The 113,488-nt window shown below is 55.5% G+C and carries 110 protein-coding genes, 8 tRNA genes, 1 pseudogene and 1 other annotated feature (2 of these 120 cut by a window edge); of the genes and pseudogenes, 51 read left to right on the top strand and 68 right to left on the bottom strand.

The features are described 5' to 3' along the window. From dnaX to htpG, 4 genes are all read left to right on the top strand, one after another. Positions 1 to 1,684 carry the 3' portion of a DNA polymerase III subunit gamma/tau gene (gene dnaX, locus EPG66_RS06990; RefSeq protein WP_182686328.1) on the top strand. Its footprint begins 401 nt before the window's first position, so 1,684 of the gene's 2,085 nt are visible here — the last part of the coding sequence; the start codon falls outside the window, past its left edge; the stop codon is at positions 1,682 to 1,684. After that, positions 1,026 to 1,087 (top strand) — a sequence feature (DnaX frameshifting element). (Overlaps the previous gene by 62 nt.) 55 nt (positions 1,685 to 1,739) lie before the next feature. Then, entirely contained in the window at positions 1,740 to 2,072 is a 333-nt protein-coding gene (locus EPG66_RS06985; protein ID WP_031592161.1) for a YbaB/EbfC family nucleoid-associated protein, read from the top strand. Then, positions 2,072 to 2,677: a recombination mediator RecR gene (recR, locus tag EPG66_RS06980; protein ID WP_003850420.1), complete on the top strand. Its 606-nt coding sequence runs from the start codon at positions 2,072 to 2,074 to the stop codon at positions 2,675 to 2,677. The genes EPG66_RS06985 and recR overlap by 1 nt, the downstream gene beginning before the upstream one ends. Before the next feature lie 97 nt (positions 2,678 to 2,774). After that, positions 2,775 to 4,649: a molecular chaperone HtpG gene (gene htpG, locus EPG66_RS06975; RefSeq protein WP_029519428.1), complete on the top strand. Its 1,875-nt coding sequence runs from the start codon at positions 2,775 to 2,777 to the stop codon at positions 4,647 to 4,649. A 356-nt stretch (positions 4,650 to 5,005) separates the two neighbouring features. Here htpG and EPG66_RS06970 read toward each other — a convergent pair whose 3' ends face one another. Then, the gene (locus tag EPG66_RS06970; protein WP_022626103.1) at positions 5,006 to 5,875 is read right to left on the bottom strand and encodes a LysR substrate-binding domain-containing protein; all 870 of its coding nucleotides are present in this window, start codon (positions 5,873 to 5,875) and stop codon (positions 5,006 to 5,008) included. A gap of 186 nt (positions 5,876 to 6,061) precedes the next feature. Between EPG66_RS06970 and EPG66_RS06965 the strand changes: the two genes are divergently transcribed. From EPG66_RS06965 to EPG66_RS06950, 4 genes are all read left to right on the top strand, one after another. Continuing rightward, complete coding sequence (locus tag EPG66_RS06965) at positions 6,062 to 6,922, top strand: DUF6024 family protein (protein WP_182686326.1); 861 nt, start codon at positions 6,062 to 6,064, stop codon at positions 6,920 to 6,922. A gap of 129 nt (positions 6,923 to 7,051) precedes the next feature. Next, positions 7,052 to 7,696, top strand: coding sequence for an adenylate kinase (gene adk / locus EPG66_RS06960; protein ID WP_010671225.1), 645 nt, complete (start codon positions 7,052 to 7,054; stop codon positions 7,694 to 7,696). Positions 7,697 to 7,809: 113 nt separating this feature from the next. Beyond that, positions 7,810 to 8,769 carry a ferrochelatase gene (hemH, locus tag EPG66_RS06955; RefSeq protein ID WP_031592157.1) on the top strand — a complete coding sequence of 320 codons (960 nt, stop codon included), beginning with the start codon at positions 7,810 to 7,812 and terminating at the stop codon, positions 8,767 to 8,769. Between the two features lie 58 nt (positions 8,770 to 8,827). Beyond that, positions 8,828 to 10,129, top strand: coding sequence for an inosine/guanosine kinase (locus tag EPG66_RS06950; RefSeq protein ID WP_010255936.1), 1,302 nt, complete (start codon positions 8,828 to 8,830; stop codon positions 10,127 to 10,129). 436 nt (positions 10,130 to 10,565) lie between these two features. On the opposite strand, the gene ybaL is transcribed toward EPG66_RS06950, so the two are convergent. Next, the gene (ybaL, locus tag EPG66_RS06945; RefSeq protein WP_031592155.1) at positions 10,566 to 12,260 is read right to left on the bottom strand and encodes a YbaL family putative K(+) efflux transporter; all 1,695 of its coding nucleotides are present in this window, start codon (positions 12,258 to 12,260) and stop codon (positions 10,566 to 10,568) included. Positions 12,261 to 12,800: 540 nt separating this feature from the next. Between ybaL and ushA the strand changes: the two genes are divergently transcribed. Further along, positions 12,801 to 14,567: a bifunctional UDP-sugar hydrolase/5'-nucleotidase UshA gene (gene ushA, locus EPG66_RS06940; RefSeq protein WP_182686324.1), complete on the top strand. Its 1,767-nt coding sequence runs from the start codon at positions 12,801 to 12,803 to the stop codon at positions 14,565 to 14,567. Between the two features lie 34 nt (positions 14,568 to 14,601). Here the strand turns inward: ushA and EPG66_RS06935 are convergent, their stop codons facing one another. Further along, positions 14,602 to 15,033 (bottom strand): multidrug/biocide efflux PACE transporter, encoded by a 432-nt coding sequence (locus tag EPG66_RS06935; protein WP_022626100.1) that lies wholly within the window; start codon positions 15,031 to 15,033, stop codon positions 14,602 to 14,604. Between the two features lie 89 nt (positions 15,034 to 15,122). On the opposite strand from EPG66_RS06935, the gene EPG66_RS06930 reads away from it, so the two are divergent. After that, positions 15,123 to 15,992 (top strand): LysR family transcriptional regulator, encoded by an 870-nt coding sequence (locus tag EPG66_RS06930; protein ID WP_010671230.1) that lies wholly within the window; start codon positions 15,123 to 15,125, stop codon positions 15,990 to 15,992. On the opposite strand, the gene ybaK is transcribed toward EPG66_RS06930, so the two are convergent. The 3 genes from ybaK to copA form a co-directional block, all read right to left on the bottom strand. Continuing rightward, on the bottom strand, positions 15,989 to 16,468 hold the full coding sequence (gene ybaK, locus EPG66_RS06925) for a Cys-tRNA(Pro)/Cys-tRNA(Cys) deacylase YbaK (protein ID WP_022626098.1): 480 nt from the start codon (positions 16,466 to 16,468) through the stop codon (positions 15,989 to 15,991). The two genes, EPG66_RS06930 and ybaK, sit on opposite strands and share 4 nt — an antisense overlap. Positions 16,469 to 16,642: 174 nt before the next feature. Then, complete coding sequence (locus EPG66_RS06920; RefSeq protein ID WP_064704609.1) at positions 16,643 to 17,446, bottom strand: TraB/GumN family protein; 804 nt, start codon at positions 17,444 to 17,446, stop codon at positions 16,643 to 16,645. Positions 17,447 to 17,517: 71 nt separating this feature from the next. After that, positions 17,518 to 20,031, bottom strand: a complete 2,514-nt coding sequence (gene copA, locus EPG66_RS06915; protein WP_182686322.1) for a copper-exporting P-type ATPase CopA — start codon at positions 20,029 to 20,031, stop codon at positions 17,518 to 17,520. Positions 20,032 to 20,128: 97 nt separating this feature from the next. On the opposite strand from copA, the gene cueR reads away from it, so the two are divergent. Then, on the top strand, positions 20,129 to 20,533 hold the full coding sequence (gene cueR, locus EPG66_RS06910; RefSeq protein WP_039388344.1) for a Cu(I)-responsive transcriptional regulator: 405 nt from the start codon (positions 20,129 to 20,131) through the stop codon (positions 20,531 to 20,533). Here cueR and EPG66_RS06905 read toward each other — a convergent pair. The 7 genes from EPG66_RS06905 to tesA all read right to left on the bottom strand — a co-directional run bounded on the left by EPG66_RS06905 (position 20,521) and on the right by tesA (position 26,093). Next, complete coding sequence (locus tag EPG66_RS06905) at positions 20,521 to 20,967, bottom strand: NfeD family protein (RefSeq protein ID WP_010671234.1); 447 nt, start codon at positions 20,965 to 20,967, stop codon at positions 20,521 to 20,523. The genes cueR and EPG66_RS06905 overlap by 13 nt on opposite strands. Further along, the gene (locus tag EPG66_RS06900; protein WP_010259065.1) at positions 20,967 to 21,881 is read right to left on the bottom strand and encodes an SPFH domain-containing protein; all 915 of its coding nucleotides are present in this window, start codon (positions 21,879 to 21,881) and stop codon (positions 20,967 to 20,969) included. The genes EPG66_RS06905 and EPG66_RS06900 overlap by 1 nt, the downstream gene beginning before the upstream one ends. A 58-nt stretch (positions 21,882 to 21,939) precedes the next feature. After that, complete coding sequence (locus EPG66_RS06895) at positions 21,940 to 22,797, bottom strand: thioredoxin family protein (protein WP_022626096.1); 858 nt, start codon at positions 22,795 to 22,797, stop codon at positions 21,940 to 21,942. 79 nt (positions 22,798 to 22,876) lie between these two features. Continuing rightward, positions 22,877 to 23,650, bottom strand: a complete 774-nt coding sequence (locus EPG66_RS06890) for an SDR family oxidoreductase (RefSeq protein WP_031592147.1) — start codon at positions 23,648 to 23,650, stop codon at positions 22,877 to 22,879. Between the two features lie 182 nt (positions 23,651 to 23,832). Beyond that, a complete protein-coding gene (locus EPG66_RS06885) occupies positions 23,833 to 24,282 on the bottom strand; it encodes a lysozyme inhibitor LprI family protein (RefSeq protein WP_080701257.1) in 450 nt (149 codons plus the stop codon). Next, positions 24,279 to 25,199 carry a peptidoglycan-binding protein gene (locus tag EPG66_RS06880; RefSeq protein ID WP_182686320.1) on the bottom strand — a complete coding sequence of 307 codons (921 nt, stop codon included), beginning with the start codon at positions 25,197 to 25,199 and terminating at the stop codon, positions 24,279 to 24,281. Before EPG66_RS06880 ends, EPG66_RS06885 begins: the two co-directional genes overlap by 4 nt. Before the next feature lie 267 nt (positions 25,200 to 25,466). Beyond that, complete coding sequence (gene tesA / locus EPG66_RS06875) at positions 25,467 to 26,093, bottom strand: multifunctional acyl-CoA thioesterase I/protease I/lysophospholipase L1 (protein WP_010671236.1); 627 nt, start codon at positions 26,091 to 26,093, stop codon at positions 25,467 to 25,469. Here tesA and ybbA point away from each other — a divergent pair. Together ybbA and ybbP are read left to right on the top strand one after the other, a co-directional pair. Beyond that, positions 26,061 to 26,747: a putative ABC transporter ATP-binding protein YbbA gene (gene ybbA, locus EPG66_RS06870; RefSeq protein ID WP_182686318.1), complete on the top strand. Its 687-nt coding sequence runs from the start codon at positions 26,061 to 26,063 to the stop codon at positions 26,745 to 26,747. The two genes, tesA and ybbA, sit on opposite strands and share 33 nt — an antisense overlap. Continuing rightward, a complete protein-coding gene (gene ybbP, locus EPG66_RS06865; RefSeq protein WP_031592139.1) occupies positions 26,744 to 29,161 on the top strand; it encodes a putative ABC transporter permease subunit YbbP in 2,418 nt (805 codons plus the stop codon). The genes ybbA and ybbP overlap by 4 nt, the downstream gene beginning before the upstream one ends. A 171-nt stretch (positions 29,162 to 29,332) precedes the next feature. Here the strand turns inward: ybbP and purK are convergent, their stop codons facing one another. The 4 genes from purK to ppiB form a co-directional block, all read right to left on the bottom strand. Continuing rightward, on the bottom strand, positions 29,333 to 30,397 hold the full coding sequence (gene purK / locus EPG66_RS06860) for a 5-(carboxyamino)imidazole ribonucleotide synthase (protein ID WP_182686316.1): 1,065 nt from the start codon (positions 30,395 to 30,397) through the stop codon (positions 29,333 to 29,335). Continuing rightward, positions 30,394 to 30,900 (bottom strand): 5-(carboxyamino)imidazole ribonucleotide mutase, encoded by a 507-nt coding sequence (gene purE, locus EPG66_RS06855; protein ID WP_010259054.1) that lies wholly within the window; start codon positions 30,898 to 30,900, stop codon positions 30,394 to 30,396. Before purE ends, purK begins: the two co-directional genes overlap by 4 nt. Before the next feature lie 131 nt (positions 30,901 to 31,031). Further along, entirely contained in the window at positions 31,032 to 31,748 is a 717-nt protein-coding gene (lpxH, locus tag EPG66_RS06850; RefSeq protein ID WP_115758660.1) for a UDP-2,3-diacylglucosamine diphosphatase, read from the bottom strand. Then, complete coding sequence (ppiB, locus tag EPG66_RS06845) at positions 31,748 to 32,242, bottom strand: peptidylprolyl isomerase B (RefSeq protein WP_010259052.1); 495 nt, start codon at positions 32,240 to 32,242, stop codon at positions 31,748 to 31,750. Before ppiB ends, lpxH begins: the two co-directional genes overlap by 1 nt. Positions 32,243 to 32,454: 212 nt before the next feature. Between ppiB and cysS the strand changes: the two genes are divergently transcribed. Further along, the gene (cysS, locus tag EPG66_RS06840; protein WP_010259051.1) at positions 32,455 to 33,840 is read left to right on the top strand and encodes a cysteine--tRNA ligase; all 1,386 of its coding nucleotides are present in this window, start codon (positions 32,455 to 32,457) and stop codon (positions 33,838 to 33,840) included. A 33-nt stretch (positions 33,841 to 33,873) separates the two neighbouring features. After that, on the top strand, positions 33,874 to 34,980 hold the full coding sequence (locus EPG66_RS06835) for an AAA family ATPase (RefSeq protein WP_182686313.1): 1,107 nt from the start codon (positions 33,874 to 33,876) through the stop codon (positions 34,978 to 34,980). A 27-nt stretch (positions 34,981 to 35,007) separates the two neighbouring features. Here the strand turns inward: EPG66_RS06835 and ybcJ are convergent, their stop codons facing one another. Further along, a complete protein-coding gene (ybcJ, locus tag EPG66_RS06830; protein WP_003849455.1) occupies positions 35,008 to 35,220 on the bottom strand; it encodes a ribosome-associated protein YbcJ in 213 nt (70 codons plus the stop codon). After that, positions 35,221 to 36,087, bottom strand: coding sequence for a bifunctional methylenetetrahydrofolate dehydrogenase/methenyltetrahydrofolate cyclohydrolase FolD (gene folD / locus EPG66_RS06825; RefSeq protein ID WP_010671240.1), 867 nt, complete (start codon positions 36,085 to 36,087; stop codon positions 35,221 to 35,223). It lies immediately after the preceding gene. A 173-nt stretch (positions 36,088 to 36,260) separates the two neighbouring features. Here folD and EPG66_RS06820 point away from each other — a divergent pair, with 173 nt between their 5' ends. Both EPG66_RS06820 and EPG66_RS06815 read left to right on the top strand, forming a co-directional pair. Further along, on the top strand, positions 36,261 to 36,764 hold the full coding sequence (locus EPG66_RS06820) for a DUF1198 family protein (RefSeq protein WP_182686311.1): 504 nt from the start codon (positions 36,261 to 36,263) through the stop codon (positions 36,762 to 36,764). 94 nt (positions 36,765 to 36,858) lie between these two features. Then, positions 36,859 to 36,935 (top strand) — tRNA-Arg (locus EPG66_RS06815). Positions 36,936 to 36,971: 36 nt separating this feature from the next. On the opposite strand, the pseudogene EPG66_RS06810 reads toward EPG66_RS06815, so the two are convergent. After that, a pseudogene (locus EPG66_RS06810) lies at positions 36,972 to 37,663 on the bottom strand (site-specific integrase); the annotation flags it as partial. Between the two features lie 134 nt (positions 37,664 to 37,797). Here EPG66_RS06810 and EPG66_RS06805 point away from each other — a divergent pair. Continuing rightward, complete coding sequence (locus EPG66_RS06805; protein WP_033766659.1) at positions 37,798 to 38,091, top strand: DUF2542 family protein; 294 nt, start codon at positions 37,798 to 37,800, stop codon at positions 38,089 to 38,091. Between the two features lie 1,371 nt (positions 38,092 to 39,462). Here EPG66_RS06805 and EPG66_RS06800 read toward each other — a convergent pair. Together EPG66_RS06800 and EPG66_RS06795 are read right to left on the bottom strand one after the other, a co-directional pair. Beyond that, the gene (locus EPG66_RS06800; protein WP_115764493.1) at positions 39,463 to 39,690 is read right to left on the bottom strand and encodes a putative hemolysin; all 228 of its coding nucleotides are present in this window, start codon (positions 39,688 to 39,690) and stop codon (positions 39,463 to 39,465) included. 425 nt (positions 39,691 to 40,115) lie between these two features. Beyond that, positions 40,116 to 40,442 carry a four-helix bundle copper-binding protein gene (locus tag EPG66_RS06795; RefSeq protein WP_182686309.1) on the bottom strand — a complete coding sequence of 109 codons (327 nt, stop codon included), beginning with the start codon at positions 40,440 to 40,442 and terminating at the stop codon, positions 40,116 to 40,118. A 418-nt stretch (positions 40,443 to 40,860) separates the two neighbouring features. Between EPG66_RS06795 and EPG66_RS06790 the strand changes: the two genes are divergently transcribed. After that, a complete protein-coding gene (locus EPG66_RS06790; protein ID WP_182686306.1) occupies positions 40,861 to 41,184 on the top strand; it encodes a hypothetical protein in 324 nt (107 codons plus the stop codon). Positions 41,185 to 41,450: 266 nt separating this feature from the next. Here EPG66_RS06790 and EPG66_RS06785 read toward each other — a convergent pair whose 3' ends face one another. Beyond that, positions 41,451 to 42,269 carry a DUF4225 domain-containing protein gene (locus EPG66_RS06785; protein WP_182686304.1) on the bottom strand — a complete coding sequence of 273 codons (819 nt, stop codon included), beginning with the start codon at positions 42,267 to 42,269 and terminating at the stop codon, positions 41,451 to 41,453. Positions 42,270 to 42,578: 309 nt separating this feature from the next. Between EPG66_RS06785 and ddpX the strand changes: the two genes are divergently transcribed. Next, positions 42,579 to 43,160 (top strand): D-alanyl-D-alanine dipeptidase, encoded by a 582-nt coding sequence (gene ddpX, locus EPG66_RS06780; protein WP_182686302.1) that lies wholly within the window; start codon positions 42,579 to 42,581, stop codon positions 43,158 to 43,160. A gap of 172 nt (positions 43,161 to 43,332) precedes the next feature. On the opposite strand, the gene EPG66_RS06775 is transcribed toward ddpX, so the two are convergent. Continuing rightward, the gene (locus EPG66_RS06775) at positions 43,333 to 43,569 is read right to left on the bottom strand and encodes a DUF2171 domain-containing protein (RefSeq protein WP_003854080.1); all 237 of its coding nucleotides are present in this window, start codon (positions 43,567 to 43,569) and stop codon (positions 43,333 to 43,335) included. 355 nt (positions 43,570 to 43,924) lie between these two features. Here EPG66_RS06775 and EPG66_RS06770 point away from each other — a divergent pair, with 355 nt between their 5' ends. From EPG66_RS06770 to EPG66_RS06735, 8 genes are all read left to right on the top strand, one after another. Continuing rightward, positions 43,925 to 44,521, top strand: coding sequence for a DUF1349 domain-containing protein (locus tag EPG66_RS06770; RefSeq protein WP_050498552.1), 597 nt, complete (start codon positions 43,925 to 43,927; stop codon positions 44,519 to 44,521). Positions 44,522 to 44,625: 104 nt separating this feature from the next. After that, positions 44,626 to 45,645, top strand: a complete 1,020-nt coding sequence (locus EPG66_RS06765) for a DUF481 domain-containing protein (RefSeq protein WP_031593247.1) — start codon at positions 44,626 to 44,628, stop codon at positions 45,643 to 45,645. A 103-nt stretch (positions 45,646 to 45,748) separates the two neighbouring features. Continuing rightward, the gene (locus EPG66_RS06760; protein WP_010259025.1) at positions 45,749 to 46,714 is read left to right on the top strand and encodes a magnesium and cobalt transport protein CorA; all 966 of its coding nucleotides are present in this window, start codon (positions 45,749 to 45,751) and stop codon (positions 46,712 to 46,714) included. Between the two features lie 376 nt (positions 46,715 to 47,090). After that, positions 47,091 to 48,455 (top strand): cytochrome ubiquinol oxidase subunit I, encoded by a 1,365-nt coding sequence (locus EPG66_RS06755; RefSeq protein WP_182686300.1) that lies wholly within the window; start codon positions 47,091 to 47,093, stop codon positions 48,453 to 48,455. 8 nt (positions 48,456 to 48,463) lie between these two features. Next, complete coding sequence (locus EPG66_RS06750) at positions 48,464 to 49,399, top strand: cytochrome d ubiquinol oxidase subunit II (protein WP_069025926.1); 936 nt, start codon at positions 48,464 to 48,466, stop codon at positions 49,397 to 49,399. Between the two features lie 67 nt (positions 49,400 to 49,466). Next, complete coding sequence (locus EPG66_RS06745; RefSeq protein ID WP_039391242.1) at positions 49,467 to 49,976, top strand: hypothetical protein; 510 nt, start codon at positions 49,467 to 49,469, stop codon at positions 49,974 to 49,976. Between the two features lie 12 nt (positions 49,977 to 49,988). Continuing rightward, complete coding sequence (locus EPG66_RS06740; protein WP_182686297.1) at positions 49,989 to 50,444, top strand: DUF421 domain-containing protein; 456 nt, start codon at positions 49,989 to 49,991, stop codon at positions 50,442 to 50,444. Positions 50,445 to 50,663: 219 nt separating this feature from the next. Continuing rightward, positions 50,664 to 50,897: a hypothetical protein gene (locus tag EPG66_RS06735; protein ID WP_031593242.1), complete on the top strand. Its 234-nt coding sequence runs from the start codon at positions 50,664 to 50,666 to the stop codon at positions 50,895 to 50,897. 17 nt (positions 50,898 to 50,914) lie between these two features. Here EPG66_RS06735 and EPG66_RS06730 read toward each other — a convergent pair whose 3' ends face one another. Further along, a complete protein-coding gene (locus EPG66_RS06730; RefSeq protein ID WP_083068738.1) occupies positions 50,915 to 51,832 on the bottom strand; it encodes a lipid kinase in 918 nt (305 codons plus the stop codon). 171 nt (positions 51,833 to 52,003) lie between these two features. On the opposite strand from EPG66_RS06730, the gene EPG66_RS06725 reads away from it, so the two are divergent. The 3 genes from EPG66_RS06725 (at position 52,004) to EPG66_RS06715 (ending at position 53,170) form a co-directional block, all read left to right on the top strand. Continuing rightward, positions 52,004 to 52,276, top strand: coding sequence for a cupin domain-containing protein (locus EPG66_RS06725; RefSeq protein WP_031593239.1), 273 nt, complete (start codon positions 52,004 to 52,006; stop codon positions 52,274 to 52,276). Between the two features lie 12 nt (positions 52,277 to 52,288). Then, positions 52,289 to 52,714 carry a DUF4186 domain-containing protein gene (locus EPG66_RS06720; protein WP_182686294.1) on the top strand — a complete coding sequence of 142 codons (426 nt, stop codon included), beginning with the start codon at positions 52,289 to 52,291 and terminating at the stop codon, positions 52,712 to 52,714. 138 nt (positions 52,715 to 52,852) lie between these two features. Next, entirely contained in the window at positions 52,853 to 53,170 is a 318-nt protein-coding gene (locus tag EPG66_RS06715; RefSeq protein ID WP_010259015.1) for a hypothetical protein, read from the top strand. Positions 53,171 to 53,513: 343 nt separating this feature from the next. Here the strand turns inward: EPG66_RS06715 and EPG66_RS06710 are convergent, their stop codons facing one another. Further along, a complete protein-coding gene (locus tag EPG66_RS06710; RefSeq protein ID WP_031593237.1) occupies positions 53,514 to 54,737 on the bottom strand; it encodes an AI-2E family transporter in 1,224 nt (407 codons plus the stop codon). 352 nt (positions 54,738 to 55,089) lie between these two features. Here EPG66_RS06710 and EPG66_RS06705 point away from each other — a divergent pair, with 352 nt between their 5' ends. Further along, positions 55,090 to 55,419: a hypothetical protein gene (locus EPG66_RS06705; RefSeq protein WP_010259013.1), complete on the top strand. Its 330-nt coding sequence runs from the start codon at positions 55,090 to 55,092 to the stop codon at positions 55,417 to 55,419. Positions 55,420 to 55,432: 13 nt separating this feature from the next. Here the strand turns inward: EPG66_RS06705 and EPG66_RS06700 are convergent, their stop codons facing one another. Together EPG66_RS06700 and EPG66_RS06695 are read right to left on the bottom strand one after the other, a co-directional pair. Further along, the gene (locus tag EPG66_RS06700) at positions 55,433 to 59,194 is read right to left on the bottom strand and encodes an NAD(P)-binding protein (protein ID WP_182686292.1); all 3,762 of its coding nucleotides are present in this window, start codon (positions 59,192 to 59,194) and stop codon (positions 55,433 to 55,435) included. Between the two features lie 298 nt (positions 59,195 to 59,492). After that, a complete protein-coding gene (locus tag EPG66_RS06695) occupies positions 59,493 to 59,708 on the bottom strand; it encodes a hypothetical protein (protein WP_182686290.1) in 216 nt (71 codons plus the stop codon). An 87-nt stretch (positions 59,709 to 59,795) separates the two neighbouring features. Between EPG66_RS06695 and EPG66_RS06690 the strand changes: the two genes are divergently transcribed. Then, on the top strand, positions 59,796 to 60,488 hold the full coding sequence (locus EPG66_RS06690; protein ID WP_182686288.1) for a DUF421 domain-containing protein: 693 nt from the start codon (positions 59,796 to 59,798) through the stop codon (positions 60,486 to 60,488). Here the strand turns inward: EPG66_RS06690 and EPG66_RS06685 are convergent. Continuing rightward, a complete protein-coding gene (locus tag EPG66_RS06685) occupies positions 60,485 to 61,237 on the bottom strand; it encodes a GNAT family N-acetyltransferase (RefSeq protein ID WP_182686285.1) in 753 nt (250 codons plus the stop codon). The two genes, EPG66_RS06690 and EPG66_RS06685, sit on opposite strands and share 4 nt — an antisense overlap. A 188-nt stretch (positions 61,238 to 61,425) precedes the next feature. Between EPG66_RS06685 and EPG66_RS06680 the strand changes: the two genes are divergently transcribed. Continuing rightward, positions 61,426 to 61,632 (top strand): hypothetical protein, encoded by a 207-nt coding sequence (locus EPG66_RS06680; protein ID WP_031593233.1) that lies wholly within the window; start codon positions 61,426 to 61,428, stop codon positions 61,630 to 61,632. A 64-nt stretch (positions 61,633 to 61,696) separates the two neighbouring features. On the opposite strand, the gene EPG66_RS06675 is transcribed toward EPG66_RS06680, so the two are convergent. Both EPG66_RS06675 and EPG66_RS06670 read right to left on the bottom strand, forming a co-directional pair. Next, a complete protein-coding gene (locus EPG66_RS06675) occupies positions 61,697 to 62,890 on the bottom strand; it encodes a zinc-dependent alcohol dehydrogenase (protein ID WP_010259005.1) in 1,194 nt (397 codons plus the stop codon). Positions 62,891 to 63,040: 150 nt separating this feature from the next. After that, positions 63,041 to 63,631 (bottom strand): hypothetical protein, encoded by a 591-nt coding sequence (locus tag EPG66_RS06670; protein ID WP_083068726.1) that lies wholly within the window; start codon positions 63,629 to 63,631, stop codon positions 63,041 to 63,043. A gap of 364 nt (positions 63,632 to 63,995) precedes the next feature. Between EPG66_RS06670 and EPG66_RS06665 the strand changes: the two genes are divergently transcribed. The 4 genes from EPG66_RS06665 (at position 63,996) to EPG66_RS06650 (ending at position 68,291) form a co-directional block, all read left to right on the top strand. After that, on the top strand, positions 63,996 to 65,282 hold the full coding sequence (locus tag EPG66_RS06665) for an HAAAP family serine/threonine permease (protein WP_069025931.1): 1,287 nt from the start codon (positions 63,996 to 63,998) through the stop codon (positions 65,280 to 65,282). A 229-nt stretch (positions 65,283 to 65,511) separates the two neighbouring features. Further along, positions 65,512 to 66,609 (top strand): ABC transporter substrate-binding protein, encoded by a 1,098-nt coding sequence (locus EPG66_RS06660; RefSeq protein ID WP_182686283.1) that lies wholly within the window; start codon positions 65,512 to 65,514, stop codon positions 66,607 to 66,609. 278 nt (positions 66,610 to 66,887) lie between these two features. Beyond that, positions 66,888 to 67,352 carry an RcnB family protein gene (locus EPG66_RS06655; RefSeq protein WP_064704634.1) on the top strand — a complete coding sequence of 155 codons (465 nt, stop codon included), beginning with the start codon at positions 66,888 to 66,890 and terminating at the stop codon, positions 67,350 to 67,352. A 102-nt stretch (positions 67,353 to 67,454) separates the two neighbouring features. Beyond that, positions 67,455 to 68,291, top strand: coding sequence for a Cof-type HAD-IIB family hydrolase (locus EPG66_RS06650; protein WP_069025932.1), 837 nt, complete (start codon positions 67,455 to 67,457; stop codon positions 68,289 to 68,291). Positions 68,292 to 68,456: 165 nt separating this feature from the next. Here EPG66_RS06650 and EPG66_RS06645 read toward each other — a convergent pair whose 3' ends face one another. Beyond that, positions 68,457 to 69,605, bottom strand: coding sequence for an iron-containing alcohol dehydrogenase (locus EPG66_RS06645; protein WP_182686281.1), 1,149 nt, complete (start codon positions 69,603 to 69,605; stop codon positions 68,457 to 68,459). 291 nt (positions 69,606 to 69,896) lie between these two features. On the opposite strand from EPG66_RS06645, the gene gntT reads away from it, so the two are divergent. Next, the gene (gene gntT / locus EPG66_RS06640; RefSeq protein ID WP_010258995.1) at positions 69,897 to 71,213 is read left to right on the top strand and encodes a gluconate transporter; all 1,317 of its coding nucleotides are present in this window, start codon (positions 69,897 to 69,899) and stop codon (positions 71,211 to 71,213) included. Between the two features lie 199 nt (positions 71,214 to 71,412). On the opposite strand, the gene EPG66_RS06635 is transcribed toward gntT, so the two are convergent. Then, on the bottom strand, positions 71,413 to 71,658 hold the full coding sequence (locus EPG66_RS06635; protein ID WP_010258994.1) for a hypothetical protein: 246 nt from the start codon (positions 71,656 to 71,658) through the stop codon (positions 71,413 to 71,415). A 256-nt stretch (positions 71,659 to 71,914) separates the two neighbouring features. On the opposite strand from EPG66_RS06635, the gene EPG66_RS23325 reads away from it, so the two are divergent. From EPG66_RS23325 to EPG66_RS06625, 3 genes are all read left to right on the top strand, one after another. Continuing rightward, positions 71,915 to 71,998 (top strand): small membrane protein YohP, encoded by an 84-nt coding sequence (locus tag EPG66_RS23325; protein WP_019105993.1) that lies wholly within the window; start codon positions 71,915 to 71,917, stop codon positions 71,996 to 71,998. 957 nt (positions 71,999 to 72,955) lie between these two features. Beyond that, positions 72,956 to 73,165: a transcription antiterminator/RNA stability regulator CspE gene (gene cspE, locus EPG66_RS06630; protein WP_006118399.1), complete on the top strand. Its 210-nt coding sequence runs from the start codon at positions 72,956 to 72,958 to the stop codon at positions 73,163 to 73,165. 226 nt (positions 73,166 to 73,391) lie between these two features. Then, positions 73,392 to 73,823 carry a GNAT family N-acetyltransferase gene (locus tag EPG66_RS06625; RefSeq protein ID WP_031593222.1) on the top strand — a complete coding sequence of 144 codons (432 nt, stop codon included), beginning with the start codon at positions 73,392 to 73,394 and terminating at the stop codon, positions 73,821 to 73,823. Here EPG66_RS06625 and EPG66_RS06620 read toward each other — a convergent pair. Further along, on the bottom strand, positions 73,801 to 75,156 hold the full coding sequence (locus EPG66_RS06620) for an aminotransferase-like domain-containing protein (RefSeq protein WP_069025934.1): 1,356 nt from the start codon (positions 75,154 to 75,156) through the stop codon (positions 73,801 to 73,803). The two genes, EPG66_RS06625 and EPG66_RS06620, sit on opposite strands and share 23 nt — an antisense overlap. Positions 75,157 to 75,276: 120 nt before the next feature. On the opposite strand from EPG66_RS06620, the gene EPG66_RS06615 reads away from it, so the two are divergent. The 6 genes from EPG66_RS06615 (at position 75,277) to tatE (ending at position 79,947) form a co-directional block, all read left to right on the top strand. Next, positions 75,277 to 76,245: a substrate-binding domain-containing protein gene (locus tag EPG66_RS06615; RefSeq protein WP_182686279.1), complete on the top strand. Its 969-nt coding sequence runs from the start codon at positions 75,277 to 75,279 to the stop codon at positions 76,243 to 76,245. Then, a complete protein-coding gene (locus EPG66_RS06610) occupies positions 76,245 to 77,033 on the top strand; it encodes a deaminated glutathione amidase (protein ID WP_069025935.1) in 789 nt (262 codons plus the stop codon). Before EPG66_RS06615 ends, EPG66_RS06610 begins: the two co-directional genes overlap by 1 nt. Before the next feature lie 22 nt (positions 77,034 to 77,055). Beyond that, a complete protein-coding gene (locus EPG66_RS06605) occupies positions 77,056 to 77,943 on the top strand; it encodes an ABC transporter substrate-binding protein (protein ID WP_182686277.1) in 888 nt (295 codons plus the stop codon). Further along, the gene (locus EPG66_RS06600; RefSeq protein WP_182686274.1) at positions 77,940 to 78,884 is read left to right on the top strand and encodes an amino acid ABC transporter permease; all 945 of its coding nucleotides are present in this window, start codon (positions 77,940 to 77,942) and stop codon (positions 78,882 to 78,884) included. The genes EPG66_RS06605 and EPG66_RS06600 overlap by 4 nt, the downstream gene beginning before the upstream one ends. After that, the gene (locus EPG66_RS06595) at positions 78,881 to 79,651 is read left to right on the top strand and encodes an amino acid ABC transporter ATP-binding protein (RefSeq protein ID WP_064704642.1); all 771 of its coding nucleotides are present in this window, start codon (positions 78,881 to 78,883) and stop codon (positions 79,649 to 79,651) included. Before EPG66_RS06600 ends, EPG66_RS06595 begins: the two co-directional genes overlap by 4 nt. 92 nt (positions 79,652 to 79,743) lie before the next feature. Next, positions 79,744 to 79,947 (top strand): twin-arginine translocase subunit TatE, encoded by a 204-nt coding sequence (gene tatE, locus EPG66_RS06590; RefSeq protein WP_010671272.1) that lies wholly within the window; start codon positions 79,744 to 79,746, stop codon positions 79,945 to 79,947. Between the two features lie 113 nt (positions 79,948 to 80,060). On the opposite strand, the gene lipA is transcribed toward tatE, so the two are convergent. From lipA to leuS, 13 genes are all read right to left on the bottom strand, one after another. Continuing rightward, positions 80,061 to 81,026: a lipoyl synthase gene (gene lipA, locus EPG66_RS06585; RefSeq protein WP_010258979.1), complete on the bottom strand. Its 966-nt coding sequence runs from the start codon at positions 81,024 to 81,026 to the stop codon at positions 80,061 to 80,063. Positions 81,027 to 81,195: 169 nt separating this feature from the next. Continuing rightward, positions 81,196 to 81,855, bottom strand: coding sequence for a lipoyl(octanoyl) transferase LipB (gene lipB, locus EPG66_RS06580; RefSeq protein ID WP_029519432.1), 660 nt, complete (start codon positions 81,853 to 81,855; stop codon positions 81,196 to 81,198). Positions 81,856 to 81,935: 80 nt separating this feature from the next. Continuing rightward, positions 81,936 to 82,199: a DUF493 family protein YbeD gene (gene ybeD, locus EPG66_RS06575; RefSeq protein WP_003854030.1), complete on the bottom strand. Its 264-nt coding sequence runs from the start codon at positions 82,197 to 82,199 to the stop codon at positions 81,936 to 81,938. A gap of 100 nt (positions 82,200 to 82,299) precedes the next feature. After that, positions 82,300 to 83,511 carry a D-alanyl-D-alanine carboxypeptidase DacA gene (gene dacA, locus EPG66_RS06570; protein WP_010258977.1) on the bottom strand — a complete coding sequence of 404 codons (1,212 nt, stop codon included), beginning with the start codon at positions 83,509 to 83,511 and terminating at the stop codon, positions 82,300 to 82,302. A 131-nt stretch (positions 83,512 to 83,642) separates the two neighbouring features. Beyond that, complete coding sequence (rlpA, locus tag EPG66_RS06565; protein ID WP_069025939.1) at positions 83,643 to 84,740, bottom strand: endolytic peptidoglycan transglycosylase RlpA; 1,098 nt, start codon at positions 84,738 to 84,740, stop codon at positions 83,643 to 83,645. Between the two features lie 10 nt (positions 84,741 to 84,750). Continuing rightward, positions 84,751 to 85,863: a peptidoglycan glycosyltransferase MrdB gene (gene mrdB, locus EPG66_RS06560; protein ID WP_031592234.1), complete on the bottom strand. Its 1,113-nt coding sequence runs from the start codon at positions 85,861 to 85,863 to the stop codon at positions 84,751 to 84,753. Positions 85,864 to 85,871: 8 nt separating this feature from the next. Beyond that, entirely contained in the window at positions 85,872 to 87,776 is a 1,905-nt protein-coding gene (gene mrdA / locus EPG66_RS06555; protein WP_031592233.1) for a peptidoglycan DD-transpeptidase MrdA, read from the bottom strand. Between the two features lie 34 nt (positions 87,777 to 87,810). Then, a complete protein-coding gene (rlmH, locus tag EPG66_RS06550) occupies positions 87,811 to 88,281 on the bottom strand; it encodes a 23S rRNA (pseudouridine(1915)-N(3))-methyltransferase RlmH (RefSeq protein ID WP_064704644.1) in 471 nt (156 codons plus the stop codon). Between the two features lie 3 nt (positions 88,282 to 88,284). Beyond that, positions 88,285 to 88,602, bottom strand: coding sequence for a ribosome silencing factor (rsfS, locus tag EPG66_RS06545; protein ID WP_010258968.1), 318 nt, complete (start codon positions 88,600 to 88,602; stop codon positions 88,285 to 88,287). A gap of 92 nt (positions 88,603 to 88,694) precedes the next feature. After that, a complete protein-coding gene (gene nadD / locus EPG66_RS06540) occupies positions 88,695 to 89,339 on the bottom strand; it encodes a nicotinate-nucleotide adenylyltransferase (protein WP_022626055.1) in 645 nt (214 codons plus the stop codon). Continuing rightward, on the bottom strand, positions 89,332 to 90,363 hold the full coding sequence (gene holA, locus EPG66_RS06535) for a DNA polymerase III subunit delta (RefSeq protein WP_010258966.1): 1,032 nt from the start codon (positions 90,361 to 90,363) through the stop codon (positions 89,332 to 89,334). Before holA ends, nadD begins: the two co-directional genes overlap by 8 nt. Next, positions 90,360 to 90,959, bottom strand: coding sequence for an LPS assembly lipoprotein LptE (gene lptE / locus EPG66_RS06530; protein ID WP_031592230.1), 600 nt, complete (start codon positions 90,957 to 90,959; stop codon positions 90,360 to 90,362). Before lptE ends, holA begins: the two co-directional genes overlap by 4 nt. A gap of 14 nt (positions 90,960 to 90,973) precedes the next feature. Continuing rightward, complete coding sequence (gene leuS / locus EPG66_RS06525; RefSeq protein ID WP_182686272.1) at positions 90,974 to 93,556, bottom strand: leucine--tRNA ligase; 2,583 nt, start codon at positions 93,554 to 93,556, stop codon at positions 90,974 to 90,976. 222 nt (positions 93,557 to 93,778) lie between these two features. Between leuS and EPG66_RS06520 the strand changes: the two genes are divergently transcribed. Then, a complete protein-coding gene (locus EPG66_RS06520) occupies positions 93,779 to 94,261 on the top strand; it encodes a zinc ribbon-containing protein (protein ID WP_010258963.1) in 483 nt (160 codons plus the stop codon). A 58-nt stretch (positions 94,262 to 94,319) separates the two neighbouring features. On the opposite strand, the gene EPG66_RS06515 is transcribed toward EPG66_RS06520, so the two are convergent. The 9 genes from EPG66_RS06515 to miaB form a co-directional block, all read right to left on the bottom strand. Next, positions 94,320 to 95,045 (bottom strand): amino acid ABC transporter ATP-binding protein, encoded by a 726-nt coding sequence (locus tag EPG66_RS06515; RefSeq protein ID WP_010258962.1) that lies wholly within the window; start codon positions 95,043 to 95,045, stop codon positions 94,320 to 94,322. After that, positions 95,046 to 95,723, bottom strand: coding sequence for a glutamate/aspartate ABC transporter permease GltK (gltK, locus tag EPG66_RS06510; protein WP_010258961.1), 678 nt, complete (start codon positions 95,721 to 95,723; stop codon positions 95,046 to 95,048). Continuing rightward, positions 95,723 to 96,463, bottom strand: a complete 741-nt coding sequence (locus EPG66_RS06505; protein ID WP_010258960.1) for an amino acid ABC transporter permease — start codon at positions 96,461 to 96,463, stop codon at positions 95,723 to 95,725. The genes gltK and EPG66_RS06505 overlap by 1 nt, the downstream gene beginning before the upstream one ends. Positions 96,464 to 96,743: 280 nt before the next feature. After that, positions 96,744 to 97,640 (bottom strand): amino acid ABC transporter substrate-binding protein, encoded by an 897-nt coding sequence (locus tag EPG66_RS06500; protein WP_010258958.1) that lies wholly within the window; start codon positions 97,638 to 97,640, stop codon positions 96,744 to 96,746. A gap of 440 nt (positions 97,641 to 98,080) precedes the next feature. Then, positions 98,081 to 99,604 carry an apolipoprotein N-acyltransferase gene (gene lnt, locus EPG66_RS06495; protein WP_137227815.1) on the bottom strand — a complete coding sequence of 508 codons (1,524 nt, stop codon included), beginning with the start codon at positions 99,602 to 99,604 and terminating at the stop codon, positions 98,081 to 98,083. A 4-nt stretch (positions 99,605 to 99,608) separates the two neighbouring features. Next, entirely contained in the window at positions 99,609 to 100,490 is an 882-nt protein-coding gene (gene corC / locus EPG66_RS06490) for a CNNM family magnesium/cobalt transport protein CorC (RefSeq protein WP_031592226.1), read from the bottom strand. An 82-nt stretch (positions 100,491 to 100,572) separates the two neighbouring features. Beyond that, complete coding sequence (ybeY, locus tag EPG66_RS06485) at positions 100,573 to 101,046, bottom strand: rRNA maturation RNase YbeY (RefSeq protein ID WP_033785461.1); 474 nt, start codon at positions 101,044 to 101,046, stop codon at positions 100,573 to 100,575. Further along, complete coding sequence (locus tag EPG66_RS06480) at positions 101,043 to 102,104, bottom strand: PhoH family protein (RefSeq protein WP_010258952.1); 1,062 nt, start codon at positions 102,102 to 102,104, stop codon at positions 101,043 to 101,045. Before EPG66_RS06480 ends, ybeY begins: the two co-directional genes overlap by 4 nt. Positions 102,105 to 102,313: 209 nt before the next feature. Beyond that, positions 102,314 to 103,738 (bottom strand): tRNA (N6-isopentenyl adenosine(37)-C2)-methylthiotransferase MiaB, encoded by a 1,425-nt coding sequence (gene miaB, locus EPG66_RS06475; protein ID WP_064704648.1) that lies wholly within the window; start codon positions 103,736 to 103,738, stop codon positions 102,314 to 102,316. A 172-nt stretch (positions 103,739 to 103,910) separates the two neighbouring features. Between miaB and ubiF the strand changes: the two genes are divergently transcribed. Beyond that, positions 103,911 to 105,083, top strand: coding sequence for a 3-demethoxyubiquinol 3-hydroxylase (ubiF, locus tag EPG66_RS06470; RefSeq protein WP_022626049.1), 1,173 nt, complete (start codon positions 103,911 to 103,913; stop codon positions 105,081 to 105,083). Between the two features lie 99 nt (positions 105,084 to 105,182). On the opposite strand, the gene EPG66_RS06465 is transcribed toward ubiF, so the two are convergent. The 12 genes from EPG66_RS06465 to nagB all read right to left on the bottom strand — a co-directional run bounded on the left by EPG66_RS06465 (position 105,183) and on the right by nagB (position 112,269). Then, positions 105,183 to 105,257: transfer RNA gene (locus tag EPG66_RS06465), tRNA-Gln, on the bottom strand. Positions 105,258 to 105,287: 30 nt separating this feature from the next. Continuing rightward, positions 105,288 to 105,362 (bottom strand) — tRNA-Gln (locus tag EPG66_RS06460). A 6-nt stretch (positions 105,363 to 105,368) separates the two neighbouring features. Continuing rightward, positions 105,369 to 105,445 (bottom strand) — tRNA-Met (locus EPG66_RS06455). 22 nt (positions 105,446 to 105,467) lie between these two features. Next, positions 105,468 to 105,542, bottom strand: a tRNA-Gln gene (locus EPG66_RS06450). A gap of 34 nt (positions 105,543 to 105,576) precedes the next feature. Then, positions 105,577 to 105,651 (bottom strand) — tRNA-Gln (locus EPG66_RS06445). Positions 105,652 to 105,673: 22 nt separating this feature from the next. Continuing rightward, positions 105,674 to 105,758 (bottom strand) — tRNA-Leu (locus EPG66_RS06440). A gap of 9 nt (positions 105,759 to 105,767) precedes the next feature. Continuing rightward, a tRNA-Met gene (locus EPG66_RS06435) sits at positions 105,768 to 105,844 on the bottom strand. 218 nt (positions 105,845 to 106,062) lie between these two features. Then, positions 106,063 to 107,730, bottom strand: a complete 1,668-nt coding sequence (gene asnB / locus EPG66_RS06430; protein ID WP_031592223.1) for an asparagine synthase B — start codon at positions 107,728 to 107,730, stop codon at positions 106,063 to 106,065. Between the two features lie 307 nt (positions 107,731 to 108,037). Next, positions 108,038 to 108,790: an HAD-IIA family hydrolase gene (locus tag EPG66_RS06425; RefSeq protein WP_010260664.1), complete on the bottom strand. Its 753-nt coding sequence runs from the start codon at positions 108,788 to 108,790 to the stop codon at positions 108,038 to 108,040. A gap of 239 nt (positions 108,791 to 109,029) precedes the next feature. After that, entirely contained in the window at positions 109,030 to 110,250 is a 1,221-nt protein-coding gene (gene nagC, locus EPG66_RS06420) for a DNA-binding transcriptional regulator NagC (RefSeq protein WP_010260667.1), read from the bottom strand. 7 nt (positions 110,251 to 110,257) lie between these two features. Next, positions 110,258 to 111,406, bottom strand: coding sequence for an N-acetylglucosamine-6-phosphate deacetylase (nagA, locus tag EPG66_RS06415; RefSeq protein WP_069025944.1), 1,149 nt, complete (start codon positions 111,404 to 111,406; stop codon positions 110,258 to 110,260). 62 nt (positions 111,407 to 111,468) lie between these two features. Further along, positions 111,469 to 112,269 carry a glucosamine-6-phosphate deaminase gene (gene nagB / locus EPG66_RS06410; protein ID WP_010260676.1) on the bottom strand — a complete coding sequence of 267 codons (801 nt, stop codon included), beginning with the start codon at positions 112,267 to 112,269 and terminating at the stop codon, positions 111,469 to 111,471. A gap of 328 nt (positions 112,270 to 112,597) precedes the next feature. Here nagB and nagE point away from each other — a divergent pair, with 328 nt between their 5' ends. Next, positions 112,598 to 113,488, top strand: partial view of an N-acetylglucosamine-specific PTS transporter subunit IIBC gene (gene nagE, locus EPG66_RS06405; RefSeq protein ID WP_083068710.1) — the beginning only. The gene runs 1,137 nt beyond the window's last position; the window shows 891 of its 2,028 coding nt (coding positions 1-891); the start codon lies at positions 112,598 to 112,600; the stop codon falls past the right edge of the window.

Below are 113,488 nucleotides of genomic sequence, written 5' to 3'. Positions count from 1 at the left end.
CAGCTTCAATGCGCTGTTAAAGACGCTGGAAGAGCCCCCATCACACGTTAAATTCCTGCTGGCGACCACCGATCCGCAGAAACTGCCGGTGACCATTCTCTCGCGCTGCCTGCAGTTCCACCTCAAAGCGCTGGATGTGGATCAAATCCGTCAGCAGCTTGAGCATGTTCTGAAGCAGGAACAGATTGAGAGTGAAACCCGGGCGTTGCAGCTGCTGGCGCGGGCTGCCGATGGCAGTATGCGTGATGCGCTGAGCCTTACCGACCAGGCCATTGCCATGGGGCAGGGCGCGGTGACCAGCAGTACGGTCAGCGTCATGCTCGGCACGCTGGATGATGAACAGCCGCTGGGGCTGCTGGAAGCGCTGGTCGACGGTGACGGTCAGCAGGTGATGAACCTGTTGAGCCAGGCCGCGTCACGGGGTGTGGAATGGGAAGCGCTGCTGGTAGAAATGCTGCGCCTGCTGCACCAGATTGCGATGGTGCAACTGCTGCCGACCTCGCTCAACGACGATGATGAGAGTAACGCCCTTCGCTTGCGTGAACTGGCACGCGTGGTGCCGCCCGCCGATCTGCAACTCTATTATCAGACCCTGTTGATGGGCCGCAAGGATCTGCCGATTGCGCCCGATCGTCGCATGGGTGTGGAGATGACGCTGCTGCGTGCACTGGCGTTTCATCCTAAAGCTGCCGTGGCTGAACCCATTGCGCGTCCCGCATTAACTCAGCAGACGGCACCTGTCGCCCCTGCGCAGACGTCCCCGGCAGCATCCAGGCCATCGCCGTTAGCACGGCAACCGGCAGCACAGCCAGCCTCACCGTCACCTGCCGCTGCGCCGCCGTCGCACACCGCGTCGCCCGTAGCGCAGCAGATGCCGGAGCAGACGCAGCAGCAGGTTGCTGCTCAGCCGCAGATGGCCGCGCCCGATGCTGCACCGCAGCACTCGCCGTCGCCAGATGCCGCACCTGACACTACACTCTCTAGTTCCACCAGTCAGCTCCTGCAGGCGCGCACTCAGTTGTTGCGTCAGGGAGCGAACAAGCCAAAAAAGCGTGAGCCGGCAGCGCCAGGTGCGCGGCCGGCCAACTCCGCGCTGGAGCGGCTGGCCTCGGTCACCGAGCGCAGTCAGCAGCGTATCCGCGATCGCGAGCCTGCCGCCCCGGTAAAAGAGGAAGCGTACCGCTGGAAAGCGGTTAATCAGCCGGTAGAAGTGGCGGAGCCGGTGGCGACGCCAAAGGCCTTGCGTTCTGCTCTGGAGCATGAGAAAACCCCTGAGCTGGCGGCGCGTCTGGCCGAAGAAGCGCAGCAGCGCGATCCCTGGGCCGCAGAGATTGCGATCCTGCCGCTGCCGAAACTGGTGCAGCAGCTGGCGTTAAATGCCTGGAAAGAGACCACCGAAAGTGGAGTCTGCCTGCATTTGCGTAGCAGCCAGCGTCACCTTAATTCACCGTCGGCGCAGCAGGTATTAAGTGATGCGCTGAGTGAGCATGCCGGGCAGAGAGTTGAACTCTCGGTAGTTGAAGACGATAATTCATCGGTGTTGACGCCACTTGAATGGCGTCAGGCCATTTACGAAGAGAAACTGGCGCAGGCGCGTCAGTCGATCACCTGTGATACCCACATCCAGACGCTGCAGCGCTTTTTTGATGCCGATCTGGATGAGGAGAGTATCCGACCTGTTTGAACACGCTGCTGCTATCTTAACGATAGCGTTGTAGCCTCAGCTGAGAGAGAAAACTATGTTTGGTGGTAAAGGCGGATTGGGCAACCTGATGAAACAGGCCCAGCAGATGCAGGACAAAATGGCCAGGGTTCAGGAAGAGATTGCCGCGATTGAAGTGACCGGTGAGTCTGGTGCTGGCCTGGTAAAAGTCACCATTAACGGCGCGCACAACTGCCGTCGCGTGGAAGTCGATCCCAGCCTGCTGGAAGATGACAAAGATATGCTGGAAGATCTGATTGCAGCCGCGTTCAACGATGCGGCACGTCGCATTGATGAAACCCAGAAAGAGAAGATGGCTTCTGTCTCTTCAGGCATGCAGCTGCCACCAGGCTTTAAGATGCCGTTCTGATGCAAACCAGTCCACTGCTTGAATCTTTGATGGAGTCGCTGCGCTGTCTGCCCGGCGTTGGGCCGAAGTCGGCGCAGCGCATGGCGTTTCAGCTGCTGCAGCGCGATCGCAGCGGTGGCATGCGGCTGGCGCAGGCGCTGACCCGGGCGATGTCGGAGATTGGACACTGCGCCGATTGCCGGACATTCACCGAGCAGGAAATTTGCACCATCTGCGCCAATCCACGGCGTCAGCAGAATGGTCAAATCTGCGTGGTGGAAAGCCCGGCGGATATTCACGCCATTGAGCAAACCGGCCAGTTTGGCGGTCGCTACTTTGTGCTGATGGGACATCTCTCGCCGCTCGACGGCATCGGTCCGGCTGATATTGGCCTGGATCGTCTGGAGCAGCGACTGGAGAGTGAAACCCTGCAGGAAGTGATCCTCGCCACCAACCCGACGGTGGAAGGCGAGGCGACCGCGAACTACATCGCGGAACTCTGTGGTCAGTATGGCGTCGACGCCAGCCGTATCGCGCACGGCGTGCCGGTGGGCGGTGAGCTGGAGATGGTTGATGGCACCACGCTGTCCCATTCACTGGCGGGCCGCCAGAAGTTTAAATTTTAATCAATTGCCGGTGTTGTGACAGACACCGGCTTGAAAATCTCCCTGTCACCCCCACATCAACCTCAACGTTTGTTCAACCTGTTTTGTTGAGGTAGCAATGACCATGAAAGGACAAGAGACCCGTGGCTTTCAGTCGGAAGTAAAACAACTTCTGCACCTGATGATCCATTCTCTCTATTCAAACAAAGAAATTTTCCTGCGTGAGCTGATCTCCAACGCCTCGGATGCGGCAGACAAACTGCGCTTCCGTGCCCTGTCAGATTCCAGCCTGTATGAAGGTGATGGCGAGCTACACGTTCGTCTCTCTGTTGATAAGGACAACCGTACCATTACGCTCAGCGACAACGGTATCGGTATGCGTCGCGATGAGGTCATTGAGAACCTCGGGACTATCGCCAAATCAGGCACCAAATCCTTCCTTGAATCGCTGGGCTCCGATCAGGCGAAAGATAGCCAGCTGATTGGTCAGTTCGGTGTCGGTTTCTATTCGGCATTCATCGTGGCGGATAAAGTCACGGTGCGTACCCGTGCCGCGGGCGCGTCAGCCGAAGAAGGCGTGTTCTGGGAATCCGCAGGCGAGGGCGAATATACCCTGGCTGAGATTGAGAAAGCCGATCGCGGTACCGAGATCACCCTGCATCTGCGCGAAGGCGAGGATGAGTTCCTGGATGCATGGCGCGTGCGCAACATCATCAGCAAATATTCCGATCACATCGCGCTGCCGGTTGAGATCGAAAGCAAAGATGAAGAAGGCGAAGGAACCCACTGGGAGAAGATTAACAAAGCCCAGGCGCTGTGGACCCGCAATAAATCTGAGATCAGCGATGAAGAGTACAACGAGTTCTACAAGCATATCGCCCACGATTACAGCGATCCGGTCGCCTGGAGCCACAATCGGGTAGAAGGTAAGCAGGAATATACCAGCCTGCTCTACATTCCGGCGCGTGCGCCATTCGATATGTGGAACCGCGATCAGAAACATGGCCTGAAACTCTACGTGCAGCGCGTCTTTATCATGGATGACGCTGAGCAGTTTATGCCGAACTATCTGCGCTTTGTGCGTGGCCTGATTGACTCCAACGATCTGCCGCTGAACGTCTCCCGTGAGATCCTGCAGGATAGCCGCGTGACCCAGAGCCTGCGCGCCGCGCTGACGAAGCGTACCCTGCAGATGCTGGAAAAACTGGCAAAAGATGACAACGAGAAATATCAGACCTTCTGGAATGAGTTTGGTCTGGTGCTGAAAGAGGGCCCGGCGGAAGATCACGCTAACCAGGAGACGATCGCTAAGCTGCTGCGTTTCGCCACCACCCAGAGTGAAGGTTCGGCACAAACCATTTCGCTGGAAGATTACGTCAGCCGCATGGTGGAAGGCCAGGAGAAGATTTACTACATCACCGCTGACAGCTATGCCGCCGCGAAGAGCAGCCCGCATCTGGAACTGTTCCGCAAAAAAGGCATTGAGGTGCTGCTGCTCTCCGATCGCATCGACGAATGGATGATGAGCTACCTCACTGAGTTCGATGGTAAAACCTTCCAGTCAGTCAGCAAAGCGGATGAATCGCTGAGCAAGCTGGCGGATGAAGAGACCGAAGAGCAGAAAGAGGCGGAAAAAGCGCTGGAGCCTTTTGTTGAGCGGGTGAAAACTCTGCTGGGCGAACGCGTGAAAGAGGTGCGTCTGACGCATCGCCTGACCGATACCCCGGCGATTGTCACCACCGACGCCAACGAGATGACCACGCAGATGGCGAAGCTGTTTGCCGCGGCCGGACAGGAAGTGCCGGAAGTGAAGTACCTGTTCGAAATCAACCCGGATCATCCGCTGGTGAAACGTGTTGCGGATACGCAGGATGAAGCACGCTTCGGTGAGTGGATTGAGCTGCTGCTGGATCAGGCATTGCTGGCCGAGCGCGGCACGCTGGACGATCCTAACCAGTTTATCCGCCGCATGAACCAGCTGCTGACCGCATAACGGCAACAGGCTGGTGGTTTTCACCGGCCTGAAGTTGCAGATACGATGCTGGCTCAGGGAGCATACGCCCTCTGCAAAGACGCAAAAAGCCGCCCTCCATGGCGGGCTCAGCGCGGGCGATTACGCACCTCATCCCTGAGGTGCGCCCGTTGCCGGGCCAACGCTTGCGTTGTTCAAAAACGCTCCCGGCGTTTTTGTCCATGGCCCGCGATGCTTTGCGCCAGGCGTATGCTCCCATCGCATTGACTCTGATGCCGTCTGTCTGACTCAGTCAGCGCTGATTGTGAGCGGGATTTCAGGGTTAAAAGCAGTAAATTTGTCAGCTGTCTGAAGCCGGTGACCCTCACCGGCTTTTTTTATGGTTTTGCGGCATCCTGCAGCCAGTCGCGAAACAGGCTGATCTCCGTATCATGCCGCCGGCTCTGCTTTGTCATCATCCATGTGGCACGCTCGACGCGTACAAAGCCAAGCGGTGCTAGCAGCGTGCCATCCTCCAGCTCTTTGCGTACCAGTAAACGTGGTGCCATCAGGACGCCAAGACCACTTCGTGCGGCCTGAATCCCCAGTGTCAGACTCTCAAAATGCTTTCCGCCGTTAAAGCGGCCACTGACCCCAGCTTTGTCCGCCCACTCTGACCAGGCGTGCAGCCGGGTATCCGCATGCAGCAGGGGCATCGCGGCCAGATCCTCGCCGACCCGCAGCTGCGAAGCAAAGTGAGGTGCGCAGAGCGGGCCAATCTCATCCTCGCTGACCAGCGTGGCGTCTATGTCAGATTCAGGTGGCTCGCCATGACTGAGGATCAGTACATCCACATGTTCACTGCGCAGTTGCGAGATCTGCGTCAGCGGCTGGAAGTGAACCTCAATCTCCGGATAGCGTTGATAAAAGCTGGCGATACGGGGAATCAGCCATTGCGACAAAAAGCTGGGGGCGCAGGAGACCCGAATCTGCTGAAGCAGCCCGGTACGAATGCTTTCGCAGCTGCTGCGCAACTCACTGAACGCCTGCTGACAGCTCAGCAGCAGACGTTCACCGTGTGAGGTCAGTTTCACGCGGCCATGGCTGCGGACAAAAAGTGGTTTGCCCATCCAGCTCTCCAGCTGGCGAATCTGATGGCTGATGGCGCTGTGCGTAACATGCAGATGTTCAGCCGCCACGCTAAAACTGCTGTGTAAGGCTGCCTGGTGAAAATAGTGCAGCGCTCTTAGTGGCGGCAGTCCGTTCATCCTCTTCCCCTGTGCAAAAATCTAACAGGGATTGTCAATTTATATCATTTTAAAGTCCAGCCGCATTGACCTAGTCTGTAGGGCAAATTCTGGCGGGTTGACTCAGCCTTATATCTGTGATTTTTCAGGGTATTCCGCCTCGCTTAACCAGCGTTCACGCCGCACACTCCCCGAAGCGAGACAACCATGGCACACCGCTCTTTATCCTCTGAAACTTCAGCAGAGGCGCGCCATCGGTTACGCCTGGCGCTCTCACGTTTTTACCGGCTGGAGCAGTTCGATCTCTTCTTCGCGCCCTCGCTGCATGTGGCTCAGGTCCTTCTTTCTCAGCTCTTTCTGCGGCAGGAGCAGGCGCGCAATCAGCACCGTTACGCCTCGCACTTTCCGGTAACCGAACTCAACATCCTGCCAGCAGTTCCGCTGATCGCGGGCAGCATCATGCTGGTACCGCATGTCGAATTGCCCAATGGCCGCGTGCGTCCGCTGCGGGATTGCCAGAACCAGGGGGTGACGGAAGCGAGCGAGAGTTTTGCCAGCGTGCTGCATCAGAAACTGATCGACGAAGCCCATCTGTTTGTCACCCGACTGGATCGCCACGCTGAGATCTGCAGCGATCTGGTGCTGGTGGCGTTGCGGACCCATGACTTCAGTACGCTGGTGCGCAGCGAACTGCGGCTTTTCGAGCAGGGGCTGACGCTGACCGCCACGCATGAGGCACTGCGCCGCTTCAACGATCCGCACTGGCGGCCTTACAATGCCGCCACCGTCGATGCGCTCTCCCTGTCAGACCCGCTGCCGCTGAACTCCTGCCATCAGCCCGGTTTGCCGTTTGCCAGTTTTAATGTCCCGGCCTCCGTGATCACATCGCTGTCAGATGCGGAAGATGTGGTGAAATGGCCGCTGCAGGCGCGGCTGCTGCTGAATGCTAACGTGCGCGGCAGCGGCAAAAAAAGCGTCAATATGACCCATCATCTGAGCCGACGACTGCAATTCCTGCTCGGCTCAGGCGGTAAGTCTGAAAAAGCGTCAGGCAGACCAGGCGGGTAGGGGCCAGGGCCAAAAAGCGACTCAGGTCGCCCTGCGCGATCCGCGCCCTTCCTTGTGATGAGCGGGTCATAATGGTATGTTCTTTCGCTTCTAAGATAGATCAATGCGATTCGCAAGGGGATTTACGCAATGCGTATTATTCTGCTCGGAGCTCCGGGCGCAGGTAAGGGGACTCAGGCCCAATTCATCATGGAGAAGTATGGCATTCCGCAAATCTCCACCGGCGACATGTTGCGTGCAGCAGTAAAAGCAGGCAGCGAGCTGGGCAACCAGGCGAAAGCCATTATGGATGCTGGCAAACTGGTGACCGATGAGCTGGTGATTGCGCTGGTCAAAGAGCGTATCACCCAGGAAGACTGCAAAAACGGTTTCCTGCTGGACGGTTTCCCGCGCACTATTCCTCAGGCAGATGCAATGAAAGAGGCCGGGATCACCGTTGATCACGTGCTGGAGTTCGCCGTACCGGATGAATTGATCGTTGAGCGTATCGTGGGCCGTCGCGTTCACACGCCATCAGGCCGCGTTTATCACGTCACTTTTAATCCACCGAAAGTGGAAGGCAAAGATGATGTGACCGGCGAAGAGCTGACCATGCGTAAAGACGATCAGGAAGAGACCGTGCGTAAGCGCCTGGTTGAATATCATCAGATGACCGCGCCGCTGATTGCTTACTACAGCAAAGAAGCGGAAGCGGGCAACACCGCCTATCACAAAATCGACGGCACCCGTAAGGTGACCGAAGTGAGTGCCGAGCTGGCTAAGATCCTGGGCTAAGTTCACAGGGGCCGGTATTACTGGCCCCTTTTGCAGTAATCGCTTTTACCTCCCGCTTATTCCGCTACAATTTCCCCGTTTTCACGCATCCCCGTTGTTATCAAGGAACTCAAATGAGGCAAGATAAGCCCGGCGTGTTATTGGTTAATTTAGGTACGCCAGACGCGCCCACCACACCTGCAGTTAAACGCTATCTGAAACAGTTTTTAAGCGATCCGCGCGTGGTCGATGCGCCGCGCTGGCTCTGGTGGCCGGTTCTCAATGCCGTTATTCTGCCGTTTCGCTCGCCGCGCGTCTCTAAGCTCTACGCATCGGTCTGGATGGAAGGCGGTTCACCGCTGCTGGTTTACAGCATGCGTCAGCGCGATGCGCTGGCGGCACGGGTCGATATGCCCGTCGAGCTGGGCATGAGCTACGGTAATCCGAGCCTGAAAAGCGCGGTAGATAAGCTGATGGCGCAGGGCGTGACCCGCCTGATTGTGCTGCCGCTCTATCCGCAATTCTCCTGCTCCACCGTGGCGGCAGTGTGGGATGGCCTGACCGCGGTATTCAAAGATTACCGCTCGCTGCCTGATGTGCAGTTTATCCGCGACTACGCCGAACATCCGGCCTATATCGCCGCGCTGAAAGCGACGGTAGAGCGATCCTTTGAGCGGCACGGTCAGCCCGATCTGCTGGTGTTATCCTTCCACGGCATTCCGCAGCGTTTTGCTAACGAAGGCGATGACTACCCGCAGCGCTGTGCGGATACCACGGCGGCCCTGGTCAAAGCGCTGGGCCTGCGTGACGATCAGTACATGATGACTTTCCAGTCGCGTTTCGGTCGTGAGCCCTGGCTGATGCCCTACACCGATAAAACCATGGAAAGCCTGCCCGCTAAAGGGATCAAACATGTTCAGGTGATGAGCCCGGGCTTCTCGTCAGACTGCCTGGAGACGCTGGAAGAGATCAGTGGTGAAAACTGCGAAATCTTTATGCATGCCGGGGGTGAGAAGTTTGAGTATATCCCTGCGCTGAACGCCGATGAGGCGCATATCGACATGATGGTGCAACTGGTCGACGCTCGCCGTTAAAGCGCAGGCGGAGAGTGTGATATCATTCTCCGCCTGTTTTTCCAGACGGCACCTCCCGATGAAATTTCCCGGCAAACGCAAATCCAAACACTACTTTCCTGTCAGCGCACGCGATCCCCTGTTACAGCCCGCCCAGCACGATGTTGATGCAGGCAGCTGGGTGGTGGGTATCGACCAGACGCTGGTGGATATCGAAGCCAAAGTCGATGACGCTTTTCTCGCACGTTATGGCCTGAGTGCCGGGCACTCGCTGGTTATCGATAATGCCGTCGCGGAAGCGTTGTACAACGAGCTGATGCAGGAAGCGCTGATCACCCATCAGTTTGCCGGTGGCACCATCGGTAACACACTGCATAACTTCTCGGTGCTGGCCGATGACCGCTCCGTACTGCTGGGCGTCATGTGCAACAATATCCAGATTGGCGGCTACGCCTATCGCTATCTCTGCAACACCTCAAGCCGGGTCGATCTTAACTATCTGCAGGGCGTGGATGGCGCCATTGGCCGCTGCTTTACGCTGATTGGCGAACATGGCGAGCGAACCTTTGCTATCAGCCCCGGCCAGATGAACCAGCTCCATCCGGATAACGTACCGGAAGAGGTGATCGCCGGAGCCTCTGCGCTGGTACTGACCTCCTATCTGGTGCGCTGTGCCGAAGGTGAACCGATGCCGCAGGCAACGTTACGGGCGATTGAGTATGCCAAACGCCACAACGTGCCGGTGGTGCTGACGCTGGGCACCAAACATGTGATTGGCGACAATCCTCAGTTCTGGCGCGATTTCCTGCGCGAGCATGTCAGTATCGTGGCGATGAATGAAGAGGAAGCGCTGGCGCTGACCGGCGAAAGCGATCCACTGCTCGCCGCCAATATGGCGCTGGACTGGGTCGATCTGGTGTTGTGTACCGCTGGCCCGATTGGGCTCTATATGGCGGGTTACACCGAAGAAGAGTTCAAACGCAAAACCAACCATCCGCTGCTGCCTGGCGCGATTGCTGAATTCAACCAGTATGAGTTCAGCCGGGTGATGCGCCAGCAGGATTGCCAGCAGCCGCTGCGCATTTTCTCGCACATCGCGCCTTATATGGGCGGACCGGAAAAGATCATGAACACCAACGGCGCCGGAGATGGCGCGCTGGCGGCGTTACTGCATGACATCACCGCCAACAACTATCACAGCCTGAATGTGCCGAACTCCAGCAAACATGCGCGTCCTTACCTGACCTACTCGTCGCTGGCGCAGGTATGTAAATATGCCAACCGCGTCAGCTACCAGGTGCTGAATCAGCATTCGCCGCGTCTGACCCGCGGCCTGCCGGAGCGGGAAGACAGTCTGGAAGAGTCTTACTGGGATCGGTAAAGCTGGCAGCTGCCGCGCATAAAAAAGCCCTTCTGAAGAGAAGGGCCTTGGATGACTGGCAACGTCTGGCTCGGTTAGCGATAAGATTGAGCCTGCTCAGGGAACACGGACAGATCGGAAAGTCGCTTAAGCCATCCCTGACCGCTCGGCCCGAACGATTACGCACCTCATCCCTGAGGTGCGCCCGTAGCCGGGCCAACGCATTGCGTTGTTCAAAAACGCTCCCGGCGTTTTTAGTACGCACCTCATCCCTGAGGTGCGCCCGTAGCCGGGCCAACGCTTCGCGTTGTTCAAAAACGCTCCCGGCGTTTTTGTCCGGGCGGCGGGACGCTTGCCTCCCCAGCCCGCGTTCCCTGCGTGTTGAGTTTATTCGTTGCGGTAAAATTCACCCTGATTTTGATATATCAGTAGCCTGCCAGGCTTTGCTAAACAGGAATCAGCGCACGACATCGCAGGGCTTTAAATCTTCGCCCTGCGTCATCTCATCCTGCAGGATTTGCAGCATACTGCTGGCGATCTCACGTTCGCCCATCACCACACGGGTGGCACCCCGTTCCATGATGTACTCGACTTCATCGTCGTAGTGGGCGCGGGCGATAATCTCGATATTCTGATGTTTTTCACGCGCGGCTGTGACCACTTCACCCGCTTCATAGCCATTCGGAATAGTCAGTAACAGCCAGCGCGCGCAGTCGAGTCGGGCCAGTTCCATGGTGTCAGCGCGGGCTGCATTACCCAGCACCGCCTTAATACCGCGCTCGCGCAGCGCTTCAACACGGGCGCGGGAGTTTTCAACTACCACCAGCGGAACATTGGCCTCAAGCAGCTTCTGACCAATCAGACTGCCCACCCGGCCGTAACCTACAATTACCGCGTGATTGCAGAAATCCACCGGGATCTGCTTCTCGTCTTCAATCGCCTCTTCCAGCGTCTGCTCTTCCATCGTCTCCGTTTTCGCCAGGAAACGCTCCAGCAGGCTAAACAGGATTGGATTAAGCATAATCGACAGGATGGCCGCGGCCAGCACCAGGTTGCGGCCCTCGTCAGTCAGCAGGCCCAGCGAGATACCCAGACCGGCCAGAATAAAGGCGAATTCACCAATCTGCGCCAGACTGACCGAAATGGTCAATGCCGTACGACGTGAATGGCCGAGCAGCGACACCAGCAGCCAGGCGGCGACCGATTTACCCACCACAATAATGACCAGCGCGCCCAGCACTGCCAGCGGCTGCGTCACCAGAATCGACGGGTCAAACAGCATGCCGACCGACACAAAGAACAGCACGGCAAAGGCATCACGCAGCGGCAGGGTATCGCGCGCGGCGCGATGGCTCAGTTCCGACTCATTCAGCACCATACCGGCGAAGAAAGCGCCCAGTGCAAACGACACATCAAAGAACTCAACGGCACCAAAGGCAATGCCCAGCGCCAGCGCTAACACGGCCAGAGTAAACAGTTCACGCGAGCCGGTGGCGGCGCTGCGGGCGAGGATCCAGGGCACGGCACGCCGTCCCACCACCATCATCAGCACCATAAAGGCGGCGACTTTGCCGATGGTCCACAGCAGGTCCCAGGCCAGTAGTCCGGCGCTGGCGTTACCCTGTTCCATCATGCCGGCAATCGCAGGCAGCAGCACCAGCGTCAGCACCATCACCAGATCTTCAACAATCAGCCAGCCAATGGCAATCTGCCCGCGCTGGCTATCGATCAGTTGCCGCTCTTCAAGCGCGCGCAGTAACACCACGGTACTGGCGGTAGAGAGGCAGAGACCAAAAACCAGGCCGGTCATCCACGACCATCCCAGCGTCCATGACAAGCCCATTCCCAGTAACGTCGCAACCGCGATCTGTGCGATGGCACCGGGAATGGCGATCGACTTTACCGACATAAGATCTTTCATTGAGAAGTGCAGGCCGACACCGAACATCAGCAGTATCACGCCGAGTTCTGCCAGTTCAGGGGCCAGATTAGTGTCTGCAACAAAGCCGGGGGTAAAAGGGCCAGCCATAACGCCTGCCATCAGGTAGCCCACCAGGGGAGAAATACGCAGGCGGTTCGCCAGCATCCCAAGGAGAAATGCCAGAACCAGTGCCCCGACAATGGTAGTGATCAACGGTGTGGTGTGATGCATGCCTGTCTCCTTGTATACAAATGTATCCGCTTGTAACAAATGAGTTTAATTCAAAATCTATTCTTCCGCTGAGCAATTTGCGGGAATACCCTAAAAAAATAGGAAAATAAGATGAAAACGCAACCGGAAGGCTGTTTTTATTCATTATCCATAATGCTGGCTGATTTGGCGGTTTAAACCGCGGCGGGTAAATAAAAATTAATACAACTAAATGACCTGAGCGTGACGCAGATAAGTATCAAATCTGCAGACAGACACACTAAAGCCGTTCAGCGGCGTTTTTGCAGGAGTAAGCAGCGGGTTAACAAAAAACATTGCAGCCTGTCGCGGTGTAATCGGCATAAACAGCCGTGGCTCTGACGTGATCGCCTGCGTTATGCTGGCGCAGCCACGCTAAGCAAAAGCGGTCCGGAGATAAAAAGAGCGACATACAGAGGCAGGCGGATGTGCGTTGGCCTTGAGTTCGCCGGGGGAATGTGCGACACAGTGGGGCAAACCGGCAGAAAAATCGGGCCAGACGGCAAATTAAGGAGAATCACAGTGTTGTTATCAAAATGGACAGGGGCGGGCGTGGCACTACTGGTGGCCCTGATGCCGCTGTTTTCACAGGCCGCCCAGGCCGATCGCACCTATCGTTTCAGCCTGCTGCACACCAACGATGAGCATGGTCATTTCTGGTTTACTGAGCAGGGTGAATATGGTCTGGCGGCGCAGAAAACCTTGATGGATACGATGCGCTACGATGTGCAGTCCAGAGGCGGCGGCGCATTGATTCTCTCTGCCGGTGATGTGAACACGGGGGTGCCGGAGTCCGATGAGCTGGACGCTGAACCCGATTTTCGCGCGATGAACCTGATTGGCTATGATGCCATGGCGCTGGGCAACCATGAGTTCGACAAGCCCATCGCGGTCCTGCGCAAGCAGGAGAAGTGGGCGCGATTCCCGCTGCTTGCCGCCAACGTTTATCAGAAAAGTACCGGTCAGCGCCTGTTTAAGCCTTGGGCGGTATTCAACCGTCTCGGGCTGAAAATCGCGGTGGTCGGGCTGATCACCCCGGACACGGCGAAACTGGCCAATCCGGCAGGCCTGACGGATACCGAATTCCGCGATCCGATAGCGGAGGCGGAGAAGGCGGTGGCCGAACTGCGCGCCACAGAGAAGCCGGACGTGATTGTCGCGCTGACCCACCTTGGTCACTATGACGACGGTAAGCATGGCAGCAATGGCATTGATGACGTCACCCTGGCGCGCAGCCTGCCTGCCGGCACCATCGATCTGATTGTGGGTGGTCATTCGCATGATGCGGTCTGCATGGAAAAAGAGAACGTCAGCGTCAAAAATTATCAGCCGGGCCAGCCCTGCAAACCCGATCAGCAGAACGGGATCTGGATTATGCAGGCGGATAAATGGGGCAAATATGTCGGACGTGGTGACTTCACCTTCCGTAACGGGCAGGTGACGCTGGAGGCTTATCAGCTGGTGCCGGTCAACCTTAAACATAAGATAAAGAACGCGGATGGCAGCGAAACCTGGCTGACCTGGCAGGAAGAGATCCCGAAAAACACCGCCATGATGAAACTGCTGATGCCATTCCAGAAACGGGCTGAGGCGAAGTTAACCGTGAATGTCGGCAGCGCCGACGGCAGCTTCAGCGGTGAAAAAGAGCAGGTTCGCTTTGAGCAGACAAATCTCGGCCAGCTGATTCTGCGCGCTCAGATGGCACACACCAAAGCCGATTTTGCAGTTATGAGCGGTGGCGGTATTCGCACCTCGCTGAAATCGGGCAAGCTGAGCTGGCGTGACCTGCTGCAGGTCCAGCCGTTTGGCAATCAGGTGGTCTCGGTCAGCCTGACCGGGGCGGAGATCAAAAAATATCTGGATGTGGTCGCTAATATTCAGCCTGACTCAGGCGGCTACGCCCAGTTTGCTGGTATCAGCCTGACCGCAGACGGTAAACAGGTCAGCGACGTCAGCATTAACGGTAAACCGCTGCAGGATGCGCAGCATTATCGCATGGCAACCAACAGCTTCAATGCGGCTGGCGGCGACGGTTATCCGCGTCTGGATAATCATGCGGGTTATCTCAACAGCGGAGTAGTTGATGCGCAGGTGTTGCGTGACTGGATCAAGACGCACTCGCCGGTCAAAGCCAGCGACTATCAGCCGAAAGGGCAGATTGTGCATCTGAGCGATGAGCAGATCCGGGCGCGGGATGAGGCTGCGGAAAAAGCGCGCAAGCGTAACTATCCAAAAATGATCCTGGCGTGGATCTGGCCTTGGGGAAACGAAACAGCCGCCACGCATTGAACTGACCGGGAGGCGCTTGCGCCTCCCGTTTTTCTTACGCCCGGCAGGGGTGACGTCTGATCCAGCGCTCGCGCAGTTTGTCCCACACCCAGTTGTAGGCCATGGTATAGGGCAGGAAGAAGAGGAAAAAGGCCACTTCTACCAGGAAAGCCTGACCCAGAGAGATATCCAGCATCCAGGCGGCAATGGGCAGACCAATCAGGATAAATCCACCTTCAAATCCCAGCGCATGTAATACACGCACGCCCGGGCCGCGTTTCTGGCCTGGCGCATAGAGGCGATCGAATCCGCTGTTATAAATCATGTTCCATAGCATCGCGACCGTAGAGAGCATAATCGCCAGCGATCCCATCTGAAACAGTGGTTTATTCATTGCCCATGCCGCCAGCGGCGAAACGGTCAGAATCGCCAGCGTTTCAAAGCAGACAGCATGAAGAATACGTTCTTTAAGTGAGCGGGTACGCATTGTGAGTTCTCCTTAAATAATGCGGCACATTTTCACACGTCAGAATGCTAAGATAAAATGAACACCTATCGAAAAAAGCGATGGTTCAGATGCGTTACTCCCCGGAATCCCTTGAGGCTTTTATGCAGACTGTGGCGAGCGGTTCTTTCTCTGCCGCTGCGCGCGCGCTGGGTAAAAGTCAGTCCACCATCAGCGCGGCGGTAGCCAGTCTTGAAGACGACCTTGGCTTTGCGCTGTTTGAACGGGCAGGGCGTCAGCCGGTTCTCACCGAGCAGGGACGCCGCGTTATTCCTCAGGTTCAGCAGATCCTGGCAGCCAGCGAGCGACTGGATGCGCTGGCGATACGGCTGTCGCAGGGCGTTGAACCCCGGCTCAGTTTTGCCATGTCAGACTTCTGGCAAACCGATCATCACGAGCATCTGCTCAGGCAATTTGATGCCCGTTATCCGGAGATTGAACTGGAGGTCATGATTGCCGAGGATGGTGATGTGCTGGATCTGCTGCAGGCCGGGCGGGTACATCTGGGCGTGGTGCGGGCACAGCCCAATCTGCCGGTGGATATCGCGGTGGCGCGACTGCAGGTTGAAGCGCAGATGGCGGTCTTTTTACATCGCGATCATCCGCTGGCCCAGCTTAAGACCCTGAGCGAGAGCGAGCTGGAAGGGGTTCGTCACCTGCGATTAAATACCTGGGTTGAGGCATCTGAACCCGCGCCAATGGGGCGCATCTGGTCGGCACCGACCTATCTGTTACTGCTGGAGATGGCGGAGCAGGGATTTGGCTGGACGATTCTGCCGCGCTGGCTGGTGAAACAGTTTGGTCATGGCGTTCTGAAAGAGTTGTCGATGCCGGGCTGGCCGCAGCATATCGCCATTGAGGTGGTCTGGTCACGCCGTACGCCACCCGGCCCGGCGGGTCGCTGGATGATCGATCAGCTCTGCGCCCAGCCACGGGTTTAGTCGTGGCGGGCGATATCCGCAAACGGGGCGTCCAGCAGTCGTGAAAGATCCTGGGGAGCCAGTTCGATATCCAGCCCACGCTTACCGCCTGAGATAAACATGGCGTCAAACGCGCTGGCAGAGTGGTCGATCACCGTAGGCAGCCGTTTTTTCTGCCCCAGCGGACTGATGCCGCCCACCAGATAGCCGGTAACCCGCTGTGCCAGCTGTGGGTCGGCCATATCCGCTTTCTTCGCGCCCAGCGCCTTTGCCACCTTCTTTAGATCCAGTTGCGTCGATACCGGCGTAATCGCCACTGCCAGCTGTTTCGCCTCGCCATTCAGCGCCACCAGCAGCGTCTTATAGACCTGGCGCGCATCCAGATTGAGTTTACGTACCGCTTCGTCACCAAAATGGGTTTCGCTGCTGTCATGCTCATAGGGATGCAGGGTGAAGCTGACTTTTTGTTTTTCCAGCAATTTTACGGCGGGCGTCATACAGGTTCCTTACTAAGAAAAATCTTATTACGCAGAATCGTGGAAAAAGGTGGCGAAACTTTGTTCTTTGAGTGAAAATTAGCCGCGCGCCAGCAATTCGATTGCTGAGCGATAACCAAAATCATAAACAAATTCCTCTTTGACGGGCCGATAATATTATCGGCTCTCTTTTTTTCAGGGCTTCTTCAGCATCTCAGGCAGGTTATCTTCGCCGTAGAGATGCAGAGCACCGACCGCCACCACATAGTTTCCCGCTGATAATCCCTGAAGCCGGTCACGCCACTGCGCATTTCGCTGACCGATCAACGTATCATTCAGCGCCTGGCTGAAGGTGGCGGGCAGGGTGATTTCCGGCTGGCGTGGCGGCGTATCGAGCCACCAGCTCACCATCATCTGCAGCAGACGCGCATTGGTGTGCCAGTGCAGCAGCGTATCCTGCAACAACGCCATGCCGTCATCCGGCAGCGCAGTCAGCAGGGCGATCTGCGCCTCTGCGCCTTCCAGTTCAATCACCGGTTTGTTCAGACCTTTCGCGGCCTGCAACAGCTGATAATCGATGCCGTAGTCAGGTCGCAATCCCAGCCTTTGTGCCTGCTGCGCCTGTAACATCAGCGCCACCTGCCAGGCGGGCAGATTATCAAACAGGCTCAGATTGAGACTCATCTCCTGACAGAGTGCGGTGAGCGTCTGCATCGCGTGGCTATCCAGCCGGGTGGAGAGCGCGGGACGATCGCCGTGGTGATCAAAGGGTGAACCACCCTGAGTAATATCCGCTTCCACAATCAGTGCATCCGCCTGCTGCAACTGACGCAGCAGACGGGCGGGCAACGGCTGCATGTCGCGCGTCCCCATGTGGATGCTGCCGACCAGATGCAGCTGACGATCGCCAAGCCGGACATCCATTGCAGGCCAGCGGTAACTGGCGGGAAAAAGTTGGCTGATAAAGCCGCGCAGTGAGCGCCAGATGTTGCCTGTCATTCCCGGTCCTTTGCGATTCAAAACCCCATGCTAGCGACTTCAGCGCGCGAAAAACAGCGCTGAAACGGCGATTACTCGCGCGGTGGCCGGTAACGCAGCAGGCGGTTAGCATTGCTGACCACGGTAATGGAGGAGAGCGCCATCGCTGCACCCGCCACAATCGGGCTGAGCAGGGTACCGGTCAGCGGATAGAGCACACCCGCTGCCACCGGAATGCCGATGCTGTTATAGATAAATGCCCCAAACAGATTCTGCCGGATATTGCGCAGGGTCGCGGAAGAGAGCGCTAACGCGTCTGCCACGCTGTTCAGGTCGGCACGCATCAACGTAATGCCCGCGGTTTCCACCGCCACATCGCTGCCGCCACCCATGGCAATGCCCACATCGGCCTGAGCCAGTGCGGGCGCGTCATTGATGCCATCACCCACCATCGCGACGCGACGGCCCTGCTGCTGTAATTGTTCAATTGCAGCCGCTTTGCCTTCCGGCATCACGCCGGCAATCACTTCATCAATACCGACCTCGGCCGCAATGGCGCGCGCGGTATTTTCATGGTCGCCGGTCAGCATAATCAGGCGAAAACCCTGCTGATGCAGTCGCTTCAGGGCTGCGCCGCTTTCCGGTCGAAGCTGATCGCGCAGCGCGATCAGCCCGGTTAGCTGGCCCTGCTCAGCCAGTAACACCGGTGTTGCACCCTGTTGCGTCAGCCGCGCAATTTCTGCCTCCGCCGCCTGGTAATCGACGCCGTTATCCTGCATCAGCGCGGCATTACCCAGCAGCAGCGTTCTGCCATCCAGACTACCGCTGACCCCTTTGCCACGTATTGTACGAAATTGCGCTAACAGAGGCGGCTGGGTCAGTTTCGCTTCGGCGACAATCGCTTTCGCCAGTGGATGACCCGAGGCGAACTCCAGCGCAGCCGCGGTCGCTAATACTGATTCACGGGTGGCATCACCCCAGACCTGCACGTCACTGACCTGCGGCTTGCCGGCAGTGAGTGTGCCGGTTTTATCAAACACCAGGGTGTCGATTTGGCTGGCGCGCTGCAAGGCATCGGCGTCACGCACCAGCACGCCCAGCTCGGCGGCGCGGCCAACACCGGCAATAATCGACATCGGCGTCGCCAGGCCCAGCGCACAAGGACAGGCGATAATCAGCACGGTTGTCGCGATCACCAGCATATAGGCAATTTGTGGCTGCGGTCCGAACAGATACCATACTGCGCCGCTGAGCAGTGCAATCAACACCACTACCGGGACAAAAACGGCGGAGATGCGATCCGCCAGACGACCCACATCCGGTTTACTGCTCTGCGCCTGACGCACCAGCCGGATAATGCGCGACAGGGTGGTGTGATTACCCGTCGCCCGGGCGATAAATTCTACCGAGCCATCCTGTACCAGGGTGCCGGCAAAGATGGCTGCGCCCGGGGTCTTGCTTTGCGGCACCGCTTCGCCGGTCAGCATCGCTTCATCAAACCAGGCTTCACCCGTGGCGATTTCGCCATCGACCGGCACCCGATCGCCGGTGACCAGCCGCAGCGTCATGCCGGGCTGCACTTCGCTGACCGGAATCAGCCTGTCACCCTGTTGATCAACCTGCCGCGCCTGGGCTGGCGTCAGATCCAGCAATCTTTCCAGCGCCTTAGAGGATCGCTGACGCGCCCGCTGCTCCAGGGCATGCCCCAGATTGATCAGGCCCAGGATCATGACGCTGGCTTCGAAATAGAGATGGCGCGCCTGTGGCGGGAAAAAGTCGGGCCACAGCACCACGCTAAAGGAGTAAATCCAGGCGGCGCCTGTGCCGAGTGCCACCAGCGTATCCATGGTGGCGCTGCCATTGCGTAAACTGCGCCAGGCACTGCGATAAAAATGGCTGCCAGTGACGATCATGATCAGCAGAGTCACGATGCCCAGCGTCAGCCAGACGCCGTGGTTGTGGTCGGTGAGCATCATGTTGTCGCCCACCATGCCCCAGATCATCAGCGGCACGCCAAACGCTAAGGCGACTGCAGACTGCCAGCTGAAACGCCGCATCGCGCTGCGGGCGCTGAGCTGCTGCTTCTCCCGCCGCTCCTGCTCGTCATCCACCACCTGCGCGCCATAACCTGCGGCATCGACGGCCGCTACCAGCTGCTGCGGGTCAGCGTCGCCCAGCACCAGCGCACTACGTTCGCCGAGATTGACGCGCGCCTGGCTGACGCCTGCGACCTGCTGCAGCGCTTTTTCCACCCGACTCACGCAGCTGGCGCAGGTCATGCCCTCAATCAGCAGCATATGGGTGGGGAGTGTTGTTTCTGCCGGGCGGGAAGCGGACTCCGTTGTCAGCGCCTCCGGCGGCGGCTCTGATGCTGTCAACGGTTCAGACTTTGGGGAAGCGTCCGCCGCTTTCAGCGTCGCGTGATAGCCCGCCTGCTCCACAGTAGCGATCAGCGCCGCCGCATCCGCGTGACCGGAAACCTGCGCTTCCTGTTGGGTCACGTCGGCCTGGTCAACATCATCGCGTTGTTCCAGTGCCTCTTTGACACGTTTGACACAGTGGCCGCAGGACAAGCCGTCCAGTGCCAGAGAAATAGTGTGTGACATAATCAACTCCTTCTGTAATCCCATTTGACCGATTGGTCATTTTCGATTCATGCTTAAGCATAAACCTTCCATCAAGGGGAAGGTCAAGGGGACGAAAATGAACATCAGCGATGTGGCAAAAAAGACCGGACTGACCAGCAAGGCGATTCGTTTTTACGAAGAGAAGGGGGTGGTGACGCCGCCGTTGCGCAGTGAAAATGGCTACCGCAGCTACAACGGACACCATCTTGAGGAGCTGAACCTGTTACGCCAGGCGCGACAGGTTGGCTTCACGCTGGATGAGTGTCGTGAACTGGTGGCGCTGTTCAACAATCCGTCGCGCCACAGTGCCGATGTAAAAGCCCGCACTCTGCAGAAAGCGGACGAAATTGCGGCGCATATTGAAGAGCTGCACGTCATGCGCGCCCGCCTGCTGGCGCTGGCAGAGGCCTGTCCCGGCGATGACAGCGCCGAATGTCCGATTATCAACAATCTGGCCGGGTGCGGCGGTCAGCGTGGCTGAATACGCAGCGTAATCCCCTCAATGCCGGTTACGACCACTGCTGTGCCCGCAGGCAGATCCTGCTCCGCCTCAACCCGCCAGCTGCTGTCCCCGATCCGCACATGGCCGGTGCGGTTATGCAGCGCGGTATCCAGCGTCAGCTGCAACCCGATCATCTGACTGCCGCGCTGGTTGAGAGCATTGGGTTTCTGACGCGCTTCACGGTGGCGCATCCAGCGATACCACAAAAAGACGCAGATCAGCGTCAGCACGGCAAACAGAGAGCCCTGCGCCGTCCAGCTTACCGGCACAAACCACTCAATGAGGCCGACGATGACCGCCGCCAGCCCGCTCCAGAGCAGGTAACCGCTGGTGCCCAGCATCTCAGCCGCCAGCAGTAACCCACCCAGCGTCAGCCAGAACCAGTGCGGATGCGCGATAATATCGACCAGCATCAGCGTTTCGACTCAGTGCGTGATTCCTTCAGCAGTTCACCGATCCCCGCAATCGAACCCAGCAGACTGCTCGCCTCCAGCGGCATCATCACCACTTTGCTGTTGTTGGCTTCACCGATTTTTTGCAGCGCATCGGTATATTTCTGTGCCACAAAGTAGTTAATGGCCTGAATATCACCTGAAGCGATCGCTTCTGAGACCATCTTAGTGGCGTTAGCTTCCGCTTCAGCCTGACGTTCGCGCGCTTCTGCCTGCAGGAACGCCGAGGTCCGTTCACCTTCTGCTTTGAGGATTTGCGACTGCTTATCCCCTTCAGCGCGCAGGATCGCCGCCTGTCGCACCCCTTCGGCGGTCAGAATATCGGCGCGTTTAGTTCGCTCCGCTTTCATCTGCGCATTCATCGCACCAATCAGCTCCTGCGGCGGACGCACATCGCGGATCTCGATGCGGGTGATCTTGACGCCCCACGGATTAGTCGCTTCATCCACGATATGCAGCAGGCGGGTGTTGATGCTGTCGCGCTGCGACAGCATTTCGTCCAGCTCCATGCTGCCAAGCACGGTACGCATATTGGTCATGGTGAGGTTCAGAATCGCCTGCTCAAGATTGCTGACTTCATACGCAGCACGCGCCGGGTCAACGACCTGAATAAAGCAGACCGCATCGATGGTGACGTTGGCATTGTCTTTAGAGATGATCTCCTGCGAGGGAATATCGAGTACCTGTTCCATCATGTTGATCTTACGACCCACACGATCCATGAACGGCACCACCAGGCTTAATCCTGGCTGCAGGGTGCGGGTATAACGGCCAAAGCGCTCAACCGTCCATTGAAAACCTTGTGGCACGATCTTAACGGTGGCCCAGACCGCCACCAGCGCCAGAATAATCAGGGCAGGAATTACAGTTATCATACAACCTCCGCGTTGTCAGATTAACGGGCCGAGTCGCTTCGGCCCGTGGTGCTGCCGCTTAGTAGAGCAGGGAATAGAGCTGACGGCGATAACGCGCGGCAAGTGCATCGCCGGTACCCAGCGCCGCCAGAATCTCCTGCAGCATTTTACGCGCCTGGCCATCAGCGGCATTAAGATCGGATTTCAGGAAGCTGAACAGCAGTTCCAGCGCTTCTTCATTACGACCCACCTGATGCAGCTGTAACGAAAGTTTAGCAGCCAGCCCGGCGTTAGTCGGGTCAGCCTCCAGCTGGGATTGCAGCTGCTGAATCTCCGGCGTATCCGCTGCCTGTTTCAGCAGATCGATCTGCGCCATCAGGCTCTGATAGCGGGTATCCTGATCCTGCAATGGCACCACTTTCAGCACCGCTTCCGCTTCATCGCTGCGGTTAAGGGTAATCAGTACGTCAGCCAGCAGGAAACCGATCTCGCTGGACTGGTTGCTCAGCTGCCACGCATCCTTTAACAGCGGCAGCGCCTCCAGCGGTTTACCTTCCTGCATCAGCGCCATCGCCTGCTGCGCTTTCAGCTCTTCTTCGCGCGGCAGGACTTTTTCCAGCAGGGCGCGGATCGCTTCTTCCGGCTGCGGTCCCTGGAAGCCATCAACCGGCTGACCATCCTGGAACAGATAGACGGTCGGAATTGAACGCAGACCAAACTGCGACGCCACCCTTTGCTCTTTGTCGCAATCCAGTTTTGCGAGAATAAACTGACCCGCGTACTCCTGCGCCAGGCGCTCCAGCACAGGCGTCAGCTCCTGACAGTGCTGGCTGCGCTCAGACCAGAAGTAGAACAGCACCGGCAGCTGCATCGACTGCTCAAGGGTCTGCTGCAGGTTAGATTCGTTGATGTCGATGATAGAAGCTTGTGGTGACATGGATAAGTCTCTTTGCAAAAAGTGTTCTAAGAATATGGGGCCTACTGGCCCGGCTTCAAGCGCTATTGCGCATGGCTGATTAATGGCTGCGCAAAATGCGATCCAGCATCCAGCCGGGCAGTAACCGTTTTAGCAGGCTCATTATGTGTGCGACCAGTGTCACCGGATAGCGTAAACGCGGATGTTTACTCTCGAGTGCATGACGAAGTTTAGGCAGAATGGCTTCCGGTGGCAGGGTAAAACGTGCCGCGATGCCGGGGTTACGCACAGGGTTATGCTGTTCGCCCTGCGTCACATTGTCGGTAAAACGGGTCTGAATCGGACCCGGTTCAATCAGGCTGACCCGGATTCCGCGGCTGCGCACTTCAAGCCGCAGCGCATCGCTCCAGGCTTCCAGCGCATATTTACTGGCGGCATAGGCACCCCGGCCTGGCGTGGAGATCAGCCCCAGCACCGAGCTGGTATTAATAATGCGGCCATCGCCGCTGGCCTGCAACGCGGGCAACAGACGCAGTGTCAGCTGATGGACGCCGAAAAAGTTGCTGGAAAACTGCTGTTCCAGCTGCTGGCGGGAGAGGGTGTGCAGCGGGCCATAGAGACCAAATCCGGCGTTGTTAAATAGCGCCGTCAGACGGTTATCGCAGAGCGCGAGCACAGTATCGGCGGCCCGATCCACACTTTGCGGATCGTCGAGATCCAGCTGCAGCCCGGTAAAGCCCACTGTTTCCATGCGGGCGACATCCTCTGCTTTACGGCAGGCGGCAATCACCCGGTAGCCCCGCGCCAGTAAATCGTGAGCGGCAACCAGGCCAATACCGCTCGAACAACCTGTAATCAGAATGGTTTTTTGCACAAATTCGCGCCTCTTTAATTGGCTTTAATAATCAATAATTTATATTCATTAATGCTTTTATTTTGTGTATTAACAGTTTGTCGCCCGCACCGGCTGGCAGAACGGGCGGTAAACGGGGCTATACAGCCCCACAAAAAATGCCCGGTTTCAGATTTTACGTCTGAGCAGAAAGACCAGTGTGCTTAGTTGACGGGTGGCAGTCCCATTTGTGTGATTTCAGCAGAATGGTTTTTGTTCAGATTAATTTGGCACTGGTCGATATATGACTGGTAGTCGTATGCGTCCTCGTTAAGCTCTGTAGCTACAGACAGGCAAAGTTGAGTCCGGTAATCCTTCCATTTTTTTTGCGCATCCAGAAAGCGCCGAGAGTAAACGTCTCCGGACGTTTCTTTGCTGGACTCTTTTCCATTAAAAGGGCCGACATTATTGGCTTTGATTCTCTTAACTGTATCCGCTATTAGCGCATCCAGCGCTTTATTGCTGTTGTCTCTTTTGGCAGACAGACAGTTATATGCAGTTGGTATGTCTTCATTCTGTTTGAAGCAGGCGTCACGTTCTGGCCCTGATGATAATTCAGCCTGCGCCATAGCAGGTGCAATAAGAGCGACCATTAGAATTAAGACTTTTTTCACTGTAGATACCTTATTCTGTTTCTGTGGTTTTCGTAGGTCATGTATGTAGGACTACTTTTAATATGGGCTATTAATGCGGGCTTACCTTCAATTGCGGCCTGAAACAGTGCCCTGGCATTGTGAACACCCTGATAGAAAATATCGGTTACGACATCTCGAATTTTGGGGTCTAACTGTTCCCATGCTGGGGCGGAAGGCATGGATTGTGCTATTCGCCGATAAAGGTTAAGGGCTTCGTTCCGTTTAACCCTGTATGCAATTTCAAAAAGTCGGATTTGTTGATTGTGGGTTATCTCGCCGACCAACGGACCATAAACCTTAACAAACTGTTCTGCGTGCCGCCCTTTCAGGCCAGCTGCTTTAGAGCACAGAACGGCTTTATATTCTTCAATCCCAGCTTGCCTTAGTGTGGAGTAGATTTCACCAGCAGATCTACTGCCCATATCATAGCCTCGACCAAGTGTAACCCCCGAAAAACTCGTGGGCGGCCATTGAAGAATGCGTGAAAAATTGGGATAGCGGCGCTGTTTGAAGGGCTCAACGGCGGTTATATAGTCGGTGCCTTCGGCGTCAAAAGTAATTTGTCCCTGGCTGACTCGTAAGGGGCCAGAGGTATTAGAAGGCCGCCAGCCAGGTGTGGTTGCTTCATTTATTGCCCTGATAAACCATGTGTCGGTTGGCTGAACCAATCCACTCGGCGAGAGATTCAGCAACCGCTGATACCAGCGTATAGCCTCAGTGGTGGCAGTATCGCATTGTCCATTTGTTGGGAGCCTGCGACCCGTTGCGAACTGATAGCCAGCATCATTTATCATGCGTTGAATTGTTTTAACTTCATTGGGATTATTGGTTCCACAAGCGCCGACAGATGAAGTCAGGCGAAATATGCGGGGGTCGTGATAGCGGTGATAGGGCATATGCATTCCTTTGTAGCTAAAATTCCGTGCAGAAATATTAACCAGTTGGAGAGGGTGACGCCAACTTATATGCGACTGTTAAAATGCTAATTTAAGATGCATTAAAGTGAATTTTAAGGAACGGCAGAATTATCTTTTCGCATTGATATTGTTTAGAGAGGAAGCCTGGACACTTAGAGATGGCAAAGCGGTCGAAAATCTCCGTCGCCACCTTGCCGTTATTTAATGCTTTTGCATTTCTTTACCCTTTTGGCGCATCCCGGCGCGCTACGGCTGCTTAACTAAGGGGGCCAGATCTTTTGCCATCAACTGGGCGATAAAAGGCTGGGCATCAGGATTAGGATGAATGCCATCCTGCTGCATCCACTCGGGTTTCAGATAAACCTGTTCCATGAAAAAGGGCACCAGAGGAATGTTATGCTGCTGCGCTAATCCGGGATAGATGCCGCTGAACGCTTCGGTGTAGCGGCGGCCATAGTTGGCAGGCAGACGAATCTGCATCAGTAGCGGCTTCGCATTGGCGGCTTTAACGTCGTCGATAACTTTACTCAGATTCTGCGCGATAGCGTCGGGCGGGAAACCGCGCAGACCATCGTTACCGCCCAATTCGATTAACACCCATTGCGGCTGATGCTGTTTTAATAGTGCGGGCAGGCGCGCCAGCCCCTGTGCAGCCGTATCACCGCTGATACTGGCGTTGATCACTTTAGGTTTTTGCTGCCACTGCTTATCGAGCAGGCTGGGCCAGGCCGCGGTGGCAGACATGCGATAGCCCGCACTCAGGCTGTCGCCCAGCACCATCAGCGTATCTGCAGCAGCAAGACGCGACACCAGCAGAAGAATCAATAATAGGAAGGGATAATGCCAGCGGAAAACATTGTTGAAGTTCATCATCTTACTAAGTCCGTCGGTCAGGGAGAGCATCAGTTAACCATCCTTACCGGAGTTGAGTTGGTTGTCAAACCAGCTGAGACCATTGCGCTGATTGGCGAGTCCGGTTCCGGCAAGTCAACCCTGCTCGGAATTCTGGCCGGGCTGGACGATGGCAGCAGCGGCGAAGTCCACCTGCTGGGGCAGCCCCTGCACCAGATGAATGAAGAGCAGCGTGCGACCCTGCGTGCCCGGCAGGTCGGCTTTGTGTTTCAGTCATTTATGCTGGTGCCGACCCTGAATGCCCAGGAGAACGTGCAGTTGCCGTCGCTGCTGCGCGGCGACAGCGACCGTCAGAGCCGTGAACAGGCGAAAGAGCTTCTGACGCTGCTCGGACTGGGTGAACGTCTGCATCATCTGCCCGCCCAGCTTTCAGGCGGCGAGCAGCAGCGGGTGGCGCTGGCCCGCGCCTTCAGTGGCCGTCCTGGACTGCTGTTTGCCGATGAGCCTACCGGCAATCTCGATCGTAAAACCGGTGACCGCATCGCCGATCTGCTGTTTTCTCTTAACCGCGACTTCGCCACCACGCTGATTCTGGTGACGCATGACGAGCAACTGGCGGCGCGCTGCGATCGTCGCCTGCGGCTGCGCGACGGTAAATTGTGGGAGGAGCAATGATCTGGCGCTGGTTCTGGCGCGAGTGGCGTTCGCCCTCGCTGCTGATTGTCTGGCTGGCCCTGACGCTGGCGGTGGCCTGCGTGCTGGCGCTGGGGTCGATCAGCGATCGCATGGAAAAAGGGCTGAATCAGCAGAGCCGTGATTTTATGGCCGGAGACCGTACGCTGCGCAGCAGTGATGCAGCGCCAGAAGCCTGGCTGGCAAAAGCAGCTGAAACCGGTCTGACGGTCAGCCGTCAGCTGACCTTTATGACCATGACCTTTGCCGATCAGTCACCGCAGCTTGCCTCAGTAAAAGCGGTGGACGATCGCTACCCGATGTTTGGCACGCTGCAGACGCAGCCGCCAGGGCTGAGGCCGCAGGCGGGTACCGCGCTGGCGGCACCGCGCCTGATGGCGCTGCTGAACCTGAAAGTGGGCGACACGCTGGAAGTGGGTGACACCCAGCTGCGCATCAGCGGGGAGGTGATCCAGGAGCCGGATGGCGGCTTTAACCCGTTTGAGATGGCGCCGCGTCTGCTGATCAATCTGGCGGATGCCGCCAAAACCGGTGCGATTCAGCCAGGCAGCCGCATCACCTGGCGCTATAAGTTCTCCGGCAATCCCGATCAGCTGGCCAGCTATGACCGCTGGATTGAACCGCAGCTTAAGGCGGACCAGCGCTGGATCAGCGTGGAGAACTCGGAAGATGCATTAGGCCGTTCGATGCAGCGGGCACAGCAGTTCCTGCTGCTCTCGGCCTTGCTGACGCTGATGCTGGCAATTGCGGCCGTGGCGGTCGCCATGAGCCACTATTGTCGCAGCCGCTACGATCTGGTGGCGGTGCTGAAAACCCTGGGTGCGACGCACGGCGCGTTGCAGCGGCTGATCATCGGTCAGTGGCTGGCGGTGCTGCTGCTGGCGGCGATTGCCGGTGGCCTGGTGGGGCAGGGCGTGGAAGCGATCCTGATGGCGATGCTGAAACCCGTGCTGCCTGCCAGCTTACCGGCGGCGAGCGTCTGGCCGTGGATCTGGGCGGTGGGATCGCTGTTTGTTATTTCGCTGCTGGTGGGTCTGCGCCCCTATCGTCTGCTGCTGGCGACGCAGCCGCTGCGGGTGTTGCGACGTGATGCGGTGGCGAACCTCTGGCCGCTGAAAATCTATATTCCGGTGATGATCGCGGTGGTGGTGACGCTGTTAGCGCTGCTGGTTGGCGGCAGTAAAATGCTCTGGGCGCTGCTGGCGGGTGTGGTGGTGCTGGCGGGATTGCTGGCCCTGCTCGGCTGGGGAACCCTGCTGCTGCTGCGTCGGCTGGTAGTGCGCAATCTGGCGTTACGACTGGCGATCAACCGGCTGCTGCGCCAGCCCGGCATGACGCTGAGCCAGCTTGCGGCCTTTTCGCTGTCGTTTATGTTGCTGGCGCTGCTGCTGGTAATGCGTGGCGATCTGCTGGATCGCTGGCAGCAGCAGTTACCGGCGGATAGCCCGAACTTCTTTCTGCTGAACATGACGGCAGATCAGGTGCCGCAGGTGCGTGATTTCCTGCAGTCGCATCAGATCACGCCCGGGACCTTTTACCCGATTGCGCGGGTACGGCTCAGTGAACTCAACGGTAAACCGGCCGATCCGAAGCTGGATAATGCCCTGAACCGTGAACTCAACCTGACGGAACTGGCCGATCGCCCGGATCACAATCCTCTGGTAGCAGGCAACTGGCCACCCAAAGCGGGTGAAGTGTCGATGGAAGTGGAGCTGGCCGATCGGCTGGGACTGAAGCTCGGCGATACTCTGACGTTCGACGGCGATACGCAGACCTTCAGCGCGCGCATCACCAGCTTGCGTAAAGTGGACTGGGAAAGCCTGAAGCCGAACTTCTTCTTTATCTTCCCGCCGGGCGCGCTCGACAGCCAGCCGCAGACCTGGCTCACCAGCTTCCGCATGGAGGCGAATCCTGTTCTGCTGGCGCAGCTGAATCGTGCTTTTCCGGCGCTGAGTCTGCTGGATATCGGCAGTATTATGCGGCAGATCGGTCAGGTGCTGGCGCAGGTCAGCCAGGCACTGGAGATCATGGTGGTGCTGGTGACCGCCTGCGGCGTGCTGCTGCTGCTGGCGCAGATTCAGGTCGGTATGCGTCAGCGGCGTCAGGAGCTGGTGGTCTATCGCACGCTGGGTGCCGGTAAACGCCTGCTGCGTACGACGCTGTGGTGTGAGTTTGCATTGCTCGGCGTGGTCTCCGGCGTGGCGGCGGCGATGGGGGCAGAAGCGGCACTGTGGGGATTACAGACTAAGATTTTCGACTTCCCGTGGCAGCCTGACTGGACCCTGTGGCTGGCGCTGCCGTTGTGTGGCGCGCTGCTGTTGTCGCTGTGCGGTGGCTGGCTGGGGATCCGATTACTGAAAGGGAAGGCGCTGTTCAGGAAGTTTGATGCGGCGTAAGGGAGTGCTGGAATAAGGCGGCACAGGCCGCCTTTGACCTTGAACCCGATCGCACCGTTACCGGCGACTGAATCTGTCTGACCGGTGTCGACCCTGGCTCACCGGCGTATGCGTCCATCACATTAATCTTCTGAGCCGCCTGATAAAGGCATTATCAGGCGGTGCGGAGGATTACAGTTTTTCAACCGCCCAGGCGATGCCGCTGGCGTACTCTTCCGGTAGCTGCGGCACCAGCGCGTTAAGGGCAGCACTGAGCCGTTCTGTATCGCTGTCGGTCAGATTCAGATGGCCCACTTTACGACCCGGACGCACCTCTTTGTCATACCAGTGCAGATGCACCAGCGGTTGTTGCAGCCAGCTCAGATTCATGTCAGTACCAATCAGATTGACCATCGCAGACGGCGCAAACACCACCGGCTGCGGCAATGCCAGGCCAAGAATGGCGCGCAGATGCAGCTCAAACTGGCTGATCGACGCACCGTTCTGCGTCCAGTGCCCGCTGTTATGGACGCGCGGCGCCAGCTCATTGATCAGCAATCCAGCTGGCGTAACGAAACACTCCATCGCCATTACGCCGACGTAGTTCAGTTCCTGCATGATCGCGCTCAGCATCGCTTCAGCCTGTTGCTGCTGTGCCTGATCCGCCTGCGGCAGCGCAACGCTGGTGCGCAGAATGCCATCCTGATGCAGGTTATGCGTCAGCGGATAGAACACCACCAGGCCATCGTGACCGCGCGCCCCCACCAGTGACACTTCACCGGAAAAGTTGATGCCCTGCTCAACGATACATTCGCCGTAGCACGCCTCCGGCAGGGTGTGAGTCTCATCGGCACGCAGACGCCACTGACCCCGGCCGTCGTAACCGCCGGTGCGGCTTTTCACAATCGCTAACTCGCCCAGCGAGTCAAACACCGCTGGCCATTCGCTTTTGTCCGCCAGCAACTGCCACGGCGCGGTGGCCAGCCCCAGCTGATCCAGCAGCTGTTTCTGCGTCAGACGATCTGCCAGACGCGGAAAGATATCGCGGTTAACAAAGGCCGGATGGCTGGCCAGCTCACGCGTCAGCGCCGTCTCCGGCCAGCGTTCGATTTCGGCGGTGATTACGCTATCGGCGATAGGGAGCGCGGTGGGATCGGCGTCCAGGCCTACCGGATACACCGCGATGCCCAGCGGCTCACCCGCCTGACGCAGCATACGACCTAACTGGCCGTTGCCCAGTACGCAAACCGGCTTCATGCATCCACCCGCGGATCGGGATGGTTCAGCACCTCATCGGTCTGGCTCTGACGCCAGGTGGTCAGGCGTAACGCCAGCGCACTGTCATGCAGCGCCAGAATCTGCGCCGCCAGCAGCGCGGCATTGGCTGCGCCCGCCTTGCCAATCGCCAGCGTACCGACCGGAATACCGCGCGGCATCTGCACAATTGAATAGAGGCTATCGACGCCGCTCAGTGCTGCGCTCTGAACCGGCACACCCAGCACCGGCACCAGCGTTTTTGCCGCCAGCATACCCGGCAGATGTGCCGCGCCACCTGCGCCAGCAATAATCACCTGAAGACCCTTGTCGGCTGCCGTTTCGGCGAAGCTGAACAGTTTATCCGGGGTGCGGTGCGCAGAGACCACTTCAACATCAAAAGGGACGTCCAGGCTGGAGAGGATTTCAGCGGCGAACTGCATGGTGGCCCAGTCACTTCTGGAACCCATAACAATGGCGATGCGGGCCGGGGCGTTGGATGACATGCGGTCAACTCCTGTGAATGAACAAACAGACCTGGCCGGGCGGACAGGTTTTGAAGGGCACCGAGAATAGCATGAGAAGCACGCAAGGAAAACGGTTGCGTCGGGCTTAAAGTCGTGGATTTAACCGCAGATTAAAAGTCGAAATGGATAAGCTGAATGCCACTGGCGTCGAGCTGGATCATGGAACCCCGGCTGTGCCAGGCACCCAGCACCGCGCGTTGCGCCGGTTCACCCTGCAGGCTCAGCGCATGAATCGCCGGGCGATGAGTGTGACCGTGGATTAACAGCGGCACCTGCTGGCGCAGCATAGTGGCGACGACTGCTTCCTGATTCACATCCATGATGGTCTGGGATTTATGCTGGTTGGCCTGTTTACTGTCGGCGCGCATCCGGGCGGCAATACGTTTACGTATCCACAACGGCAACGCCAGAAACAGCCGCTGGATCCAGGGATTATGCACTTTGGCACGAAAACGCAGGTAACCCGCATCGTCGGTACAGAGCGTATCGCCGTGCATGATCAGCAACCGATGGCCGTAGAGCGTCAGCACCTGCTCTTCCGGCAGCAGCGTCATGCCGCAGGCCTGCGCGAAGCGTCGGCCAATCAGGAAGTCGCGATTGCCATGGATAAAGTAAACCGGAACCGGCAGGGCGCGCAGGGCGAGGGCAACCTGCTGATGCAGCGGATTGGGATCGTCGTCGCCAATCCAGGCTTCAAACAGATCGCCGAGAATATAGAGCGCGTCGCAGTGGGGCGCTTCGCGCTGTAAAAAATGCAGAAAACCGGCGGTAATCGCCGGTTCTTCCTGACACAGATGGAGATCTGCGATAAACAGCGTGCGCGACATTACTCGCTGACGGTCACTTTCTGGATAACGACGTCGTCTTTTGGCACATCCTGGTGCATACCGCTGCGGCCGGTAGAGACCGCTTTGATCTTCTCGACCACATCCATACCTTCAACTACTTCAGCGAACACGCAGTAGCCCCAGCCCTGAACGCTTTCGTCACGGAAGTTCAGGAAGTCGTTGTCAGCTACGTTGATGAAAAACTGTGCGGTCGCAGAGTGCGGCGCAGAGGTACGTGCCATGGCCAGCGTACCTTTGGTGTTTTTCAGGCCATTGCTGGCTTCGTTCTGAATTTCGGCTTTAGTTTCTTTCTGCTTCATGCCCGGCTCGAAGCCGCCGCCCTGAATCATAAAGCCGTTGATTACGCGGTGGAAAATGGTGTTGTCGTAAAAACCTTCACGGCAGTAATCCAGGAAGTTCTGTACGGTTGCCGGCGCTTTATCATCGAAAGTTTTGATTACGATATCGCCATGGTTCGTCTGGAAAGTTACCATTTTTGTCGTCCTGTAAAGGTTGTCATCAGTTGCTGAGGTCGCTCTGTTGATGGGCGTCCCCCTTTTTGTCGACCGTTCTTATATCATAATTTCCAATGACGCGTCAGCAGCGCGGCGCAGTTGGCTTGCTTTGCGTCGCGCGAGCGATAAAAATACGGCACAATGTCTGGATACTTAAAAGTGCCAACCACACGCGAAAACGGAACCGTTCAATGCTTAAGATTTATAACACCCTGAGTCGACAGAAAGAGGAATTCAAACCCATTCATGCCGGTAAAATCGGGATGTATGTTTGCGGCATCACGGTGTATGACCTCTGTCACATTGGTCATGGGCGGACGTTCGTGGCGTTTGACGTGGTGGCGCGCTACCTGCGTTACCTCGGTTATCAGCTTAATTATGTACGTAACATCACCGACATTGATGACAAAATCATCAGGCGCGCCAACGAAAACGGCGAGAGCATCGAAACCCTGACCAACCGCATGATTGGCGAGATGCACAACGACTTCGCCGCGCTGGGGATTCTGCCGCCCGATGAGGAGCCGCGCGCTACCCGTCACATCGCTGAGATTATCGAGCTGGTGGAAACACTGATCGCTCGCGGTCACGCTTATGTGGCGGATAATGGCGACGTGATGTTCGATGTGCTCAGCGACACCGATTACGGCGCGCTGTCGCGTCAGGATCTGGAGCAGTTGCAGGCGGGCGCGCGCGTTGAAGTCGCCGACGTGAAGCGCAACCCGATGGATTTCGTGCTGTGGAAAATGTCCAAAGCGGATGAGCCAGCCTGGTCATCGCCGTGGGGTAACGGTCGTCCCGGCTGGCACATCGAGTGCTCGGCAATGAACTGCAAACAGCTGGGCACCCATTTCGATATCCACGGCGGCGGCTCCGATCTGATGTTCCCGCACCATGAAAACGAAATCGCCCAGTCGAGCTGCGCCCATGACGGCCCTTACGTCAACTACTGGATGCACTCCGGCATGGTGATGGTTGACCGCGAGAAGATGTCCAAATCGCTCGGTAACTTCTTTACCGTGCGTGACGTGCTGCAACATTATGATGCGGAGACGGTGCGTTACTTCCTGATGTCCGGTCACTATCGCAGCCAGCTTAACTACGGCGAAGATAATCTGAATCAGGCGCGTGCGGCGCTGGAGCGTCTCTATACGGCACTGCGTCACACCGACAGCAGCGTGCCTGCCCACGGCGGCGAAGCCTTTGAAGCGCGGTTCCGCAGCGCAATGGATGATGATTTCAACACCCCGGAAGCCTATTCGGTGCTGTTCGACATGGCGCGTGAAGTGAACCGCCTGAAAAGTGAAGATGGCGCTTCAGCGCACGGGCTGGCGTCGAAGCTGCGCGAGATGGCCAACGTGCTGGGCATCCTGCAGCAGGATCCTGAGCTGTTCCTGCAAAGCGGCGCGCAGGTCAATGACGAAGAGGTTGCCGAGATTGAGCACTGGGTGAAAGCCCGTGCCGATGCGCGCGCCGCCAAAGCCTGGGCGGAAGCGGACATCGCGCGCGACAAGCTTAACGCGCTGGGTGTCATCGTCGAGGATGGGCCGCAGGGCTCCAGCTGGCGTCGAAAATAAACCGGAGAGGGCGAGTAATCGCCCTTTTTTATTATGGCGATTGAACAGATTCAGATCCGTGGCTTCCGCTCGATACGTAACCTGACGCTGTCGCTGCAGCAGCTGAATGTGGTGAGCGGTCCTAACGGCTGCGGTAAATCCAACCTCTACAAAGCGGTGCGGTTGCTGCATGAGGCGGCCAGCGGTAGCCTGGCACTGGCGCTGGCTGAAGAAGGCGGTATTCAGAAAGCGATGTGGGCGGGCGGCTTACGCCGGGGCGATCGCCGACACGATCCAAAGCGCCTGGAGCTGGCCGTGGTGATGGATGACATGGATTACCAGCTGGAGATTGGCTTTCCCGAGCCGCTGGTGACCAGCCTGTTCAATCTTGATCCGCTGGTGAAGCAGGAGCGACTCTGGCTGAGCGGTCAGCAGCGCCGTCCTTCCGCCTGCATTATGCAGCGCGAAAATCAGACCGCCTTTCTGCACAACGTTGAGGGTGAGCGCGTCGCCTATCCGGCGGTGCTGCATCCCGAAGAGTCGCTGTTTGGTCAGCTTGGCGAACCCCATCGCTATCCGGAGCTTTCGCAGCTGCGCGAACGTCTGCAGCAGTGGCGCTTCTACCATGAGTTCGCGGTCTGGCCTGGCTCACCGATACGGGTGCCGCAGATTGGCGTGCGTGCGCCGGTGCTGAGCCATGATGGCAGCAATCTGGCGGCGGCCTGGGCGACCATTGTTGAGCGCGGTCATTCCGAACTCCTGTCTGAGGTGATGGAACAGGCGTTTCCCGACAGCCAGTTTGATGTCGATGTGCAGAATGGCCGTTTCCAGATGCTGATGTCGCGCCAGGGCATTCTGCGTCCGCTGGAGAGCGCCGAGTTTTCTGATGGCACGCTGCGGTTTCTCTGTCTGGTTGTCGCACTGCTCAGCCCGCGTCCGCCGGCCTTTATGGCACTGAATGAGCCGGAAAACAGCCTGCATGAAGATCTGTTGCCTGCGCTGGCGCGCTTAATCGCCGAAGCCAGCGAGTTCAGTCAGCTCTGGATCACCAGCCATTCACCCCGGCTCGCGACGTTGATAGCGCAGCATACGGCGGTGAATCATATTGTACTGGAACAGCGGGAAGGGGAGACGTGCGTGAAGGGAGATGAGCGGGTGTAACAGCGTCCCCGCAGGGACGCCCGGAAATCACTCGACCACAGTAATGCGGAAACCCGCAAATTCTACAGTCTGACCGGCTACGATTTTGCAGCGCTTGCGGGTTTCTACCGCACCGTTGACCTTCACTTCACCCTCGGCAATCACGACTTTCGCCTGTGCGCCGCTCTGAACCCATCCTTCCAGTTTCAGCAGGTCACACAGATCGACGTGCGGGAATTTACCCAGTGAAAAACTTGTCATTTATACTACCTCTTTATCATGAAACTCTTCGCACGCCTGCAGCGTGTTTTGAATCAGTGTAGCTACTGTCATCGGACCAACACCGCCCGGCACCGGGGTAATGTAGGAGGCGCGCTCGGATGCACTATCAAAATCAACATCGCCCACGACTTTGCCGCTCTCCAGCCGGTTAATGCCCACGTCGATGACGATGGCGCCCGGTTTGATCCAGTCACCCGGAATAAATCCTGGCTTACCCACTGCTACGACCAGCAGATCGGCATGCTCAACGTGATGACGCAGATCTTTGGTAAAGCGATGAGTGACGGTCGTGGTGCAGCCCGCCAGCAGCAGTTCCATACTCATCGGACGACCAACAATGTTGGATGCGCCAACCACTACGGCATTCAGGCCGTAGGTGTCAATGTTGTAGCGCTCCAGCAGCGTCACGATACCGCGTGGCGTGCAGGGACGCAGGGTTGGCGCACGCTGACACAAACGACCGACGTTATAGGGGTGGAATCCATCGACATCTTTATCAGGCGTGATGCGCTCCAGCACTTTGACATTATCAATGCCGGCTGGCAGTGGCAGCTGCACCAGAATGCCATCGATTTCGTCGTCCTGATTGAGCGCATCAATCAACTCCAGCAGCTCAGCTTCGCGGGTCGTGGCAGGCAGATCGTAAGAGCGGGAGTGGAAACCGACCTCTTCACAGGCGCGGCGTTTGCTGGCCACGTAGATCTGCGATGCCGGGTTTTCACCCACCAGAACCACTGCCAGACCTGGCGCGCGTTTTCCGGCGGCCAGACGCTGCTTCACTTTTTCCGCAACCTCAACGCGCACCTGCTGCGCAATCGTTTTACCGTCAATAATTTTTGCTGCCATCAGAGAGGAAATCCACTGTGTTGTGTTGAATCGGGGAAGGGGGCTATTTTGTCAGAAGCGCGGCGCGCTGTCAGTTACAGTTTCAGCCGCGTATGCGCTTTCCGGCTTTTTCGTCGCGACGAGTGCCTGCCTGCATGCGTATGATATCTGCAGGACAATCCGGGGACGATGTAATGATTTGGATAATGCTTGCTACTCTGGCGGTGGTGTTTGTCGCTGGATTTCAGCTGCTCACTGCTGGCTCACGCCACGCCGCTCAGCGGCTCAGCAAACGGCTGCAGCTGCCACCTGTACAGGTGGAATCAATGATCTCTATGATGGGGAAAGAGGCGGCGAAAGAGTTTACCGACTATCTCAGTAAGGATAATGAAACGCACCTGCATAATGGCGCAGCGGTACTGCTGATCTGGCAGGTGTTCATTGTTGACGGTAGCGAGGAGAACAGCCAGCGCTGGCATGCGATTCTCAGTCGAGCCGGTTTTCCACCGCTTATTAGCCGCCAGCAGCTGCTGCTCGCGCTGGGCTTTCTGCGCCAGCTGGAACCGGACATCCAGGCGCTGCAGGCACTTCGTGAGCAATACAATGCGCGTTTCACAACACAAGGGATTGAGCTGGAAGGAGAATTTACCGACAACGGTAAACTCGTGTCGCTCAGCGAATGGCGCAGGCGCCACTGACGTCAATTGGTCATTACCGCAGCACTTCGCTGCGGAGAAACGGCAAAAACGTTGACGTACCCGCTTCCCGACGTATAATCCGTGCCATCTCCATGCGCCCTTAGCTCAGTTGGATAGAGCACCGGCCTTCTAAGCCGTAGGTCACAGGTTCGAATCCTGTAGGGCGTACCAAATAAAATCATCGGTTTACGCCAGCTTCAATCCTACCTAATTATCTTCTTGTGTCGTATTTGTGTCGCTCTCACCCAAAAGTGAGTCAATTTTGCGCGCATGTTCGGTCAGGTGGTTAGGTGCGAGGTGAGCATACCGACGCACCATTTCAATATTTTCCTATCCACCCATTTCCTGCAGCGCGGAAAGCGGAACACCAGACTGGATTAACCAGCTCGCCCACGTATGCCGCAAGTCATGAAAGCGGAAGTCTTCTATGCCTGGCGCTTTTAGACCGATATTCCACGCCGTGTTATCATCACTGCGCATTTTCCAGCCTGCCGGTGCCAGCGTTCCATCGCTGCGATGCTTCGCCTTGGTGTGTACGAACACCCGGCGTGAATGCTTACCTATTTGCCCCTTCAGCACTTTGCATGCCGTATCATTCAGAGCCACGCCAATAGCCTTGCCCGCTTTGGCGTTCTCCGAATTAATCCAGGCGACCTTCCTTTGCATATCAACCTGCGTCCATTCCAGATCCAGAATGTTAGAACGGCGAAGGCCGGTAGCCAGCGCAAATATTACCACTGGTTTTATGCTTTCCGGCATGCAATCAATCAGCCGGTTCGTTTCCTCTCGCGTTAACAGCGGATGCGCTAGCTGACAGGCTTCTTTGTTTTGATAACCGGCGCTGTCTTTATCCAGCCCCATTCATTTGCTGCTGCACGCAGCAGCGATTGCATAAGGGCTGCACGGATGAGGTTATTCAGGCATTCACTATGCAGACACTTTTGAGTGAGTGGCGAAATATTACGTCACCCTTACTGGAATCTTATATAGCTGTGTAATAATGAACCTAAAAAATTGGCTGGGATGAAAAATAATGGGATTTCAGTATTGGTTCACAGTATGTGCCGCCTTTATAGTTGGTCTAATAACGCTGGCTGAGTCTTTCATTTACATGCATCGGGGAATCTATACCAAAACCTTTAAGGGAACGAGTCGCAAGGAATTCATCTACAAGGATGCCAAACCTATTGAATATTGGATCAGCACTATTCTTCATTTTGGAATTAGCATCATGATGATTGGGATCGGCTTCTGGTTCTTACAGGAAATCCCCGCAGTTAACCATTGGTACAATGAAATCCGCACAATGCCAGCATTTTGGTTTTAGGTCTCGTTCGCAGTTCAACCTTTGCTTAGGAAAAACAACCTCATCGTTTACCCAATCTTAAACCTCTAACTTGCGGTTTTTTTATTGCCCGGAGAAAGCTATGGGTATTCAAGTAAAAGGCATTCAACTGGCTCAGTAGAACCTCAACACTCTGATTGGAGACATTTAGGGCTGAGCAGCGAGAAGTGTTTGAAGGGAATTAAAATTTGAATGGGTAATCCATATTTCGCATGATGGTTATAATCTTCAGGTAACTATACCACTTTTGCTGCACAACTTTTAGGTGGCGATGATGAGATTCTTGTTAGTCTGGGGGAGCACTCAGGGAGTATTGGGCTCGAAGAGCCAGAATTTATGAAAAGACTAATGAAGTTGTTGCAACAAAGAATCGCTAGTGCCTTTCCATAAATTCATAAAGTGCATAATGACATAGCCCACTCAGGTGGTTTTTTTGCTATCAGGTCTCAAGCATTGGGCAGATTGGGCCACTTCTTATAAGCGAAGATATAGAGTGTAAAGAAATGCAAGCCGGGGAATGATAATAACAGAGCCATTTTCCATCCGAATCCCGCCTTTTGAGCCATACGAAAGCATGGAATAAACATAAAAAACCAGATTATGAACGTCATCGCTGCGAGTGGGTTTGGGTGTTCCATTGTGATTTCTCCGTGATTTGCGTTCTCTGGTTTATCGGCAGGCGCGCTATGACTTTTAGCAAAATTGATCATTTTCCACTTTGTTTAGACTACTCCATGCGAGGATTTATCCCGTCTTTTATTTTGGGTATAGGGATATGAAGAAGCTGATTTTTGGTGCGGTTATTGCAACATTGCTTTCCGGCCGCGTCTACACAGGCACTAACTTCGACGAATCAAAGCTGAAGAAATGGATAAAGTAATTACCATTTCTCAAAACGGCTTAGCCGCTTTGTCTGACAACGACACCAACCTTGCGCGAGTGAATGCTCAGGCTAAGCCCCTGAGGTCCTTCTGTTGGCCGTCGATGATCAGCTCCTTGAATGTCGCTTCGTTATCGTTGGTTAGCTTTGCGATATAGCCAGACACCAATAAAGGCCAGCAGAACCGAAAGCACTGCCTTAAGTGCAATCACTGTGAATTCGAAACTATCCATAGCGCCTTCACCATCACCGCTAATGTGGCCTTCTATAAGGGATCTGATGATGCCATCAGGTATGAGAAACCAGGTTGCGGAGAAGATTATAACAAATATCAGTATTTTCATCGCACTTCACACTTTGTGAAATCAGGAACATCAATGCGGCCGTATGCTGGTAATCCTCCTTTCATAAAGCCACGTCCCATTCTTACGGCTCCTTGATAGCTGCCCTGATATCCCTTCCGACCAGCGAGTCTACTGGTTATCCCTTCTGTACAGTGCCCACTCCTCGATGCGCTCTCCGCCTGGCAGAGTACAGTAACCTGATTCACCATCCGGGCCCTTAACTATGTCCAGCTTGCCGCCCATCTTTTCACAATACACAGAGGCTGGGTTAGCCATGCCCACAGCGTGTTGTCTGTCATTATGAGGTACACAGGCTGTGAGTAATAAAATGGTCGCTGCGATTGTAATTATTTTCATTTTTAACCTTATCTGAAGAAATTGACGAGGGTTAATCGTTATATCCACGCTGCTTCATCTCGCGCTGGTTTGTCTGTTTAATTAACCGGCTGTTGTGACCCTGTGTAGCCATTGAAATCAGATCATAACCTGGGCTTAATCCCGCCAGTTAGTGTGGATTTATACATGCATCATGACTATCCGGGATGATGGCAGAAGCCGGACCAGCCAACCGGTATACATCATTTATCACTCAGTCAGACCCGATGAAGTAACTACTGTCGTGGTCAACGCCACCGATAACCGTGAACGCACATATCGAATGTCTCTTCCGTGTCCCCGAGATAATTTTAGCGTTGCAATTTGTCACCTCGCCGTTACGAGGTTTTTATATTTCCGCTTGCCAATAAAAAACCCGCCGAAGCGGGTTTTTATGTTGATAAAGTTTATGCTGCCATCTTTCGGCATTGCTCTGCACAGAGATGGCAGGCTTTTGAGCATTCCTGACAATGGTCATGTTCGTGCTTACCACACTCATCTCCGCATTTCTGACAGACATCAGCGCAAACGCGGCAAAGTTCTTTGGCAAACTCACTTTTTAAGGTCATAAACTGAGCTGCCAGGCGGCATATGTTGGCGCATTGCATGTCCAGCCTGATGCATTCACGCATCATTTCAAGCTCTTCTTCAGCCAGGCATGATGCGGCACAGTTATCACAAGCCGCTGCGCAGAGATAGCAGGCTTCGATGCACTTTTTGAATTCGTCAGTCATGTTTCCTCCTTAGCTAAGGTTGACTCTTAAGTCTGAGAAAGATGCCTGATTTTGCAAGAGAGTAATAAGTTAATAACTTTTTCAGCACTTCGCTTACCTTGTGATGTGCATCACATCTTTCTCTTACCTCTGGATCGTATCTCATCAGGGTACAGCCAGAGCTGCGTTGGCCACATCAACCGTCTTTCAGCAGCTGTATTGCTGGCCGCTTATTCGTCAGCTGTAACAGGCGCATTGATAGAGCACTTAAGGAGGGCAGCCAACGCGGGATTAACGGGTTACACCACAGCAATGACAGCAGCGCAGACAATATCATCGGGCGGTACCGTTGCCGCCCATGTAAACAGGTGGGTTAGCATGGGCCGGGTTCACTGTGCTATATTTCGCACGTATCACAATGTCATTCAGGATGAATCAGATGAACGAATTTGAGCAAAAACTTCTTCAAAATGGTTTTTCAGCTAAAGATCTCCGTAAACTTAAAGATATCCTTATCAGAGATGAAAACAAATCAGACACCTTGCAGTCTCTCGTCCATGAACTCAGCAAGCGTTTCTGGGCTGGAATTATTTGCATGGCGGTTTTGATTTCTGTTTTCATTTATGGAGTAGCAAAAGGGCATCAGCAAAGCCTGATATCTTATGCAATCGTCCTGATGGTAGGGGCAGTTATAGTCTATTTAGTGATACCGATGAATCTTGCCTGGAAATCATATAAAGTCATCCGGGAAAATAAGAGCTGATTCTTTATTTTTAATGGGTTATTCATATATTTGGCACTGATCACTTATGGCAGGGTCGTTATAAAGTGATATAGGTAAACGTTTTTTTACATGAATTTATTTCGATTTTCTGAGTGGTGATAATAGGCTTGTATGGCATTCAGACTGCAGATGAATAAACGCCATCGCCTATTTTATCTTCCTCGCTTTTGCTTTTCTGGTGGTTTTTTTGTCACGCCTTTAATGTTATCTCTAAAGTGATATCGGTTTATTAAAAAGAACGATAGTTAGTTTTCTAAGGGATTAGTCTTCATTTGATTAAGGTTTATACCTATTGCAGTACCCTTCACTGCTGCTCCAGCCCCTTTCAAAGCAAGGGCGGGTTTACTCATCAACTGCACTTTACGGTAGTAGTCAGTTGGGAGATATTTGAATAGTCTCCAGGCTTCTGGTTTGAGTGTAAGCTTAACAATACCATAGTATGAGGTCGTCAAATCGACTACCTGATAAGTCAGGAGACCTAATCGTCGATCAAATCCCAAAAATTCGGCCGAATCTTCATATGCTTCCTTTACTGGATTTGAAGGATTTGGAACACCACGTAGTTTGTCAATGCTCTCTGCCATTGCACCTGCCCCGTTGGTAATCAAAGCAGAACCTGCAATTATTCCTATGACATTGCCACTCACTAATGACCCTGCAAATACCCCAACCCCTGCAACCAACTGAAGTGTTCCCAGAACAACCCCTATGCCATCGATAACATATCCAATGATCTTTTCATTGTCGTGATAGAACTTCACAGATGATGATATGACAGCTTCACCGGTTCTTAGCATTCTGTCCTGAATCTTAAGATGCTGGCTTTCCTGCTTCAGATTCTGGATACACTCCTGACACTGATCGTCCGAAGTCGAAGTGCGAATTGTGTGTAGCTGTAGTCGAGCAAATTCGCGCACTTCATCCTGAAATTTCACTCTTAAAAGCGCATCTTTAAGATGGAATTGTGAGAGTGAGGTTGCTGCATTAACTAACTGATTAGCTTCAAGATTTGCAATCGTCAGAAAGTAGTTTGAGAGTCTTCTGGTGTCCCAATAGTTGTCCATAACAATACCTTTATATAAACGTCGTTCTCACTAAACATGGTTAATCAGCTCCTAAAATAGCTGGAGTTGTAAGGGATCACAAATTTTGGAGTGAAGGTTATATAGAGAAATTAAGGGCATCGCCCATAACGATTACTGAAACCATAAACGCTGTCACCCAGTATCCCGGATAAAAAAATCCCATACCACGTTACAGCACAGATCATCGTCACACCTTTTTTTCCTTCCGCCGCAATGCCATGATGACCGCTTCATAACCTCCGTTCACCACCACCCGCCACCGGGCATAAAAACAGGGAGCACCCCATCATGGAAAGTAAAAATCTGACAGATATTGCTGAGGTATTTCCTCAGTTAGCGATCGATCTCAAATATGCCACCGCCGATAACCTGACCGGCCAGCCGATTTACAAAGACCCGCGCTGTCTGCTGCACATTGATGCGGCTAAAGCACTGGCAAAAAGCATCGAAATTGCAAACGTTGCGGGCTATACGCTGCTGATCCTCGACGCATACCGGCCACCCGAAGCGCAGGCAATTCTGTGGAGTGCCTGCCCGAATCAGGACTATGTCGCACCGCTGACGCGCGGATCAAACCACAGCCGCGGCACGGCGGTAGACGTTACGCTGATAGACGAGCGTGGCGAAATCGTGGATATGGGTACCGGCTTCGATGAGATGAGTGAGCACTCCCATCCTTATCATCCTGATGTGGCGGTTCAGGCGCAGCGCAACCGGCTGATGCTCAATGCCATCATGCTGGGTGGCGGCTTTACCGACATCGCAACCGAATGGTGGCATTTTGAATTGCCTGGTTCCGAAAGTTACCTGCTGATAGACGGCGTATTCGGCTGTTATTCCGCACCGCTGGCTGAAAATATCAGTCTGTGACGGTTTCCGGCGAGCGGAATCAGGGCAGTCAATGTCCAGGTCTGTTATCGCCAGGTCGTTTAAGCATTGTGAAATATAAAGCAGTAATAGATAAAGAATGGGCAGGGCAGGACGCAGGAGTTACTTAACAGAATTATTGAAATAAGCCGTGGCGGGCGCCACGGCTAATGTTTTAAGCAGACTGCCACTCACTTTCAACATCCGCTTTGGCTTTAGAAAGGATGACTTTATTATCATCAACTTCTTTCACCCAGCTGAATGGAATAATGTGGTGTTTGCCGCCCGCTTCAGGATCGCTTTTCGCCAGCTTAATTTTGTCGTCGCCTTCGAAGTGGTCGACAATCCCGACATGTTCGCCATTCACATCAACAACCTGCGCGTGATCTAAAATCTCTGATTTATCTACCATGGTGGCTTAATCCTTATATTTAATGAGTTCAGTTGCCCTCAGACAAAACAAGCCTGGTTGTTAAATGCTGTTTTCGCCAGGGGATTAACAAAATGAAATAGTTCAGTGAGCTGGACCTGGTCGTTTTTATTTATTGCCGGCAGGAGAATAAAGGGCATATAAGCGAAACCGCAAACAGAGCCGGAGTGTCTGCAGCCACGGGTCTGCTGACCTCACTGCCTGCCACATCGACACCATCAGATTTGCCGCAATCGTCTGCCGCCCGTTCACCAATCAACGCTATGATAATCAGGTCAATCGCCACACCGCAGATCGGCCAGCACGCGGGCGGTTTAACTTACCCAAAGGAGTGCCTATGACAGCAGTCAGTTCCATTACCACTGAAGGTGGCGTCTGGATTAATCAGCCGCCGGTACACAGTCTGGATGGCGATACGCTGAGGTTCGAAACCGCGCTCAACAGCGATTTCTGGCAGCGTACCTGGTATGGCTTCGAACGGCACAGCGGCCATGCTTTTGGCTTCTGGGTGGAAAACGACTTTACCGTTCAGGTGCAGGTGAGGGCGGATTTCAGTCAGCTCTACGATCAGGCCGGGCTGTTTATTCAGGATAACGAAACGCACTGGGTTAAGGCGGGCATTGAGTTTAACGATGATCAGCCCGCTATTGGCAGCGTGGTGACGCGCGAGTTTTCCGACTGGTCTACCGGCGTGTTTCCTGGCGATGCGCGACAGTTCTGGCTGCGCGCCACGCTGGAAAATGCGGCCTTAAGAATTCAGTACTCCACCGACGGCGTGAGCTGGCCGCTGTTACGGCTCTGCCCGTGGCCCGGTCAGGCGCGGCGGTTTGTCGGAGTGATGGGCTGCTCGCCTGAACGTGAAGGGCTGGCGATGAGTTTTACGGACTTCGCTATTACTCCACCGCTCGGCAAAGCACTGCACGATCTCTCCTGACCCAGGCGGCGCATTGCATATCGACGCAGAATCGGCTTAATTGTCAGGTCAGAATTTGCGGTGACGCGTCGCCCGTGCAAGACGACGCCTTTACAGGGAAAGCTATGCGTTGCGCCACCTCGTTTATCCCGCTGCTGGTCATCAGTTGCTGCGCCGGATGGGCACAGCAGGCCACTGCCGATACCGTCTGGCTGAATAATGGCGATCGGCTGACCGGCACGATTCGTTATCTCAGCGACGGCAAGCTGGCGATAGAGACACACTACGCCGGTACCGTCACGCTGGACTGGAGTGCGGTCAGTACGCTCGCCAGCGAGAATCCGGTGAATGTCGAAAACAAAAAGACCGGCGAACATTATCAGGTGCGGCTCTCCTCATCCGATCCCGGCTATGTCTGGGTGGAACGCAACGAGCAGGAGCAGCAGGTCTCGTTGCGGCGCATTGATGAGTTTATGAAAGCCAAAGTCCGCAGCGATCAGCTTGCCTGGACCGGCAACATCGATGCGGGCGTGAAGGTCAAAAAAGCCTCGACCAAAACTGACGACTACAGCTTCGCGCTTAACACGAAACTGAACCAGGGAAAATGGCGTCACGATATCGGCGCGACCTACAATCGCGAGCAGGAAAACAAGGACATCAATACCGATAACTACAGCCTGCGCTACGCCTTTGACTATCTGGTCAGAGAGCAGTTCTTCTGGCAGACCCGTGCCACCTACAAGCGCGACTGGGTGGAGAATCTGTCACGTCAGGCGCTAATCGGCACCGGGCCTGGTTATCAGTTGTGGGACACCGAACTCAGCGCGTTCTCACTCTCGGTGCTGGGCGGTGCCTTTGAGTATGGCTACAGCGATGACCGGGAAGAGCGGCACTTTGGCGGCTCGCTGCGCTGGAACTATCAGCGCTATCTGCTGGGCAAGTCGGTCACGCTTTACAGCAATGGCGATGTCGGCCATTCGCTGGATGATGACGGCGTATTTATGCTGGATGCCGAAGTCGGCCTGCGCTACAGCCTGACTTCGTGGTCAACGCTGCACGTTGGCTATCACCGTAATCTGGTCAGCGGCATACCGGATACCCTGAACGAAGGCATTTTCTCTACCGGATTGGGGCTGAAGTGGTAAGCCGCTGATCGAACAGCGTCGCAGCAAATCCTTACGGTTTTTATCCGGTTACAGGCGCGGGATTGGCTAAGCTGCATGTACTGTCACAACGGGAAAGCAGAAGATGATCGTAAGCAGCAGGGTGTATCGTCCGGGATGCGCGGGCGAAGAGGTCGAAGTCGATGATATCAGTGAAGTGATCAAAGAGCCGGAAGCATTTATCTGGCTCGGGCTGTGGCAGCCAGACGCTGAGTTTATGGCGAAGATTAAAGAGGAGTTCGGCCTTCATGAACTGGCGGTTGAGGATGCGCTCAATGCCCATCAGCGACCTAAAATCGAACACTATGGCGAATCGCTGTTTATCGTAGTGAAAACGGTGTGCGCTAAGGATGACAGCTGCGAACTGGGCGAAACGCATCTTTTTGTCGGAAAAAACTTCCTGATCAGCATCCGTCACGGCGCCTCTGAAAGCTACACCCCGGTGCGGCAGCGGGCGGCTGAAAACCCGGCGCTGCTGAAGTTTGGCCCCGCTTATCCGCTCTACTGCCTGCTCGATTTTATTGTTGATCGCTATGCTGAGCTCTCTACCTCGCTGAATGAACGGGTCGGACAGATGGAGAACGATCTCTTCACCAGTGAATTTGATCGCAAGTCGGTGCAGTCGGTCTACACCGTGCGGCGTCATCTGCTGAAACTGCGCAATGCGGCGCTGCCCGTGGAGGAGATCTGCAATCAGCTGATCCATCTGCATGAAGATCTGATCCCGCGTCCGCTGCGCGCCTACATCCGTGACGTGCAGGATCACGCCCGCCATGTCGTCACCGACGCGGAAGATATGCGCGAAATGCTGACCAGCGCCATGCAGGTCAATCTGGCGCTGGTGACGGTGCAGCAGAATGAAGTGGTGAAAAAGCTGGCAGGCTGGGGTGCGATCCTGGTGATCCCGACCGTAGTCTTCAGTATGTATGGCATGAACTTCGAGCATATGCCGGAACTGAAGTCGCTGTATGGCTATCCGCTGGCGGTAGGGCTGACCCTGCTGGCCTGCGGTGGGCTGTGGGCCAAACTGCGTCGCTCCGGCTGGCTGTAAACTAACGGAATCGCACGCTGCGGCTTATTCTGTCGCTACGCTTAGGCTTATTTAAGCGTAGCGATGAATAAGATGCGTTAATAATCCTATCTCTCAGTAAAATAAGATAATTATGATGTAAAATAAGCCTGTTATCGCTCCGCTTATTTATTGCATGCTGCTGTCGATCTGGCCGGTTTTTTATTTTTTCGCTACGCTGATAATACAATCTTATAACCCGACTATCCCGGCGAAATAAATTTTGCAGCGCTGATCTGTGGCAACGCATCTTTATCCGGAGAAAGGCTGATGACCGAACGAACTCGCCGTCCGCGCTTATTAACATCAGGACATTGCCCGTCACTGCCTGCGCGTGGCGCGGAGGGAAAGCCCGATTGTGAATGATCACGACTGGGTGTTAATGATTGCCCGGACGCAGTTTGCGCTAACCATGGGCATGCACATTACGCTCGCAGCACTGACGCTGGGGCTGGCCCCTTTTCTGGTGTGGTTTGAAGCGCGCTGGCTGTGGGGAAAACAGCAGGCCGCCCGTGATGCGCTGCATTTCTGGCTGGCGATTTTTTCCCTGACGGTAGCGATCGGCGCGGTCTCTGGTGTGGTGATGGAGTTTCAGTTCGGAACCCACTGGGCACGCTTCTCTCATCAGGTGGGTGGCGTTATCGGCCCGCTGATGTTTTATGAGGTGCTGGTCGCCTTTTTCCTTGAGTCGGCCCTGACCGGCGTGATGCTGTTTGGCTTCAATAAAATCCGGCCAGGCGTGCATTTTGCTGTGACCTGTCTGGTGGCGGTCGGGGCGCTGCTTAGCGCGTTCTGGATTCTGGCTGCAAATTCATGGATGCATACGCCGGTCGGTTTCACACGCGATCAGAACGGTGTTTTTCTTGCCGAAAGCTGGCAGTCGATATTGCTGGCCCCTTCGTTTCCGTGGCGCTTCAGCCATATGGTGGTGGCGTCGCTGATTGCAGTAGCAGTGATGATCATGGGCGTGGCGGCGTGGCGGCTGCGTCATTTCAGCGGGGAGGCTGCTTCGCGACTGATGCTCAACAGCGCGCTGACCTTTCTGTTGTTTGCCGTTCCACTGCAGATCGTACTGGGCGATCTGCACGGTGAAAACACCCGCGACTATCAGCCCGCCAAACTGGCCGCGATTGAAGGTGGCTGGCTTCCTCCTGCGCCGGGCGAGGGCGAACCCCTGCGACTGTTTGCGCTGCCGGATCAGCAGGCGCAGCGCAACTATCTGGAGATTAGCCTGCCCAATCTTGGATCGCTCTATCTGCGGCACAACCTCTCCGGTCATATTAAAAGCCTGAGCGAATTTCCTGCGGATGCGATTCCACCGGTGTTACCGGTCTTTTTCGCTTTTCGCCTGATGGTGGGGCTTGGGCTGATCATATTGCTGACCACACTGGCTGCGAATTTTCAGCGCTGGCGTGGACGCATGGCGGTATCAGGGCGCTTGCTGTGCTGGATGACCTGGCTTTCACCGGCAGGCTTTATTGCACTGCTGTCAGGCTGGGTGGTGACTGAAGTCGGGCGTCAGCCGTGGACGGTTTATGGCATGGTGCGAACAGCACAGAGCGTCTCACCACTGGCCCTGAGTACCACGCTGAGTATTTTCCTGGCGGTACTGATGATCTACGGCCTGGTGTTCGCCCTCGGCTTACGCTATCTGCTGCGTCGGGTTAAAGGTGAACTCCCCTCGGGTGAGCCGGTGGTCATTGAGCTGAAAACGCCCCATTAGGAGTCGCTATGGCCGATTTGTCTGCGATGATTATCTGTCTCTCTTTGCTGCTCTACCTGTTACTGGATGGCACCGATCTGGGCGTGGGTATGCTGTTTTTCTGGTTTCACGACGATCAACAGCGTGAACTGATGACGCACAGCATTCTGCCGGTCTGGGATGCTAATGAAACCTGGCTGGTGCTGGCTGCGGGCGGTTTACTGGCACTGTTTCCACCGGTCTACAGTCTGCTGCTCAGTGAGTTAAGTGCGCCGCTGTTCACCATGCTACTGGCACTGGTGATGCGGGCGATGGCGCTTGAATATCGCGCCCAGAGCAGTACCCGGTTACGCCGCTGGCTCGACCGCATCATGGCCAGTTGTTCGGCACTGGCGACGTTTATTCAGGGCTGGTGCGCCGGCATGATCATCAGCGCTCAGCCTCAGACCGGGCTGCCCGATGGGCTGAGCCTGGTTCCGCTGATGAGCGGAGCGGGATTAATGGCAATCAATTCGCTACTGGCCTGTTGCTGGATCGGCTGGCGAATCGGCGACAGAGTGCAACCCCTGGCGGAAGCGCAAAGCTGGTTATGGTGGCTGCTGGCGCTGATAATTTTTCTGTTCGAACTCTATTTTAACGCCGATATCTGGCAGCAGAGCTGGCAGCGACCGCTGGGAAAAGTAGCTGGCGTGGCAATCGTCACGCTATGGATCGTTTTGCCGTTGGCGCTCTGGCGAGCCAGGCCGCTGCTACAGCTTATTGTTGCACTGATGCTGATCGGGGCCGTGTTTATCGGGTTGCTGTGCGGCCTTTATCCGTGGCTGGTGCCGCACCAGTTCTCCATCAGTGAAAGCGCTTCATCGCCGGTCACACAGGGATTCGTGCTGGTGGGCGCAGCGATTGCCATGCCGCTGACGCTGCTCTATCACAGCTGGTCGTTCTGGATTGAACGGCGCGCTAAATGACCCAGGTCAGCTATGCTTCAGGCAGCGAGCCGTTGAGGCTGGCGTGCTTACAGGAGGTCGTCGCAGGGTGAAAAAAGATTACACAGGCAGTCGGGATTACCCGATAAAAGAAGATATCCGCTGGATACGTCGCGAATGGCTGATTCAGCGCATCGGCGAATACGTCCTGATTGCGCTGGTGATTCTGGGGGCCTGCGGATTGTTTTCTAAAGGGGTGTTGAGTAACGGCAGCGCCGCATCGCCAGATGGCGCGATTCAGGTCGAATATGAACGTTTTGGCCGGGTTGAGAGCAATATGGACATGCGTATCCGGCTTAAATCACCGCCGGCTGAGCGGTTCAGCATCATCATTGGTAACGGCGCGCTGGATAATTTGCAGATTCAGACCCTGCAACCGCAGCCACTGGAGGCGATCACCCTTGGCAGCGATCTGCGGCTGACCTTTTCGTCGCGTGATACCGGTCCGGATCACGCGATCTGGCTGGGTCTGCAGCCCCGCAATCCCGGTCACATTGCTGTCAGCGTCAGCAGCGGCGATCATCCTCCGGCCCGTTTCAATCAATGGATCTATCCCTGACAGAGGCACTTTATGGAAACGGTATTACGTGCGGCGGGTATCTATCTGGTGCTGATGGTGGTGATCAAAATCGCCGGCAGACGCACCCTGCTGCAGATGACCTCTTTTGATCTGATACTGCTGTTGATCATCAGTGAAGCAACCCAGCAGGCGCTGCTGGGCGACGATTTTTCGGTGACCGGCGCGGCGCTGACCATTATTACGCTGGTGACGATTGATATCGTGCTGGGCAAACTGAAAAACCGTTTTCCGGTGGTGGAGCAGGTAATCGATGGCGGCCCGGTGATCCTGGTGGATAATGGCAATCTGCTGACCGAGCGCATGAAGATGACCGGCATCAGTCCTGATGATGTGCTGGAGGCGGCGCGATCCGGGCAGGGGCTTGAGCGGTTTGATCAGATTAAATATGCCGTGCTGGAGGTTAACGGCCATATCTCGATTATTCCCCGAACTGATAACCAGGCCTGACAGGCGATCGCCGGTGCCGGGCAGGTTACGCATGCGTGATTTGTTATGCTGCACCAGGCCATTGACGCAGCACGCATTATTACCGCGTCACGCTGCGCCTGTTCTGCCGCTTCCCTTGTAATCCTGTCGATTTCGTTCAGACTGAGTATTCCACTCATGCTTTATCATCAGAGCTGGCCTGACTATCAATCAGCGTTATGCTTTTACAGTCAGGATTCAATGAATGAATTTACGCGATTTACCTTCTACCCGGTTACCGGCTGGCATATTGGTCCCCTGAACACCCATCAGGCACTGGTAGTGAAATTCGGTTATATCGATCCCGACGCCCCGCGTGAACAGGGCCCGCAGGAGACCCTGTTTCTGGGACTCACCCTCGACATGGCGAAAAAGCTGGTCGCCAATCTTTCCGAACACATCGATTACGCAGAAAAAAAGAGCACCCAGCACTAGTTTCTCACCGCGATTGGTTACGACGACCCACGGTCGGTCTGTTTTGCTGCGCTGTCGCCCGGTGCATAAACCTGCAGTGCACTGGCGATCAAACGAAAATGCGCGGGTGTCTGACCGATAATCTCACCATCTGCATTGATGTAATGGGGACGGCGCGTCTCAATCGTCAGCTCCGTGGCGCTGAATGCCCGCACGTTACGCCAGCGACCGTGAGTGCCGCGCCGCAGAAAGGGCAGCAATGCGATGAGCTGCCAGCTATGCTGTAGCTCCAGACTGTAGACATCCAGCAACCCATCATCCGGAGCGGCACGCTGTTCCACTGTCATGCCGCCCCCATAAAAGCGTCCATTGCCCACCGACACCTGAACCGTTTTGATCGGCGTCCGATGGCCCTGATGCACCAGCGTAGCGCTGAAGGGACGGCTCTGCCGCAGCACCCGCAAAGCCGCCAGTGCATAACCGCCCACTCCCCAGCGTTTTTTCGATTCTGCCGTGAGGTTGCGCGCCAGTTCCACAGAAAAGCCGATGCTGGAGACGTTCAGAAACAGATGCTGATTCACTTCACCCAGGTCCACTGCGCGCAGCTGCCCTTCAGCGATAATCTTTATCGCGGACTCCAGGCTGGCAGGAATGCCCAGCGTACGGGCAAAATCGTTGGCGGTGCCCAGCGGTAAAATGCCCAGCGGCAGGCCGGTCTGCATCAGCCCCGGCGCGGCCGCATTAAGCGTGCCGTCGCCACCGCCGACGATCACCGCATCAACGCGATGGGCATACGCCGCGATTAATTCGCTGTAGCTGCGGGTATCATCTCTGGCCGGTTGCAGCAGGGTGAATCCGGCCTGAGCCAGCAGCGACTGTGCGCGGCTGGCCTCGGCGCGTCCTTTGCGTGAGCGCTGATTAATCAGCAGCAGGGCAGTTTTCTCCTGTTGAGACATACTTTTGCGTTATCCCGATGTCAAAATGGCTGTAACGAGACGGCAAGTACAGCACTGGCCTGACCGGTGAACAACCCTGCTTGCGCTACTTTACGTAACCTGTTGAGTGCCATAAGCAGCGATAAAGATCGTCTACACTGCTAAGGGTCAGATCCACACTGAGGAGTTGCGATGACAGAACACGAATTCAGAAAATTGTTAGCCGAACAGGGTTTTGACGAGCCTCTGTTGATTGAGCGTGCAGCCGACGCCCAGTTTGATAATCACGTACATCCCTTTGAAGCACTGGCACTGATTCTCAGTGGTGACATCACTATCAGTACCGAACAAGGCGATACCACCTACCATCCCGGTGAGACATTTCATCTGCAGCCCAATGAACTCCATCGTGAGGCGTTCGGATCGCAGGGCGTACGCTATCTGGCGGGACGTAAATATGAGTGACTGGCAATCAGCATGAAGGTTTCTGACGATCTGTTTACCCGGCTGGCACGCTCGCCGTTCCGCCAGCGTTTTCGTCTGGGACGCGCGGAATATGATTATGCGAGCAGCAAAGGCGAGCCGGTATTGCGCCAGCACGCCGCTGAGTTTGTGGCACAGCGGCTGGCGCCTGCGCAGCCTGAGAATGATGGTAAGCAGACGCCGATGCGCGGCCATCCGGTGTTTATCGCCCAGCATGCCACCGCAACCTGCTGTCGTGGCTGTCTGAGCAAGTGGCATAATATCGGACAGCACCAGCCGCTGAGCGCGGAGCAGCAGGCCTATGTAGTGACGGTGTTAATGCAGTGGATCACCCAGCAGATGCAGCAGCCTGCACCGCCTGCTCGCGTCACCCGAAGCCAGCCGAAACCGGACGACGATCCGCAACTCGCACTTTGGTAATGGACGAAAAAGCTACAACCGGCGGCTTTTTCTGGTGAAAACTGGCCCTTTTTCATTCCTGGTTTATTCTTAAATCTTTCCTGGGAACACTATGCCAGGATTAAAACCTACACGGCAACGATTCATACAGAGGGAATTATGAAGAAATCAATTATTGCACTGTCTGCTATTTTGCTGGCCTCGCCGGTATTTGCTGCTACCACCACAGACAACACCGTTGCGGAAGCGCATAAAGGCGCCGATACCGCGAAGGAAAAACTGCATCAGACCCAGAACGAAGGCAAAGAGCTTAAGCTGAAGTCTGAGCACGCCGCTGAAGGCAAAAGCGATACCACCGGCAGTAAAATCACCGAAGGTACGCAGAAAGGCTGGCACAAAACCAAAGAAGGCACTGAGAAAGGCTGGGATAAAACCAAGCAGGGTGCTGAAGATCTGAAAAACAAAGCGACTAACTAATTCGCGGTTGTTCTCAGGTTAAAAAAAAACCCACCGAAAGGTGGGTTTTTTTATGGGTGATAAAGCCGACTCGTAATGCCCCTGGCAGCAACGCATAAGCTCAACGCGCAGGGAACACGGTCAGAAGAGGAAAGCGTCCCGCGCCAGGGACAAAAACGCCGGGAGCGTTTTTGAACAACGCAAAGCGTTAGCCCGTTTACGGGCGCACCTCAGGGATGAGGTGCGTAATCGCGCGGGCCGAGCATGCCATGGATGGCGGGTTTTGCGCCTTTCCGATCTGACCGTGTTTCCTGAGCAGGCCTCGCTCTCACTGCGATACTAACCTGAGTTTGCCTGGCACGGATTACGCTTTCTTTTCCGCTGTTTCTTTCTCCGAGGCGGCTAACGCCGCGACTTTCCTTTCCGTCTCTGCAGCCGCATCGGCGGAGGCCGCCGCCGCTTCAGCCGCAGCCTCTGCCGCGGTATCGGACTGCTTCTTACCTTCTTCGATAAACTCTTCGTCGATGGCTTCGATGTTTTCGCGGTTATCGCGTCCGGAGAGCAGGTTCCAGCAGGCAATAAACAGGGCGGCAATCACCGGGCCGATAACAAAACCGTTGATGCCGTAAATCTCCATGCCGCCCAGCGTGGCGATCAGAATCAGATAGTCAGGCATTTTAGTGTCTTTGCCGACCAGCAGCGGACGCAGGATGTTATCAACCAGTCCGACAATCACCACGAAGAAGCCCACCAGGAACAGCCCTTTCCACAGTGCACCGGTGGCGAAGAAGAAGATCGCCGCAGGCACCCAGATAATGGCGGAACCGACTGCCGGAATAAGAGAGAGGAAGGCCATCAGTGCGCCCCACAGCAGGCTGCCGTCGATACCGGTAAACCAGAATGCCAGCCCGCCGAGAATACCCTGAACAATACCGACCACCACCGTGCCTTTCACCGTCGCGCGCGCCACGGCCGCAAACTTCACCATCAGGTGATGCTTCACGTAGGTTGAGAGCGGTAGCGCTTCCAGGATCAGATGCACCAGATAGGAGCCATCTTTCAGCAGGAAGAACAGCAGATAAAGCATCACGCCAAAGCCGACGGTGAAGCTGAATGTCCCTTTACCGATGATAAAGGCGCTGCCTGCCACATACTGACCGCCCTTGAGGGCAAACGAGGAGAGCTTCTGCTGAATCTGTTCGGCGTTATCCAGGTTATTTTCAGCCAGATAATGTTTTGCCCAGCGCGGCAGATGCTGCAAAAGATCGGCGAAGACCGCCGGGAACTGCGCCGAATTGGTCTGCAGTTTGTGATAGACCGCATTGGTTTCAACGACCAGCGATGAGGCGATAATGGCCAGCGGTGTGAACACAATCAGACAGATACAGAACAGGGTAATCAACGCGGCCAGGCCATTTCGTTCGCCCAGTCGGACCCGCAGATAGGTTTTAAGCGGATGGAAAATCACCGCCAGAATCGCCGCCCATAAAATCGGCGAGAAATAGGGCGAAAGCACCTCAAAAAAAGCGAGGGTGGCGATAGCCAGAATCAAAATGAAAAATCCGATGTTCAATCCTTTAAAACGCATGGAAAAACCTCATCTGGAACAAACTCTGATAAACCCGACGCACGAATTTTCTGTGTCTGGCTTTGCTTATGCGGCGGCCTCGTCACTGATTATCGGTCAGGCTTTGCTTTTTAAACGCTGCTGATGACAGCATCATGCTGGCTAACTGTTTGAAAGGTCTGGCAGAAGTGATGAACGGGCAATGTGCGTTCGCTGCGTGACTTCTTATAGGTAACACGCTGCAACTGACAGCAGCGCGCTGGATCCTACATTAGCGTAGCGGTTTCGACCATTATTGGTAGGTCAGAGACTCATGATCCCGGAGGATGCTGCCGATAACAGTGTTAACTGGATAAAAAACAGGCAATGAAAAATGAGTAAACAGAGCGTTTTAATTGTGCTGCTGACGCTGGTATTAAGCGGCTGCGCCACCAAGCAGTATCCGCAGGCGTCCGCGGTCACCCCGGAAGAGACGGCGATGCTGAATTGCAGCGCGCTGGATCAGGAGCTGGTGAAAGCGCACAGCGTGCAGAGTGATATTGAGCAGACCGGCCAGTTCGATGCACTGACCGTGCTGGGATTTGTCGGGGATTTCGGGCTGGGCAATGGCATTGCGAAATACAATGCCAGCCAGAAGGCGGAGCGGCGACTGACTCAGCTGCAGTCGCTAAAAGCCGCGAAGTGCAGTCAGCGGCTTTCGTAGCGACTGCGCCAGGTCAGCCGAGCGTCCGCTCGCTGACATGCTGCAGCCGGACATTTTCGGCGGCGCGTTTACCGGCAAGGAAGGCGTGATCCGAGTTGTAATATTCCCACTCGCTGTAGCGGCCTGACAGATGAATGTCCTGTGTCAGCAGCCACTGGCGGATCAGCGCCACGTTAGCGCTGCGCGCATGGTCATAGACCACGTAGGCGTAGGGCATATCGACCTCTGAGGCGCAGAGCAGCGGATCGTCCGCGGTGATCATGCCGACTCTGATGCAATCCTGACGGCAGCGCTCAATCAGCGCCTCCCCCGCCAGCGGCAGCGGATTGGACGCGTTATAGGTGATTTCGCAGGTTAAGCCGAAACCGCCCGGCGGGTTGCAGTGCGGACTCGCATTGCCCTGCACAAAGATGCGGTGAAACAGCGTATCGCCAGGATAGTAAATCCAGTGCTTTTCGGTCAGGTCAGCGCGGCCAATCCCCAGATTCACGCAGCGCACCGAGACAAACTGCAGCTGCTGCGCCGCCCGTTGCACACTCTCCGGCACCTCGTCGCCCATCAGTTGAATCAGCTCCGGCAGCGGCATGGTGCTGATTAATTGCTCATAACGGTAGTGGCGACCATCCACCAGCAGCGCGACGTGCGCCTGCGGGTAGAGGCGGGTCAGGGTGGCATCCGTTTCCAGCGTACATTTCAGGTGCGGCAAAAAGCCGGACATCAGGGCCTGGAAACCACCGCGCAGCGGATAGCCGAAACGGGCGTTGGGGCCAACCGGCTTCGCCAGCGGTTGCAGCGCGCCATCAATGATCTGCGCCAGGTCGGGCAGCGGCACGCGTCCGCCCAGCCACGAGGTTTCCATGTCGGTCAGCGGCACCTTCCACAGTTTCTGGTTGTAGGGCAGGGCGAAGTGACGCGCGATGCCTTTACCCCAGGTGCGCATAATAAAGTGCTGGAAATCCTCTTCGCCTTCCACCACGCCTGTGCTGCTGCCCTCATCGGGGATCGCGCCATCCGCACAGCAATCCCGCCGTGCCCGCGCCCGCTCCAGTGGCACAGCGGCGGCGGCCGTTTCCCCATAACGCGCCTCGATAGCGCCCAGCACGCACTCTTTTACCACCTCGACCGGCAAGCCGTGCAGCGCGGACTGGAAAGGATAGCGGGTATAAACGCCGTCGCTGTAGACCCAGGCTTCACGCGTCTGCCAGTGCAGGTTGTCGCCCAGCAACATCTCATATAGCTGTAACACGTAGGGATCCTGCGAGAACATAATGTGACCAGCATAGTCGAAGGTAAAACCCTGATCGTCAATTGAGCGGCACCAGCCGCCAGGGGTGCTATTTTTCTCCAGCAGCACCGCGCCTTCGCCGTAATGATAACCGGCGCTCAGCCCGGTTGGCCCGGCTCCGATAATCAGGCAGGGCACGGCTTCACTCTCCAGCATCAATGGGGTTAACGGCGTGATATTCGCCTGTGCGCTGCCCTGGCTGACCGAACTTAGTGCGGGCTGACGCTGCGTCAGCGCCTGCTGGATCAGTCCATGAATCTGTTCAGCGGTGCGATCCCATGAGGTGGCGTCGACCTTTACCTGCATCCGTCCCGCCAGCGCCAGCCGTTCTGCGGCACCGATCGCCATCGCCTGTTCACAGGCGGCAATAAATTCAGCGTGGCTCTCTGCCACCGCCACTTCCTCTGCGTAATGCCGCGCTACGTCAATAATCGCGGTACTGACAATCGGCAGCTGCGCCGCCATATACTCCAGTACCTTGGTCGGTGAGATGAAGCGGGTCGAGGCATTGATGGCAAACGGCATCAGACAGACATCCCAGCCCGCCAGAAACTGCGGCAGCGCCTGATAGGGCTGCTGTCCGAGCCAGTGAATATTGTCGCGCTGCGGCAGGCTGGCCGGATCAATTTTTACCACCGGCCCGACCATAATGATCTGCCACTCGGGGTGGCTGTCCGCCAGCGCCGCAATCAGCGGCAGGTCTATGCGCTCATCCAGCACGCCGTAATAGCCAAGACGCTGTGCCGGAATCGCATCCTGCAACGGATGACGATTGCTGCGATCGCGCGCCTGCTCAAAATGAATAGCATCGACGCTGCTGGGAAAGCAGTAGACCTGAGGATGTTTTTCACGCTTCGCTTCATAGAGGCTGGTGCCGCCGGTAAAGACCAGATCGGCGCGGGTCATCAGCGCGGATTCGCGCTGCTGCAGCTGGCGCGGTGCATTCTGAAAAGCGGAAAGCTCATCCATGCAGTCATAAATCACCAGTGACGGATTAAACGGGGTCAGCAACGGCAGCGCCATCGGCGTATAGAACCAGATCAGTGGCTGTTCATCTTCCTCCAGCAGCGGCGTCAGCAACAGCAGCAGCGGGGCGATCTGGCTGTCGTGGAAACCAGGCGCGTCGCTGTCGGTATGCGGCTGGATCACCGTGATGTTGGCGGCAGGCGCGCTCTGATGCAGGCCCTGTGGCCCCTCCTGCCAGACCGGCTCTTCGACAAACAGCACGCGATAGTGCTGTGCCAGTCGTGTCAGTAGCTGCTGCGGACGCTGAAAAACAAATCCCCAGCGTAAATGGCTGAAAACGATGAGAACAGGTGGTTTCATAGTGTGCTCCTGACAGGGGTGTTTTGAGGGCTGGATGTGCTGCAAAAAGCGCTGCGCCTGACGTAATGCGTCGGCATAAGGCTGCTGTAGCTGGCGGGCATAGGGATCGGCTCCCAGCAGATCGAGATCCCACAAACCGCTGCGGGTCCAGAAAGTCGTCTCCTCCCATAAGGGACGATCGAGGATCGGATAGAGGCAGATGCCGTGCAGCTCAACGCCTGCCAGTTGCGCCTGCGCAACCTGCGCGGCGATCTCAAGGATCCAGTGACCGCGTCCGCTGCCGACGTGGCTGGTTTCCGCCAGCAGCAGCGGACGCTGATAACGCTGCCAGACCTGCTGCAGCATCCGATGCAGCGGCAGGCGTCGGCTGTCGCCCAGATGCCAGTAAAGCCGCCGGTTTGATCCCTGCTCCCACTGGTTGTCGTGGTAGTAATTCACGCCAATCAGATCGAGATAGCGTGGGGCGCCGCCCAGTTCCGGGTTACGTCTGCCGCTCAGCATGTCCCACGCCTGATACTGGGTGTCACACATCTCACGTGCCAGCACGTCGCTGGCCGGATCGGCGGGATAGGGCACGATATGGATCAGTGGATCACAGTGCAGCAGACGGGCTCGCGGATCGGCCAGCCAGATGGCATCACAGGCTGCCAGCGTAGCGCGCACCAGCTGCTGCTTGGCGGCATCCGCCCGATCCGCCTCAGGCATCGCCTCACAGGTGAACAGCCCTACCGAGATACCCCAGCTGACAAAGGAGATCTCATTCATCGGAGAGTAGACCGGCGCCTGCTGATACCAGGGGGCCAGGAAGCGGGCGAGTGCGCCACAGAAGGCGGCGAAACGGCTGACAAAGTCGTGATCGAACAGGCTGACGCCAGCGGGCCAGCCGTAATGGCAGATTGTCCAGCTCAGCTGAATGCCCTGCTGCTCTGCGGCCTGCATCCGGGCCGCAACCGTGGAGAAGTCATAGCAGCCATCGCGCTCACATAACCGCCAGCCGACGCTTTCGCGCACTGTGCGAATGGAAAAGGGGGCCAGCGCGGCATAATCTTCTGCTGCACGCGCCTGATGCTGGTTAAGATCGTTCATCGACAGCGCAAGGCCGGCAGGATTGATATGATCGGCACCTTCGTAGCCGGCCTGCCAGAAACTGGAAAAGGGCGTCATGGCATCTCCCGAAAAAAAGCAACACGCTTCCCGCTGACGAGCCGTTGTGAAACGGGTCAGGGTGTCAGGGTTTGCATTGCAGACTGATCGATCTGACCACTCTGAACGGACGGGCGATCCATGCCATAAGCCACAGACACTGAATTGCAGGCATCAGGGCCTGTCGCGGTGTGGACGAGTGAGATAGCAGGTACAGACCAGTGACGCTATCGGCAGAAAAAGTCTGGCTTCTCTGGATGTTAACGGGGTTTACGGAAGCCTTACTGGAAAGTATAGGCAGTAAGGTTTGGTTCGCAATTTATTGAAGTAAAAAGAAAAAAGCGCAGCGGTAAAAGTTATCCAGCCATAAACAGGATGTTTTAACCTGCTGTTTTGAAAACGGCTTGATAAGCGCAGCGTGAACAGAGTCAGCGCCATTTTCAGCTTTGTTAACCTTTTCCTCAACATGCAGAGAGGTCAGACTCGCCTGTTTTTGCGTTACAGCTTCGCTTGCCTTTTGGCGGGCTGGCGACAAGATTTACTTATCACTGGCCTGAATCTGCGGGTCATCAACGGGTGATGCGACGATGCGCGCCCCCTAAAACAGGATGTTTTACAGACTATGTTCTCATTCGACTGGCACCGTTTCTTACTTAACGATCAACCGGCCATCTTTTTGTTTGAGGTGGTGGTACGGGTCATGATCGCCTATCTGGTGGTGTTCACCTTTCTGAAAATCTCAGGACGACGCGGTGTGCGCCAGCTGTCGCTGTTCGAGCTGGTGGTGATCCTGACGCTGGGTTCCGCGTCCGGTGATGTCACATTTTACGATGATGTGCCGGTGCTGCCGGTCATTATGGTGTTTGTAGTCCTGCTGGCGCTCTACCGCTTCACGACCTGGCTGACGGCGCACAGCCCGCGTTTTTCACGGTTTATTCAGGGCGACGTGATTACCCTGATTAAAGAGGGATTGTATGTGCTGGAGAGTCTGGATCGACTGAATATTTCCGAAGATGAATTTTATATGGAGTTGCGCCAGAGTGGTGTGGAGCATCTGGGGCAGATCCGGCTGGCGCTGGTGGAGGTCGATGGTCAGCTCAGCCTCTACTTCTACGATGACGATGAGATGCGCGCCGGGTTAAGCGTACTGCCGCCCGAGCATCGGCAGGATTACAGCACTGTACCGGTCAGCGCGCTCTATGCCTGCACCCATTGCGGCCAGACGCAGATCATTGAGGCTGAGCAGCAGGCAGTCTGCCCGCGCTGTCAGCGACAGCGCTGGTCCGCGGCACTGACCGTGCGTCGGCTGCATTAGTCGCCAGCATCCGCTCCGTGTTCAGGACTTGTCGCGTTTGCATCAGCCGGGTTAACGTCGGCGAAGCAGGCGCTGAGCGGGCGCTTTTGCTGCCCACCGGCAGCGAAATTATCCGCACTCAGCCAGGCACTCAGGGCACGCTGAACATCCGGCCATTCACGGTCAATAATTGATAGCCAGTCGGTATCGCGATTACGTTGTTTACGCGTCATTACCTGACGAAAACGGCCCTCAAAGCGGAACCCCAGCCGTTCTGCCGCGCGTCGTGATGCGATATTGGTTGAATCACAGCGCCACGCCACCCGCCGATAGCCGAGCGAAAAAGCCTGTTGCAGCAGCAGATAAATCGCCTCGCTGCCGATGACACTGCGCTGCATCAGCGGCGACCAGGTGACGTGGCCGATTTCAAGCGTGCCGTGTCCGGGCTCAATGCTGGCGAAGCAGACCACACCGCAGGGCTGCTGATTTGGCGAGCAGACCGTGAAGGGCACCAGGGCTGCATCTGCCACTTTATCCGCAATCCAGCGCTGCATCTGCGGCAGAGAGGCGGGCCGCTCCGCGCTCAGCCAGGTCCAGTCGCGATCATCCGGTGCGAGCATAAATGCCTGCAATAGCGGTTCTGCATGATCGATGCTCAGCGGCAGGAGAAGGCAGTGCTGACCCGTGAGTGGCATACAGGCTGGCCTGTTAACCGGTTGCCAGTCGGGCAGAGCCTCACCCACCGGCTGATCAAACTGATTGAGGTTCAATAGCTTTCTCCTGAAAGAAAACGGACGGTTAGCCGGGAAACTTATGATGCCGGGCTGACTGGCTATCCTGAACCGCGGTTAAACCCGTCGCAGTTTGTTCCCGCTTACCACATAACTTTGCCTGTTACTGACAGAAAATGAAAACCCTTCGGGCAGCATAGCGGCACCATTACCAAAGAGGTGTGCGTATGAAAGTGAGGCTGGCCAGTGCATTACTGTTTTTGCTGTTATCGTTTGGCGCATTTTCACAACAGGTGATCAGCGAAAGTCATCCCCATTCACGCAGTGCGCGAGTGCTGGAGCAGGGCAGTCAGGTGGATACGGCGGATTCGCCGGATGAACATCTGCTGGAGAGGCGGGAGTGGCGAAGCAGCCTGCAGCGCAAGCCGTTCTGAGATGAGATCCCCGGCGGAGAACGGCCGGGGAGCCAGGGTTAAGTGTTTCAGACCCGTTGTGAAATTATATTGTGGCCTGGGTCGCTGCCATGCCCGGCACCAGAATCACCTTGCGGCACTCCTCTTCGCGTTTGGCGAAAATATCGTAGCCACGCGCAGCATCTTCCAGCGGCAGATGGTGGGTCACAATCTCTTCCGGCGTCAGATGGCCCTGTTCGATCAGCTTCAGCAGATCGGGCAGATAGGCGTGTACGTGGGTCTGTCCCATCTTAAAGGTCAGTCCTTTGTCAAAGGCGTCACCAAACAGGAAGCCATGAATGAATCCGGCGTAGACGCCCGGCACGCTGACGATACCGCCACGCCGCACTGCGGCAATACACTGACGCAATGCTTTACCGCTGCTGCCTTCCAGTTTGAGATTGGTGAGCACGGTTTCGGTCATGCTGCCTTTTGCCTCGAATCCTACTGCATCAATCACCGCATCCACACCGCGATTGCCGGTGCTGTGTTCGATAATCCAGCCGGCCGGGTCATCGATCTCATCGAAGTTAATCGGGATAACACCGTAGCGCTCGCGGGCAAAGTTTAAGCGGTAGTTGTTGTGGTCAATCATATAGATCTGTTCGGCACCCTGCTGTCGGGCGCAGGCGGCACTGAGCAGGCCAACTGGTCCGGCACCGAAAATCGCCAGGCTGGAGCCGGGTTTCACCTCGGCGTTTTTCACCGCCTGCCACGCGGTGGGCAGAATGTCTGACAGGAACAGCACTTTCTCATCCGACAGCACCGACGGCACTTTAAACGGGCCGGTATTGGCTTTCGGCACCCGGACATATTCCGCCTGTCCACCGGGCACACCGCCATAGAGTTTGCTGAAACCAAACAGGGCCGCGGGCGGCGTGATGTTCTTCCGGTTCAGGATGGCTCCCCGTCCGCTGTTGGTATTTTCACAGGCAGCATACTGGCTCATCAGGCAGAAAAAACAGTCGCCACAGGCGATAACAAACGGGATCACCACCCGATCGCCTTTGGCCACGGCGGTCACTGCGCTGCCTGCCTCAACCACTTCACCCATAAACTCGTGACCAAAGATATCTCCGTGCCCGGTACCGGGGATTTTGCCGCGGTAAAGGTGCAGGTCTGAACCGCAAATGGCGGTGGCGGTCACGCGCAGAATAATGTCATCTGCGGCTTCCAGACCGGGATCGGGCACGTTATCGACGCTGACTTTATGGGGGCCGTGATAAGTTAATGCTTTCATCTGTTTATCTCCTGATGATTAGGGGACGGCGGCCAGACCAGAAGGCATGGCCACGCACGGGAAAGACTCAGGAAACCTGAAATCGAAACCTGTCAGAAGTGTAGTAATCCTTTGAGAAGTAAGCAGAGCGGTGGGGCAGGCTGGCCATTTTCAGCCGGGCTGACAGGGCGGCTGCACCTGCGCTGTGGCGACCGTCACGGCTCGGGTGTCGGGTTGCCAGAGAGCGAGGTCGGCAAACGCACGACGATAAACCGTGTCGATTTGTGCCGGAACCTGTTTGATGTAGTGCCAGGCATGCTCACGCGTTTCACCGGTGAGCTGCTGCAGATAGTGCCGCGCGTCGTCCAGCGTTGGGATCTGGCCTTCGACACCCGCCATGCGGGCAGGCAAAGCGGTCCAGATCAGACCTTCTATGCCTTTGGTCTTAGCCCACTCTGCCAGTGGCCCTGCGGAGGTCGCTGTCACCGTCATCATTCCGATGCCATCGATGCGGCTCTCCGGAATGGCCTCACGCAGGCGCAATGCGCGGCAGGCGCTCTCAAGTGAGGCGGTATTCAGCCAGGCCCAGTACACCGGCACCGGGCTGGCATTAAGGCAGATCGCGGTCGACAGCTCACCGCCGTCAGCGATGCGCACAAACTCAATCGGTAGCTCAGGACCATCATGATGCCACTGACTGGCCACTGGCAGCGCGTCAGCTTTCCAGATTAACGATCCCCATCCGAGACAGGCAATTTTCATTCTCTTCTCCTGTGCATCTGTCGGCATGATCGCGACAGAGTCTGTTTAAGCGTAGCCCGTTGCGCTGAACCGTTACAGGGATCACCTTTTTAGGGGCGGTAAAACCGCCACAAAGATGGCATGATCGCCGCGCAGTCACTTTGCACAACCTGACGGTTTTTTCAGCAATTCATGCGTGTTTATGTGCACGGCTTGAACTTTTATCGTCAGGTAGTGTAAAAAGTGGCGCACGCAATCGATTACCTATGCACGGGCGGGTCAGCATCACGTTGACTGATCCGGTTGCAGCTGAGGCGGAGAGTGGGGCGGACATTTGCCTGCCTGACGGCTCAGGTTACTGGCGGCTTTTAAAACGGAAAATCTGATGAAAACCACGCAAACTGGCACGCTGTGCGCGCTTGAGAGTGACGTCGATACGGGATGGCGCAAAACCGACACCATGTGGATGCTGGGTTTATACGGCACGGCGATTGGGGCGGGTGTGCTGTTCCTGCCTATCAATGCTGGCGTCGGCGGGCTGATCCCGCTGATTATCATGGCGATACTGGCGTTTCCGCTGACCTTTTTTGCACACCGTGCCCTGACCCGATTCGTTCTCTCCGGTAAAAATCCGGCCGGGGATATCACCGAGGTGGTCGAGGAGCATTTTGGCGTTGGTGCGGGCAAGCTGATTACGCTGCTCTATTTCTTCGCTATCTACCCGATTCTGTTGATGTACAGCGTAGCGATCACCAACACGGTTGAGAGCCTGATGGTGAATCAGCTCGGCCTGGTGCCGCCACCGCGTGTGCTGCTGTCGCTGCTGCTGATTGTCGGACTGATGACCATTGTGCGTTTCGGCGAGAAGATGATTGTCAAAGCGATGAGCGTGCTGGTTTATCCCTTTGTGGCGGTGCTGATGCTGATGGCCTGCTATCTGATCCCGCACTGGCACGGCGCTGTGCTTTCGACCCTGAACGTTCAGCCCGCGGGCAGCAGCCTGTGGATGACGCTGTGGCTGGCGATTCCGGTGATGGTCTTCTCGTTTAATCACTCGCCGATCATCTCCTCATTCGCGCTGGCAAAGCGGGAAGAGTATGGCGATGCCGCAGAGAAAAAGTGTTCGCGCATTCTGGCCTGCTCGCACCTGATGATGGTGGTGACGGTGATGTTCTTTGTCTTCAGCTGTGTGCTGAGCCTGTCGCCTGAAGATTTACACGCCGCCAAGGCGCAGAACATCACCATTCTTTCCTATCTGGCGAACCATTTTAAGGTGCCGATGATCGCCTGGCTGGGACCGCTGATTGCCATTGTGGCGATCACGAAATCGTTTCTCGGTCACTATCTTGGCGCGCGCGAAGGATTTAACGGCATGGTTAATAAGGCGCTGCGCAGTCGCGGCAAAACCATCGCGCCCGCCAGACTGAATCGCCTGACCGCACTCTTTATGCTGCTGACGACCTGGCTGGTAGCGACGCTGGACCCCAATATTCTCGGCATGATTGAGACGCTTGGCGGGCCGGTCATTGCGATGATTCTGTTCCTGATGCCGATGTACGCTATCCAGAAGGTCCCCGCGATGCGCAAGTACAGCGGTCACATCAGCAACCTGTTTGTGGTACTGATCGGACTGATAGCCATCTCCGCAATCTTCTATTCGCTGGTGAAGTAACACTTAGCGCAACAGGCGCATCTCAATTCCCCTGGGATGCGCCCGCCATACGCCATTCTCTCCGTGCACCTCCACGCATTCAGCAATATCGCCCCGTGATTTAAGCCCGCAGTCACGTCGTTAACGCCTTCTCTCAGACGCATCTGGTTAGCAATAGTTACATTTGGTACTTATCAGCATGGTAGAGTTAACGCGAATAATTATTATTCCCTAAAAGGACAGGAGAAAAATGAAAATCGGGATAGTTGCTGCCACCACACTTTTACTGTCAACCGCCTGTGCGGCTACCACCTATCCGGTCACGGTGACCGATATGGATGGTCAGAAAATTACGCTGCAAAAAGAGCCGCAGCATGTGATTTTACAGGATGGGCGTGACGTGATGGCGCTGGCATTACTGGATCGCCAGAACCCGTTTCAGCGTGTCGTTGCCTGGAACAACCTGCCGAAAAAGCAGGATACCCAGACCTGGGAGCTGCTGAAGCAGCGCTGGCCGCAGGCGGCATCAATTGTTGATATGGGCTTTAACGATCAGGGGCAGGTCAATCTGGAGAGCGTGCTGGCGAAGCAGCCCGATCTGATGATTGCGCAGCTGCGTGCCAAACCGGCCCTGACGCAGTCAGGCGTGCTCGCCACCCTGAAAAATCTCCATATCCCGGTGCTTTTCCTCGATGATGAACTCCATCCGAAAGAGAACACCCTGAAGAGCGTGAAAGTGCTGGGCACCGTTCTGAATCGCGAAGCCGAGGCGAAAGCCTACGCCGATTTTTACCAGCAGCGCTGGCAGATGCTTCAGCAGAAGATTGCGCAGGTGCAGCACAAGCCAACCGTGTTTATTGAACCGATTGCCGGTAACAGCGACAACTGCTGCTTTACCCACGGTCATAACGGCTGGGGCGCGCTGGTGGAAGCGGTCGGTGGCAAGAATATCGGTTCTGCACTGCTGCCCGGCAGCTCTGGATTTGTGTCGCTGGAGAAGATTATCGCCATGAAGCCGGACGTCTATATCATGACCGGCTCCAAACGCCCGAACAGTAACGTGCTGCCGTTTGGTTACGGTGCCAGTCAGACCGACGTAACCGCCACCTTTAACCGCCTGCAGAGCCGCACCGGTCTGGAGCAGATCGAACCGGTGAAACAGAAACGGGTGTATGGCGTTTATCACCATTTTTATAATCACCCTTACAACATTATCGGCATGGAAATTCTGGCAAAAGATCTCTATCCGGAAGTGTTCCGCGATCTGGACCCGACGGCTGATTACCACCACATCGTGACGCACTTTACCGGGTTACCGGATGCGCCAGTGATCCTCAGCACGCCATAACCGCAAAACTGTCAGGGTGCGTTTCAGCATCCTGACTTTTCACCGGACATCATCCGTCAACCAGAGCATGATTTTCAGTCAGCGCAGGCTGCCCGCTGAATATCTGGATTGCGTCAGCAACGTTGTCATCGCATGTCCTGTGTTAAGAAATCGCTAAGCAAGCGTAATAGTGTGTAAGTTACCGGATTTTAAGACTTTTACAGATGTCTCCCGCCACGATTATTGCCATGATGCCGATCAACGGTGCCTGAACAGCCGTTATTTTCGGAGGCAGTATCATGAAAAAAACAACATTAACGCTTATCGCTTCACTTTTGACATGCAGCACACTCTTTTCTCAGGCTTCACGGGCAGACGATCGTGATGACGCGCACCGCATGCCTGTGCCGCATCAGAACGGTGACCATCATGCTGACAGTCGTGGTTCTGACCAGAATCAGGAGCGCGGCAACAACCGTCATGACAGCGTCAATCATCGCCCGGATCAGGACAATAATGGTCGGGGCAGAGAGGCACGTAATGACCGCGACCATTTCGCCTGGCAGGGGCACGACTTCCGTCGCGGGCATCCTGTCCCGCAGGCGTACCGCGGCGACCATTACCGCGTAGCCGACTGGCATGAACGCGGTCTGCGTGAACCGCCGCGCGGTTATCACTGGGCAAACATCGACGGCAACTATGTGCTGATTGCTGCCGCAACCGGGGTAATTACCGCGCTGGTGCTGAACAGCGCGCTGAACTGATCCCCAGGGGATGGCTGCGGCCATCCCTCTTTCTTTCCGTTTTGCTGCGCCAGCGGCTATCCTGACACTCCACGCTGAAAATTCCCTGTGTAAGGAGTCATGATGACGACGGTTAAGATGGTTGCAGTAGATATGGATGGCACCTTTCTGGACGATAACAAGCAGTACAATCGATCCCGCTTTCTCGCCTGCTATCAGCAACTCACCGCCCGTGACATCAAATTTGTGGTGGCCAGCGGCAATCAGTATTACCAGCTCAAATCCTTCTTCCCGGAGATCGCCAGCGATATCGCCTTTGTAGCCGAAAACGGCGCATGGATTATCGATCGTGATGAGGAACTGTTTTGCGGTGCCTTTGAACGCCGCGATGTTGACGCGGTGATCGACACCCTGCAAAACGGCGACTATCCGGGTCTGCGTTACCTGTTGTGTGGCCGGGAGAGCGCCTGGTACTTCGACGGCATGGAAGAGAACTGGCTGAAGAAGATGCGCCACTACTGTCACCGGCTGAAGCCGATTCATCATCTGGATGAGGTGCAGGATGACCGGCTGTTTAAGTTCGCGCTGAATCTCTCTGATGACTATATCGAGCCACTGATGGCGGATATTGAACGTCTGCATCAGGGGCGTGTGGCAGCGACCTCAAGCGGTCATGGCTCGGTGGATTTGATCGTGCCGGGAAATCATAAAGCGCACGGTCTGGATCTGCTGGCACAACGCTGGGGGATCGCGCATGACCAGGTGCTGGCCTTTGGTGATGGCGGTAACGATCTGGAGATGCTCAGGCAGTCTGGCTTCAGTTTTGCCATGGACAACGCGCCACAGCGGGTGAAACAGGCGGCACGCTTCGCCGCGCCCTCTAACAACGAGCAGGGCGTGCTGCAGGTGATTGAGCAGATGCTGGCAGGTGAGGGGCCTTTTAGCGCCACGCAGGCTTAGCCGTCTGGCGCTGCGATTAAGCCAGACCGGTTAGCGCTGTGATTCAGCCAGCCGCCTGGCTCAGAGAGCGGGCACAACAGGTTAGCGCTGAGGAGCAGCAAAGCCGGGCCAGGCTGGCAGTCCCGGTTGTGCCTGGTCAGTGAAGGCGGACAGCGCGGCTCCTGATCACGCCGTGATTTGCCAGGCCTGCGCGATCATCATCTGCATCTGCTCGCGGCTGTAATTCACCAGCGAATTTTTGCTGTTGGCACGCGCCAGAATCCACTCCACCTCGGCGCGGCTCAGTGAAGGGCCATCCTGCCAGAATGGGATGATCGCCTGCTGCTGCAGCCACTGTTTCAGAAACTGCGCCGGTGAGTCCGTGGTTTCGCTGAAGAGCTGCGGGTGCAGTTCCGCCATCAGCTTACGCTGCAGTGGCTGTTCGCTGTCGGACAACAGATCCAGGAACGGAAACAGCAGACGTCCGCACACTTCACCGTGATGGAACGGCTTTATCGCGCCCAGTTCCCCCGCAATACCGTGGATCACCCCCAGACCCGCACTGCTGAGACTGACACCCCCCAGCCACGACGCCATCATCATCGCTTCACGTGCCGCGTCGCCAGCAGCATCCTCGCGATTAAGTGCAGGCCATGCCTGAACAAACTGACGCAGGCCGGTCAGCGCCATCTGGCGGGTAAAGAGGTTGCCTTTGCCGGAGAGATACGCTTCGAACAAGTGGGTAAACGCATCAATACCGCAGGTCGCCAGCACCCGGTCAGGCGCACCTTTCAGCAGATCGGCATCGAGAATTGCCACTTCCGGCACAAAGACCGGGTGGCGCAGTGACGCTTTTATCTGAATGTCACGCTGGTCAGTCACTACCGCATTTTGCGTCACTTCACTGCCGGTACCGGCGGTGGTCGGGATAGCAATCAGCGGCAACGTGATGGGCTGAACCGCGGTGTCACCCACTTTTTCCAGATAGCGGGCGGTTGGCAACGGGTGTTGTACCATCGCGCTAAATGCTTTCGCCGCATCCAGTACGCTCCCGCCGCCAATCGCTACGACCCGATCGACATGACCGCGCCAGCGCGCAACCCAGCCATCAATCTCGGCGGGTGAGGCTTCATGGCTGACAATTTCATAGCCGATAATGTGATCGTTGAGTCCGGCTTTTAAACGGGCATAGGCCGCGCCCTGCAGAAAAGATTGTCCACAAAACAGCAGGGTAGGCTGTGGCCGGGCGGCCAGCAGCGGCACCAGTTTATCCAGGCTGCCCCGGCCAAAGAGGGTTCGTTGATTACTGTACAGCTCACTCAGGTTCTCACTCACCAGCGCATCCTTTTTATATTTCGCTAAAATCTGAGTGTAACGAAAAGCAGGACGCGGGCACTGGCAAACTTTCTGATAACGCATTGGCAAAAAGTTGATCACCTTCGCAAAACAGAAATTCACCCCCGGCGGGGTGGTGCTTTCCTGCTGATGTTACCCTTAACATGTTATCGGTAACAGCGTTTGTCGGAATGTGTAAACATCTTACAGCGCACTGTTTTGTAGCCCTCAGGGGATCATGATAATAAACCGACACTGAATGATGTTCAGTGCACAAGGTGGAGAAAAGCTATGCCATTACTCTATGTGGCGATTGGCGTCGCGTTACTGCTGCTGCTGATGATTCGCTTTAAGCTTAATGGATTTATCGCGCTGATCCTGGTGGCGCTGGCGGTCGGTGTGATGCAGGGCATGCCGGTTAATAAAGTGATTACCTCAATCAAAGCGGGCGTGGGTGGCACGCTGGGCAGCCTGGCGCTGATCATGGGCTTTGGTGCCATGCTCGGTAAATTGCTGGCCGACTGCGGCGGTGCGCAGCGTATTGCCACCACCCTGATTGAAAAATTCGGTACTAAGCATATTCAGTGGGCGCTGGTGCTGACCGGTTTTATCGTCGGATTTGCGCTGTTCTATGAAGTCGGCTTTGTACTGATGCTGCCGCTGGTGTTCAGCGTTGCGGCGTCGGCACGTGTGCCGCTGCTCTATGTCGGGGTGCCGATGGCGGCTGCCCTGTCAGTGACGCACGGCTTTCTTCCGCCGCATCCTGGCCCGACCGCAATCGCGACGCTGTTTAACGCTGACATGGGTAAAACGCTGCTGTTTGGTACGCTGCTGGGTATTCCTACGGTGATTCTGGCGGGTCCGGTCTATGCCCGCTTCCTGAAAGGCATCGACAAACCGATTCCTGAGGGACTCTATAACCCGAAAACCTTTACCGAGGCGGAAATGCCAGGGTTTGGCGTCAGCGTCTGGACGGCACTGGTACCTGTGGTGCTGATGGCGCTGCGTGCGGTAGCGGAGATGTTGCTGCCTAAAGGCCATGTGCTGCTGCCGTATGCGGAGTTCTTTGGCGACCCGGTGATGGCGACACTGATTGCGGTGCTGATTGCGATCTTCACCTTTGGACTGAATCGCGGCCGCACGATGGAACAGGTCATGGATACCCTGACCGACTCGATCAAAATCATCGCCATGATGTTGTTGATCATCGGCGGTGGCGGTGCCTTTAAACAGGTGCTGGTGGACAGCGGCGTGGATAAATATATTGCCAGCATGATGCATTCTACTCAGCTGTCACCCATCTTTATGGCCTGGTCGATTGCCGCGGTGCTGCGTATTGCTCTGGGGTCTGCCACGGTAGCGGCCATTACCGCCGGGGGAATTGTGGCACCGCTGATTGTCACCAGCGGCGCCAGCCCGGAACTGATGGTCATCGCCGTAGGGTCCGGCAGCGTGATCTTCTCGCACGTTAACGACCCGGGCTTCTGGCTGTTCAAAGAGTATTTCAACCTGACGATTGGCGAAACCATCCGCTCCTGGTCGGCGCTGGAAACCATTATTTCGGTCTGTGGTCTGGTGGGTTGCCTGCTGCTCTCCTGGGCGATTTAACCTCTGGCCGCTGGCAAGCCTGCCAGCGGCTCTCTGCTTTCGCGTCTCTCCCGCTGCTTTTTTGGACTTTGAACATCCCGTCGTGCTTGCTGCCCTTGTTGCCGGTTAAGCCGGAAAGGCGGGATGTGCGGGACAGACAGCATAAAAAAAGGCCGCAAAATGCGGCCTGACAGAGAAGATTCAGTCTGAATCTGCCACGTTAGTGAGGCGGTTCAAAACCGGCTTTCACCATCTGTTCCCGCAGCGCGTGTGCAATGTCACGGTTGCCACCGGTAACCGGGTAGATAACGTTATTCACCACATCATCAAGGTAGTGCTCGTCAAACTCCTGCAGAGAGAGCTGCGTGCCGCCTTCATCGTTGATGGCGAAAGTCCCTTTGATATGGTTACCGCTGTTTTTTGCCTTGAGGCTGTAGCGGCCCATGCTGGTATTAATCGTGCTCATAAGATCTCCTCGCGACTCATTTTCAAACTCATCACTATTGAGGCCTGCCTTGCCGCATAAATTTTAGCCAGGAGTGTTCTGTAAAACGAAGAAAGAGAGCCGTTAAAAAGCGGTGTTGCGATCGTTATCTCAGAATTTAAATAAAGCTCAGGGTTGATGAACTTATGACCAGTTGAGCCGTAAGTGAAGCGGCAGGGCGCTTTTCCCTGTCTATACTGCTTACAGGAAAAGTGTTTAATTGGTGAGGGGAAAGGAAATGAAAATTATTCTGTGGATTATCGCGATCATTTTTATCGTGGGCTTACTGACCCTGACAGGGGTGTTCAAACTGATTTTCTGATATCTGTTAACGCTTCAGCAACAGCGGGCACCTAATCAGGTGCCCGAAATGTTTTCTTGCTGGCCAACAGAGTGTGTGTAATGGGATCCATCGGCGTATTGGGCAGCAGATCCTGTGAGCCCAGAGGTTTCTTACAGTATGCGCAGCAGGCACCATGAAAGTTTCGCTGATCCTCGCGGTAATCAGTAAAAACGAATCGGGCGCTTCCACATTGACCGCAACGTATCTTCATCACCATCCTGTGTCTCACCCTCCTTTTACTCAGCATATACGGATGCCCGTGCCGGACCGGTTAAGCGGACCTTATCTATTACGAGACAATATTATTTCAGACTGCGATAAGAAAAGTAGTTTCTTATGCTTGTGATTGTTTGTTGCCAAATGCGAACTTAACTACTAAAAAGCACTTCATTGATCATGATCAGTGTTTCTTTGCTGTTGGCTAAAATATCCGCGAATAGCCTGCCATGACTGATGATAATGGCACAGCCAGCTCATTTTTTTCGGAGAGGAAGTGGGATCTGCGCCAGTGAATTTAAGATTTTCCGTACAAAAAATAGCCGCTGCCATGGCGATGGCCTGAAAAAGCAGAAAAACATGTTTAAGGTGATGGGACTTACCGTCCGCATGATAGAAAAAAAATGTCCTTTTAGCGGCGTAAACGTCATTAAGAACAGGAATATATCTTAATCAGATTTTTCTTTTTAACGTCAGTAACGTAACCGCTTAAAATTAAAAAGGGTTTCGTTTCCAGCAGGTTAGCGCCCGATACCCGATCTGCGTCTGATACGCGTTGAGCGATGTTTCGCAAGTCGAAAAGCAGGAAAGTGTGATGGATGTACAGAATGTCGATATTTATCACTTTTTCATCAAATCATGCTGGACAAATCCCTCAGCAATTGCTGTACTAGACCCCGACACAGTTTAGTGTCCATTTTTCATGTAAAGGTAATATAGATGTCTAAGATCAAAGGTAACGTTAAGTGGTTTAATGAATCTAAAGGATTCGGTTTCATTACTCCTGAAGATGGCAGCAAAGATGTATTCGTACATTTCTCTGCAATCCAGAGCAACGGCTTCAAAACTCTGGCTGAAGGTCAGCGCGTAGAGTTTGAAATCACCGACGGCGCTAAAGGCCCATCTGCTGCTAACGTTATCAGTCTGTAAGTTAACAGTCAGAATTCTAAAAACCCGCCTTATGGCGGGTTTTTTTATGGCTGTAATCTGCGCTTCATCCCCTCTGTCGTACCCTCACTATCGGCGGCTTGCCGCACAAACTGCGCGGCGGTTCACACTAAATAACCGTAACATATTTATAACAACCTGATATGCAGCTTTTTGGCTTGCGACGCTATATAACTGTGCGACAGAACCCGGTGAGTGAGGAGGCAGGATGAACATACGTCAGGCAGAATTGAAAGACAGTTTTGCGTTGAGTGCATTACTGAGCGAGTTAGGCTACGGCGGCACTGAGAGCTTTATTGAACAGCGCCTGGCGCAGTTATGCAGCGATCCCAGTGAAGCGCTGTTGGTGGCTGAGCATGGCAGTCAGGTGCTGGGTTTTCTTTCCCTGCACTTTATTCCTCAGCTGGCGCTGGCCGGTGATTTCGCCCGCATCAGCTATTTCTGCATTGCAGAAGGTGAGCGCAGTAAAGGCGTCGGCCAGCAGCTGATTCAGCATGCCGAAACGCTGGCGACTCGTCGTGGCTGCGATCGTATGGAAGTCCATTGCCATCAGTCACGTCTCAAGGCGAATCAGTTCTACGCCCGTGAAGGCTATGTTGAATCCCCCTGTTATCTCATCAAAGATCTGCAAGCGAGTTAAATTCCCGTCCGCTGGCGATGACCAGCGCCCCGGCAATCATCTCCCGCTGTTCATCCCTGAGGCTGGCGATACTGACACGAATAAATTGGGTAGGGCCAAGCCGACAGCGCTCGCCTGGCACGACCGCAATACCGCGGGCAGCCAGCGTAATCATGGCAAACTGCTCTGAAGTCACCGGAATATAGAGGCTTAATCCGTCGCGAAGCGGCAAATCAAGCCCACGCTGTGCCAGCGCCGCGAGCAATGCTTCACGCCGTTGCCGGTAGGTCGCGCGTGCGGTGGCGATCTGTTGTTGCGTTTCCTCATCCTCCAGCAGCCACGCCACCGCATCCTGCAGAATGCGGCTGGTCCAGCTGACGCCAAAATTTCGCCATGACTGAATGCGCCTGACCATTTCCGAGGTGGCAGAGAGCACTGCCAGCCGCAGATCCGGTCCATAGGCTTTGGAAAACGAACGGACGTGCAGCGTGCGTTCAGGAAAGATTGAACCCAGGCTCCAGCTCGCCTCCGCAGAGAGATCGCCAATACCATCATCCTCAACGATCAGTGTGTTGCTCTGTTGCAGAACCTGCGCCATTGCCTGACGTCGCGCTGGGCTGATGCTGTTCCCGGTGGCCGAGTGGGTGCGGGGCTGATAGATCAACATTACCGGTGCCTGCTCCAGCAGGAGAGACAGAACCTCAGGCAGCGGCCCTTGATCATCACACGCCAGCGGCAGAATCTCTGCGCCGACGTTATCCAGTATATCGAGCAGCCGGGTCGCGGTTGGATCTTCAATAATCACGCGGTCACCCGGCGAGACCAGGGTTTGCACCAGCAGATTCATTGCGTCAAAACCGCCATCTGTCGCCAGAAACGCCTCTGCTGCATAGGGCCAGCGCGGCGCGATCGCCCTATGCAGCGGCGCGGAAATCGCCTCACGGGTGTAGCTGTTGAGCTGCGGTGAGTGCAGGGCCGCCTGCAGCGCACGTTGCAGGTCAGGCAGCAGGGCGGGGTCGGGTGCGGCGAGGGTCAGATCGGCGCGGATGTTATCGCCGTAGTTGCCGATCTTCTCAAAGCGAATCGGACGCGGCATCACCGTATTACTACTGACCCAGACACCACTGCGCCCCTTGCCCGCCAGCACTTTCTGCTTTCTGAGTTGCGCCCAGGCAGCAGAAACGGTTGCCGGGCTGACACCCAGCTGCTCCGCTATCTCCCGCACCGCAGGCATCTGCATACCTGTCGCGATCTGTCCGTCACGAATCAGCGCGGAGGCTGCCTGGGCAATGCCTTTCACCGAAGGCGATTTTATCTGGCTGCAAAACCAGTTGAGGTCGACGCTCTCTGTCATAAGAAAATACTTTGTTCAGTAACAAATTAATGATTGTTCAGGTAAGTATTCCGGATCTAGTATCAAATTCAAGCATTATTTTAAGCCCCGTCCCGACGGTGCAGCGTAAACGGAGAGATCATGGCAAGGCTACTCATCAGACTGGCGGTACGCGACTGGGACTACTTCACCCCGCTGGCGCTGGGCGATATCAGACCAGAAGGTTTTGAACTGCAGATCGACCGCGTCGGCACGCTGGTGAATGATCTGGCGACCAGCCCCGACTATGACGCGGGCGAAGTCTCTTTCAGCCGCTATGCTCAGGGCCGGGCCAGAGGAGACGAAACACTGCTTGGCCTGCCGCACTTCCTGATGCGCGGCTTCCGCCAGCGCTGCATTATCACCACCAGCAACAGCTCCATCACCACGCCTGCGCAGCTGAAAGATAAGAGAATCGGCGTCACCGGCTGGCAGGATTCGGGCAATACCTGGACACGCACGGTGCTGCGTGAAGCGGGCGTCGAAATCGATGATGTGTTCTGGTATGCCGGTCGTCTTACGGCCGATCATCCGATTGTCGATCGGCTGGCGGGATTTGGCCGTCCGGGCCGCATTGAACCGGCGCCCGACGAGCGACCGCTGATAGAGATGCTGCAGGCGGGTGAGCTGGATGCCATCTTCACGCCATTTATGCCGGAGGGCTTTTTCCTGCCGGGTTCGGGATTACGGCAGTTGCAGACCGATTTTTATCAGGCGGAACGGGACTACTTTAATCGTGTCGGCTATGTGCCGGGCATCCACATTCTGGCGTTGAAACCGGCACTGGCGGCGGAGCATCCGTGGCTGCCAGCGGCGTTAAGTGAGGTCATCGATCGCTCTTACCGGCTGTGGATGCAGAAAAGAGAGAAATATGCCGACACCACGCCGTGGCTGCTGGACGATTTGCGACGCACTGCGCAGGAATTGCCCGCTGAGTGGAATCAGAATGGTTTTAGCGTTAACAGAAAGATGATTGCGGACTTTGGCCGTGAGCTCTATGAGCAAGGGCTGACTCACCAGGTACTGACGCCGGAAGCAATGTTTCCGGCCGCTGCGGGAGACGAGAAATGATGAAAGTGGCACTGGGACAATTTGCGGTGAACCGCGAATGGCAGGAGAACGCCAGTATCTGTCTGGACTTAATGCAGCGGGCGGCAGAAGGTGGCGCCGATCTGCTGGTACTGCCGGAAGGGGTGCTGGCACGTGATATAGCCGACCCCGATTTAGTGCTGAAGGCGGCGCAACCGCTGGATGGCCCTTTTCTGAGCCAGCTGCTGGCCGCCAGCAAGCACACTGCGCTGACCACCATGATGAGCATTCACGTTCCCACCGGCGAGCAAAAAGCGCTCAATGTGCTGGTAGCGATCCGCAACGGTGAGATCATCGCCGCCTATGAAAAGCTGCATCTGTACGATGCCTTTGCGATGCAGGAGTCGCAGCGGGTCAATCCCGGCCACGTCATTCCGCCGCTGATTGAGGTCGCGGGTATGAAAGTCGGATTAATGACCTGCTATGACGTGCGCTTCCCGGAGCTGGCGCGTCGGCTGGTGCTGGATGGTGCAGAGGTGCTGGTGCTGCCTGCCGCCTGGGTTAAAGGTCCGCTGAAAGAGATGCACTGGGAACTGCTGACCCGCGCCCGTGCGCTGGAGAACACTTGCTATATGGTGGCGGTGGGGGAGTGTGGCCCGCGCAATATCGGCAACAGTCTGGTGGTCGATCCGCTGGGCGTAGCGGTGGCGAATGCGGCGGAATCGCCGGCGCTGCTGTTTGCCGATCTCGATCCTGAGCGCGTCGCCTATGCCCGCCGGGTGCTGCCGGTGCTGGAAAACCGGCGCTTTGCCCGTCCCGAACTCAACTGATCCGCTGAACCAGGAATCCATTATGACGAAGAGAGCAACCGCCTTAATCGTGGCGCTGGGGCTGACTGCAGCGCTGGCGCAGGCTGCCGACGCTATTCCGGTGCAAAAAGTTGACCTGGCCCTGCATGACAGGCTGCCGGATGAGATCAAAAAATCGGGCAAAATGATTTCAGTGAATAACGGCTCATTTCCGCCCTATGAAATTGTGAATGGCCCGCACTCAATGGAGGGCGCGTCGGCCGAATTAACGACTGCGCTGGCGCAACTGCTGGGTGTGAAGATCGAGCATGCAACGGTGAGTGGTTTATCGGGCGTACTCACCGGCATCAATGCGGGTCGTTATCAGCTGGCGATTGGGCCGATTGGTGATTATCCGGACCGTCAGCAGAAAGTGGATTTCATCGATTTTGTACAGGAGTTTGTGGTGTTTGGCGTACAAAAGGGCAATCCGGCCAGAATCAATCAGCTGGACGACACCTGCGGCAAGCGCATCGCCGTCATGGCCGCAGGCTCTGCGGAACAGGTTATCCGTAAGCAGTCAGCCCGGTGTGTGGCGGACGGGAAACCGGCCGTGACAGTGCAGGCCTTTACCGATCAGCCTTCTTCAATTCTGGCGGTACGTTCTAAACGCTCCGATGCGTTCTTCTCATCACAGGCGCCGCTGACTTACTTTGTTAATCAGGCGAAGGGGCAACTTGAGCTGGCGGGCAAAGGCCAGAAAAACGGCTTTGGCGATATTTTCCAGGGCACGGTGGTGCCGAAAGGCTCGCCGCTGGGTCAGGTGGTGCTGGATGCCTACAAAGAGCTGTATCAGAACGGGACGTATGCGGCCATCATGAAAAAGTGGCAGCTTGAGGGCAACATGACCACCGCACCCGGACTGAATCTGGCGAAAGAGGCCAGCAAATGAGCCCGCCGCGCCATCTGCACAGCGGTGACAGAGGCGAGGCACAGCTGCGCGACGTGGCGTTCGCTCGCAGCGCGCCCACTTACGGACGCTGGATCAGCTGGATTTTAGTGCTGGTGATCGGCACCAATCTGTTGTGGCTGGTGGCGACCAACCCTAACTTTGAATGGCAGGTGGTGCTCAGGTGGTTTACTGAAGGATCCGTGCTCAAAGGGTTGCAGGTCACTCTGGGGCTGACAGTGGTGTCGATGGTGCTCGGCATGCTGCTCGGTCTGCTGCTGGGCGTCTGGCGGCTCTCTGAGAACCGGTTGCTGCGCGGCGTTGCCGGACTCTATATCTGGTTCTTTCGTGGCACGCCGCTGCTGGTACAGCTGATCTTCTGGTACAACCTTTCTACGCTGTTTCCGGCGCTGTCGCTGACGCTGCCGTGGACCGATATCACGCTGGCCAGCTGGAATACCAACGATCTGATTACGCCGCTGACAGCCGCTATTGCCGGGCTGGCGCTGAATGAAGCGGCCTATATGGCGGAAATTATTCGCGCCGGTCTGCTGTCGGTGGATAACGGTCAGGTAGAGACCACGCAGGCCTTTGGTATGAGTCGTTCACGGGCGCTGCGACGCATTATTATTCCGCAGGCGATGCGATCGATTATTCCGCCTACCGGCAACCAGCTGATCAGCATGATCAAGGCGACGTCGCTGGTCAGCGTGATCGCAATGGGCGATCTGCTCTATTCGGTGCAGGCGATCTACAACCGTACCTTCGAGATCATCCCGATGCTGATGGTGGCGGTGATCTGGTATCTGCTGATCACCTCGATCCTCAATCTGGGCCAGTCCGCCATCGAGCGTTACTACGCGCGTGGCACTCGCCGGGTGGCCAGCGCCCCCAGACGCGCCGCCGTCGCGGCTAACGCGCAACCCCAGCAGGAGGAACAATGAGTCAGCATGAACCCCTGGTCTGCGCCCGCAACGTGCAGAAGAATTACGGCGACAATCAGGTTCTGAAAGGGATCGATCTGGATGTCTGGCCTGGTGAAGTAGTAGTGATCCTCGGGCCATCCGGTTCCGGTAAATCCACGTTTCTGCGCTGCATCAATCACCTTGAAGAGATGAACGCCGGATCGATTCGGGTCGGTGATGAGCAGATCGGTTACGTACTTAAAGGGCATGTGCTGCACCGGTTGTCGCCACGCCAGATTGCCCGTCAGCGCCAGAAAATTGGTATGGTGTTTCAGCAGTTCAATCTCTACCCCCATATGACCGTGCTGCAGAACATCATTGAAGCGCCCATCGGCGTGCATAAATTCCCGCGTCAGGAGGCGATGGCTCATGCCCGATCGCTGCTGGCGACGGTGGGGTTAAGCGATAAAGCGGACGCCTGGCCACGTCACCTGTCGGGCGGACAGCAACAGCGTGTGGCGATTGCGCGGGCGCTGGCGATTAAACCGCAGCTGATGCTGTTTGATGAGCCGACCTCCGCGCTCGATCCGGAACTGGTGGGCGAAGTGCTGGCGACCATGCGTACCCTGGCCGACCAGGGATTAACGATGATCGTGGTGACTCATGAGATTAGCTTTGCGCGGGAAGCCGCCGATCGCGTGGTCTTTATGGATGGGGGTGTGGTGGTTGAGCAGGGCACGCCTGAAGAGGTGATCGCGAATCCACAGCATCCGCGCACCCAGGCGTTCCTGAGTCGTTTCATCTGAGATCTTACTCTGTTACAGATTCCAGTTGTCGCCACAGGCAAACTGCGCGTAAATATCAGTCACCGTGATTCGATAAAGTTTAAAGGTTAAATATGGAAGGTATCAGTATTGCCAAGCTGCTGATTATCGGTGCGCTTATCGTACTGCTTTTTGGTACCAACAAGTTGCGCTCACTGGGTGGCGATCTGGGCTCCGCAATCAAGGGCTTTAAAAAAGCCATGAAAGATGAAGATACCAGTGCAACCCGAACTGCGGCTGAAGACGTGCCGGCAGAACGCGTCGTTCATAAAGATTAATCGGTTATTTGCTGCAAATAACTGTTACTTTTTATTTCAGGCACAGATAAAAAAACCAGACTGTCTCCAGTCTGGTTTTTTGTTTTTTCCGGCGTCCGACCGCAGAGGCGTGATTATTTCACTTCTTCGCCTTTGGCCTGCATATCCGCGTGATAGGAAGAGCGGACAAACGGACCGCACGCGGCATGGGTAAAGCCCATCGCCATCGCTTCTTCTTTCATCTCATCGAACTCAGCCGGGCTGACGTAACGCTGAACCGGCAGGTGGTGGCGGCTCGGCTGCAGATACTGGCCCAGCGTCAGCATGGTGACACCATGGCGACGCAGATCGCGCATCACTTCAACGATTTCGGCATTGGTTTCGCCCAGGCCCACCATCAGACCCGATTTTGTCGGGATGTGAGGATGCGCCTCTTTGAAACGTTCAAGCAGCTTCAGTGACCACTCATAGTTCGCGCCCGGACGCACCTGGCGGTAGACGCGCGGTACGTTTTCCAGATTGTGGTTAAACACATCTGGTGGCGTCGCGGTGAGAATCTCCAGCGCGCGATCCATACGGCCACGGAAGTCCGGCACCAGCGTTTCGATTTTGATCGTCGGATTTTTTTCGCGAATCGCGCTGATGCAGTCGGCAAAGTGCTGTGCGCCACCATCACGCAAATCATCGCGGTCAACCGAGGTGATCACCACGTAGCGCAGGCCCATATCGGCAATCGTCTGCGCCAGTTTAGCGGGTTCGTTAGCATCAGGCGCATTGGGGCGGCCATGTGCCACATCGCAGAACGGACAACGACGGGTACAGATTGCGCCAAGGATCATAAAGGTGGCGGTGCCGTGGTTGAAGCATTCGGCAAGGTTAGGGCAGGATGCCTCTTCACAGACTGAGTGCAGCCCGTTTTTGCGCATCGCGGCTTTAATGCCCTGAATACGACTGGAGTCAGCTGGCAGCTTGATTTTCATCCATTCCGGCTTACGCAACATCTCCTGCCGTTCAACAGCCACGGTTTTCACCGGGATCAGCGCCATTTTGTCTGCGTCACGATATTTGACGCCGCGTTCCATCTGAATTGGTTTACTCATAAATCAGCAGGTTCCGGTCGGATTGCGATTTGAAAGCGTTCCCACTCAAACCGGGAAGGCTGCTTTCAACTTTATTTGAAAAAAGTGCAAAAATTATATCATCACATCGCCTGCGAAGCAGCCACAGTCAGCGCGGATAAGTTACATATTTGTAAATTCGCATTCTGCGTTAAGGTTTAACAGGGAGATCCCCTGAAATCCATTCAACATTTTCATAACCTGACAGCCGCGCAAACGCGCTGACCAGCGGAGAGTGTACCTGCTCCGTCGTCACCTCTGGCTGGAAATTCTTCAACTGGGTCATGCTCATGCCGGCGTAACCACAGGGATTGATACGCAGGAAGGGCGACAAATCCATGGCAACATTCAGCGCCAGACCGTGAAACGAGCAGCCTTTACGGATGCGTAATCCCAGTGAACAGATTTTTTCTTCCCCAACGTAGACGCCGGGTGCATCAGCACGGGCGCGGGCGCTGACGCCAAATTCTGCCAGGGTGGCGATAACCGTCTCTTCCAGAATGGTCACCAGCTGGCGTACGCCGAGCTTACGGCGTTTCACATCGATCAGGACGTACATCACCTGCTGTCCCGGCCCGTGATAGGTGACCTGACCCCCACGGTCACTCTGCACCACCGGGATCTCGCCTGGCATCAGTAGATGCTCTGCTTTGCCCGCCTGACCCTGAGTAAAGACCGGAGGATGTTCAACCAGCCAGATTTCATCACGACTCTGGTCGTTGCGCTGGTCGGTATAGTGATGCATGGCGTCGGAGACAGATTGCCAGTCGCGCAGACCTGACTGGCGGACAAGAAGAGTTTCAACTGACAAAACGATAGCCCGCTAAAGGAAATAACGCTGAGGATAACGTCGGCAAACCGTCAGGCAGAGGCGCCTTGCCGACCCGTAAATTACAGTACCATCCGCACAATTTCGATGTTGCCCAGCTCTTCGTACAGGCGTTCTACCTGCTCGATGTGGGTGGCGGTGATAGTGATGTTTACGGAGTGATAGTTGCCTTTGCTGCTCGGCTTAACTTCTGGGCTGTAGTCGCCTGGCGCATGGCGTTGCACCACTTCAACCACTTGATCAACCAGCTCCGGTTGTGCCAGACCCATTACCTTGTAGGTAAACGGGGTAGGAAATTCGAGCAGCTCATTCAGTTTGGTTTTCATATTAACTCCGGTGCATAAAAAACAGGCTCCCGCCTGAGCGGGAGCAACATAATATCGTGTAATGGGGGCGAAGGGGTGATTTTTCAATCACCCGCCACGCTTAACCGAACCAGTGATGGAACATCAGCTTGATGTAATCAACGATACGGCCAAAGAAACCTCCTTCAGAGATCTCGTTCAGCACTACCAGCGGACGCTGTTCGATAGTCTTGCCATCCAGCTGGAAGTTGATGCTGCCGACTACCTGATTTTTCTTCAGTGGTGCATGCAGTTCTGTGTTGGTCAGCACATAGCTGGCTTTCAGATCTTTCATACGGCCACGTGGGATGGTCAGGTAAGCATCTTTTTCCACGCCCAGCTGCACACGGTCGTTATCGCCGAACCAGACTGGCTCAGAGGCGAACTCTTTGCCCGCTTTCAGTGGTGCAACGGTTTCAAAGAAACGGAAACCCCAGGTGAGCAGTTTCTTACTCTCAGTTTCACGGCCTTTGTAGGTATGACCGCCCATGACAGCAGAAATCAGGCGCATCTGGCCTTCAGTCGCAGACGCCACCAGGTTGTAACCGGCAGAGTTGGTGTGACCGGTTTTGATGCCGTCCACATTCAGGTTGGTATCCCACAGCAGACCGTTACGGTTCATCTGACGGATATTATTGAAGGTGAACTCTTTCTCTTTATAGACAGCATACTCTTCCGGCACGTCACGGATCAGCGCCTGACCGATCAACGCCATATCGCGCGCGGAGCTGTACTGACCTTCCGCGTCCAGACCATGAACAGTCTGGAAGTGGGTATTCTGCAGACCAATCGCTTTAACATAGTTGTTCATCAGGTTAACGAACGCATCCTGGCTGCCAGCGACATAGTCAGCCATCGCAACACAGGCGTCGTTACCGGACTGCAGCACAATCCCACGGGTCAGCTGAGAAACCGGCACGCGGTCGCCTGGCTTCAGGAACATCAGCGAGGAACCTTTGAACACCGGGTTGCCGGTCGCCCAGGCATCCGGGCCGACGGTGACCATATCGTCCTGATGAATTTTACCCGCTTTAACGGCCTGACCAATGACATAGCTGGTCATCATCTTGGTCAGACTGGCAGGATCGCGACGTGCATCGGCATTTTTCTCTGCCAGCACTTTGCCTGAGTTGTAGTCGATAAGGACGTACGCTTCGGCATCAATGTCCGGTACGCCCGGAATCATGGTCTTGAGATTGACGTCATCAGCAATAGCAGCATGGCTGAGAGAGAAAGCGATCAGTGATCCCACTGTCAGGCGTTTCAGCAAACGAGATGATTTCAGCGTGTTCATGTGTAGGACTACAACATCCGTGAGTTTGAGGTTGAAAATGTCACTCATCATACCCAATGCCAGATTAACTGACACCGGGCGTGATGATTGGGTTGTTAGCAGACATAACGTGCAGCTGTCTGACAAACGGTTCAGCGACGCGTGTTAGTAATAAATGAGGCGGCCTGGCCTTCACTGCTCAGGCGCTGTTGCAGCGCAGCCGCTTCGGCGCGGGAGGTGTAGCCGCCGAGCTGAACGCGATACACATTGTTGCCCGCGTCTTCTACCTTACCGGGCACGCCATAACGCTGGCTCAGGCTTTTCATCATCTGCTGGGCACGCGCCGGGTCATTCAGCGCACCGACCTGCACCACATATCCATCGGCACCACCACTGCTGGCTGCAGGTGCGGCGCTGGCTGCTGCGGGAGCAGCATTGCTGACTGCCGGTGCGGAACTGGCGGGTGCGGCGGCTGGCGGTTCGTTACCTTCCAGTACGCCGGTCGCTAATGGCTGGGGTGCACCAAGAAAGCCGCTGCTCTGCACTGGCGCACCCATGTTGTCACCGCTTTGCAGCGTGCTGTTGCTGATGGCCTCAACATTTTGCGCAGGCGGCTCTGAGGGTGCTGAGCTGCCGCCGTTCATCACCGCGCCGCCACTCAGGTCCGGCCGGGCTGGCAGAGAGTAGCTCTGTTTTGCCACGACGGTCCCAATGGTGCCGGGGCCAGAGAGCGTGCCGTCTGGGGCGACCTTGATGTAATCAACCCGCACGCGCGAATTATTGGAGATATTCAGGCGGTCACCGGCAGCCCGCGACAGGTCGATAATGCGTCCTGGCGTGTAAGGGCCGCGATCGTTAACGCGCACCACAATCTGACGGCCATTCGCGATATTGGTCACGCGCACATAGCTCGGCAGCGGCAGAGTAGGGTGGGCCGCGGTCAGCGCATCAGGATCGTAGGCTTCGCCGGTGGCGGTGCGGTTGCCCTGCGCCTCTTCGCCGTACCAGGTGGCGAGGCCGACTTCACTGTAGTTCGACGGATCTTTGATGACGCGATAATTTTTGCCGTTCACGCTGTAATCCTGGCTGGTGCCTGGATTGATCGGCTCATAACGTGGCTCAACGCCTGGAATCTCAACCACCGGTCCATTGTAAGCCGGTTGCGGCGGCGCCGTATTTTGGGGTTCCGGCGTGGTACAGGCCGCCAGAACCAGTGATGCCAGTGCAACGCCAAGCCATTCCTTACGCATCTGCAGCCTCTTAGACACTTTTAGATAACATTTTTCGGTGAGTGTGGATCGACATCACAATGCCAAATCCCGCCATAAGCACGATAAGCGCGGAGCCACCATAACTGACCAGCGGCAGCGGCACGCCAACTACCGGTAAGATACCACTAACCATGCCAATGTTAACGAAAACATAAACGAATAAAATCAGCATTAAACCGCCCGCCATTACCCGGCCAAAGGTGGTCTGCGCCCGGGCTGCCACAACCAATCCCCGCATGATTAGCAGCAGATAAAGGGTCAGCAGCAGCAGCACGCCAACCAGGCCTAACTCTTCGGCCAGAACCGCAAAGATAAAGTCGGTATGACGTTCCGGCAAAAACTCCAGCTGAGACTGGGTGCCCTGCAGCCAGCCTTTACCGCGCAGGCCTCCCGAGCCAATAGCAATTTTCGACTGGATAATGTGATAGCCCGCACCCAGCGGGTCCGTTTCCGGGTCGAGCAGCATCATCACGCGGTCACGCTGATAATCGTGCATCAGGAAAAACCACAAAATCGGGATAAAGGCGGCGACCAGCAACACGGCTACGCCAATCAGTTTCCAGCTCATACCCGAGAGGAACAGCACAAACAAGCCGGAGGCAGCAATCAGAATCGAGGTGCCGAGATCGGGCTGTGCCGCCACCAGCAGGGTGGGCAGGAAGATCAGAATCAGCGCAATGCCGGTATTTTTCAGCGTTGGCGGACAGACATCGCGGTTGATAAAGCGCGCCACCATCAAAGGCACCGCTATCTTGGCAATCTCAGAGGGCTGAAAACGCACAAAGCCGAGATCGAGCCAGCGTTGAGCGCCTTTACTGATCTGCCCGAAGGCATCCACCGCCACCAGCAGAATGACGCAGACAATATAGAGATAGGGTGCCCAGCCTTCATAGACGCGCGGCGGTACCTGCGCCAGCACAATCATGATGACCAGCCCCATCGCGATCTGACCGAGTTTACGCTCCATCATGCCGGGATCCTGACCACTGGCGCTCCAGATCACCACAGCGCTATAGGTCAGCAGGCCGAGAATGATCAGCATAAACAGCGGATCGATGTGGATGCGCATCCAGATCGAACGTTTCTGCGGACTATCTTGCATCGACATGTTTATTCACCTTCATAACCGGGCGGCACAGGAGCGGCGTCCGGCAGGACTGTATTGTTATCACCCAACATAATGTGATCCAGAATCTGGCGCATGACGGTGCCGACAGCCGGACCGGCGCCACCGTTTTCCAGGATAATGGTCACGGCGACCCGAGGTTTGTCATAAGGGGCAAACGCGGTCATTAATTTATGGTCGCGTAACCGTTCAGCAATTTTATGGGCGTTATAGGTTTCGTTCTCTTTCAGGCCAAAGACCTGTGCCGTACCGGACTTGGCGGCGATTTTATAGGGCGCATCGGCGAAGCTCTTGTGCGCGGTGCCGTTGGGCCGGTTCGCCACGCCATACATGCCATCTTTGGCAATTTCCCAGTAGCCGGAATGGATATCACCAATCGGGGCTTCAGGCGGCTGGCGATACGGCACCAGAGTACGGCCTTCGCGGGTGGCGCGCAGCATATGCGGCACCTTGACGACGCCGTCGTTGATCAGAATCATCATCGCTTTGTTCATCTGCAACGGCGTGGCGGTCCAGTAACCCTGTCCGATCCCCACCGGAATGGTATCGCCCTGATACCATGGCTTTTTAAAGCGTCTCTGTTTCCAGTCGCGGGTCGGCATGTTACCGGCGCTCTCCTGCGGTAAATCGATGCCGGTACGGCTGCCGTAACCAAATTTATTCATCCACTCCGACAGACGGTCGATGCCCATGTCATAGGCAACCTGATAGAAGAAGGTATCGGCAGACTCTTCCAGCGCTTTGGTAACGTTCAGACGTCCGTGGCCCCATTTTTTCCAGTCGCGGAAGCGTTTTTCTGAACCGGGAAGCTGCCACCAGCCGGGATCAAACAGGCTGGTATTACGGTTAATTACGCCAGCACTCAGGGCAGAGACCGCCACATAAGGTTTAACCGTTGAAGCCGGTGGATAGGCGGCCTGAATCGCACGGTTATAGAGCGGGCGGTTTTCATCTTCCAGCAGGCCGCGGTAATCCTTACTGGAAATACCATCGACAAACAGGTTGGCGTCATAGCTGGGCGTTGAGACCATGGCGAGAATTTCGCCGGTGCGCGGGTCGCTGACCACGACGGCCGCGCGACTGCCCGCCAGCAGGGTCTCGACATATTGCTGCAGTTTGAGATCGATAGTCAGATAGATATCACGGCCTGCCTGAGGGGACTCCTCATGCAGCTGGCGAATGACCCGGCCACGGTTGTTGACCTCAACCTCTTCAAAGCCGGTTTTGCCGTGCAGCAAATCTTCGTAATAGGCTTCAATGCCCAGCTTGCCGATGTCGTGCGTCGCGGCGTAGTTAGGCCATATGCCCTCTTTGTCGAGGCGTGCAACGTCACGATCGTTGATTTTTGAGACGTAGCCGACCACATGCGTCAGTGTGGCACCGTAAGGGTAGTAGCGTCGCTGGTAACCTTTAACTTCCACGCCGGGGAAGCGGTACTGATTGACCGCAAAGCGCGCCACCTGCACGTCATTCAGACCGGTTTTAACCGGGATAGAGGTGAACCGACGCGAGCGTTTACGCTCTTTCTGGAAGTTTTCGAGGTCTTCGTCAGTCAGCTCAAGAATGGGGCGTAAGTTTTCCAGGGTCTGTTGCAGATTATCAACTTTTTCCGGGACCAGTTCTGCCTGATAGATGGTGCGGTTCAGGGCCAGCGGCGTGCCGGTACGATCGTAAATTATGCCGCGGCTGGGGGCCACAGGCACCAGTTTGATACGGTTCTGGTTGGAGCGGGTGCTGTAATCATCAAAGCGAAGGATCTGCAGGTGGTAAAGGTTAACCACCAGTACTGAAGAGAGCAGTAAGATACCGACGAAGGCGATAAAGGCCCGACGGACAAAGAGTTTCTGTTCGGCGCTGTAATCGCGAAAGGCGTTGCTTTGTAATTTCATCCGCTACTTGTCATGTCTGATGTGGGCTGATCGGTCATTCACGATGATAAGGATGATTTGTCGTTATGCTCCAGGCCCGATACAGACTTTCGGCTACCAGCACGCGCACCAGCGGATGGGGCAACGTCAATGCTGACAGTGACCAGCTCTGCTCTGCCGCCGCTTTGCAGGCGGGGGCCAGGCCTTCAGGCCCGCCAATCAGCAGGCTGACATCGCGACCATCCAGCTTCCAGCGTTCAAGCTGCTGCGCCAGCTGCGGGGTTTCCCACGGATGACCAGGAATATCCAGCGTGACGATGCGATTGCCTTTGCCGACCGCCGCTAACATCGCGTCACCCTCTTTTTCAAGGATGCGTTTGATATCAGCATTTTTACCGCGTTTACCTGCGGTTACTTCGGTCAGCTCAAGCGGCATATCTTTCGGGAAGCGGCGCAGATATTCCATAAAACCGGTCTGCACCCAGTCAGGCATTTTCGTGCCGACGGCAACAAGTTGCAGTTTCACCGATTAGCCCCAGAGTTTTTCCAGCTCATACAGCTGGCGACTCTCTTCCTGCATCACATGCACGATGACATCACCCAGATCGACCACGACCCAGTCTGCCGCGCTTTTACCTTCAATGCCCAGTGGCATCAGGCCTGCTAAACGCGACTCCTGCTCTACGTGTTCTGCGATCGAAGTCACATGACGCGTGGAGGTGCCGGTGCAGATGATCATGAAATCGGTGATGCTGGATTTGCCCTGAACGTCGATGGTGACAATGTCCTGGCCTTTGAGATCATCAATCTTATCAATAACGAACTCTTGGAGTGCTTTACCTTGCAAAAGGTTCCCCTTGGAATCTGGTGGTAACGAGCCGGCTGTAAGCCCGGAGAGTGCAGCCAAAAAATTAAGCGGCGTAGTATAGCATGCCCGGATCAGTCGCGATATAAGCCTTCGCGGTCGATATAATCGATAACCGCAGCGGGCAACAGATCGTCGCAGGGCTGATTCTGGTGGCGACGGCGGCGAATTTCCGTGGCCGAAATGTCATAGAGAGGAGTGTCCGCCAGCCAGATATGGCCTGCGGGCTGCTGATGCAACTGCCGGATATCCTGAGCGAGGTGTTGCTCAAGCCAGCGCTGCATGTCAGGCGAGTCGAACCGGGTCGGATAGCCGGGTCGCTGGCATACCAGCAGATGGCAGAGTGACAGCAGATCCTGCCAGCGATGCCATTTTGATAAGCTCAGCAATGAATCCTGACCAATAATAAATCCCAGCGGCTGCTCTGCACCGCGCTCGGTTCGCCAGGCTTCCAGGGTGGTCACGGTCCAGGACGGCGTGTCGCGTTCCAGTTCGCGCGTATCAATCTCAAACAGCGGCAGGTCGCGGATAGCGCAGCGCAGCATAGCAACCCGCTGGGCAGCGCTGGCTTCCGGTTGCGGACGATGCGGCGGCACATTGTTGGGCAGCAGCGTTACACGCTGCAGGCCGGTCTGTTGCGCCAGCGCTTCGACCGGGCGCAGATGGCCAAAATGAATCGGATCAAAGGTGCCGCCAAACAGCGCGTGTAACTCAGACATGGGCAAAGCTCGTCGGAAAAGCACGACTGCTGAGCAGCAGCGTCAGGGTCTGCAACTGCGGCCACACCGGCTGTCCATAATCCTGCTTCAGGGTGATCTCAATCTGGCTCAGCAGATGAATGGCGCGTTGCAGACGCGTGGCATCCAGCCGTTGCAGCGCGTCGGTAAACAGCGCACGACGGTTCTGCCAGATACGCTGCTGATCCATCAGCGTACGCAGCGGCTGCGCTGTCTGGTGGCGTTGCAGATGCAGCAGCGTCAGCAGATCGCGCTGCAGCGTACGCAGCAGTATCACCACTTCGCTCTCTTCTTTCTCCAGCTGATGCAGAATATGCAGTGCGCGGCGGCTTTTTCCCGCCAGCAGGGCATCCACCCAGTGAAAGGGAGTAAAGTGCGCGGCATCACTGACCGCCTCTTCAACCCGGGGCAGTGTCAGCTTGCCGTCGGGCCACTGCAGCGAGAGCCGCTCCAGCGCCTGCGCCAGCGCCAGCAGATTGCCTTCATAGCAGTAACACAACAGCTGCACGGCCGCGTCATCTACCGATAATTTCAGTGCCTTAGCGCGATTAACGACCCAGCGTGGCAGTTGCGCCTGTTCGGGCGTCTGACAGGGCACCAATACCGCAGAGGCGGACAACGCTTTAAACCACGCGCTGTTTTCCTGCGCTTTGGTCAGCTTCGCCATTCGGCAGATCAGCAGAATATCGGCGTGCAGCAACTGCGACAGCTTAACCAGCTGTTCTGCCATCGCGGCGTTAGGGCCATTATCGGGGAATTGCAGCGTCATGGTCTGACGCTGAGCAAACAGGCTCAGTGACTGGCAACTGACGAACAGGCTCTCCCAGTCAGTCTGTGCATCCAGCGTAAAACTAAAATGTTCTTCGAATCCCTGCGCGGTTGCGGCGACGCGAATCGCATCTGAACTTTCCTGCAGCAGCAGCGGTTCGTTACCGGCTAACAAATAACAGGCGCGCAGCCCCTCACGGAGCTGCGCGCTGAGTTGCTCAGGATAAATCCTGATCATTGCAGGCTGGTAGCAGAGGAAGTGGGCGCTTCCTGTGAACCCTGACCCGGCACCGGAATCACTGACGCCGGTAAGGTCTCTTTGCTGTTGATCTGCGCGGCGTGTACCGTCAGCAGTTTACGTACCAGCTGTTCAGCAGCACGCTGACGCATCTCCTGCGTAATCAGATCCTGCTCGGCATCTTTTGCCAGCGCAGCGTTCGGGTTATCGAAGAACGACCGATAAACCGTGGTGCTGATAGGATAGATACCTTTGCCTGGCAACAGCACCTGCGCAGTGAGGGTCATCACCAGCTGATACTCGGCAGTAGTACCGCTGATAAAGACCGACGCGGTATTACGACCCGAGGCTTCCGGACCCAGACGCAGCGTCGGAATATCGGTGCGATTCTGTTTGCTGTCTTCAACAATTTTGACATCGTTGATACGCAGCTGCTGACGCACAGTACGCGCCAGCGGCCCATAAGGATCGCCGGTTGAAACAATCAGGGTTTTCAGTTCGCTGGGCACCTGAGTGGTGCCGCGCGGATGAAAACCACAGCCAGCGGTGATCACCACCGCCAGCATGACAAACAGCCTGATAATCGGATGTCGCACAGTTCCTCCTGAACTTAACCTACGACCAGGTTAAGCAGTTTGCCCGGTACATAAATGACTTTACGGATAGTCACGCCGTCCAGATACTTCGCTACCAGATGCTCCTGCGCAGCGCGTGCCTGAACCTGTTCCTGTGTTGCATCGGCTGGCACGGTGATTTTACCACGCACTTTACCGTTAACCTGAACCACTACCAGTAGCGAATCTTCAACCATAGCGGCTTCATCAGCAACCGGCCAGCTCGCTTCATCGATAGTGCCTTCGCCACCCAGCGTCTGCCACAGAACATAGCAGGCGTGCGGGGTAAACGGATAGAGCAGACGAACGATGGCCAGCAGCGCTTCCTGCATCAGGGCGCGATCCTGCTCGCTTTCCTGCGGGGCGCGTGCCAGTTTGTTCATCAGCTCCATGATTGCCGCAATGGCGGTGTTGAAAGTCTGACGACGGCCAATATCATCCGCCACTTTGGCGATGGTTTTGTGCAGATCGCGACGCAGCGATTTCTGTTCGTCATTCAGGCTCTCCACATTGAGTGCTACGGTCGCACCTTTCTGTGTGTGCTCGAAGACCAGCTTCCAGACGCGTTTCAGGAAGCGGTTCGCCCCTTCAACGCCCGACTCCTGCCACTCCAGCGTCATCTCCGCCGGTGAAGCAAACATCATAAACAGACGCACGGTATCCGCGCCGTAACGCTCAACCATCAGCTGTGGGTCGATGCCGTTGTTTTTCGACTTCGACATTTTGCTCATGCCCGCGTAGATCACTTCACGGCCCTGCGTGTCTGTGGCTTTAACAATGCGGCCTTTCTCATCCCGCTCAACCTCAACGTCAACCGGTGAAACCCAGTTGCGCTCGCCGTTGGCACCGAGGGAGTAGAAGGCGTCAGCCAGCACCATGCCCTGGCACAGCAGACGTTTGGCTGGCTCATTAGAGTTCACCAGGCCCGCGTCACGCAGCAGCTTGTGGAAGAAGCGGAAATACATCAGGTGCATGATGGCGTGTTCAATACCGCCTACATACTGATCGACCGGCAGCCAGTAGTTTGCCGCTGCCGGATCCAGCATGCCTTCCTTGTAGCTGGCGCAGGTATAACGCGCGTAGTACCAGGAAGACTCCATAAAGGTGTCAAAGGTGTCGGTTTCACGCAGAGCAGGCTGGCCGTTTACCGTGGTTTTAGCCCACTCCGGATCTGCTTTGATTGGGCTGGTAATGCCATCCATCACCACATCTTCCGGCAGGATCACCGGCAGCTGGTCTTCTGGTGCAGGCATGACGGTGCCGTCTTCCAGCGTCACCATCGGGATAGGGGCACCCCAGTAGCGCTGACGGGATACACCCCAGTCGCGCAGGCGGTAGTTCACTTTACGCACGCCCACGCCTTTTGCCGCCAGCAAATCTGCAATGGCGTTAAAACCGGTGGCGTGATCCATGCCGTTAAACTCACCTGAGTTGAACAGCGCACCTTTGTCAGTCATCGCCGCGGCGCTGACGTCAGGAATGGAACCATCCAGATTCAGGATGACCGGTTTAATCGGCAGATCGTATTTAGTGGCAAACTCCCAGTCGCGCTGATCGTGCGCCGGAACCGCCATCACGGCGCCGGTGCCATATTCCATCAGTACAAAGTTGGCAACCCAGACCGGGATAAGCTCGCCGGTCAGCGGATGAACAACAGACAGGCCTGTCGCCATGCCTTTCTTCTCCATGGTCGCCATATCGGCTTCGGCCACTTTGGTATTGCGGCATTCAGCGATAAAGTCAGCCAGCGCCGGATTATTGACCGACGCCTGGGTAGCCAGCGGATGGCCTGCGGCAACAGCAACATAGGTTGCGCCGATAAAGGTATCCGGGCGGGTGGTGTAGACGGTGATCTTCTCTTCGCTGTCAGCCACATCGAAGGTTATTTCGACACCTTCAGAGCGGCCAATCCAGTTACGCTGCATGGTTTTGACCTGCTCAGGCCACTCTTCCAGCGTATCCAGATCGTTCAGCAGCTCTTCCGCATAATCGGTGATTTTGATAAACCACTGCGGGATCTCTTTACGCTCAACTTTGGTGTCACAGCGCCAGCAGCAGCCATCGATCACCTGCTCGTTCGCCAGCACCGTCTGATCGTTCGGGCACCAGTTCACGGCAGAGGTCTTTTTATAGACCAGGCCTTTTTCATACAGTTTGGTAAAGAACCACTGTTCCCAGCGATAGTATTCTGGCTGGCATGTTGCCAGTTCACGACTCCAGTCATAGCCAAAGCCCAGCAGTTTGAGCTGGTTTTTCATGTAGGCGATATTGTCGTAAGTCCACGGGGCCGGTGCAGTGTTGTTTTTCACCGCAGCGCCTTCCGCAGGCAGGCCGAAAGCATCCCAGCCAATCGGCTGTAGTACGTTTTTGCCGAGCATACGCTGATAACGCGCGATTACGTCGCCGATGGTGTAGTTACGAACGTGGCCCATGTGCAGGCGGCCAGAAGGATAGGGCAACATGGAGAGGCAATAGTATTTCTCTTTACCTTCCTGCTCAGTCACTTTAAACGTTTCGTTTTCATCCCAGTGCTGCTGCACACGGGATTCAATTTCTTCCGGGCGGTATTGCTCTTGCATGGCTGCCTGTGGTCCTTTATGAAAAACATTTTTCTGGCTCTAAGATCCGCATAGCATACCCATAAGGCCGCGTATCAACAACACTTCCCACTTTTGCCGGCACGATTTCTGCCGAAAGCGTCAGAGCCTTCACCCTTTTGTAATTCACTGTACAGACGACACGGCAAAAGCAACATTACGACTAAACTTAGTTCAGCGAGGGTCTGCATAAAGGAGAACAAAATGAATAAAGTGGCTCAGGAATATCGCGAGTCGTTAGCCGTATTGACCGAACGTCTCCGTCAGGGCGATCGTAACCTTGATGAGCTGATTGCCGGGCGACGAAGCCAGTTGCTGGTGCGCGATGATATGACGGAACAGGAGATTGACCAGGCGCTCAGCTCAGTGCGCCGTGATCTGGGCGAGTTTGCACGCAGCTACACCGATGTGGAAGAACCGCTGGCGGACTCGCTGTTTATGCGCATCATCCGTGAGAGCGTCTGGAAAGAGCTGGCGGATATCACCGATAAAAGTCAGCTGGAGTGGCGTGAGGTCTTCCAGGATCTGCATCATCACGGGGTTTATCAGAGCGGGGAAGTGGTGGGGCTGGGCAATCTGGTCTGTGAGAAGTGCCAGTTCACCCGGGCAATCTACACGCCTGAAACGCTGTCACGTTGTCCGGAATGCGGCAACGACCAGTTTCAGCGTCAGCCTTTTGAACCCTGATAGTGCGGCGTAGCTAAATGAAGCGGGCCACTCAGAGTGACCCGCCTGTTCGTCAGGTTTAGTGCAGAATTTTTGCGAGGAAATCTTTAGCGCGCTCAGACTGTGGGTTATTAAAGAAGTCATCTTTGTTGGTGTCTTCGATAATTTTCCCTTCATCCATAAAGATCACGCGATTGGCGACCTTACGGGCGAAGCCCATCTCATGGGTCACCACCATCATCGTCATCCCTTCCTGTGCCAGTTCAACCATCACATCCAGCACTTCGTTGATCATTTCCGGATCCAGCGCGGAGGTGGGTTCATCAAACAGCATCGCGATGGGGTCCATGCAGAGCGCACGCGCAATGGCCACGCGCTGCTGCTGACCACCCGAGAGCTGGCCGGGAAACTTCTCAGCATGGGCGGAGAGACCCACACGCTTCAGCAGCTTCAGCCCTTTATCGCGGGCTGCCGCTTTGTCGCGTTTCAGCACTTTCACCTGCGCCAGAACCAGGTTGTTGATAATGCTCAGATGCGGAAACAGCTCGAAGTGCTGGAACACCATCCCGACCTGGCTGCGAAGCTGCGCAAGATTAGTCTTTTTGTTATTCACCTCGGTGCCGTTCACCGCAATCACGCCCTGCTGAATCGGCTCAAGGCCGTTCACCGTTTTGATCAGGGTCGATTTACCGGAGCCGGACGGGCCGCACACCACCACCACTTCACCGGTTTTGACGTCGGTTGAGCAGTCGGTCAGCACCTGAAAGTGACCATACCACTTAGAAACATTTTTCAGGCTAATCATTTAAACCGTCCTTTTTCTTTTTAGATAGCTGACCAACAGCGATGCGCTCAGGCTGATAACGAAGTAGACCAGACCTGCAAACAGAACCATTTCAACCTGGGTGCCATCACGCTCACCAATGGTGGACGCGGTACGAAAGAAGTCCGCCAGGCTTAAGACATAAACCAGCGAGGTATCCTGGAACAGCACGATACCCTGCGTCAGTAACAGCGGAACCATGGCGCGGAACGCCTGCGGCAGAATGATCAGTCGCATTGCCTGCCACTGCGTCATGCCCAGCGCCAGAGCCGCACTGCCTTGTCCACGCGAGATACTGATGATGCCGGCGCGAATAATTTCAGAGTAGTACGCCGCTTCGAACAGCGAAAAGGCGACCATGGCCGAAATCAGTCGGATATCCGTTTTGGGCGACAGGCCCAGCACCTGCTGCAGAAAACTCGGCACCACCAGATAGAACCACAGCAGCACCATGACCAGTGGCACCGAGCGGAACAGGTTGACGTAAATTTTAGCGAACCAGCTGATGGGCTTAAACGTCGACAGACGCATCACCGCCAGCAGAGTGCCCCACAGGATGCCGAAGACCACGGCGGTAATCGTGATTTTAAAGGTGATCACTAAGCCATTAAGCAGATAGGGCAGGCTGGGTGTAATCGAACTCCAGTCAAACTCGTACATTACTTGCCTCCCGCATTGCCTGGCAGCCGGACTTTGCGCTCGACCAGACTCATCAACAACATAATCACCAGGTTAATCGCAACGTAGGCCAGCGTAATAGCGGTAAAGGATTCATAGGCGTGGGCAGAATAGTCGAGCAGTTTGCCCGCCTGCGCCGCCATATCGACCAGACCTATGGTGGAGGCGATAGCGGAGTTCTTCACCAGGTTGAGCATTTCCGAAGTCATCGGCGGCACAATCACGCGATACGCATTCGGCAGCAGCACATAGCGATAGGTCTGCGGCAGGGTTAATCCCATCGCCAGACCGGCATTCTTCTGTCCACTCGGCAGTGACTGAATCGCTGCGCGCACCTGCTCGCAGACGCGGGCGGCGGTAAACAGGCCAAGACAGATCATCGAGGAGAGGAAGAACTGAATGTTGGGATCCAGCTCAGACTTAAACCACATGCCAAGCTTTTCGCCCACCAGCTCGGGCGCCACCAGATACCAGAAGAAGAACTGGACGATCAGTGGGATGTTGCGAAACAGTTCGACATAGCAGGTGCCAATGGTCGACAGCAGGCGATTAGGCACGGTGCGCAGAATGCCGAAAAATGAACCCACGCAGAAAGCGATAATCCAGGCGCAGCAGGAGACGGCAATCGTCACCTGAAAACCGGACCACAGCCAGCCGAGGTAGGTCGTGTTACCGAACGGGGCCTGTTCGAGGAATATGCCCCAGTTCCAATCGATACCCATAACGAGCTCCGGAAAAAAAGGGTAGCTAAGCTACCCTGAAGATTGATGAACGGCGTTTTATTTCCTGACTCAGGGGAACGACCCGTGTCAGTCTGTCTGTCCATGCCGCGGTTTCAGCAATCGAGAGGGCAGCCAGGCCGCCCTTGTTATACCCGTCGTCTTTCAGGCTGCATTTTTGTTGGCTACGTTCACTCACCCGAATCACTTACCGGAGTAAGCTCATGGGGAGTCATTCTCCTGCCGCCTCAATACAATCTGAAATCCATTGGGTATTTTGTTGTTAATTCAGTGCTTTATCATTTGGCGTTTTGAACAGCGCTTTCATGTCATCAGACAGCTCAAAGTTCATGTTCAGATTCTTTGGTGGAATCGGCTGTTTGAACCAGGTGTCGAACCATTTTTCTGCCTGGCCAGAGGTCTGGGCTTTGGCAATGGTTTCATCCACCAGCGCTTTGAACTGCGGATCATCTTTACGCAGCATGCAGCCATAGGCTTCTTTTGACTGTGGCGTGCCCAGGATTTCCCAGTTGTCCGGCTTTTTGGCTTTGGCGCGTTCGCCTGCCAGCAGGGCATCATCCATCATAAAGGCCACGGCTCGACCGGTTTCCAGCGTACGGAAGGAGTCACCGTGATCTTTTGCGCTGATGATGCGCAGATCCAGTTTCTGTTCGTCGTTGAGTTTGTGCAGCAGCACTTCAGAGGTGGTACCTGAGGTCACCACTACGGTTTTGCCTTTCAGGTCAGCGAAATCTTTGATCGGGCCATCTTTCTTCACCAGCAGACGGGTGCCGATAACAAAAATAGTGTCTGAGAAGGCGGCCTGTTTCTGGCGCTCAAGATTGTTAGTAGTCGAGCCACACTCATAATCGTAGGTGCCGTTTTGCAGCAGCGGAATACGGTTTTGTGAGGTGATCGGGATCATTTTGACCTGCAGATCAGGCTTGTTCAGTTTTGCTTTAATCGCTTCAACGATGGCATTTGAATAAGCCTGTGAGTAGCCGACGACTTTTTGCTGGTTGTCATAATAAGAAAAGGGAACTGATGATTCGCGATGCCCGACCACAATGACGCCATTGTCATTGATCTTCTTCAGGGTGCCGCTGAGATCTTCCGCCTGGGCCGCTCCCGCCGCTGCGCTGATCAGCAGAAGAGATAATGCCACTTTGCGTAGTTGCATGTTCCAACTCCTTCGTATGAAAAAGGCACAGGATATAACCTGCGCTGATTATGATGTTGTGTCTGTTTTCTGCTGCGTTTCTGCTCATTCTGCGGTTTAAACGGGCGCAGAAGAGTCATTAACATAGCGGATTGTTAACGCAATGAAACAAAAAAGTTTCTTTTTTGCGAGGTGATACGCACCAAAAAAAGGCAATTTTTTCACCCTGCGCGTTAATGGTGCAGCAGCGTCAATTGTTTTGGTGCAACCCGCCCGGCATCAGCGCCTGCAATCAGCTTGTTTGCGAAAAGCAGTGAAACATTTTGCAATCATCGTGCCAGAAAGAGGTAATGGGTTAGAAAGACAGCAGAGTGTGCGGCGTGGGGAGTGAAAAAAACCGTAGAGTTACCATGAAAAAGGCGAAGCACGTGCTTCGCCTTCAGTGAGCACAGGTGGGGATGTTATCGACGCCGACGCAGCAGGGCTATCACCGCCGCCAGCAGCGTCAGTGACCATACTGGCCAGATGCCAGCCCTCGCATACGGGGTTTCTCCCTGCGTTGGCGTAACCTTGCTGGTCAGCACATCGCGGGTAAACTGCGGCAGCATGGCTTCCACATCACCACTGGCATTGACCACCGCCGTCACACCATTATTGGTGCTGCGCAACAGCGGACGTCCCAGTTCCAGCGCACGCATCCTCGCCATCTGGAAGTGCTGCCATGGGCCGATAGAGTGACCAAACCAGGCATCGTTCGAAACGGTGAGCAGGAAGTTGGTGTCGGGATGGAAGTTGGCCCGCACCTGTTCTCCCAGCACGATCTCATAACAGATGGCGCTGGTCAGGTTATAGCCCGCTACGCTGAGTTGCGGCTGGAGGTAGTTGCCACGACTGAATGCCGACATCGGCAGATCGAAGAACGGGGCCAGCGGACGCAGCAGATCGGCCAGCGGCACAAACTCGCCAAACGGCACCAGGTGATTTTTCTGGTAACGATTGCCGCTGAAGTAGTTGTACGGCGCTTTGCCGCCCAGCACGATCACGGTGTTGTAATCGTGATAACGGTTCTGCTCCAGCCGGGAGTCCACAATGCCGGTGATCAGCGAACTGCCGCGCTCACGCAGTTCGTCATCCAGCGAACGCAGGAACGGCTGCTGATTACTCTCCAGATCGGTAATTGCCGATTCAGGCCAGATAATAATCGGCGCTTTGCCCATCAGCGGCTGACTCAGACCGTTGTAAATGCGCAGGGTAGTGAGCAGCTGCTGCGGATCCCACTTCATCGATTGCGGAATGTTCCCCTGGACCAGCGCCACCTCGACGGCCCGCTCGGGCATCGGCTGAACCCACTGGATGTAGCGCAACGGCCATGGCAATGCCAGCAGCAGCAGCGCCGCCACCAGACTTCTGACGTTGCGCTGTTGCAGGGCATGAGCCAGCAGGCCAGCCACCACCATCAGCAGGAAGGTCAGCGTCTCTACGCCGGCCAGCGGGGCCAGGCCTTTTAACGGGCCATCGATCTGGCTGTAACCAAACTGCAGCCACGGAAAGCCGGTCAGCACCCAGCCGCGCAGGAACTCGGTCATCTGCCACAATGCCGGTGCCGCCAGCGCCAGGCGCCACAGCGTCGTTCGCGGCCAGATGCGATTCAGTACGCCGGCAAACAGCGCCGGGTAGATCGCCAGATAAGCCGCCAGCAGCGCTACGATAAAAACATTGACCGGGCCAGGCATGCCGCCAAAGGTGGCGACACTGACATAAACCCAGTTGATGCCACTGCCGAACAGACCTAATCCCCAGACAAAACCGATCGCGCTGGCCTGCGGGCTGGAGCGGTTAAGAGTCAGCAGCTGTAAGCCGCACAGCGAGAGCAGCGCGGCGGGCCAGAAATCATAAGGAGAGAAGGAGAGGGTGCCAAGTGCACCCGTTATTAAAGCCAGCAGCAGGCGAACCCGCTGACGCGGGTAGAGTGAGGCTAAAGCCATAGACTTATTCGTTTTCCAGTTGAGGTTGTGGCGAATTTTCCGGAATAGTCACGTGAACCTGGATAATGCGGCGGCTGTCAGCCATCGCCACCTTGAACTGGTACCCCTCAATCTCGATGCTTTCACCGCGAGCGGGCAGATGACCGAAGCCCTGCATCACCAGACCACCGATGGTGTCGACTTCATCGTCGCTGAACTGGGTGCCAAACACCTCGTTGAAATCTTCAATGGCAGTCAGTGCGCGCACCGTAAAGGTGTGACGGTTGAGCTGACGGATATCACGATCTTCTTCATCGTCATACTCATCTTCAATTTCACCGACGATCAGCTCCAGGATGTCTTCAATGGTCACCAGACCGGAGACACCGCCAAACTCATCAATGACGATCGCCATGTGGTAACGCTGGGAGCGGAACTCTTTCAGCATCCGGTCGACACGCTTACTTTCAGGCACAACCACCGCAGGACGCAGCACTTTCTCAATGCTGAAAGGCTCAGATTCGCTGCTCATAAACGGCAGCAGATCTTTCGCCATCAGAATCCCTTCCACATGATCTTTATCTTCGCTGATCACCGGGAAACGAGAATGGGCGGATTCGATGATGACATCCAGACACTCTTCGAGGCTCTGATTACGTTTCAGGGTGATCATTTGCGAGCGCGGGATCATGATGTCACGCACGCGCTGCTCCGCAATATCCAGTACCCCTTCGAGCATGTCGCGGGTGTCCTGGTCAATCAGCTCTTTGTTATTCGAGTCGCGGATCAGCTCCAGTAGCTCATCACGGCTTTTTGGTTCACCGTGAAAGAGTTGGTTGATCAACAGGGAGAAAAATCCCTTTTTACTACTGGGTGCATCGCTGTTTTGAGAATGGTCGTCGCTCATGGCGGTTTTTAAAGATCTCTCTGGTGAGGAATGGGTGCTGTCAGTAGTCTGTACTGACAGCAGGATTGACTGAATTCAGGATTCAGGCATCTTCTTTCTCCGAAATGTACGGATCAGGATACCCAAGAGCAAGCATTATCTCGGTCTCCAGCCCTTCCATCTCGTCCGCTTCGTCGTCTTCAATATGGTCGTAACCCAGCAGATGCAGCGTGCCGTGTACCACCATATGTGCCCAGTGGGCTTCAACGCTTTTACCCTGTTCAGCGGCTTCCTGCTCAACGACCTGGCGGCAGATGATCAGATCGCCCAGCAGCGGCAGCTCAATGCCCGGCGGCGCTTCAAACGGGAAAGAGAGGACGTTGGTCGGCTTGTCTTTGCCGCGATAAGTCAGATTAAGCTCATGACTCTCCGCTTCATCAACCAGACGCACCGTAACTTCGCTTTCCGGCTGAAAAGGGGTGACAGCCGCTGACAGCCAGCGATGAAACTGGCTTTCATCAGGCAGGTCAGCGGTGTTGTCACAGGCGACCTGCAGGTCGAGAATCACCTCGCTCATTTGCTCTCCTGCGTGGCGCTCTGTGCAGCCAGTGCTTCACGTTTACGCTCTTCGGCCTGCTGGTCACGACGGGTCTGATCGGCCGCTTCCCAGGCTTCATAGGCGGTAACAATGCGGGCAACTACCGGATGGCGCACCACATCTTCGCTGTGGAAGAAGTTGAAGCTGATCTCTTCAACGTCCGCCAGCACCTCAATGGCATGACGCAGGCCTGACTTGACGTGACGCGGCAGGTCAATCTGGGTAACGTCGCCGGTAATCACCGCTTTAGAGTTAAAGCCGATACGCGTCAGGAACATCTTCATCTGTTCGATGGTGGTGTTCTGGCTCTCATCAAGAATGATGAATGCATCGTTCAGGGTACGACCGCGCATGTAGGCCAGCGGGGCGACTTCAATGACGTTGCGCTCCATCAGCTTTTCCACCCGCTCGAAGCCGAGCATTTCGAACAGCGCATCGTAGAGCGGACGCAGATAAGGGTCGACTTTCTGGCTCAGATCGCCTGGCAGAAAGCCGAGCTTTTCACCCGCTTCGACGGCTGGGCGGGTCAGCATGATGCGGCGAATCTCCTGACGCTCCAGCGCATCGACTGCTGCGGCTACCGCCAGATAGGTTTTACCGGTACCGGCCGGGCCGACACCAAAGGTGATATCGTGGTCGAGCACATTAGCGATGTACTGGGCCTGGTTTGGGGTGCGCGGCTTGATCACACCGCGCTTGGTCTTGATATTGACCGCTTTACCGTACTCCGGCACGCTCTCAGCGGTTTGCTCCAGTACCCGGCTCTCTTTGATCGCCAGGTGAATCTGATCAGGCTCGATATCCGGGATGTCGCCACGCACAGGCGCGGTATCAACATAGAGGGTTTTCAGAATATCTGCTGCGGCATTGACGCAAAGTGGACGTCCTGACAGCTTAAAAACGTTGTCGCGACGATTGATCTCAATGCCCAGACGACGCTCAAGCTGTTTTACATTATCGTCGAAAGGCCCACACAGGCTCATCAGACGACGGTTATCAGCCGGTTCAAGGGCGATTTCACGAGTTTCGATATTCAAACGAATCCTTTGGGTCACTCAGGGCCAGTTATGGGATGTGTCTGACGCACCGTTAAGCTTAACCGGATGCACCATAACGAAATTATTTATGCCGTAACGCCTGGGCGCAAGCTTATGGAGTGATATTTGGGCGACACTTTCAGAAAGCAAGTGGTGCAAAGTGAAATTGGCGGCAACGCGATGCGCGCTGCCGCACAGTAAAGCGGGCATCACGGCTGGAACAGACTCACGCCGATTTCATTTTCTTTACGGGTACGGGCGATCACGGACGCCGGACTTTCCGCCATGCGCAGCCCCATCTCTTCTTCAGTACGCACCAGTTTGCCGCGCAGCGAGTTGGTGTAGACATCGACAATCTCAACATCCACAAAGCGGCCGATCATTTCAGGCGAGCCTTCGAAATTCACCACGCGGTTATTTTCGGTGCGGCCAGAGACTTCCATCACGTTCTTGCGGGAGATGCCTTCCACCAGAATACGCTGCACTGTGCCCACCATGCGGCGACTGATCGCCTGCGCCTGCTGGTTAATGCGGTCCTGCAGGATCCACAGACGCTGCTTCTTCTCCTCTTCGCTCACATCATCCGGCAGGTCAGCGGCGGGCGTGCCGGGACGGGCAGAGTAGATAAAGCTGAAGCTGACGTCGAAATTGATCTCGGCGATAAGCTTCATGGTCTGCTCGAAATCCTGCTGAGTTTCACCGGGGAAACCAATGATGAAGTCAGAGCTGATCTCAATATCCGGGCGCGCCGCGCGCAGCTTGCGGATAATCGCCTTATATTCCAGCGCGGTATGAGCACGCTTCATCAGCGTCAGAATACGGTCTGATCCACTCTGAACCGGCAGGTGGAGGAAGCTCACCAGTTCCGGCGTATCGCGGTAGACCTCGATGATGTCATCGGTGAACTCAATCGGGTGGCTGGTGGTGAAGCGAATGCGGTCGATACCGTCGATGGCGGCGACCAGGCGCAGCAGCTCAGCGAAGGTACAGATTTCACCATCAAAGGTGGCACCACGATAGGCGTTGACGTTCTGGCCAAGCAGGTTAACTTCACGCACGCCCTGCGCCGCCAGCTGAGCGATCTCCAGCAGAATATCATCGCTGGGACGGCTCACTTCCTCGCCACGGGTGTAAGGCACCACGCAGAAAGTACAATATTTGTTGCAGCCTTCCATGATGGAGACAAAGGCAGTCGGGCCCTCTGCGCGCGGTTCTGGCAGGCGATCAAATTTCTCGATTTCCGGGAAGCTGATGTCGACCACCGGGCTTTTGGTGCCGCGCACGGTGTTGATCATCTCCGGCAGGCGGTGAAGTGTCTGCGGACCAAAAACGATATCCACGCAGGGCGCACGCTGGCGGATATGATCCCCTTCCTGCGACGCCACGCAGCCACCTACGCCGATAATCACATCCGGGTTGCGCTCTTTGAGTTTTCTCCAGCGTCCCAGCAGGTGGAATACCTTCTCCTGCGCTTTCTCGCGAATAGAACAGGTGTTAAGCAGCAGAATATCCGCCTCTTCAGGAACCTCGGTCAGCGTATAGCCGTGCGTACTGTTCAGCAGATCAGACATCTTGGATGAATCATACTCATTCATCTGACATCCCCAGGTTTTGATATGCAGTTTTTTTGTCATCGCGCTAACCATTGATTCAGTGCAGTGAAGTGCGGGGCGCGTATTGTAATGCTTTGATGCTGTTGTGACCAGCCTCAGGGCTTTTCTGCCAGCAATCCGGTTTTCCGGTACACTTTGCTTTATTCAGACCCGTGTTGCGCAGGCTGGCGGGAATAAGAGAGGGACATAAGCAATGCAGGATAATCAGTTTGATGTAGTGATTGTTGGCGGTGGCATGGTCGGTGCGGCGCTGGCATGTGGACTGACGCAGCAACATTTTCGCGTTGCGGTGATTGAGCGTGCCGAACCCGCTCCTTTTGATGCCGACAGCGATCCCGATCTGCGAATTTCGGCGATTGGCTCATCCTCGGTGGGACTGCTGAAGCAGCTCAACGTCTGGCCTCGGGTAGAGGCGATGCGCAGCGCGCCCTATCGCAGGCTGGAAACCTGGGAGTGGCAGACGGCGCAGGTGAGTTTTGATGCGGCCTCGCTGGGGCTGCCCGAGCTGGGCTTTATGGTCGAGAACAGCGTGCTTCAGCGGGCGTTATGGGAGGAGATGCAGTCGCTGGGCGTGACCTGCTATTGCCCGGCCACACTGGAGAACCTGCAGCCAGAAAATGGCGGCTGGCGCATCGACCTTAACGACGGCGTTGCCTTACACGCCCGCCTGGTGGTTGGGGCTGATGGCGCGAACTCTCAGGTGCGACAGATGGCCGGGATCGGTATTCATGGCTGGAGCTATGCGCAATCCTGTTTACTGATCAGCGTGACCTGCGAACATCCGGCAGGCGATGCGACCTGGCAGCACTTTACGCCTCAGGGACCGCGCGCCTTTTTGCCGCTGTATGGCAACCGGGCCTCACTGGTCTGGTATGACGCGCCTGCAAGAGTCCGCCAGCTACAGGCGATGCCGATGGCCCAGCTGGAAAAAGAGATAGCCAGCCACTTCCCGGCGCGGCTGGGACGTTTTAAAGCCCACGCAGCGGGCGGTTTCCCGCTGGTGCGGCGTCACGCTTCACGGTATGTCCTGCCAGGACTGGCGCTGGTCGGTGATGCCGCGCATACCATTAATCCGCTGGCCGGGCAGGGCGTGAATCTGGGCTATCGCGATATTGATGCGTTGATTAATGTGCTGGTCAGCGCGCGCGGTGCGGCGGAGGATTGGGCATCCGAGCGCGTATTGCAGCGCTATCACCGGCAACGTCGTAAAGACAATATGCTGATGCAGGGCGGCATGGATTTGTTCTATTTTGCCTTCAGCAATCAGCTGGCACCGCTGCGGTTTGCACGTAATCTCGGATTGATTGCCGCCGAACATTCCGGGGTACTGAAGCGGCAGGTATTGCGCTACGCGCTGGGGTTATAGCAGATTGCGCATGTTGGCTCGCCGCACGGCGGGCCTGCAATCAGGAAGGGGAACGACAAAAACAACAAAGCCCGCAAAAGCGGGCCAGGTTGTGCAATTTGGCTGGGGTGCAGGGATTCGAACCCCGGAATGCTGGTATCAGAAACCAGTGCCTTACCGCTTGGCGACACCCCAATAATGGTGTTTTTCAAATTGTCTTTTGTATGGCTGGGGTGCAGGGATTCGAACCCCGGAATGCTGGTATCAGAAACCAGTGCCTTACCGCTTGGCGACACCCCAATTATATGGTGGCTACGACGGGAATCGAACCTGTGACCCCAGCATTATGAGTGCTGTGCTCTAACCAGCTGAGCTACGTAGCCAAATTGTACTGCATTTCAATGATGGCTGGGATACCTGGATTCGAACCAGGGAATGCCGGTATCAAAAACCGGTGCCTTACCGCTTGGCGATATCCCATTCGTCCGTTCTCAGCCTCGAGAATCATCGAAATTGGCTGGGATACCTGGATTCGAACCAGGGAATGCCGGTATCAAAAACCGGTGCCTTACCGCTTGGCGATATCCCATCCACGCTGCCGAATAATGAAATGGTGCGGGAGGCGAGACTTGAACTCGCACACCTTGCGGCGCCAGAACCTAAATCTGGTGCGTCTACCAATTTCGCCACTCCCGCAAAAAAAGATGGTGGCTACGACGGGAATCGAACCTGTGACCCCAGCATTATGAGTGCTGTGCTCTAACCAGCTGAGCTACGTAGCCATCTTTTTTTCGCGTTACCTTCATCGGCGTTGCGGGGCGCATTATGCGGAGTTGACCAGACAGCGTCAACAATTTTTTTACCGTTTTTTGCCAGATAATCGCTGTTTGACTGGCTTATAACCAGCCTGGATGTTTATTCGGCAATTTTTCAGTGAATACAACGCTAATCGTAAAAAAAATGGGCCGCAGCGGGCCCATTCTGGCTGCTCTCTGCCGGCTTATTTATAGGCTGACTGATGCACACCCACGGCACGACCAGAGGGATCGTCCATGTTTTTAAACGCTTCATCCCATTCAATCGCTTTGGCAGAAGAACAGGCGACCGATGGACCGCCAGGCACACACTCTGCCGCGCTCGCCAACGGGAACAGCTCTTCAAAGATCTCACGATAGAGATAGGCTTCTTTCGAACCCGGCGTGTTGAACGGGAAGCGGAAGTGAGCGGTAGCCAGCTGCTGATCGCTGATTTGCTTCGCAGCCACTTCTTTCAGTGAGTCGATCCAGCTGTAGCCCACGCCATCCGAGAACTGCTCTTTCTGACGCCACGCCACGCTCTCCGGCAGGTAAGAGGAGAAACATTCACGCAGAATGTGCTTCTCCATTTTACCGTTGCTGCCACACATTTTATCGGCCGGGTTAATACGCATCGCTACATCCAGGAATTTTTTATCCAGGAACGGTACGCGGGCTTCAACGCCCCAGGCGGACATCGCTTTGTTGGCACGGGCGCAGTCGAACATATGCAGCGCCTGAAGTTTACGTACGTTTTCTTCGTGGAACTCTTTGGCGTCTGGCGCTTTATGGAAATAGAGATAGCCGCCGAAGACTTCATCTGCGCCTTCGCCCGACAGCACCATCTTAATGCCCATCGCTTTAATTTTACGCGACATTAAGTACATTGGCGTAGAGGCACGAATAGTGGTGACGTCATAGGTTTCAATGTGATAAATCACATCGCGAATGGCATCCAGACCTTCCTGCACGGTGAAATGAATTTCATGGTGTACGGTGCCCAGATGCTCCGCCACAGATTTCGCCGCTTTTAAGTCGGGTGACCCTTCCAGCCCTACCGCGAAGGAGTGCAGCTGTGGCCACCACGCATCACTTTTATCCTGATCTTCAACCCGCTTCGCCGCGTAACGCTTGGTCACGGCTGAAATGATGGAAGAGTCCAGACCGCCTGACAGCAGCACGCCGTAAGGCACATCTGACATCAGGTGGCTTTTCACGGACTCCTCCAGCGCATGTTTCAGGCCAGCGGCGTCGGTGGTGTTGTGCTCAACGTTTTTATATTCCATCCAGTCGCGCTGCCAGTAACGGCGGATCTCGCCATCGGTGCTGGAGAGGTAGCTTCCCGGCGGGAACTCTTTGATTGAACGGCAGGCAGGCACCAGCGCTTTCATTTCTGAAGCAACAAACAGGTTGCCATGCTCATCGTTACCCATATAGAGCGGGATGATGCCGATGTGGTCGCGACCAATCAGGTACGTTTTTTTAACGGTGTCATAGAGGATAAAGGCGAACATGCCTTCCAGCTCATCGAGGAAATCGACACCTTTCTCCTGATAGAGCGCCAGAATCACTTCACAGTCAGAACCGGTCTGAAACGCGTAGCGATCGCTGAGTTCAGCGCGCAGTGCCTGATGGTTATAAATTTCGCCGTTAACTGCCAGTACGTGGGTGTGATCGGCGTTGTACAGCGGCTGTGCGCCATTGTTAACGTCAACAATTGAGAGACGTTCATGCGCCAGAATAGCATGGTCATCGGCGTAGACGCCTGACCAGTCCGGGCCGCGATGACGCATTAAGCGTGAACATTCCAGCGCTTTTTTGCGCAGCTCAACAGGATCGGTTTTCAGATCCAGCACACCAAAAATTGAACACATAACTGACTCCTGAGCTCACCTTACGGCGATGTTATCTTTTGCGTTTGTCCGGCAGCCTGATGCTGCGTGATACATAAGAAAATGCGCTATTTGGTGCATTCAATGCAAGAGGAATCGTGATTTACTGATAAAAATATTGCTTGCATGGCAATAAAATTGAATAAACGATAATTTTAAAGCCATTTTGTTGATGGATCAGCAATAAAATAGCTTTTGTGAGCAGAAATCAGGCAGTAAAAGTGAGAGATATAGCGCAAAAAGGGGTGACGCATCACAGATTAACCAGATGCGTCATAAGAGAAATGAATCAGAACAGGTCGATATCGGCCACAGAAGGGTAGATCCAGTCCGGACGGAACGGCATGGCATCAATATCACTCAGCGTCGAGACGCCGGAGAGCACCAGCACCGTCTCCAGACCCGCCTGAAAACCGGCCAGAATATCGGTTCGCAGATTGTCACCGACAATCACGGTCTCTTCCGAGTGGGCCTGCATTTTGTTCAGTGCGGCACGCATGATGTAGGGACTGGGTTTGCCGACAACAAACGGGCGACGGCCTGATATCTTCTCAATACCCGCACAGAGCGCGCCACAGGCAGGAATAAAACCGCGCGCATGGGTATCGGGGTTGGTGGCAATAAAGCGAGCGCCATTAGCCACGAAGAAAGCCGCTTTATGCATCATGTCCCAGTTAAACGAGCGCGTCTCTCCGACAATGACAAAATCGGGATTCACATCGGTAATGGTAAAGCCCGCTTTGTAGAGTTCATGAATCAGTGCGCCTTCACCAATTACATACGCCTTTTTGCCCTCCTGACGGCGCAGAAAGTCGGCGGTTGCCATTGCGGAGGTATAGAAAACGGAATCGGGAACCTCGACACCGGCCGAGGCAAAACGGTTAGCCAGATCCTGCTCGGTTTGCGAGGGATAGTTAGTCAGCACCACCAGCGGCATCTCTTTGGCCAGAATGCGCTGTAAAAACTCCTGTGCGCCGGGAACGGCCGTGTTGTCGTGCATCAGCACGCCATCAATATCACAAATTACGCTTTTAATGGTCATAGTCAGATCCGATGTGGCCCGCCACAGCAGCGGGTTAGCTTAGAGCCTATCTCATTAGGCTATTTTATTTGTCATTCTGAACCTGGGCAGTGCTCACACAGGCTGCTTTAGCAACCTGAACGCCCGTCAGGGCGGCCCTGAAGGGGCGAGCACAGCGAGTCATCCTCACGTACTACGGATTGTTCCGCGCTGTCCGTGTCCAGACTGCCTGCACCAATTACGCCTACTGGGATAGGCTCTTAGTCTTCCAGAAGATGTTGCAGCAGAATGCCGTTAAGCATGGCACGTTTAGCGAGCGCAAAGGCACCGATAGCAGAACGATGATCCAGGGTGGAACGCACGACCGGCAGATTTTTACGGAAGGCCTCTAATGCCTGAGTATTAATGCAGCCCTCAATCGCGGGCAGCAGCACTTTTTCTGCTTCAGTGATCTCACCCGCCAGCACCACTTTTTGCGGATTAAACAGGTTGATCGCGATGGCGATAGCTTTGCCAAGATAACGGCCAACGTGCTCAACCACTTCACAGGCCAGTGCATCACCCTGATTGGCTGCTTTACAGATGTGGGATATCTGGCACGCCTCCAGCGTCAGTACGCTGGGATAGCCCTGATTCAGCAGATGCCGAACCCGATTTTCAATGGCGCCGTTGGCGGCAATGGTTTCAAGGCAGCCAAAGTTGCCGCAGTGACAGCGCTCGCCAAGCGGGTCGACCTGAATATGGCCGATCTCGCCAACGTTGCCGTTGCTGCCGAGAAAAATATGGCCGTTGGCAATAATGCCGGCCCCCGTGCCACGGTGTAAACGCACCAGAATCGAGTCAGCACAGTCGCGGCTTGCACCGAAATAGTGCTCGGCCAGCGCCAGGCTGCGAATATCATGACCCACAAAACTGGTAACGTTAAAACGTTTTTTCAGGCTGGCGACCAGCGGCCAGCGGCTGACAGAGATGTGTGGCATATAGCGGATCACGCCGTTAATCGGATCGACCAGCCCAGGCAGGATCACTGAAATCGCGATCAGCTCGCGAATTTTACGCTGGTGCTGCTCAATGAAGCTGCTGATGGCGTTAAACAGCGCATGTTCCAGCGTCTCCTGAGTGCGTTCCGGCAGCGCATAATCTTCCTGCGCCAGCGATTTACCGCTGAGGTCAAACAGAGTCAGGGTGGCGTCGTTGCGTCCGAGGCGGACGCCGATGGTATGGAAATGGCGGGTTTCAGTGATAATGGAGATGGCGCGGCGACCACCGGTAGACGCCTGCTGGTCTACCTCTTTGATCAGGCCGCGCTCAATCAACTGACGGGTAATTTTGGTGACGCTGGCGGGCGCGAGCTGGCTAAGTTCGGCAATCTGAATGCGCGATATCGGCCCCTGTTGATCAATCAGCCGGTAAACCGCTGCGCTATTGAGTTGCTTAACAAGATCGACATTTCCTATTTGTGACTGGCCGCCAGTGGTCATTCAGTGCTTACTCGCTCAGGACGTCGTCTCCGTTGACAAACGTCTTTATGATTTTAAAGTCGCGCGTAAACACAGTCAGGTTCGCGATTTTTCCTGCTTCGATCGAGCCTGACTGCCTTTCCACGCCCATCGCCCGTGCCGGGTAGAGTGTTGCCATGCGCAACGCTTCGTCCAGTGCGATCCCTGCATGTTCAACGCTGTTTTGTACCGCTTCAATCATCGTCAGGGCAGAACCACTTAATGTACCGTTTTCGTCGACACAGAGCCCATCGCGATAATAGATTGTTTTGCCTGCAAAAATAAACTCGCTTATGTCTGCGCCAGCCGGTGCAGTGGCATCCGTGACCAGCACCAGTTTGTCGCCTTTAATGCGTTTTGCATTGCGCAGGTTAGCGTAATGTACATGTAAACCGTCCGCAATAATGCCGCAGTATACATCAGGAGAATCAAACAGCGCACCGATAAGCCCGGGTTCACGTCCGGCAAAGGTGGGCATGGCGTTGTAGAGGTGCGTCGCGAAACTCACACCAGCAGAAAAGCCCGCTTTAGCCTCTTCATAGGTCGCATTCGAGTGACCGGCTGAGACAATAATCCCGGCATCAGTCAATTGACGAATCACATCGCTACCCGCATTTTCAGGGGCAAGCGTGACTTTGGTGATGACGTCCGCGTTGTCGCACAGGTACTGCACCATTGCCGCATCCGGCAGGCGAATCAGCGCCGGATCGTGGGTGCCTTTTTTCGCTTTGCTCAGCCAGGGCCCTTCCAGATGCAGACCCAGCGCCTGATTCTGGTGTTTCTGCAGGTAAGAGCGCATGGTTTCAATCGCCCGTTTCATCAGGGCGTCGCTGCTGGTGATAAGCGTCGGTAAAAAGCTGGTGCAGCCAGACTTTTCATTGGCGCGCTGCATCGTTTCCAGCGTTTCAATGCTGAGCGCCTCAAGGCTGTCGTTGAACTGCACGCCACCGCAGCCATTGAGCTGGAGATCGATAAAGCCTGGCGCAATATTCGCCCCTGCCATATCCCGCTGCTCAATATCCGCCGGGAGCGCTTCACGCGGACAGACGCGCGCAATACGCCCATCGGTAACCACCACCGCGTGATTATCCAGAACCTCATGGCCACTGTAGATTCGACCGTTAACTAATGCGTACATCTCTCTTCTCCCGTCCTGGCCTGCTGCCACTCAGCGTAACAGCAGGGCATGACAATGTTCTGTTACACGCCTTTCATATTTTCCGCTTCCATTTCGCGGAAATATTTCACGGTTTTCACTTTCAGTTCCATGGTGGCCGGCTCATCACACACTACCACCGATTTCGCGTGCAGCTGCAGGCAGCTGATGGTCCACATATGATTAACGTTGCCTTCAACCGCCGCCTGTAATGCCTGCGCTTTAACATGGCCGGTAACCAGAATCATCACTTCCTCTGCATCCAGCAGCGTACCGACGCCGACCGTCAGCGCATATTTAGGCACCTGATCAACATCACCGTTAAAGAAGCGGGAGTTCGCCACGCGGGTGTCATGGGTCAGGGTTTTAATGCGGGTACGGGAAGCGAGCGAGGAAGCCGGTTCGTTAAAGGCGATATGACCGTCGTTGCCGACGCCGCCCATGAACAGGTGAATTTTACCCAGCGCGCGAATTTTCTCTTCGTACTGACGACATTCTGCGTCAATATCGGGGGCATTACCATTCAGCAGGTTGATATTTTCCGGTTGAATATCAACGTGATCGAAGAAATTTCGATACATGAAGCTGTGATAGCTCTCGGGATGCTCCTTTGGCAGGCCAACATATTCATCCATATTGAACGTCACGACGTTTTTAAAACTGACCTGGCCCGCTTTGTGCATATCAATCAGGTGCTTGTACGCTTCCAGTGGCGTACCGCCGGTTGGCAGACCCAGGACAAAAGGTTTATCCGCCGTCGGGTTAAACGCATTGATACGATTAACAATATGTCGGGCGGCCCATTTTCCCACCTGGGTTGGTGTCGCTAAAGGAATCAGTCTCATGTTTCACCTCAATTGAAAATAGAAAGGGGATGGCTAAGCCGTTGCGTGAGTCACCAATCTGAACAGATGATTCATTGTCGCCACGGGCGGCGCATAATTCAATATTTCGGATCATAAAATAAGTTTACGGTCATAGCCAGATGTTGCCGTATGAAACGATGTTTTTTAGTGATAAAAATCACATTTACCAGGCTTTTAATTTGCGAGGCGAATTAATTTATCATTACACTTCGCTGCGTGATATGAAGTGTATTAACGATCTTTGCAGCTGACATAACAACATTAAGCGGCGCAAAGGGATAAGTCAGGCTCATAGGGGGAAGGGGATATGTTAGGTTACTTACAAAAGGTGGGGCGCGCACTGATGGTGCCGGTAGCAACCCTGCCAGCAGCAGCGATATTAATGGGCGTGGGCTACTGGATCGATCCAGACAGCTGGGGCGCAGGTAATGCGCTGGCGGCGCTACTGATCAAATCTGGTGCTGCCATCATCGAAAACATGTCAGTACTGTTTGCGATTGGTGTCGCGTATGGCATGTCGAAAGATAAAGATGGTGCGGCAGCCCTGACCGGTTTTGTCGGATTCCTGGTGGTCACCACGCTCTGCTCACCGGCCGCGGTGGCGATGATACAGAAGATGCCGGTTGACCAGGTGCCTGTGGCGTTTGGCAAAATTAATAACCAGTTTGTCGGTATTCTGGTCGGTATCCTGTCGGCGGAGGTCTATAACCGCTTCAGCCACGTCGAGTTGCCGAAAGCACTCTCCTTCTTCAGCGGACGGCGACTGGTGCCGATTCTGGTCTCGTTCCTGATGATCCTGGTCGCCTTTATCCTGATGTATATCTGGCCGGTTATCTTTAATGGTCTGGTCGGCTTTGGTGAACATATCCAGAAGCTCGGTTCTGCCGGTGCCGGTATCTACGCCTTCTTTAACCGCCTGCTGATTCCGGTCGGTCTGCATCACGCCCTGAACTCGGTGTTCTGGTTCGATGTTGCGGGCATTAATGACATTCCTAAATTCCTTGGCGGTGCACAGTCACTGGCTGATGGATCGGCAACCGTCGGCATCACCGGTCGTTATCAGGCGGGCTTCTTCCCGATCATGATGTTTGGTCTGCCGGGTGCTGCGCTGGCTATCTACCACTGTGCGCGTCCTGAGAACCGCGTCAAAGTCGGTAGTATCATGCTGGCCGCAGCGTTTGCTGCCTTCTTTACGGGT

Source organism: Pantoea pleuroti (assembly GCF_014156615.1).
In the GTDB taxonomy this organism is placed as follows: Bacteria; Pseudomonadota; Gammaproteobacteria; order Enterobacterales; family Enterobacteriaceae; genus Pantoea; species Pantoea agglomerans.
The sequence above is the reverse complement of the archived record's forward strand: the minus strand, read 5'-3'. Positions and strand labels throughout refer to the sequence as shown.

Coding starts and splice junctions, on each gene's coding strand:
- EPG66_RS06805 (WP_033766659.1), top strand. CDS start 37,798: ATGGGATTTCAGTATTGGTTCACAGTATGTGCCGCCTTTATAGTTGGT.
- holA (WP_010258966.1), bottom strand. CDS start 90,363: ATGATCAGGATTTATCCTGAGCAACTCAGCGCGCAGCTCCGTGAGGGG.
- EPG66_RS06880 (WP_182686320.1), bottom strand. CDS start 25,199: ATGCCCTATCACCGCTATCACGACCCCCGCATATTTCGCCTGACTTCA.
- leuS (WP_182686272.1), bottom strand. CDS start 93,556: ATGCAAGAGCAATACCGCCCGGAAGAAATTGAATCCCGTGTGCAGCAG.
- EPG66_RS06740 (WP_182686297.1), top strand. CDS start 49,989: ATGGAAACGGTATTACGTGCGGCGGGTATCTATCTGGTGCTGATGGTG.
- EPG66_RS06675 (WP_010259005.1), bottom strand. CDS start 62,890: ATGAAAGCATTAACTTATCACGGCCCCCATAAAGTCAGCGTCGATAAC.
- purE (WP_010259054.1), bottom strand. CDS start 30,900: ATGTCATCCAACGCCCCGGCCCGCATCGCCATTGTTATGGGTTCCAGA.
- recR (WP_003850420.1), top strand. CDS start 2,072: ATGCAAACCAGTCCACTGCTTGAATCTTTGATGGAGTCGCTGCGCTGT.
- nadD (WP_022626055.1), bottom strand. CDS start 89,339: ATGTCTGAGTTACACGCGCTGTTTGGCGGCACCTTTGATCCGATTCAT.
- EPG66_RS06985 (WP_031592161.1), top strand. CDS start 1,740: ATGTTTGGTGGTAAAGGCGGATTGGGCAACCTGATGAAACAGGCCCAG.
- tesA (WP_010671236.1), bottom strand. CDS start 26,093: ATGATGAACTTCAACAATGTTTTCCGCTGGCATTATCCCTTCCTATTA.
- rlpA (WP_069025939.1), bottom strand. CDS start 84,740: ATGCGTAAGGAATGGCTTGGCGTTGCACTGGCATCACTGGTTCTGGCG.
- EPG66_RS06900 (WP_010259065.1), bottom strand. CDS start 21,881: ATGATAACTGTAATTCCTGCCCTGATTATTCTGGCGCTGGTGGCGGTC.
- lnt (WP_137227815.1), bottom strand. CDS start 99,604: ATGGCTTTAGCCTCACTCTACCCGCGTCAGCGGGTTCGCCTGCTGCTG.
- EPG66_RS06950 (WP_010255936.1), top strand. CDS start 8,828: ATGAAATTTCCCGGCAAACGCAAATCCAAACACTACTTTCCTGTCAGC.
- EPG66_RS06650 (WP_069025932.1), top strand. CDS start 67,455: ATGACGACGGTTAAGATGGTTGCAGTAGATATGGATGGCACCTTTCTG.
- EPG66_RS06895 (WP_022626096.1), bottom strand. CDS start 22,797: ATGTCACCACAAGCTTCTATCATCGACATCAACGAATCTAACCTGCAG.
- EPG66_RS06835 (WP_182686313.1), top strand. CDS start 33,874: ATGGCGATTGAACAGATTCAGATCCGTGGCTTCCGCTCGATACGTAAC.
- ybbP (WP_031592139.1), top strand. CDS start 26,744: ATGATCTGGCGCTGGTTCTGGCGCGAGTGGCGTTCGCCCTCGCTGCTG.
- EPG66_RS06655 (WP_064704634.1), top strand. CDS start 66,888: ATGAAAAAAACAACATTAACGCTTATCGCTTCACTTTTGACATGCAGC.
- EPG66_RS06700 (WP_182686292.1), bottom strand. CDS start 59,194: ATGACGCCCTTTTCCAGTTTCTGGCAGGCCGGCTACGAAGGTGCCGAT.
- EPG66_RS06965 (WP_182686326.1), top strand. CDS start 6,062: ATGGCACACCGCTCTTTATCCTCTGAAACTTCAGCAGAGGCGCGCCAT.
- EPG66_RS06515 (WP_010258962.1), bottom strand. CDS start 95,045: ATGATTAGCCTGAAAAATGTTTCTAAGTGGTATGGTCACTTTCAGGTG.
- nagB (WP_010260676.1), bottom strand. CDS start 112,269: ATGAGACTGATTCCTTTAGCGACACCAACCCAGGTGGGAAAATGGGCC.
- EPG66_RS06500 (WP_010258958.1), bottom strand. CDS start 97,640: ATGCAACTACGCAAAGTGGCATTATCTCTTCTGCTGATCAGCGCAGCG.
- cspE (WP_006118399.1), top strand. CDS start 72,956: ATGTCTAAGATCAAAGGTAACGTTAAGTGGTTTAATGAATCTAAAGGA.
- EPG66_RS06610 (WP_069025935.1), top strand. CDS start 76,245: ATGAAAGTGGCACTGGGACAATTTGCGGTGAACCGCGAATGGCAGGAG.
- dacA (WP_010258977.1), bottom strand. CDS start 83,511: ATGAACACGCTGAAATCATCTCGTTTGCTGAAACGCCTGACAGTGGGA.
- EPG66_RS06905 (WP_010671234.1), bottom strand. CDS start 20,967: ATGCTGGTCGATATTATCGCGCATCCGCACTGGTTCTGGCTGACGCTG.
- mrdB (WP_031592234.1), bottom strand. CDS start 85,863: ATGCAAGATAGTCCGCAGAAACGTTCGATCTGGATGCGCATCCACATC.
- EPG66_RS06750 (WP_069025926.1), top strand. CDS start 48,464: ATGGCCGATTTGTCTGCGATGATTATCTGTCTCTCTTTGCTGCTCTAC.
- copA (WP_182686322.1), bottom strand. CDS start 20,031: ATGTCACACACTATTTCTCTGGCACTGGACGGCTTGTCCTGCGGCCAC.
- EPG66_RS06735 (WP_031593242.1), top strand. CDS start 50,664: ATGAATGAATTTACGCGATTTACCTTCTACCCGGTTACCGGCTGGCAT.
- corC (WP_031592226.1), bottom strand. CDS start 100,490: ATGAGCGACGACCATTCTCAAAACAGCGATGCACCCAGTAGTAAAAAG.
- EPG66_RS06920 (WP_064704609.1), bottom strand. CDS start 17,446: ATGACAGGCAACATCTGGCGCTCACTGCGCGGCTTTATCAGCCAACTT.
- folD (WP_010671240.1), bottom strand. CDS start 36,087: ATGGCAGCAAAAATTATTGACGGTAAAACGATTGCGCAGCAGGTGCGC.
- ybaK (WP_022626098.1), bottom strand. CDS start 16,468: ATGACGCCCGCCGTAAAATTGCTGGAAAAACAAAAAGTCAGCTTCACC.
- EPG66_RS06425 (WP_010260664.1), bottom strand. CDS start 108,790: ATGACCATTAAAAGCGTAATTTGTGATATTGATGGCGTGCTGATGCAC.
- EPG66_RS06775 (WP_003854080.1), bottom strand. CDS start 43,569: ATGGTAGATAAATCAGAGATTTTAGATCACGCGCAGGTTGTTGATGTG.
- EPG66_RS06690 (WP_182686288.1), top strand. CDS start 59,796: ATGTTCTCATTCGACTGGCACCGTTTCTTACTTAACGATCAACCGGCC.
- EPG66_RS06770 (WP_050498552.1), top strand. CDS start 43,925: ATGACAGCAGTCAGTTCCATTACCACTGAAGGTGGCGTCTGGATTAAT.
- ybeD (WP_003854030.1), bottom strand. CDS start 82,199: ATGAAAACCAAACTGAATGAGCTGCTCGAATTTCCTACCCCGTTTACC.
- ybbA (WP_182686318.1), top strand. CDS start 26,061: ATGCCAGCGGAAAACATTGTTGAAGTTCATCATCTTACTAAGTCCGTC.
- EPG66_RS06760 (WP_010259025.1), top strand. CDS start 45,749: ATGATCGTAAGCAGCAGGGTGTATCGTCCGGGATGCGCGGGCGAAGAG.
- nagA (WP_069025944.1), bottom strand. CDS start 111,406: ATGTACGCATTAGTTAACGGTCGAATCTACAGTGGCCATGAGGTTCTG.
- EPG66_RS06930 (WP_010671230.1), top strand. CDS start 15,123: ATGCGTTACTCCCCGGAATCCCTTGAGGCTTTTATGCAGACTGTGGCG.
- purK (WP_182686316.1), bottom strand. CDS start 30,397: ATGAAGCCGGTTTGCGTACTGGGCAACGGCCAGTTAGGTCGTATGCTG.
- EPG66_RS06635 (WP_010258994.1), bottom strand. CDS start 71,658: ATGAGCACGATTAATACCAGCATGGGCCGCTACAGCCTCAAGGCAAAA.
- cysS (WP_010259051.1), top strand. CDS start 32,455: ATGCTTAAGATTTATAACACCCTGAGTCGACAGAAAGAGGAATTCAAA.
- lipA (WP_010258979.1), bottom strand. CDS start 81,026: ATGAGTAAACCAATTCAGATGGAACGCGGCGTCAAATATCGTGACGCA.
- EPG66_RS06785 (WP_182686304.1), bottom strand. CDS start 42,269: ATGGACAACTATTGGGACACCAGAAGACTCTCAAACTACTTTCTGACG.
- asnB (WP_031592223.1), bottom strand. CDS start 107,730: ATGTGTTCAATTTTTGGTGTGCTGGATCTGAAAACCGATCCTGTTGAG.
- ybeY (WP_033785461.1), bottom strand. CDS start 101,046: ATGAGCGAGGTGATTCTCGACCTGCAGGTCGCCTGTGACAACACCGCT.
- htpG (WP_029519428.1), top strand. CDS start 2,775: ATGACCATGAAAGGACAAGAGACCCGTGGCTTTCAGTCGGAAGTAAAA.
- hemH (WP_031592157.1), top strand. CDS start 7,810: ATGAGGCAAGATAAGCCCGGCGTGTTATTGGTTAATTTAGGTACGCCA.
- adk (WP_010671225.1), top strand. CDS start 7,052: ATGCGTATTATTCTGCTCGGAGCTCCGGGCGCAGGTAAGGGGACTCAG.
- EPG66_RS06820 (WP_182686311.1), top strand. CDS start 36,261: ATGATTTGGATAATGCTTGCTACTCTGGCGGTGGTGTTTGTCGCTGGA.
- EPG66_RS06670 (WP_083068726.1), bottom strand. CDS start 63,631: ATGAAAATTGCCTGTCTCGGATGGGGATCGTTAATCTGGAAAGCTGAC.
- EPG66_RS06625 (WP_031593222.1), top strand. CDS start 73,392: ATGAACATACGTCAGGCAGAATTGAAAGACAGTTTTGCGTTGAGTGCA.
- EPG66_RS06715 (WP_010259015.1), top strand. CDS start 52,853: ATGAAGAAATCAATTATTGCACTGTCTGCTATTTTGCTGGCCTCGCCG.
- EPG66_RS23325 (WP_019105993.1), top strand. CDS start 71,915: ATGAAAATTATTCTGTGGATTATCGCGATCATTTTTATCGTGGGCTTA.
- EPG66_RS06520 (WP_010258963.1), top strand. CDS start 93,779: ATGAATAAAGTGGCTCAGGAATATCGCGAGTCGTTAGCCGTATTGACC.
- cueR (WP_039388344.1), top strand. CDS start 20,129: ATGAACATCAGCGATGTGGCAAAAAAGACCGGACTGACCAGCAAGGCG.
- EPG66_RS06970 (WP_022626103.1), bottom strand. CDS start 5,875: ATGAACGGACTGCCGCCACTAAGAGCGCTGCACTATTTTCACCAGGCA.
- EPG66_RS06720 (WP_182686294.1), top strand. CDS start 52,289: ATGAAGGTTTCTGACGATCTGTTTACCCGGCTGGCACGCTCGCCGTTC.
- mrdA (WP_031592233.1), bottom strand. CDS start 87,776: ATGAAATTACAAAGCAACGCCTTTCGCGATTACAGCGCCGAACAGAAA.
- EPG66_RS06605 (WP_182686277.1), top strand. CDS start 77,056: ATGACGAAGAGAGCAACCGCCTTAATCGTGGCGCTGGGGCTGACTGCA.
- EPG66_RS06800 (WP_115764493.1), bottom strand. CDS start 39,690: ATGAAAATAATTACAATCGCAGCGACCATTTTATTACTCACAGCCTGT.
- EPG66_RS06935 (WP_022626100.1), bottom strand. CDS start 15,033: ATGCGTACCCGCTCACTTAAAGAACGTATTCTTCATGCTGTCTGCTTT.
- EPG66_RS06795 (WP_182686309.1), bottom strand. CDS start 40,442: ATGACTGACGAATTCAAAAAGTGCATCGAAGCCTGCTATCTCTGCGCA.
- EPG66_RS06615 (WP_182686279.1), top strand. CDS start 75,277: ATGGCAAGGCTACTCATCAGACTGGCGGTACGCGACTGGGACTACTTC.
- tatE (WP_010671272.1), top strand. CDS start 79,744: ATGGAAGGTATCAGTATTGCCAAGCTGCTGATTATCGGTGCGCTTATC.
- EPG66_RS06505 (WP_010258960.1), bottom strand. CDS start 96,463: ATGGGTATCGATTGGAACTGGGGCATATTCCTCGAACAGGCCCCGTTC.
- EPG66_RS06680 (WP_031593233.1), top strand. CDS start 61,426: ATGAAAGTGAGGCTGGCCAGTGCATTACTGTTTTTGCTGTTATCGTTT.
- EPG66_RS06710 (WP_031593237.1), bottom strand. CDS start 54,737: ATGCGTTTTAAAGGATTGAACATCGGATTTTTCATTTTGATTCTGGCT.
- EPG66_RS06600 (WP_182686274.1), top strand. CDS start 77,940: ATGAGCCCGCCGCGCCATCTGCACAGCGGTGACAGAGGCGAGGCACAG.
- EPG66_RS06725 (WP_031593239.1), top strand. CDS start 52,004: ATGACAGAACACGAATTCAGAAAATTGTTAGCCGAACAGGGTTTTGAC.
- gntT (WP_010258995.1), top strand. CDS start 69,897: ATGCCATTACTCTATGTGGCGATTGGCGTCGCGTTACTGCTGCTGCTG.
- ybaL (WP_031592155.1), bottom strand. CDS start 12,260: ATGCATCACACCACACCGTTGATCACTACCATTGTCGGGGCACTGGTT.
- EPG66_RS06730 (WP_083068738.1), bottom strand. CDS start 51,832: ATGTCTCAACAGGAGAAAACTGCCCTGCTGCTGATTAATCAGCGCTCA.
- lpxH (WP_115758660.1), bottom strand. CDS start 31,748: ATGTCGCGCACGCTGTTTATCGCAGATCTCCATCTGTGTCAGGAAGAA.
- EPG66_RS06765 (WP_031593247.1), top strand. CDS start 44,626: ATGCGTTGCGCCACCTCGTTTATCCCGCTGCTGGTCATCAGTTGCTGC.
- ddpX (WP_182686302.1), top strand. CDS start 42,579: ATGGAAAGTAAAAATCTGACAGATATTGCTGAGGTATTTCCTCAGTTA.
- gltK (WP_010258961.1), bottom strand. CDS start 95,723: ATGTACGAGTTTGACTGGAGTTCGATTACACCCAGCCTGCCCTATCTG.
- EPG66_RS06790 (WP_182686306.1), top strand. CDS start 40,861: ATGAACGAATTTGAGCAAAAACTTCTTCAAAATGGTTTTTCAGCTAAA.
- ybcJ (WP_003849455.1), bottom strand. CDS start 35,220: ATGACAAGTTTTTCACTGGGTAAATTCCCGCACGTCGATCTGTGTGAC.
- ubiF (WP_022626049.1), top strand. CDS start 103,911: ATGCAGGATAATCAGTTTGATGTAGTGATTGTTGGCGGTGGCATGGTC.
- EPG66_RS06660 (WP_182686283.1), top strand. CDS start 65,512: ATGAAAATCGGGATAGTTGCTGCCACCACACTTTTACTGTCAACCGCC.
- EPG66_RS06595 (WP_064704642.1), top strand. CDS start 78,881: ATGAGTCAGCATGAACCCCTGGTCTGCGCCCGCAACGTGCAGAAGAAT.
- EPG66_RS06665 (WP_069025931.1), top strand. CDS start 63,996: ATGAAAACCACGCAAACTGGCACGCTGTGCGCGCTTGAGAGTGACGTC.
- miaB (WP_064704648.1), bottom strand. CDS start 103,738: ATGACAAAAAAACTGCATATCAAAACCTGGGGATGTCAGATGAATGAG.
- EPG66_RS06620 (WP_069025934.1), bottom strand. CDS start 75,156: ATGACAGAGAGCGTCGACCTCAACTGGTTTTGCAGCCAGATAAAATCG.
- nagC (WP_010260667.1), bottom strand. CDS start 110,250: ATGACCACTGGCGGCCAGTCACAAATAGGAAATGTCGATCTTGTTAAG.
- EPG66_RS06705 (WP_010259013.1), top strand. CDS start 55,090: ATGAGTAAACAGAGCGTTTTAATTGTGCTGCTGACGCTGGTATTAAGC.
- ppiB (WP_010259052.1), bottom strand. CDS start 32,242: ATGGTAACTTTCCAGACGAACCATGGCGATATCGTAATCAAAACTTTC.